The sequence below is a fragment of the Bacillus sp. 166amftsu genome (assembly GCF_900107445.1).
Taxonomy (GTDB): Bacteria; Bacillota; Bacilli; order Bacillales; family Bacillaceae_G; genus Bacillus_A; species Bacillus_A arachidis.
In genome coordinates this window covers 612,307-727,649 of the sequence record NZ_FNQA01000001.1, presented here as the reverse complement: position 1 = coordinate 727,649, position 115,343 = coordinate 612,307, and the positions used below count along the sequence as shown (strand labels likewise).

129 protein-coding genes, 1 tRNA gene, 1 pseudogene and 2 riboswitches (2 of these 133 only partly in view) are annotated in these 115,343 nt (G+C 36.3%); of the genes and pseudogenes, 99 read left to right on the top strand and 32 right to left on the bottom strand.

Annotated features, from left to right (window positions below; translation table 11 throughout):
- Nucleotides 1-69, top strand: partial view of a delta-aminolevulinic acid dehydratase gene (locus BLV40_RS04155; protein WP_035414319.1) — the 3' portion only. Its footprint begins 483 nt before the window's first position; 69 of the gene's 552 nt are visible here — the last part of the coding sequence; the start codon falls outside the window, past its left edge; it ends in the stop codon at nt 67-69.
- A 258-nt stretch (nt 70-327) separates the two neighbouring features.
- Nucleotides 328-828 carry a DoxX family protein gene (locus tag BLV40_RS04150; RefSeq protein ID WP_026589851.1) on the top strand — a complete coding sequence of 167 codons (501 nt, stop codon included), beginning with the start codon at nt 328-330 and terminating at the stop codon, nt 826-828.
- A gap of 38 nt (nt 829-866) precedes the next feature.
- On the opposite strand, the gene BLV40_RS04145 is transcribed toward BLV40_RS04150, so the two are convergent.
- Nucleotides 867-1,751 (bottom strand): alpha/beta fold hydrolase, encoded by an 885-nt coding sequence (locus BLV40_RS04145; protein WP_090687559.1) that lies wholly within the window; start codon nt 1,749-1,751, stop codon nt 867-869.
- Nucleotides 1,752-1,766: 15 nt separating this feature from the next.
- On the bottom strand, nt 1,767-2,606 hold the full coding sequence (locus BLV40_RS04140) for a GNAT family N-acetyltransferase (protein ID WP_090687557.1): 840 nt from the start codon (nt 2,604-2,606) through the stop codon (nt 1,767-1,769).
- A 285-nt stretch (nt 2,607-2,891) separates the two neighbouring features.
- On the opposite strand from BLV40_RS04140, the gene BLV40_RS04135 reads away from it, so the two are divergent.
- Both BLV40_RS04135 and BLV40_RS04130 read left to right on the top strand, forming a co-directional pair.
- Nucleotides 2,892-4,277, top strand: coding sequence for an alkaline phosphatase (locus BLV40_RS04135; protein ID WP_090687554.1), 1,386 nt, complete (start codon nt 2,892-2,894; stop codon nt 4,275-4,277).
- Between the two features lie 56 nt (nt 4,278-4,333).
- Nucleotides 4,334-4,813, top strand: a complete 480-nt coding sequence (locus BLV40_RS04130) for a hypothetical protein (protein WP_026589855.1) — start codon at nt 4,334-4,336, stop codon at nt 4,811-4,813.
- A 35-nt stretch (nt 4,814-4,848) separates the two neighbouring features.
- Here the strand turns inward: BLV40_RS04130 and BLV40_RS04125 are convergent, their stop codons facing one another.
- Nucleotides 4,849-5,499: a GTP pyrophosphokinase gene (locus BLV40_RS04125; RefSeq protein ID WP_026589856.1), complete on the bottom strand. Its 651-nt coding sequence runs from the start codon at nt 5,497-5,499 to the stop codon at nt 4,849-4,851.
- 380 nt (nt 5,500-5,879) lie between these two features.
- Here BLV40_RS04125 and rpmG (BLV40_RS04120) point away from each other — a divergent pair, with 380 nt between their 5' ends.
- From rpmG (BLV40_RS04120) to BLV40_RS04110, 3 genes are all read left to right on the top strand, one after another.
- A complete protein-coding gene (gene rpmG, locus BLV40_RS04120) occupies nt 5,880-6,029 on the top strand; it encodes a 50S ribosomal protein L33 (protein ID WP_001265619.1) in 150 nt (49 codons plus the stop codon).
- A gap of 236 nt (nt 6,030-6,265) precedes the next feature.
- A complete protein-coding gene (gene sigK, locus BLV40_RS04115) occupies nt 6,266-6,979 on the top strand; it encodes an RNA polymerase sporulation sigma factor SigK (protein ID WP_026589857.1) in 714 nt (237 codons plus the stop codon).
- A gap of 307 nt (nt 6,980-7,286) precedes the next feature.
- Entirely contained in the window at nt 7,287-8,084 is a 798-nt protein-coding gene (locus BLV40_RS04110; RefSeq protein ID WP_026589858.1) for a phosphatidylserine decarboxylase, read from the top strand.
- Between the two features lie 148 nt (nt 8,085-8,232).
- On the opposite strand, the gene BLV40_RS04105 is transcribed toward BLV40_RS04110, so the two are convergent.
- Nucleotides 8,233-8,388, bottom strand: a complete 156-nt coding sequence (locus BLV40_RS04105) for a sporulation histidine kinase inhibitor Sda (protein WP_026589859.1) — start codon at nt 8,386-8,388, stop codon at nt 8,233-8,235.
- 244 nt (nt 8,389-8,632) lie between these two features.
- On the opposite strand from BLV40_RS04105, the gene BLV40_RS04100 reads away from it, so the two are divergent.
- The 8 genes from BLV40_RS04100 (at nt 8,633) to BLV40_RS04065 (ending at nt 13,790) form a co-directional block, all read left to right on the top strand.
- Entirely contained in the window at nt 8,633-9,145 is a 513-nt protein-coding gene (locus BLV40_RS04100) for a YqeG family HAD IIIA-type phosphatase (RefSeq protein ID WP_026589860.1), read from the top strand.
- A 3-nt stretch (nt 9,146-9,148) separates the two neighbouring features.
- Nucleotides 9,149-10,255, top strand: a complete 1,107-nt coding sequence (yqeH, locus tag BLV40_RS04095; RefSeq protein ID WP_090687552.1) for a ribosome biogenesis GTPase YqeH — start codon at nt 9,149-9,151, stop codon at nt 10,253-10,255.
- 15 nt (nt 10,256-10,270) lie between these two features.
- Complete coding sequence (aroE, locus tag BLV40_RS04090) at nt 10,271-11,104, top strand: shikimate dehydrogenase (RefSeq protein WP_026589862.1); 834 nt, start codon at nt 10,271-10,273, stop codon at nt 11,102-11,104.
- A gap of 4 nt (nt 11,105-11,108) precedes the next feature.
- On the top strand, nt 11,109-11,402 hold the full coding sequence (gene yhbY / locus BLV40_RS04085) for a ribosome assembly RNA-binding protein YhbY (RefSeq protein ID WP_026589863.1): 294 nt from the start codon (nt 11,109-11,111) through the stop codon (nt 11,400-11,402).
- Nucleotides 11,403-11,562: 160 nt separating this feature from the next.
- Nucleotides 11,563-12,132 carry a nicotinate-nucleotide adenylyltransferase gene (locus BLV40_RS04080; protein ID WP_090687549.1) on the top strand — a complete coding sequence of 190 codons (570 nt, stop codon included), beginning with the start codon at nt 11,563-11,565 and terminating at the stop codon, nt 12,130-12,132.
- Nucleotides 12,122-12,691, top strand: coding sequence for a bis(5'-nucleosyl)-tetraphosphatase (symmetrical) YqeK (yqeK, locus tag BLV40_RS04075; protein WP_026589865.1), 570 nt, complete (start codon nt 12,122-12,124; stop codon nt 12,689-12,691). Before BLV40_RS04080 ends, yqeK begins: the two co-directional genes overlap by 11 nt.
- Nucleotides 12,688-13,044, top strand: coding sequence for a ribosome silencing factor (rsfS, locus tag BLV40_RS04070; RefSeq protein ID WP_026589866.1), 357 nt, complete (start codon nt 12,688-12,690; stop codon nt 13,042-13,044). The genes yqeK and rsfS overlap by 4 nt, the downstream gene beginning before the upstream one ends.
- Nucleotides 13,041-13,790 (top strand): methyltransferase domain-containing protein, encoded by a 750-nt coding sequence (locus BLV40_RS04065; RefSeq protein ID WP_090687547.1) that lies wholly within the window; start codon nt 13,041-13,043, stop codon nt 13,788-13,790. The genes rsfS and BLV40_RS04065 overlap by 4 nt, the downstream gene beginning before the upstream one ends.
- A 170-nt stretch (nt 13,791-13,960) precedes the next feature.
- Here the strand turns inward: BLV40_RS04065 and comER are convergent, their stop codons facing one another.
- Complete coding sequence (gene comER, locus BLV40_RS04060; RefSeq protein ID WP_026589868.1) at nt 13,961-14,788, bottom strand: late competence protein ComER; 828 nt, start codon at nt 14,786-14,788, stop codon at nt 13,961-13,963.
- Between the two features lie 82 nt (nt 14,789-14,870).
- On the opposite strand from comER, the gene BLV40_RS04055 reads away from it, so the two are divergent.
- The 3 genes from BLV40_RS04055 to BLV40_RS04045 all read left to right on the top strand — a co-directional run bounded on the left by BLV40_RS04055 (nt 14,871) and on the right by BLV40_RS04045 (nt 18,573).
- Nucleotides 14,871-15,467, top strand: coding sequence for a helix-hairpin-helix domain-containing protein (locus BLV40_RS04055; protein WP_090687545.1), 597 nt, complete (start codon nt 14,871-14,873; stop codon nt 15,465-15,467).
- A gap of 61 nt (nt 15,468-15,528) precedes the next feature.
- Nucleotides 15,529-16,086: a ComE operon protein 2 gene (locus BLV40_RS04050; protein WP_090687543.1), complete on the top strand. Its 558-nt coding sequence runs from the start codon at nt 15,529-15,531 to the stop codon at nt 16,084-16,086.
- A gap of 174 nt (nt 16,087-16,260) precedes the next feature.
- The gene (locus BLV40_RS04045; RefSeq protein WP_090687541.1) at nt 16,261-18,573 is read left to right on the top strand and encodes a DNA internalization-related competence protein ComEC/Rec2; all 2,313 of its coding nucleotides are present in this window, start codon (nt 16,261-16,263) and stop codon (nt 18,571-18,573) included.
- A gap of 43 nt (nt 18,574-18,616) precedes the next feature.
- On the opposite strand, the gene BLV40_RS04040 is transcribed toward BLV40_RS04045, so the two are convergent.
- Nucleotides 18,617-18,751, bottom strand: coding sequence for a YqzM family protein (locus BLV40_RS04040; protein WP_001001652.1), 135 nt, complete (start codon nt 18,749-18,751; stop codon nt 18,617-18,619).
- Nucleotides 18,752-19,244: 493 nt separating this feature from the next.
- Here BLV40_RS04040 and holA point away from each other — a divergent pair, with 493 nt between their 5' ends.
- Entirely contained in the window at nt 19,245-20,258 is a 1,014-nt protein-coding gene (gene holA, locus BLV40_RS04035) for a DNA polymerase III subunit delta (RefSeq protein ID WP_026589872.1), read from the top strand.
- Nucleotides 20,259-20,461: 203 nt separating this feature from the next.
- Here holA and rpsT read toward each other — a convergent pair whose 3' ends face one another.
- A complete protein-coding gene (gene rpsT, locus BLV40_RS04030) occupies nt 20,462-20,719 on the bottom strand; it encodes a 30S ribosomal protein S20 (protein ID WP_001274013.1) in 258 nt (85 codons plus the stop codon).
- Nucleotides 20,720-20,900: 181 nt separating this feature from the next.
- Between rpsT and gpr the strand changes: the two genes are divergently transcribed.
- From gpr to BLV40_RS03860, 33 genes are all read left to right on the top strand, one after another.
- Nucleotides 20,901-22,004 carry a GPR endopeptidase gene (gpr, locus tag BLV40_RS04025; protein WP_090687538.1) on the top strand — a complete coding sequence of 368 codons (1,104 nt, stop codon included), beginning with the start codon at nt 20,901-20,903 and terminating at the stop codon, nt 22,002-22,004.
- Nucleotides 22,005-22,047: 43 nt separating this feature from the next.
- Nucleotides 22,048-22,365, top strand: coding sequence for a DUF3679 domain-containing protein (locus BLV40_RS04020; RefSeq protein WP_081810949.1), 318 nt, complete (start codon nt 22,048-22,050; stop codon nt 22,363-22,365).
- A gap of 210 nt (nt 22,366-22,575) precedes the next feature.
- Nucleotides 22,576-24,399, top strand: a complete 1,824-nt coding sequence (gene lepA, locus BLV40_RS04015) for an elongation factor 4 (protein ID WP_026589875.1) — start codon at nt 22,576-22,578, stop codon at nt 24,397-24,399.
- A gap of 90 nt (nt 24,400-24,489) precedes the next feature.
- Nucleotides 24,490-24,864: a winged helix-turn-helix transcriptional regulator gene (locus BLV40_RS04010; RefSeq protein WP_026589876.1), complete on the top strand. Its 375-nt coding sequence runs from the start codon at nt 24,490-24,492 to the stop codon at nt 24,862-24,864.
- Between the two features lie 51 nt (nt 24,865-24,915).
- Entirely contained in the window at nt 24,916-26,055 is a 1,140-nt protein-coding gene (gene hemW / locus BLV40_RS04005; protein ID WP_090687536.1) for a radical SAM family heme chaperone HemW, read from the top strand.
- Between the two features lie 134 nt (nt 26,056-26,189).
- Nucleotides 26,190-27,221: a heat-inducible transcriptional repressor HrcA gene (hrcA, locus tag BLV40_RS04000; protein WP_026589878.1), complete on the top strand. Its 1,032-nt coding sequence runs from the start codon at nt 26,190-26,192 to the stop codon at nt 27,219-27,221.
- A 108-nt stretch (nt 27,222-27,329) separates the two neighbouring features.
- Entirely contained in the window at nt 27,330-27,890 is a 561-nt protein-coding gene (gene grpE, locus BLV40_RS03995) for a nucleotide exchange factor GrpE (RefSeq protein WP_026589879.1), read from the top strand.
- Between the two features lie 26 nt (nt 27,891-27,916).
- The gene (gene dnaK, locus BLV40_RS03990) at nt 27,917-29,752 is read left to right on the top strand and encodes a chaperone protein DnaK (protein WP_090687534.1); all 1,836 of its coding nucleotides are present in this window, start codon (nt 27,917-27,919) and stop codon (nt 29,750-29,752) included.
- Between the two features lie 219 nt (nt 29,753-29,971).
- Nucleotides 29,972-31,084, top strand: coding sequence for a chaperone protein DnaJ (dnaJ, locus tag BLV40_RS03985; RefSeq protein WP_090687531.1), 1,113 nt, complete (start codon nt 29,972-29,974; stop codon nt 31,082-31,084).
- A 28-nt stretch (nt 31,085-31,112) separates the two neighbouring features.
- Nucleotides 31,113-32,051 (top strand): 50S ribosomal protein L11 methyltransferase, encoded by a 939-nt coding sequence (gene prmA, locus BLV40_RS03980; protein ID WP_026589882.1) that lies wholly within the window; start codon nt 31,113-31,115, stop codon nt 32,049-32,051.
- Nucleotides 32,052-32,197: 146 nt separating this feature from the next.
- Nucleotides 32,198-32,947, top strand: a complete 750-nt coding sequence (locus BLV40_RS03975) for a 16S rRNA (uracil(1498)-N(3))-methyltransferase (RefSeq protein WP_026589883.1) — start codon at nt 32,198-32,200, stop codon at nt 32,945-32,947.
- 6 nt (nt 32,948-32,953) lie between these two features.
- On the top strand, nt 32,954-34,306 hold the full coding sequence (gene mtaB / locus BLV40_RS03970) for a tRNA (N(6)-L-threonylcarbamoyladenosine(37)-C(2))-methylthiotransferase MtaB (RefSeq protein ID WP_026589884.1): 1,353 nt from the start codon (nt 32,954-32,956) through the stop codon (nt 34,304-34,306).
- 145 nt (nt 34,307-34,451) lie between these two features.
- The gene (deoC, locus tag BLV40_RS03965; RefSeq protein WP_090687528.1) at nt 34,452-35,117 is read left to right on the top strand and encodes a deoxyribose-phosphate aldolase; all 666 of its coding nucleotides are present in this window, start codon (nt 34,452-34,454) and stop codon (nt 35,115-35,117) included.
- Between the two features lie 188 nt (nt 35,118-35,305).
- Nucleotides 35,306-35,479: a 30S ribosomal protein S21 gene (rpsU, locus tag BLV40_RS03960; RefSeq protein ID WP_000048061.1), complete on the top strand. Its 174-nt coding sequence runs from the start codon at nt 35,306-35,308 to the stop codon at nt 35,477-35,479.
- 15 nt (nt 35,480-35,494) lie between these two features.
- On the top strand, nt 35,495-35,938 hold the full coding sequence (locus tag BLV40_RS03955) for a GatB/YqeY domain-containing protein (RefSeq protein WP_026589886.1): 444 nt from the start codon (nt 35,495-35,497) through the stop codon (nt 35,936-35,938).
- 108 nt (nt 35,939-36,046) lie between these two features.
- Complete coding sequence (gene yqfC, locus BLV40_RS03950) at nt 36,047-36,343, top strand: sporulation protein YqfC (RefSeq protein ID WP_026589887.1); 297 nt, start codon at nt 36,047-36,049, stop codon at nt 36,341-36,343.
- Nucleotides 36,344-36,477: 134 nt separating this feature from the next.
- A complete protein-coding gene (gene yqfD / locus BLV40_RS03945) occupies nt 36,478-37,677 on the top strand; it encodes a sporulation protein YqfD (RefSeq protein ID WP_026589888.1) in 1,200 nt (399 codons plus the stop codon).
- A 3-nt stretch (nt 37,678-37,680) separates the two neighbouring features.
- On the top strand, nt 37,681-38,640 hold the full coding sequence (locus tag BLV40_RS03940) for a PhoH family protein (RefSeq protein ID WP_090687525.1): 960 nt from the start codon (nt 37,681-37,683) through the stop codon (nt 38,638-38,640).
- A 246-nt stretch (nt 38,641-38,886) separates the two neighbouring features.
- Nucleotides 38,887-41,031: an HD family phosphohydrolase gene (locus BLV40_RS03930; protein WP_026589890.1), complete on the top strand. Its 2,145-nt coding sequence runs from the start codon at nt 38,887-38,889 to the stop codon at nt 41,029-41,031.
- Nucleotides 41,028-41,498 (top strand): rRNA maturation RNase YbeY, encoded by a 471-nt coding sequence (gene ybeY / locus BLV40_RS03925; protein ID WP_026589891.1) that lies wholly within the window; start codon nt 41,028-41,030, stop codon nt 41,496-41,498. Before BLV40_RS03930 ends, ybeY begins: the two co-directional genes overlap by 4 nt.
- A complete protein-coding gene (locus BLV40_RS03920; RefSeq protein WP_090687523.1) occupies nt 41,495-41,848 on the top strand; it encodes a diacylglycerol kinase family protein in 354 nt (117 codons plus the stop codon). Before ybeY ends, BLV40_RS03920 begins: the two co-directional genes overlap by 4 nt.
- Before the next feature lie 103 nt (nt 41,849-41,951).
- Complete coding sequence (locus BLV40_RS03915; protein WP_001085019.1) at nt 41,952-42,350, top strand: cytidine deaminase; 399 nt, start codon at nt 41,952-41,954, stop codon at nt 42,348-42,350.
- Nucleotides 42,343-43,248 carry a GTPase Era gene (gene era, locus BLV40_RS03910; RefSeq protein ID WP_090687520.1) on the top strand — a complete coding sequence of 302 codons (906 nt, stop codon included), beginning with the start codon at nt 42,343-42,345 and terminating at the stop codon, nt 43,246-43,248. The genes BLV40_RS03915 and era overlap by 8 nt, the downstream gene beginning before the upstream one ends.
- 110 nt (nt 43,249-43,358) lie before the next feature.
- Nucleotides 43,359-43,502 (top strand): YqzL family protein, encoded by a 144-nt coding sequence (locus BLV40_RS03905; RefSeq protein ID WP_000883924.1) that lies wholly within the window; start codon nt 43,359-43,361, stop codon nt 43,500-43,502.
- A gap of 33 nt (nt 43,503-43,535) precedes the next feature.
- Nucleotides 43,536-44,282 (top strand): DNA repair protein RecO, encoded by a 747-nt coding sequence (gene recO, locus BLV40_RS03900; protein WP_026589894.1) that lies wholly within the window; start codon nt 43,536-43,538, stop codon nt 44,280-44,282.
- Nucleotides 44,283-44,389: 107 nt separating this feature from the next.
- Nucleotides 44,390-45,022 (top strand): transcriptional regulator CcpN, encoded by a 633-nt coding sequence (locus tag BLV40_RS03895; RefSeq protein ID WP_026589895.1) that lies wholly within the window; start codon nt 44,390-44,392, stop codon nt 45,020-45,022.
- 29 nt (nt 45,023-45,051) lie between these two features.
- Nucleotides 45,052-45,864 (top strand): pyruvate, water dikinase regulatory protein, encoded by an 813-nt coding sequence (locus BLV40_RS03890; RefSeq protein ID WP_026589896.1) that lies wholly within the window; start codon nt 45,052-45,054, stop codon nt 45,862-45,864.
- A 369-nt stretch (nt 45,865-46,233) separates the two neighbouring features.
- Nucleotides 46,234-46,692: a YaiI/YqxD family protein gene (locus BLV40_RS03885; protein WP_026589897.1), complete on the top strand. Its 459-nt coding sequence runs from the start codon at nt 46,234-46,236 to the stop codon at nt 46,690-46,692.
- Between the two features lie 38 nt (nt 46,693-46,730).
- Nucleotides 46,731-48,527 (top strand): DNA primase, encoded by a 1,797-nt coding sequence (gene dnaG / locus BLV40_RS03880; RefSeq protein ID WP_026589898.1) that lies wholly within the window; start codon nt 46,731-46,733, stop codon nt 48,525-48,527.
- A 59-nt stretch (nt 48,528-48,586) separates the two neighbouring features.
- Nucleotides 48,587-49,714: an RNA polymerase sigma factor RpoD gene (rpoD, locus tag BLV40_RS03875; RefSeq protein WP_026589899.1), complete on the top strand. Its 1,128-nt coding sequence runs from the start codon at nt 48,587-48,589 to the stop codon at nt 49,712-49,714.
- 385 nt (nt 49,715-50,099) lie between these two features.
- A complete protein-coding gene (gene cccA / locus BLV40_RS03870; RefSeq protein ID WP_026589900.1) occupies nt 50,100-50,459 on the top strand; it encodes a cytochrome c550 in 360 nt (119 codons plus the stop codon).
- Nucleotides 50,460-50,626: 167 nt separating this feature from the next.
- Nucleotides 50,627-51,334: a tRNA (adenine(22)-N(1))-methyltransferase gene (locus BLV40_RS03865; RefSeq protein WP_090687516.1), complete on the top strand. Its 708-nt coding sequence runs from the start codon at nt 50,627-50,629 to the stop codon at nt 51,332-51,334.
- Entirely contained in the window at nt 51,331-52,452 is a 1,122-nt protein-coding gene (locus BLV40_RS03860; protein WP_090687514.1) for a Nif3-like dinuclear metal center hexameric protein, read from the top strand. The genes BLV40_RS03865 and BLV40_RS03860 overlap by 4 nt, the downstream gene beginning before the upstream one ends.
- A 46-nt stretch (nt 52,453-52,498) precedes the next feature.
- On the opposite strand, the gene BLV40_RS03855 is transcribed toward BLV40_RS03860, so the two are convergent.
- The gene (locus BLV40_RS03855; protein WP_026589903.1) at nt 52,499-53,446 is read right to left on the bottom strand and encodes a 4-hydroxy-3-methylbut-2-enyl diphosphate reductase; all 948 of its coding nucleotides are present in this window, start codon (nt 53,444-53,446) and stop codon (nt 52,499-52,501) included.
- A 91-nt stretch (nt 53,447-53,537) separates the two neighbouring features.
- Nucleotides 53,538-54,170 carry a VrrA/YqfQ family protein gene (vrrA, locus tag BLV40_RS03850; protein WP_026589904.1) on the bottom strand — a complete coding sequence of 211 codons (633 nt, stop codon included), beginning with the start codon at nt 54,168-54,170 and terminating at the stop codon, nt 53,538-53,540.
- Between the two features lie 181 nt (nt 54,171-54,351).
- On the opposite strand from vrrA, the gene BLV40_RS03845 reads away from it, so the two are divergent.
- A complete protein-coding gene (locus BLV40_RS03845; protein WP_026589905.1) occupies nt 54,352-55,662 on the top strand; it encodes a DEAD/DEAH box helicase in 1,311 nt (436 codons plus the stop codon).
- A 155-nt stretch (nt 55,663-55,817) separates the two neighbouring features.
- On the top strand, nt 55,818-56,714 hold the full coding sequence (locus BLV40_RS03840) for a deoxyribonuclease IV (RefSeq protein WP_026589906.1): 897 nt from the start codon (nt 55,818-55,820) through the stop codon (nt 56,712-56,714).
- Nucleotides 56,715-56,733: 19 nt separating this feature from the next.
- Here the strand turns inward: BLV40_RS03840 and BLV40_RS03835 are convergent, their stop codons facing one another.
- Complete coding sequence (locus BLV40_RS03835) at nt 56,734-56,988, bottom strand: DUF2624 domain-containing protein (protein WP_026589907.1); 255 nt, start codon at nt 56,986-56,988, stop codon at nt 56,734-56,736.
- A gap of 149 nt (nt 56,989-57,137) precedes the next feature.
- Between BLV40_RS03835 and BLV40_RS03830 the strand changes: the two genes are divergently transcribed.
- The 4 genes from BLV40_RS03830 (at nt 57,138) to BLV40_RS03815 (ending at nt 60,305) form a co-directional block, all read left to right on the top strand.
- The gene (locus BLV40_RS03830) at nt 57,138-58,016 is read left to right on the top strand and encodes a YitT family protein (RefSeq protein WP_026589908.1); all 879 of its coding nucleotides are present in this window, start codon (nt 57,138-57,140) and stop codon (nt 58,014-58,016) included.
- 258 nt (nt 58,017-58,274) lie between these two features.
- Nucleotides 58,275-59,045, top strand: coding sequence for a metal ABC transporter ATP-binding protein (locus tag BLV40_RS03825; protein ID WP_090687512.1), 771 nt, complete (start codon nt 58,275-58,277; stop codon nt 59,043-59,045).
- Nucleotides 59,045-59,878: a metal ABC transporter permease gene (locus BLV40_RS03820; RefSeq protein ID WP_026589910.1), complete on the top strand. Its 834-nt coding sequence runs from the start codon at nt 59,045-59,047 to the stop codon at nt 59,876-59,878. The genes BLV40_RS03825 and BLV40_RS03820 overlap by 1 nt, the downstream gene beginning before the upstream one ends.
- Before the next feature lie 13 nt (nt 59,879-59,891).
- Nucleotides 59,892-60,305, top strand: a complete 414-nt coding sequence (locus tag BLV40_RS03815; RefSeq protein ID WP_026589911.1) for a Fur family transcriptional regulator — start codon at nt 59,892-59,894, stop codon at nt 60,303-60,305.
- A 97-nt stretch (nt 60,306-60,402) separates the two neighbouring features.
- On the opposite strand, the gene ispG is transcribed toward BLV40_RS03815, so the two are convergent.
- The 3 genes from ispG to BLV40_RS03800 all read right to left on the bottom strand — a co-directional run bounded on the left by ispG (nt 60,403) and on the right by BLV40_RS03800 (nt 62,845).
- Entirely contained in the window at nt 60,403-61,500 is a 1,098-nt protein-coding gene (gene ispG, locus BLV40_RS03810; protein ID WP_161785268.1) for a flavodoxin-dependent (E)-4-hydroxy-3-methylbut-2-enyl-diphosphate synthase, read from the bottom strand.
- Nucleotides 61,501-61,664: 164 nt separating this feature from the next.
- Nucleotides 61,665-62,012 carry a hypothetical protein gene (locus tag BLV40_RS03805; protein ID WP_090687509.1) on the bottom strand — a complete coding sequence of 116 codons (348 nt, stop codon included), beginning with the start codon at nt 62,010-62,012 and terminating at the stop codon, nt 61,665-61,667.
- A 65-nt stretch (nt 62,013-62,077) separates the two neighbouring features.
- On the bottom strand, nt 62,078-62,845 hold the full coding sequence (locus BLV40_RS03800) for a DUF1189 domain-containing protein (RefSeq protein ID WP_026589914.1): 768 nt from the start codon (nt 62,843-62,845) through the stop codon (nt 62,078-62,080).
- Nucleotides 62,846-63,335: 490 nt separating this feature from the next.
- On the opposite strand from BLV40_RS03800, the gene BLV40_RS03795 reads away from it, so the two are divergent.
- From BLV40_RS03795 to BLV40_RS03730, 14 genes are all read left to right on the top strand, one after another.
- Nucleotides 63,336-63,409, top strand: a tRNA-Ile gene (locus tag BLV40_RS03795).
- Nucleotides 63,410-63,635: 226 nt separating this feature from the next.
- Entirely contained in the window at nt 63,636-64,247 is a 612-nt protein-coding gene (gene sodA, locus BLV40_RS03790) for a superoxide dismutase [Mn] (RefSeq protein WP_026589915.1), read from the top strand.
- A gap of 136 nt (nt 64,248-64,383) precedes the next feature.
- The gene (locus tag BLV40_RS03785) at nt 64,384-65,661 is read left to right on the top strand and encodes an MFS transporter (RefSeq protein ID WP_026589916.1); all 1,278 of its coding nucleotides are present in this window, start codon (nt 64,384-64,386) and stop codon (nt 65,659-65,661) included.
- A 109-nt stretch (nt 65,662-65,770) separates the two neighbouring features.
- Nucleotides 65,771-67,867, top strand: coding sequence for a peptidoglycan D,D-transpeptidase FtsI family protein (locus tag BLV40_RS03780; RefSeq protein ID WP_026589917.1), 2,097 nt, complete (start codon nt 65,771-65,773; stop codon nt 67,865-67,867).
- 314 nt (nt 67,868-68,181) lie between these two features.
- The gene (locus BLV40_RS03775; RefSeq protein ID WP_139265460.1) at nt 68,182-69,099 is read left to right on the top strand and encodes a PstS family phosphate ABC transporter substrate-binding protein; all 918 of its coding nucleotides are present in this window, start codon (nt 68,182-68,184) and stop codon (nt 69,097-69,099) included.
- Nucleotides 69,100-69,126: 27 nt separating this feature from the next.
- Nucleotides 69,127-70,077, top strand: a complete 951-nt coding sequence (gene pstC, locus BLV40_RS03770; RefSeq protein WP_090687507.1) for a phosphate ABC transporter permease subunit PstC — start codon at nt 69,127-69,129, stop codon at nt 70,075-70,077.
- Between the two features lies 1 nt (nt 70,078).
- Nucleotides 70,079-70,945 carry a phosphate ABC transporter permease PstA gene (gene pstA, locus BLV40_RS03765; protein ID WP_026589920.1) on the top strand — a complete coding sequence of 289 codons (867 nt, stop codon included), beginning with the start codon at nt 70,079-70,081 and terminating at the stop codon, nt 70,943-70,945.
- Nucleotides 70,946-70,966: 21 nt separating this feature from the next.
- Nucleotides 70,967-71,782, top strand: coding sequence for a phosphate ABC transporter ATP-binding protein (pstB, locus tag BLV40_RS03760; RefSeq protein WP_026589921.1), 816 nt, complete (start codon nt 70,967-70,969; stop codon nt 71,780-71,782).
- A 93-nt stretch (nt 71,783-71,875) separates the two neighbouring features.
- On the top strand, nt 71,876-72,532 hold the full coding sequence (phoU, locus tag BLV40_RS03755; protein WP_026589922.1) for a phosphate signaling complex protein PhoU: 657 nt from the start codon (nt 71,876-71,878) through the stop codon (nt 72,530-72,532).
- Nucleotides 72,533-72,918: 386 nt separating this feature from the next.
- Complete coding sequence (locus BLV40_RS03750; protein WP_090687505.1) at nt 72,919-75,273, top strand: sugar phosphate nucleotidyltransferase; 2,355 nt, start codon at nt 72,919-72,921, stop codon at nt 75,271-75,273.
- 70 nt (nt 75,274-75,343) lie between these two features.
- Entirely contained in the window at nt 75,344-75,493 is a 150-nt protein-coding gene (gene rpmG, locus BLV40_RS03745) for a 50S ribosomal protein L33 (RefSeq protein ID WP_001265618.1), read from the top strand.
- A 153-nt stretch (nt 75,494-75,646) separates the two neighbouring features.
- Entirely contained in the window at nt 75,647-76,225 is a 579-nt protein-coding gene (locus tag BLV40_RS03740; protein WP_090687503.1) for a 5-formyltetrahydrofolate cyclo-ligase, read from the top strand.
- Between the two features lie 101 nt (nt 76,226-76,326).
- Nucleotides 76,327-76,527, top strand: coding sequence for a YqgQ family protein (locus BLV40_RS03735; RefSeq protein ID WP_016116335.1), 201 nt, complete (start codon nt 76,327-76,329; stop codon nt 76,525-76,527).
- A 20-nt stretch (nt 76,528-76,547) separates the two neighbouring features.
- Nucleotides 76,548-77,528, top strand: a complete 981-nt coding sequence (locus BLV40_RS03730) for an ROK family glucokinase (protein ID WP_026589925.1) — start codon at nt 76,548-76,550, stop codon at nt 77,526-77,528.
- 132 nt (nt 77,529-77,660) lie between these two features.
- Here BLV40_RS03730 and BLV40_RS03725 read toward each other — a convergent pair whose 3' ends face one another.
- Entirely contained in the window at nt 77,661-77,834 is a 174-nt protein-coding gene (locus tag BLV40_RS03725; protein ID WP_026589926.1) for a DUF2759 domain-containing protein, read from the bottom strand.
- A gap of 169 nt (nt 77,835-78,003) precedes the next feature.
- Here BLV40_RS03725 and BLV40_RS03720 point away from each other — a divergent pair, with 169 nt between their 5' ends.
- The gene (locus BLV40_RS03720; RefSeq protein ID WP_026589927.1) at nt 78,004-78,633 is read left to right on the top strand and encodes an MBL fold metallo-hydrolase; all 630 of its coding nucleotides are present in this window, start codon (nt 78,004-78,006) and stop codon (nt 78,631-78,633) included.
- A gap of 14 nt (nt 78,634-78,647) precedes the next feature.
- Entirely contained in the window at nt 78,648-79,754 is a 1,107-nt protein-coding gene (locus tag BLV40_RS03715) for a class I SAM-dependent methyltransferase (RefSeq protein WP_090687501.1), read from the top strand.
- Between the two features lie 147 nt (nt 79,755-79,901).
- On the opposite strand, the gene BLV40_RS03710 is transcribed toward BLV40_RS03715, so the two are convergent.
- The 3 genes from BLV40_RS03710 to BLV40_RS03695 form a co-directional block, all read right to left on the bottom strand.
- On the bottom strand, nt 79,902-80,192 hold the full coding sequence (locus BLV40_RS03710; protein ID WP_000894376.1) for an ArsR/SmtB family transcription factor: 291 nt from the start codon (nt 80,190-80,192) through the stop codon (nt 79,902-79,904).
- Between the two features lie 547 nt (nt 80,193-80,739).
- Nucleotides 80,740-81,903 (bottom strand): cystathionine beta-lyase, encoded by a 1,164-nt coding sequence (gene metC, locus BLV40_RS03700; protein WP_026589929.1) that lies wholly within the window; start codon nt 81,901-81,903, stop codon nt 80,740-80,742.
- On the bottom strand, nt 81,900-83,012 hold the full coding sequence (locus tag BLV40_RS03695) for a methionine biosynthesis PLP-dependent protein (protein ID WP_026589930.1): 1,113 nt from the start codon (nt 83,010-83,012) through the stop codon (nt 81,900-81,902). The genes metC and BLV40_RS03695 overlap by 4 nt, the downstream gene beginning before the upstream one ends.
- A gap of 94 nt (nt 83,013-83,106) precedes the next feature.
- Nucleotides 83,107-83,219: riboswitch (SAM riboswitch) on the bottom strand.
- Between the two features lie 200 nt (nt 83,220-83,419).
- A riboswitch (SAM riboswitch) is annotated at nt 83,420-83,530 on the top strand.
- Between the two features lie 69 nt (nt 83,531-83,599).
- On the opposite strand from BLV40_RS03695, the gene BLV40_RS03690 reads away from it, so the two are divergent.
- From BLV40_RS03690 to BLV40_RS03665, 6 genes are all read left to right on the top strand, one after another.
- The gene (locus BLV40_RS03690) at nt 83,600-85,432 is read left to right on the top strand and encodes a bifunctional homocysteine S-methyltransferase/methylenetetrahydrofolate reductase (protein WP_090687499.1); all 1,833 of its coding nucleotides are present in this window, start codon (nt 83,600-83,602) and stop codon (nt 85,430-85,432) included.
- Nucleotides 85,432-88,830 carry a methionine synthase gene (gene metH / locus BLV40_RS03685; RefSeq protein ID WP_090687498.1) on the top strand — a complete coding sequence of 1,133 codons (3,399 nt, stop codon included), beginning with the start codon at nt 85,432-85,434 and terminating at the stop codon, nt 88,828-88,830. Before BLV40_RS03690 ends, metH begins: the two co-directional genes overlap by 1 nt.
- A gap of 18 nt (nt 88,831-88,848) precedes the next feature.
- Nucleotides 88,849-89,907: an undecaprenyldiphospho-muramoylpentapeptide beta-N-acetylglucosaminyltransferase gene (locus BLV40_RS03680; protein ID WP_090687496.1), complete on the top strand. Its 1,059-nt coding sequence runs from the start codon at nt 88,849-88,851 to the stop codon at nt 89,905-89,907.
- Between the two features lie 50 nt (nt 89,908-89,957).
- Complete coding sequence (locus BLV40_RS03675) at nt 89,958-90,260, top strand: DUF3966 domain-containing protein (protein WP_090687494.1); 303 nt, start codon at nt 89,958-89,960, stop codon at nt 90,258-90,260.
- A 106-nt stretch (nt 90,261-90,366) separates the two neighbouring features.
- Nucleotides 90,367-90,744: a nucleoside 2-deoxyribosyltransferase gene (locus BLV40_RS03670; protein ID WP_026589935.1), complete on the top strand. Its 378-nt coding sequence runs from the start codon at nt 90,367-90,369 to the stop codon at nt 90,742-90,744.
- 184 nt (nt 90,745-90,928) lie between these two features.
- Entirely contained in the window at nt 90,929-91,420 is a 492-nt protein-coding gene (locus BLV40_RS03665; protein WP_026589936.1) for a hypothetical protein, read from the top strand.
- Nucleotides 91,421-91,458: 38 nt separating this feature from the next.
- On the opposite strand, the gene BLV40_RS03660 is transcribed toward BLV40_RS03665, so the two are convergent.
- On the bottom strand, nt 91,459-91,770 hold the full coding sequence (locus BLV40_RS03660; RefSeq protein WP_090687492.1) for a hypothetical protein: 312 nt from the start codon (nt 91,768-91,770) through the stop codon (nt 91,459-91,461).
- A 251-nt stretch (nt 91,771-92,021) separates the two neighbouring features.
- On the opposite strand from BLV40_RS03660, the gene BLV40_RS03655 reads away from it, so the two are divergent.
- Entirely contained in the window at nt 92,022-92,237 is a 216-nt protein-coding gene (locus BLV40_RS03655) for a DUF3912 family protein (protein ID WP_026589938.1), read from the top strand.
- 347 nt (nt 92,238-92,584) lie between these two features.
- Here the strand turns inward: BLV40_RS03655 and BLV40_RS03650 are convergent, their stop codons facing one another.
- From BLV40_RS03650 to BLV40_RS03640, 3 genes are all read right to left on the bottom strand, one after another.
- Nucleotides 92,585-94,000, bottom strand: a complete 1,416-nt coding sequence (locus BLV40_RS03650) for an L-cystine transporter (RefSeq protein ID WP_026589939.1) — start codon at nt 93,998-94,000, stop codon at nt 92,585-92,587.
- An 87-nt stretch (nt 94,001-94,087) separates the two neighbouring features.
- Nucleotides 94,088-94,330: a DUF2626 domain-containing protein gene (locus BLV40_RS03645; protein ID WP_026589940.1), complete on the bottom strand. Its 243-nt coding sequence runs from the start codon at nt 94,328-94,330 to the stop codon at nt 94,088-94,090.
- 139 nt (nt 94,331-94,469) lie between these two features.
- The gene (locus tag BLV40_RS03640; RefSeq protein WP_026589941.1) at nt 94,470-95,165 is read right to left on the bottom strand and encodes a helix-turn-helix transcriptional regulator; all 696 of its coding nucleotides are present in this window, start codon (nt 95,163-95,165) and stop codon (nt 94,470-94,472) included.
- Nucleotides 95,166-95,369: 204 nt separating this feature from the next.
- Between BLV40_RS03640 and comGA the strand changes: the two genes are divergently transcribed.
- From comGA to BLV40_RS03595, 9 genes and pseudogenes are all read left to right on the top strand, one after another.
- The gene (gene comGA, locus BLV40_RS03635; protein WP_026589942.1) at nt 95,370-96,413 is read left to right on the top strand and encodes a competence type IV pilus ATPase ComGA; all 1,044 of its coding nucleotides are present in this window, start codon (nt 95,370-95,372) and stop codon (nt 96,411-96,413) included.
- Entirely contained in the window at nt 96,400-97,440 is a 1,041-nt protein-coding gene (gene comGB, locus BLV40_RS03630; RefSeq protein ID WP_280138880.1) for a competence type IV pilus assembly protein ComGB, read from the top strand. Before comGA ends, comGB begins: the two co-directional genes overlap by 14 nt.
- Nucleotides 97,441-97,452: 12 nt before the next feature.
- A complete protein-coding gene (comGC, locus tag BLV40_RS03625; RefSeq protein WP_026589944.1) occupies nt 97,453-97,755 on the top strand; it encodes a competence type IV pilus major pilin ComGC in 303 nt (100 codons plus the stop codon).
- Nucleotides 97,752-98,195 (top strand): annotated as a pseudogene (comGD, locus tag BLV40_RS03620) (competence type IV pilus minor pilin ComGD); the annotation flags it as partial. The gene comGC and the pseudogene comGD, both read left to right, overlap by 4 nt.
- The gene (comGE, locus tag BLV40_RS29060; protein WP_231503886.1) at nt 98,134-98,493 is read left to right on the top strand and encodes a competence type IV pilus minor pilin ComGE; all 360 of its coding nucleotides are present in this window, start codon (nt 98,134-98,136) and stop codon (nt 98,491-98,493) included. The pseudogene comGD and the gene comGE, both read left to right, overlap by 62 nt.
- The gene (gene comGF / locus BLV40_RS03610; RefSeq protein WP_026589946.1) at nt 98,480-98,941 is read left to right on the top strand and encodes a competence type IV pilus minor pilin ComGF; all 462 of its coding nucleotides are present in this window, start codon (nt 98,480-98,482) and stop codon (nt 98,939-98,941) included. The genes comGE and comGF overlap by 14 nt, the downstream gene beginning before the upstream one ends.
- On the top strand, nt 98,938-99,324 hold the full coding sequence (gene comGG / locus BLV40_RS03605) for a competence type IV pilus minor pilin ComGG (protein WP_090687485.1): 387 nt from the start codon (nt 98,938-98,940) through the stop codon (nt 99,322-99,324). The genes comGF and comGG overlap by 4 nt, the downstream gene beginning before the upstream one ends.
- Before the next feature lie 156 nt (nt 99,325-99,480).
- On the top strand, nt 99,481-99,978 hold the full coding sequence (locus tag BLV40_RS03600; RefSeq protein WP_090687483.1) for a shikimate kinase: 498 nt from the start codon (nt 99,481-99,483) through the stop codon (nt 99,976-99,978).
- 35 nt (nt 99,979-100,013) lie between these two features.
- A complete protein-coding gene (locus tag BLV40_RS03595) occupies nt 100,014-100,214 on the top strand; it encodes a YqzE family protein (RefSeq protein WP_026589949.1) in 201 nt (66 codons plus the stop codon).
- Between the two features lie 166 nt (nt 100,215-100,380).
- Here the strand turns inward: BLV40_RS03595 and BLV40_RS03590 are convergent, their stop codons facing one another.
- Nucleotides 100,381-101,013 (bottom strand): VC0807 family protein, encoded by a 633-nt coding sequence (locus BLV40_RS03590; RefSeq protein ID WP_026589950.1) that lies wholly within the window; start codon nt 101,011-101,013, stop codon nt 100,381-100,383.
- A gap of 354 nt (nt 101,014-101,367) precedes the next feature.
- Nucleotides 101,368-101,475: a GTP pyrophosphokinase gene (locus BLV40_RS29725; RefSeq protein ID WP_307802265.1), complete on the bottom strand. Its 108-nt coding sequence runs from the start codon at nt 101,473-101,475 to the stop codon at nt 101,368-101,370.
- 84 nt (nt 101,476-101,559) lie between these two features.
- On the opposite strand from BLV40_RS29725, the gene BLV40_RS03580 reads away from it, so the two are divergent.
- Both BLV40_RS03580 and BLV40_RS28385 read left to right on the top strand, forming a co-directional pair.
- Complete coding sequence (locus BLV40_RS03580; RefSeq protein WP_026589951.1) at nt 101,560-101,787, top strand: hypothetical protein; 228 nt, start codon at nt 101,560-101,562, stop codon at nt 101,785-101,787.
- 91 nt (nt 101,788-101,878) lie between these two features.
- Nucleotides 101,879-102,025 (top strand): hypothetical protein, encoded by a 147-nt coding sequence (locus tag BLV40_RS28385; protein WP_000064866.1) that lies wholly within the window; start codon nt 101,879-101,881, stop codon nt 102,023-102,025.
- A 13-nt stretch (nt 102,026-102,038) separates the two neighbouring features.
- On the opposite strand, the gene BLV40_RS03570 is transcribed toward BLV40_RS28385, so the two are convergent.
- Both BLV40_RS03570 and BLV40_RS03565 read right to left on the bottom strand, forming a co-directional pair.
- Nucleotides 102,039-102,851: a YqhG family protein gene (locus BLV40_RS03570; protein ID WP_090687482.1), complete on the bottom strand. Its 813-nt coding sequence runs from the start codon at nt 102,849-102,851 to the stop codon at nt 102,039-102,041.
- Nucleotides 102,838-104,520 carry a DEAD/DEAH box helicase gene (locus tag BLV40_RS03565; protein WP_090687479.1) on the bottom strand — a complete coding sequence of 561 codons (1,683 nt, stop codon included), beginning with the start codon at nt 104,518-104,520 and terminating at the stop codon, nt 102,838-102,840. Before BLV40_RS03565 ends, BLV40_RS03570 begins: the two co-directional genes overlap by 14 nt.
- Nucleotides 104,521-104,869: 349 nt before the next feature.
- Here BLV40_RS03565 and gcvT point away from each other — a divergent pair, with 349 nt between their 5' ends.
- The 5 genes from gcvT (at nt 104,870) to BLV40_RS03540 (ending at nt 109,562) form a co-directional block, all read left to right on the top strand.
- Nucleotides 104,870-105,970, top strand: a complete 1,101-nt coding sequence (gcvT, locus tag BLV40_RS03560; protein WP_026589954.1) for a glycine cleavage system aminomethyltransferase GcvT — start codon at nt 104,870-104,872, stop codon at nt 105,968-105,970.
- Nucleotides 105,971-105,990: 20 nt separating this feature from the next.
- Nucleotides 105,991-107,334 carry an aminomethyl-transferring glycine dehydrogenase subunit 1 gene (gcvPA, locus tag BLV40_RS03555; protein WP_090687476.1) on the top strand — a complete coding sequence of 448 codons (1,344 nt, stop codon included), beginning with the start codon at nt 105,991-105,993 and terminating at the stop codon, nt 107,332-107,334.
- Nucleotides 107,331-108,806, top strand: coding sequence for an aminomethyl-transferring glycine dehydrogenase subunit 2 (gene gcvPB / locus BLV40_RS03550; protein WP_026589956.1), 1,476 nt, complete (start codon nt 107,331-107,333; stop codon nt 108,804-108,806). The genes gcvPA and gcvPB overlap by 4 nt, the downstream gene beginning before the upstream one ends.
- Nucleotides 108,807-109,075: 269 nt before the next feature.
- On the top strand, nt 109,076-109,300 hold the full coding sequence (locus tag BLV40_RS03545) for a DUF3929 family protein (RefSeq protein WP_026589957.1): 225 nt from the start codon (nt 109,076-109,078) through the stop codon (nt 109,298-109,300).
- A 70-nt stretch (nt 109,301-109,370) separates the two neighbouring features.
- Complete coding sequence (locus tag BLV40_RS03540; protein ID WP_026589958.1) at nt 109,371-109,562, top strand: hypothetical protein; 192 nt, start codon at nt 109,371-109,373, stop codon at nt 109,560-109,562.
- Between the two features lie 605 nt (nt 109,563-110,167).
- Here BLV40_RS03540 and BLV40_RS03530 read toward each other — a convergent pair.
- The 5 genes from BLV40_RS03530 to BLV40_RS03510 form a co-directional block, all read right to left on the bottom strand.
- Nucleotides 110,168-110,422 carry a DUF3975 family protein gene (locus BLV40_RS03530; RefSeq protein ID WP_026589959.1) on the bottom strand — a complete coding sequence of 85 codons (255 nt, stop codon included), beginning with the start codon at nt 110,420-110,422 and terminating at the stop codon, nt 110,168-110,170.
- A gap of 15 nt (nt 110,423-110,437) precedes the next feature.
- Complete coding sequence (locus BLV40_RS03525) at nt 110,438-110,752, bottom strand: DMT family transporter (RefSeq protein ID WP_026589960.1); 315 nt, start codon at nt 110,750-110,752, stop codon at nt 110,438-110,440.
- A 1-nt stretch (nt 110,753) separates the two neighbouring features.
- Entirely contained in the window at nt 110,754-111,086 is a 333-nt protein-coding gene (locus BLV40_RS03520; protein ID WP_090687471.1) for a DMT family transporter, read from the bottom strand.
- Between the two features lie 72 nt (nt 111,087-111,158).
- Nucleotides 111,159-111,740, bottom strand: coding sequence for a TetR/AcrR family transcriptional regulator (locus BLV40_RS03515; protein ID WP_026589962.1), 582 nt, complete (start codon nt 111,738-111,740; stop codon nt 111,159-111,161).
- Nucleotides 111,741-111,833: 93 nt separating this feature from the next.
- On the bottom strand, nt 111,834-112,811 hold the full coding sequence (locus tag BLV40_RS03510) for a LacI family DNA-binding transcriptional regulator (RefSeq protein WP_090687467.1): 978 nt from the start codon (nt 112,809-112,811) through the stop codon (nt 111,834-111,836).
- Nucleotides 112,812-113,142: 331 nt separating this feature from the next.
- Here BLV40_RS03510 and BLV40_RS03505 point away from each other — a divergent pair, with 331 nt between their 5' ends.
- Nucleotides 113,143-113,688: a hypothetical protein gene (locus BLV40_RS03505; protein WP_035414449.1), complete on the top strand. Its 546-nt coding sequence runs from the start codon at nt 113,143-113,145 to the stop codon at nt 113,686-113,688.
- 29 nt (nt 113,689-113,717) lie between these two features.
- Here the strand turns inward: BLV40_RS03505 and BLV40_RS03500 are convergent, their stop codons facing one another.
- On the bottom strand, nt 113,718-114,101 hold the full coding sequence (locus BLV40_RS03500; protein WP_026589965.1) for a rhodanese-like domain-containing protein: 384 nt from the start codon (nt 114,099-114,101) through the stop codon (nt 113,718-113,720).
- A 170-nt stretch (nt 114,102-114,271) separates the two neighbouring features.
- On the opposite strand from BLV40_RS03500, the gene BLV40_RS03495 reads away from it, so the two are divergent.
- Nucleotides 114,272-115,108, top strand: coding sequence for a lipoate--protein ligase family protein (locus BLV40_RS03495; RefSeq protein ID WP_026589966.1), 837 nt, complete (start codon nt 114,272-114,274; stop codon nt 115,106-115,108).
- Nucleotides 115,109-115,137: 29 nt separating this feature from the next.
- Here the strand turns inward: BLV40_RS03495 and BLV40_RS03490 are convergent, their stop codons facing one another.
- Nucleotides 115,138-115,343, bottom strand: partial view of a hypothetical protein gene (locus BLV40_RS03490; protein WP_090687465.1) — the final stretch only. It continues 637 nt past the right edge of the window; only the last 206 of its 843 coding nucleotides appear in the window; its start codon lies off the right edge, out of view; it ends in the stop codon at nt 115,138-115,140.

Here is a 115,343-nt window from a genome sequence, read left to right as displayed (position 1 = left end):
GATGATGCATTTCAAGATGCGAAATTATTAGATGATGAGACTTTGACATTTGAATTATATAGAGAATGAAACGTGCTTATCCGAATATTGGATAAGCACGTTTCACATTTACCGCATAGTTTCTTTGTGAAAAATAATGAAAATCATTATCAATTATGGTATGATATTTTCAAGTTTTTACAGGAGAATAAAAGTAACTATATAAATGTTAGTTTTTAACATTTCGTGTAATCTTCACAAATTATTCATAATTAATATTTAAAAAATAAGTAACTAATGTTATTATATTACCTGTAACTAACTTAATTACATCTTGAGGAGGAGAATATGGTTATTCAATTTTTAAGAGAAAACAAAGCAGTTTCTTTTGTATTAGCAGTTATCCGTGTTTATCTGGGGTACACATGGTTGATGGCTGGAATCGGAAAGTTACAAGGGAAAGGATTTGATGCGACAGGTTATTTACAGGGGGCTATTGAAAAGTCAAAAGGAGCACAACCAGCCGTACAATCTTGGTGGGCGTCATTCTTGCAAGACTTCGCAATTCCGAATGTTGATATGTTTAACACGCTTGTAATGTGGGGAGAAATTCTAGTTGGAATAGGTTTAATTGTAGGTTGTTTAACGAAAACAGCTGTCTTTTTTGGCCTTGTAATGAACTTTTCCTATATGTTTAGTGGGTCTCTAGGTGTAAATCCACAAATGGTTATTTTATCTATGTTCGTTTTAGTTGCTGGCATGAATGCTGGAAAACTTGGAGTGGATGGTTGGATTGTACCTAAATTACTAGGATCAAAAAGGCAAAAAAGACAGAAGCAAGCTGCTTAACATATGAAACGGGTATCTCAAAGATGAGATACCCATTTTTATTGCTTTGTTGTTTCGATTGGATTCTTTTCAAAGAATTCTTTTACATAGCCTATAAATTCTTTCGGTTCTTGGCGGAATGGGGCATGATAACCCTTTTCAATAATATGGAAGGTGCTGTTTTTTAAAAACTGATGATAAGATTCGCCTTCTTTCCATGATACACTACTATCATTTCTGCCCCAAATAATTAAAGTCGGAAGTTTGATTTCACTAGCATTAATCTTAAGTCGTCTTGGCCACATTTTCATTTGGTTATAATGTTCTGTATCATCGCGTTTAAATTTCACTTTGCTTTCATCATAATCCGTAATAGAAGATACAGTATTCAAATCAGTGGATAACTGTGGTTTAGGTGAAGCATTTCTATTTGTTAATGATATAACCCCTGTAGCATCCGTTAAAATGAGATGGGTAACTGCACTTGGGTATAAATATGTTAAATTAAGGGAAATTTCCCCGCCCATAGAGTGACCTAGTACTGCAAAAGTATCATATCCTAGTTTTTTCATTAACTTATAATAAAGGTTGGCGTGATTAGGAAAAGAGTATGGAAAATCCATTGGTTTAGAAGAATGGCCAAATCCTAAAACATCAACGGAGATAATTGTATGATCTTTTGCTAAGTCTGAATAAATATCGCTAAAGCCATTGGATGAACCGCCAAACCCATGAAGCATAAGTAATGGTGGTTTCTTTTCCCCAATTTGTTTAAAGTAAATAGTTTGCCCGTCTATCTCGACCATTTTTTCATCTGTTGTTAGCTTTGTTTCAATTGTATTTTTAACTTGTTTTACTGCTTCTACTGGCTTGTCTGCTGCATTGCAACCCACTAATAATGTAATAGCAAGGCAACTTACCATATAACACTTCATTCGTTTCAAGCAGGTGTCCCCTTTCTAACATAACGCTGTATCCATCATAGCAAATAAATGGTCGCGATTTCCAGATGGGTGACTTCCATTTTTTATCATAAGCGGCGAAAGAAGTGTTTCTTGAAACTCTTTCGATTCCAAGTGTGCTCGAAATGTGAATTGTGAGTGTGGAACATCTATACGGACTGTTCCATTCCAGCTCATGCAAATGGATTGTAATAATTGGATTGCATCTTCATCACGCTTAGCTATAAGAGGGGTAATGCAGAGTGTATTTCCTTTTTGTATACACAGTGCAAAAGCTTCGATTCTATGTTTTTTTTCAATTTTGAATGCGAGTGTTGCTCTAGATAGTAATATCGAATAGAGCTTTGGACGATGCGCCCCTGTCACGGTTTGATCAAGCTTAATGAGAGAGTTAAGATCATATGGCTCAATCTGCTTTAAATGGGAGTGGTTCGTAGATGTGTTCGTAACAAATTTTTCAAAGCGATGGATTGTTGTAACGGTCGTAAAGCCATATGTTTGGTACAAAGGTATACCAGCATCTGTTGCAATGAGCATAACAGGAAGGGAAGCGGATGTTTGCTGCATGCAAATATCGAGTAAAGTACGACCAAGCCCTTGTTTTTGAAAATCGGGATGAACCATTAGCATACCGATAGAAGAAAATCCAGATTCAGAAGGGAATACCCCACAAGTAGCAATTAGTTTTTCATGATGTGTATAGCCAAATAAATTTCCGATAGATAGGTACATTTTAAATTGTTTTTGCATAAATAATCGGGGTTGTAACCATCCAACAGCTTCGCAAAGAGAAATGAGCTGTGGAATACTTGAGTCGTTTAGCTTTTGTATTTGCATATTGAATCACCACATTTCTAATCTAGTAGAAATATTTTATCATGAAAAATAAATATTCAATTATAAATAGAGAGAATGTAAAGTATTGAAAAATACACATGATCACCTTTCTTTTTTGTAAAGGTGACCAAACTGGATAATATAAGACAAAGATATACAAATTATAACGAAAATTTACACAACTTAACAAAATGTTTACATGAAGCTAACTTTTCCTTAATAGTCTTCCTTTAAATTGGGTATTGGGAACTTAATAACTAATAACCTATTAGGGGGACATGAAAAGTGAAAAAGTTTATGAAGAAAGCATGGCCATTTGCGGTTGTGACATCGTTAGCACTTACTTCAGCTGTAACGTGGGGCGTAACACGTTCAGATGTAATTAAAGCGGATGGAAAAGCAGGTGATACAAAAATTAAAAATGTAATTGTTTTAATTGGAGATGGCATGGGACCTTCGTATATGACTGCCCATCGTTATATGAAAGATAATCCAAAAACATTTGAAATGGAGTCAACAGAATTTGATAAACATCTTGTAGGAACACAAAAAACATATCCAGAAGATGAGCATCAAAATATTACAGATTCTGCATCAGCTGCAACAGCAATGTCGGCAGGTGTAAAAACATACAATGCAGCAATTGCGGTGGATAATGATAAGGCAGAAGTAAAAACAGTACTTGAACAAGCAAAGGCGCAAGGGAAATCAACAGGTTTAGTTGCCACTTCTGAAATTACACATGCAACGCCAGCTGCTTTTGGAGCGCATGATATTAGCCGTAAAAATATGGATGCAATTGCAAATGATTACTTTGATGAGAAAATTAACGGGAAACACAAGGTAGATGTTCTTCTTGGTGGTGGTGTAAATAACTTTGTAAGAAAAGATCGTAATCTTACAGAAGAATTTAAGAAGTCAGGTTATAGTTATGTAACAGATCGTGAGCAATTATTGAATGATAAAAGTGATCAAATTCTTGGCTTGTTCGCACCAGGTGGCTTAGATAAAATGATTGATCGTAATGAAAAAGCACCTTCGTTAGAAGAAATGACAAATGCAGCAATCAATCGTTTAAATAAAAACGATAAAGGTTTCTTCTTAATGGTAGAAGGTAGCCAAATTGACTGGGCTGGGCATGATAACGACGTTGTTGGTGCGATGAGTGAAATGGAAGACTTTGAGAAAGCATTTAAAGCAGCGATTGAATTTGCGAAGAAAGATAAACATACATTAGTTATTGCAACAGCTGATCATTCTACAGGTGGGTTCTCTCTTGGTGTAAATGGTGAATATAACTTTGATGCAAATGCAATTAAAGCGGCAAAACGTACACCGGACTTTATGGCAAATGAAATTGCAAAAGGTGCAAATGTAGAAGAAACGTTGAAAACATACATTGATTTACAATTAACACCAGAAGAAATTAAAGCTGTGAATGATATTGCGCCATCAAAAGATGTAACAAAAATTGATAATGCGATTGAGGAAATCTTCAATAAACGTTCATTTACAGGCTGGACAACAGGTGGACATACTGGGGAAGACGTGAATGTATATGCATTTGGACCAGGTAAATATCTATTCACAGGCGTTCAAGAAAATACAAACATAGCAAAACGTGTCTTCGATATTGTTGGTGGCGGTGACCCTAATAAAGGCAGACAATAGTTATGGAGTAAAGCGAGGCGTTTTGCCTTGCTTTTTCTTTTTGGGAGGAATATTGAATGCGAAATTTCACTAAGAAAATAGGATTTGTTAGTATAGTGGGACTATTGTTAATGGGATGTCAATCAGAGCAGGAAATGAAGAAAATAGATGGAGAGAAGAAAGGAGTAATGGTACAAAAAGAAACGAAGATACATGTAACACCAGAAGAAGAAAAAGAAATTCATAATGTAATAGAGGCGTTTGTACAGACGACAAACGAAAAAAAATTCGATCAACATATGGCTCTGTTTTCGGACAAAATAGTTGGTGCTGAAGACTTACGAACACAAAAGGCAGCTGCATTTCAAAGAGAAAATAAGAAAATTGAGTTGAATGATGTGCAGGTGAAAAACTTCAAGAGGGATTATGTTGTTGTTGAAACAGCGGAGAAAGAAATAGATGGTGGAAGATCTTTTCAGAAAAAGGTACAGTATGCACTTGGGAAAGAAGAAGAACATTGGAGAATTGAAGAAGTTCGGACGATAGAAAAGACATAAAGAAAGAAAGGTTCTCATATGAGGAGAACCTTTCTTTATAATGGGAGTAAAATTTGACTTGAACATGCTTCAATCTCATCGATATCTTGGCGAATGGTCGCCATTTTATTATCTAGTTCTTCTGCTTTCATGGCAGCATCGTGAAGTTCATCTTTTAAATAATCGGGAATATTCCCTTCATATTTATAGTAGAGTTTATGCTCTAAACTTGCCCAAAAGTCCATTGCGAGTGTACGCAATTGAATTTCTGCAAATACCTCTTTTGTACCAGAATTTAACGCTAATGGATATTTAATAATCATATGCAAACTTTTATAGCCATTGGATTTTGGATTATCGATGTAGTCCTTTACTTCTACAATTTCCATATCTTCACGATTTTCAATGACTTGCTTTAAGTGATAAATATCTTCCACAAAGCAACATGTAATCCGGATGCCGATAATGTCTTGCAAATGCGTTTGCGCGTTTTCGATAGTTGGTGCTAAATTTTTGCGCTCGAGTTTTTTAACGATGCTGTCAGGTTGTTTTAATCTTGTTTTTATATGTTCAAACGGGTTATAGTCCTCTAGAAATTGAGCTTCCCGGTTCATAATTTCGAATTTTGTTTTCAACTCTTCTAAAGCGAATGTATAAGGTAATACAAATGCCTTCCAATAGTTAACGGTTGATTGATTATATTTCATTTATATACACACCTTTTCATATTTGCAAATAAGGTTGCTTATTTATACTAAATACCAGATCATATAAGCACATGCAGCAAATGATGAGATCATAAAACGGTATTTGGCTTTCATTTCTGTATCTCCTTTCTAATTAAATTTCATATATCAATAAAATGGATTGTTAGTAAATTGATTATGTACAGCTCTAATAATAATAGATTGATGTGAATTTCGTATGAACTAATTGTTTCAGTTTTTTGTCTTTTTAGAATGATTTCAACAAATCATTTGGATAGAGTTTATAATAGGGAAATTGACAAAAAGAATAATAGCATTTATTATATAAATCGTAATGATTACGTTTTAGTTGCGATTTTTTAAGAAAAGGAGGCCTACATATGCGCGTGAATATTACATTAGCTTGTACAGAATGCGGTGATCGTAATTATATTACGAAGAAAAATAAGCGAAATAATCCGGAACGTATTGAACTAAAAAAATACTGTCCACGTTTAAAGCGAGTGACGTTGCATCGTGAAACGAAGTAAAGCGGCTAGAGAAATCTAGCTGTTTTTTTATTTCTTCCATGGGACGAGGAATTCGCTATACTGATGCACATACTGGAGAGGTGATTTGGAGTACATAGGATAAGTTTTTAAAAGTTCTTGTGGCTATGTCACAAGAATTTTTTTATGCATCGCTATTCTTAAGTAGGTACAGACACAAACAACCACCCGCCCACATACATATAGTAAAGACCATTATTTTTGCGGAGGTGAAGAGTTTGAGTCTGTTCGCCGCAATTGGATACATGATTCGCGAAGTGTTTATATTTGTTTCTTATGTTAAAAACAATGCATTTCCACAACCACTGTCATCAGATGATGAAAAAAAGTACTTAGAGCTGATGGAACAAGGTGATGCTCATGCGAGAAATTTGTTAATTGAACATAATTTACGGCTTGTGGCTCATATTGTTAAGAAATTTGAAAACACAGGTGAAGATGCGGAAGATTTAATTTCTATCGGAACGATTGGGCTTATTAAAGCAATTGAAAGTTATTCAGCAGGGAAAGGGACGAAGTTGGCGACATATGCGGCTCGTTGTATTGAAAACGAAATTTTAATGCATTTGCGTGTACTAAAGAAAACCAAAAAAGACGTTTCACTTCATGACCCGATTGGACAGGACAAGGAAGGAAATGAAATATCACTTATCGATATTTTGAAATCTGAGTCTGAAGATGTCATTGATATGATTCAGCTTAGTATGGAATTAGAAAAAATTAAAGAGTATATCGATATTTTAGATGAGCGCGAGAAAGAAGTCATTGTGAAACGCTTTGGGCTTGGATTGGATAAAGAAAAAACACAGCGAGAAATTGCGAAAGCACTAGGGATTTCAAGAAGTTACGTGTCACGGATTGAGAAGCGGGCACTGATGAAAATGTTTCATGAATTTGTGCGGGCAGAAAAGGAGAAAAAAGGAAAAGCATAAAGATGCATGAAACGGCTGCGGTTGAAACGCAGCCGTTTTTCTTTTAATGAAAAAGGAATAAAACAAGAAACTCTAAGAAGAAATATACGTTCACTGTTGAAAATGATGGGTTCTATCTGTAATATTAAAAGGTGCTAACGAATTTAAGAATGAAATAGTACATACCTTTTCTTTTTTATCATCAGCTTTGTTTACGATAATTGAATATAAAAACTATTTTCAGGAGTTCTACTGTATGATATAGAAAGAAAAGAAGGGAAAGCTAAACTTAATTGTTACATGAAGAATTATTAGGAGGTTTCGCGGTTTGCGACGTAAATTATATCGACTTATGATCGAACTTACAAATGGACGTTTTACTTCTTATATACTACGTAAATTTGCACAGTCTCGTTTAAGTTCCATTATTATTTCCTCTTATGCGAAAGTGTTTCAATTGAATCAAGATGAGATGGAAAAAGATTTAAAGGAATATAAGACGCTGCATGAATTATTTACACGTAAGTTACAAGAAGGAAAGCGAGAAATTGATGCGGCACCATCAAGTATTGTTAGTCCTGTTGATGGAGTATTTGCTGATTATGGACCTATCGAAGAAACGAAAACATTTGATATTAAAGGCAAGCGTTATTCAATTGTGGACATGCTAGGTAATGAAGAGAGAGCAAGCCGCTATGCTGGCGGTACATATATGGTTATTTATTTAAGTCCAAGTCATTATCATCGTATTCATAGTCCTCTCACAGGTACTGTGACAGAGCGATTTGTACTTGGAAGAAAATCATATCCAGTCAACGCAGCAGGGATGAAGTATGGAAAAGAGCCATTGTCAAAGAATTATCGTTCTGTTACAGAGGTTGATAGTGCAGGTCAGCATATGTCACTTGTAAAAGTAGGAGCGATGTTTGTAAATAGTATTGAGCTTCTTCATGAAAGAAACACTGTTCAAAAAGGTGAAGAGATGGCATACTTTACATTTGGTTCTACAGTCGTGTTACTGTTTGAAAAAGGAATGGTTGAAGTTGTTTCAACGTTAACGAGTGGCCAAGAACTTCTCCTTGGTGAAAAAATTGCAACTCGCTTATCTAATGGTAACGTACAGTAAAAGTTTTATCACGAACTTATAAGGGCACGAAGAAGTTAGATGAGCTTATGTGCAGGGTGAAAAGTTCCTCTGGATGGAAGTTTCATTTTATAAAAGAGCCATCTTCAAGATGGCTCTTTTTACAGGTGAAGTAGTCATCTATATGTACTCAAGACGATTTGGCAAGCTTGTCCTCTAATGATCGCCGAATGATTTCTTGTTTTATAAGTAAAATGAAGTCAGGATTTAATTTTAGTTCTTTTGCTTTATAATAAGACTCAGTGAGTAACTCAGTAGATAACTGTTCCATATGTTTCATTTTCAAGGTGAGCCACCTCCGATAATTAAGGATAGGTTCTTTGTTGCATCTAATGTACCAAAAAAATATGACAGTCACAAACGGCTGTTTATCCACATAACACCGTGGATAAGGTGTGTATGAAATGTTAATAATTTCTTAATTGACTGAAAAAATAATGTGGAAAATGTGTACAATGTTATCCACAAGCTCGATATCGAAAAATGTTGTCGAAAAATTTTATGAAAACTCCTCAAAGAGGTGAAAGAAATTGAAATTGTTTTTACCAAATGAATACGTAAAAAACGTATACCATATTCAACCAGAAGATTTAAAGAAACGCGGAATTAAAGGTATTATTACTGACTTAGATAATACTTTAATTGAATGGGATCGTCCGAATGCAACGCCTAAGCTTGAACAGTGGTTTTTAAAAATGAAAGAACAGGGCATTCAAGTAACGGTTGTTTCGAATAACAATGAGCAACGTGTAAAGGATTTCGCTGATCCACTTGGTATTCCTTTTATCCATAGTGCACGTAAACCGCTTGTTCGTGCTTTTAAACGTGCAATACGAGAAATGAATTTAACTGCTGATGAGGTAGTAGTAATTGGAGATCAATTGCTAACAGATGTACTGGGTGGAAATCGTGTTGGTCTTCATACGATTTTAGTTGTACCAGTAGCGCAAACAGATGGATTAGTAACGCGCTTTAATCGAAAGATTGAACGAAGAATTATGAGAAATATGAAGAAAAAAGGCTTGATTAACTGGGAGGAATAAAGTTTGACTGAAAGAATTAAATGTATTGGTTGCGGTGTAGAAATTCAAACAGAAAATAAAAATGAAGTAGGATATGCACCAGCTTCATCTTTAGAAAAAGAACAAGTGATTTGTCAGCGTTGTTTTCGTTTAAAGAATTATAATGAAATTCAAGATGTGTCGTTAACAGACGATGACTTTTTGCGTATTTTAAATGGAATTGGTCAGTCAGATGCGCTTGTTGTTAAAATTGTAGATATTTTTGACTTCAATGGTAGCTGGTTACCAGGTTTACATCGTTTTGTAGGGAACAACAAAGTATTGCTTGTTGGAAATAAAGCGGATTTAATTCCAAAATCAGTGAAACACGATAAACTGAGACATTGGATGCGCTATAGTGCAAAACAACTTGGCTTAAAACCAGAAGATGTCTTTTTAATTAGTGCAGCAAAGGGACAAGGTATTCGTGAACTAGCTGAGGCAATTGAAGAGTACCGTGATGGTAAAGATGTATATGTTGTTGGATGTACGAACGTTGGTAAATCTACATTTATTAATCGTATGATTAAGGAATTCAGTGAAGAAACTGAGAATGTGATTACAACGTCTCATTTCCCAGGAACAACGCTTGATTTGATTGATATTCCGCTAGATGAAACATCGTCTTTATATGATACACCAGGTATTATTAATCATCATCAAATGGCACATTATGTTGGAAAACAAAGCTTAAAGCTGATTACACCGACAAAAGAAATTAAGCCGATGGTATTCCAATTAAACGAAGAACAAACGTTATTCTTTGGTGGATTAGCACGCTTTGATTACGTGAGTGGCGGTCGTCGTGCATTCACTTGCCATTTCTCAAATCGCTTAACGATTCATCGTACAAAGCTTGAAAAAGCAGATGAATTGTATGAAAAACATACGGGGGAATTATTAAATCCACCAACCCCAGAGGAACTAGAAAATATGCCTGAGTTTGTGAAATACGAATTTAATATTCGTGAGCCAAAAACAGATGTTGTATTCTCTGGCTTAGGATGGGTTACTGTAAATGAGCCTGGGGCAAAGATTGTTGCTCATGTACCAAAAGGAGTTAGTGTTTCATTACGTAAATCTTTAATTTAATATGGAGAGGAATTTATGAAACAATTATATGGTGTGATCGGAAATCCAATTGGACATTCATTATCACCGCTGATGCATAACGATGCATTTGAGCATTTAAGTATAGATGCCCATTACCATGCTTTTCTTGTTGAAGAAGAGACGCTAGGGGAAGCAGTGAAAGGATTAAAGGCATTAGGAGTTTCGGGATTTAATGTAACGACTCCACACAAAGTCTCGATTATGAAATACTTAGATGAAATTGATCCGTTAGCAATGCAAATTGGTGCTGTGAATACGGTAGTTCATAGAGATGGAAAATTAATTGGTTATAATACAGACGGAATTGGTTATGTTCGTTCTTTACAATCAATTAGTAAAGAGCCACTTTATCAAAAGCGTATTTTATTACTTGGTGCTGGTGGGGCATGTCGTGGTATTTATTTTTCACTTGTGGATGCAGGTGTAAAAGAAATCGATATTGCTAATCGAACAATAGAGAAAGCAGAGCAGTTAATTGCTGGATGTAAAGAGGGAATTCTGTCGTATGCACTATCGTTGGAGCAAGCAACAGAAAAACAAAACAATTATGATATTATCATTCATACGACAACAATAGGTATGCATCCACATGTCCAAAATACACCACTGCAAATTCAATCCTTGAAACCAGGGACGATTGTTTCGGATATTATTTATAATCCATTTGAGACAAAGCTTCTGCAAGAGGCGAAGGCAAAAGGAGCAATCGTACAAAATGGAATTGATATGTTTGTTTATCAAGGGGCACTTGCATTTGAAATGTGGACAGGACGTATGCCAAATATCGAAAGAATGAAACAATTAGTAATGAGAAAGCTTGGAGGCTAACTATATGTTAACAGGAAAACAAAAAAGATTTTTACGTGCAAAAGCACATCATTTAACACCGATTTTTCAAGTGGGAAAAGGCGGCGTAAATGAAAATATGGTAAAACAAATTGCAGATGCATTAGAAGCTCGTGAGTTATTTAAAGTGAGCGTACTACAAAACTGTGAATTTGACCGTCGTGAAGTTGCAGAAGAACTATCTAAAGGTGCGAGAGCAGAAATCGTCCAAGTAATTGGAAGCACAATTGTTTTATATAAAGAATCAAGAGAAAATAAACAAATCAAACTTCCACAATAGTAATTAGAATGGTGTAGGTCGTTTCCATAGTTTATGCCCGCTATGTTCGGGATTTGTTCTTGTTAATAGGGTTTAGACCAATTGAACTTTTACGGGCAGTAATCTTTCCTCATGTTGTTTCGGAAAGATTACTGCTTGTAAACTAAAGGAGGCGTTTCCTTTGAAAAAGATCGGAATCATTGGCGGTACGTTTGATCCGCCTCATTATGGACATTTGTTAATTGCAAATGAGGTGTATGATACACTCGCTCTTGATGAAGTATGGTTTTTGCCGAATCAAATTCCACCTCATAAACAGGGTCGTAATATTACAAGTGTGGAAAATCGATTAAACATGTTAGAGTTAGCAATTGGGAAGGAGGAGTATTTCTCGGTTTGTTTAGAAGAGCTAAAAAGAGAGGGCCCATCCTATACATATGACACTATGCTACAATTAACAAAGAAGTATCCGGATGTAGAGTTTTATTTTATTATTGGCGGAGATATGGTTGAGTATTTGCCCAAATGGTATAACATTGAGAAATTACTGCAGCTTGTAACCTTTGTTGGAGTTGCAAGACCGGGATATACATTACATACACCTTATGAAATCGTTACAGTAGAGATTCCGGAATTTGCGGTTTCTTCCTCCTTATTACGAAAGAGGTATAAGGAGAAGAAAACGTGTAAATATTTGCTTCCAGAACAAGTACACGTATATATCGAGAGGAATGGGTTGTATGAATCGTGAGAAAGCACTTAAGATTGTAAAACAACAAATGCATGAAAAGCGCTATATACATACAATTGGTGTGATGGAAACGGCAATTAAACTTGCTAAGTTATATGGTGTGGATGAGAAAAAAGCGGAAATGGCTGCTATATTTCATGATTATGCAAAATGTAGACCGATTCAAGAAATGGAAGATATTATTAAGCAGGAAGAGTTGCCAAAAGATTTACTTCACTACAACAAAGAGTTATGGCATGCGCCAGTTGGGGCATACTTAGTAGAAAAAGAAGTCGGCATTACGGATCCAGAAATCCTGCAAGCTATTACATATCATACAAGTGGTCATGAAAAGATGACAATGCTTGATAAAGTTATTTATGTGGCGGATTATATTGAACCAGGCCGCAAATTTCCAGGTGTGGAAGAAGCGCGGAAGTTAGCAGGAGAAGATATAAATAAAGCCTTATTATTTGCATTAAAGCGCACAATTCAATTTTTAATGGAAAAAGATCAAACGATCTATCCGTTAACATTTCAAACATACAACGCAGTTATCAAGGAGGAAATTACGGAATGAAAGATAAAGAGTTATTAGTGTTAGCAGCAAAAGCAGCTGATGATAAAAGAGCAGAAGATATGGTTGTACTAAACATGCAAGGTATTTCACCAATTGCAGATTATTTTATTATTTGTCACGGAAATTCAGATAAGCAGGTACAAGCAATTGCACGTGAAATTAAAGCGAAGGCACATGAGTTTCAAATCGACGTACAACGCATGGAAGGTTTTGATGAAGCACGTTGGGTTTTAGTGGACCTTGGCGATGTAGTTGCACATGTATTCCATAAAGATGAGCGTGATCATTATAATTTAGAGCGCCTATGGGGCGATGTACCACGTGAAGATATTACAGAAGAGTTAGGTCAATGAGGTACGAGCAATTTGCTTTGTTGTATGATGAACTTATGAATGATGTTCCATATGATAAATGGGTAGAATTCACAGAAGAAAGCTTACAGCAGGCAGGTATGAAAGAGGCGAAGATTCTCGATGTAGCATGCGGGACTGGGAATGTAACACTTCCGCTTGTGCGAAAAGGTTATGACGTGATTGGTGTCGATCTTTCAGAAGAAATGTTAACAGTTGCACAACAAAAACTTGGAGGAGAAGGATTTTTTATTCCTTTTTATCAACAAGATATGAGAGAGCTGGATGTTCCAGGTGAATTTGATTGTATTACAATCTTTTGTGATTCATTGAATTATGTACTGGAAGAAGAAGGGATACAAGAGACTTTCAGACGCGTATATCATCACTTGCGCCAAGATGGTTTGTTCTTATTTGATATACACTCTTTATATAAAATTCATCATGTATTTCAAAATGAAACGTACACAGTTAATGGGGAAGAGATAGCTCTTATTTGGAACTGCTTCCTTGATGAAGAATCAGATAGTGTAGAACATGACTTGTCATTTTTTGTACAGGATCCAGAGGAAGGTGTATATCATCGCTTTGATGAATGCCATATGCAACGTGCTTATTCAGTTGAATTAGTAACAAAATGGCTTGAAGAAGCTGGATTTACAATCCTTCGTGTAACAGGTGATTTTGAACGAATAGAAGTAACTGAACAAACGGAACGTATCTTTTTTATGGTGAAAAAGAATAGATAAAACAAAAGCAACCGATTAGGTTGCTTTTGTCTTGTTTAGAATATGATATTTTATTTATAGAAAAGTAGAAAAGTAATACCTAGAAAATATAAAAATAAAAGTTTGATAAAAAATAGGATGAGAAAAGATCATCGTTTTTTAGAGGGTTTTGTATCATTGCGGCGTATTATTTACGTGTGCTTCTTAAATTGTTGTTCAACGCCTTCTAAATCTTCATCATATTTTTCGTGTGTTCGCTCGAATAATTTATGGAACATATTTCCGACATGAGCCTCTAAAACCCGAATACCCTCTCCTGTAACGCCGCCTTTTACACATACCTTTTCTTGCAGAGTTGGTAATGTGAAAACTTTTTTCTCTAGTAGTTTCCCCATCCCGATAATCATTTCACTTGCTAAAATAGTTGCTTCTTCATTGGTAATATTTGTTTTATCTACAGCAGCATCAATGAAACATTGTAGTAAGTAGCTGAAAAATGCAGGCCCGCAGCTTGCGATATCAGATGAAACCCGTGTAATACCTTCCTCAATCACAATAGGTGTGGAAATATTTTCAAATAGACGAAGTAACTTTTGTTTCCATTCCTTCGAACAGTTTTTGCCGAATGTAAATAGTGAGGCGCCAGAGAACGCTCGGTTTGTGATGCTCGGAATAATACGTGCGACGTTACAAGATACAACCTTTTCTACTTGATCTGCTGATATGGGGCTTGTAATAGAAATTAAACATTTTTCATCAGTAAAGTAGTCAGCATGTTTTTTTAAAATTGGATAAATGTCTAAAGGTTTAACACAAATAAAAATAAGTTGAGAGCGTTCAATTACCTCTTCCACAGTCTTTGCTATATGAACAGAAGGATACTTCTCTTTTGTATGATATGCTTTGGCAGGCGTACGATTAATAATAGTAAGGCACGAAGGTTTGACAGCATGGGTTTCTAAAAATGCATCGATTAGTATATTCCCCATGTTTCCTGTCCCTATAATTCCTATGTTCAATGTTTCATCCCTCCTTCGTAACATCTTTCTCCTAAACAATATGAACCATGTTGTGAATTTATGAATTGGAGGTATTAAAATCATGCGGAATTTTCAAAAGAAGTGGCTCGCTTTATTAGGAGTTGTTGGTGTTGTAGGTATCCTTTTTATGTGGCAGACGAAGCAGCAAGCTATGCAATCGGCTGTGAAAATTGACACAAATATAAAGAGTGAAGAGAAAAAAGGAAAATTGAAATTAGCAGATTCAAAAGAAAAGAAAAAAACAATGATGATTGATATAAAAGGAGCGGTGCACCGTGAAGGGGTATATGAGGTAGAGATGGATGCACGTGTAAAAGATGGGATTGAAAAAGCAGGTGGTTTTTTACCTGAAGCGGATCGTGCAAAAGTAAATTTAGCACAGCGTATGCAAGATCAAATGCTACTTTATGTCCCAAAAAAAGGAGAGCAGGTTCAGGGAGCTAATCTACCTTCAGGGCAGGAGGAGAAAGTTCAAATTAATGTTGCATCAAAAGAGCAACTCGAAAAAATAACGGGAATTGGACCTCGAAAAGCAGAAAATATTATGAAATATCGAGAAGAACATGGCCCGTTTCAAAAAATAGAAGATTTACTGGAGGTAGATGGTATCGGAGAGAAGTCTCTTGAAAAAATAAAAGATAAAATAATTATTCCGTAAGGATTGACGAACTTTTTCTTCTTTCGCTACACTACAAGTAGATGAAAAAGTAGGTGAACATATGGAACGAATTTCTTGGGATCAATATTTTATGACGCAAAGTCACTTGTTATCACTGCGTAGCACATGTACAAGGCTTGCGGTAGGAGCGACAATTGTCCGTGATAAGAGAATTATCGCGGGCGGATATAACGGTTCAATCAAGGGTGGTGTGCATTGTATAGATGATGGATGTTACGTCATTGATAATCACTGCGTTCGTACAATTCATGCTGAAATGAATGCACTGTTGCAATGTGCGAAATTTGGTGCGAAAACAGAAGATGCGGAGATTTATGTCACGCACTTTCCTTGTTTACAATGTTGTAAAGCCATTATTCAAAGTGGTATTACAGCTGTTTATTATGCACAAGATTATAAAAATCACCCTTACGCTATAGAATTGTTTGAGCAAGCAAATGTGAAAGTGAAACATGTTCCACTAGAATATGATATTACATCAATAGAGCAACAAAAGCGTAATGTACAATTAAAAGAACTGTTTTCATCTTTAGAAAAAGATGATTTAACAATGAATGAATTACAACAAGTATTCGCTAAAGCAAAAGATATCATATAGATGTGTGTTCAAAAAGGAGGATAAAGAGAGGCTGGTGGTTCGAGGCACGGAAGCTAAGAGAGTGCGGAGTGTAGGTGGGACTACATGAGTACCGGACTGGCGGTGCAGGTGAAGAAATGTAATAGTCATCTTTACCGGCCTTTTCGAACACCCACTATAAGGGGTGAGTATAAGTTGTGTGGACAATGGGGCTATGTTGCAATCTCGTTTGCTATGGGGATTGCAATTTCCTGTTCCTCGTTTCAGTTGTTGTCTGTTAGTGTGTTTGGTTGTTATATTTTATTCTGTATATATCGTACTTCGCACCAAGTCCTCATTTTTTGTATACTGGCAGGTTTATGTGGTTTCCTCTATACCTTATATATGGAACTGGAAAATCAGCCTTCAAAAGGGTTAGAATTTGAAATGACAGATGGTGTAATTCAAACGACACCTCTTATAAATGGTGATCGGCTTTCTTTTCAAATAGAGGTCAATGAGAGGGATACGTTGCAATTATTTTACAAAATTCAGTCAGCTAAACAAAAAGAACAGTTGGAGCAATTACATGCGGGTATGAGTTGTACATTTAAAGGAGAAATGAAAGTACCATCAGAAGCAAGGAATTTTCATGGATTTGACTATCGTGACTATTTGTATAAGCAAAAGATTCATTTTTTATTTGAAGCAAAAGAGATTTCGAATTGTACCCAAAAATCTTTGACGTTCACACAGTGGTTTTTTTTATTACGCCAAAACGCAGTGTCGATAGTTACAGAAATGTTTCCTGGGCAACCTGGAGCATTTATGAATGCGTTGTTGTTTGGTGATCGGCAACAGATGACATTTGAGGTAGAAGAACAATACCAACAGTTTGGCCTTATTCACTTATTGGCGATTTCGGGGTCGCATATTGTGCTGTTAACGGCAATTGGCTACTTTGTTTTGCTTAGGATTGGAATAACTAGGGAAATGACAACAATATGTCTCATTGTTTGTATTCCCCTTTATATGTTTTTAGCTGGGGCATCTCCATCTGTCGTGAGAGCTTCTGTAACGGGTGTTATGTTGTTGCTAGCACTCATGCATTCTATCCGTGTTACGAGTTTAGATGCACTTAGTATGACGGCTATATTGATGTTTTTATATGATCCTTATATGGCTTTTGATATTGGATTTCAATTTTCGTTTGTTGGTAGTTTTGCGCTATTGCTTTCAACGAATCGTTTATTAAAACAGGATAACGGTCTAATTCAAAATACAATCTATCTTTCATTGATTTCACAACTTGCTAGTATTCCTATTTTGTTATATCATTTTGGTTATTTTTCCCCATACAGTATTTTCCTCAATCTTATATATGTCCCGTTTTTATCTTGTATTGTGTTACCATGTAGCATCGTTATGTTTCATTGTATGTTATTTGTTCCTTTTATATCGATATGGATGGCACACGGATTATCAGTCTGTTTAACGCTTTCGAATGAGATTCTTCAATATTGTGAAACCCTCCCGCTTCTTCGTCTTACTTTTGGACAAACACCTCTATTTCTTATGGTTTTATATTGTTTTAGTATTATTGGTATATTTGTTGTCTGGGAAAAAGCGGCCAAAAAACGTTATTTGTTCCTAGTCGCCGGAATTTTCCTCTCTATGTGTATTTTTCATTATGTTTCGCCTTATTTCCGTGCTAGCGGAAGTGTGACTTTTATTGATGTTGGACAAGGGGATGCAATTTTGATTCGTCTTCCATATGACAAGGGAATTTATCTCGTTGATACAGGAGGGACGATTCCTGTAAAAAAAGAAGTGTGGCAGAAGAAAAAACATGAGTTTTCTGTTGGACATGATATTCTTCTCCCATTTTTACAAAAAGAAGGTATTCGAAAAATTGATAAGTTGATTGTGACGCATGGTGATACAGATCATATAGGAGCGGCAAAAGAAGTAGTATCATCTATTACTGTAGAAGAAATTGTGTTTGGAAGGAAACTAGAGGATACGGTGTTAGAAAAAGAATTGAAGCATATGGCAAAACAAAAGAATATACGAACGAACATCGTGGGAGAAGGGGATAGGTGGCAAATAGATGAAACGGAATTTGTTGTGTTATCTCCAGAGGGCAGAGAAAATGGGGATAACGATTCTTCAATTGTGTTATGGGCAAAGATAGGTGGACTTGCATGGCTGTTTACTGGAGATCTAGAAGAGAAAGGCGAGCGTCGAATTGTAGAACAGTACCCAGAATTGCGAGCTGATATTTTAAAGGTTGGGCATCACGGTAGTAAGACATCAACCTCATCATCTTTTTTGCAACTCATCCAGCCCCGTAAAGCAATTGTTTCCGCTGGAGAACATAATCGATATGGTCATCCGCATCAGCAAGTGTTAGAACGTTTGTTAGAAATGGATATTGAAATATGGCGAACGGACAAGCAAGGAGCTATTTCCTATGTTTTTGAAGGTGAAAAGGGAACGTTTCAAAGTAAAATGACATATGATGAATGATAGAAAAGATGTAGTGAAAAAAGAAGGCTGCGAGTAGCAGCCTTTAAGAACCAATAAATTTAATAATTGTTGCGATAATGAAAAGTGTTGCGAAAAAACCAAATGAGACGATAAAACCTACCCCTGAATCAATAGCGTCATTGCGTTTACTTTGAACGTTTTGCTCAAATTCATTCATTTAGAATCCCTCCCCAACATTCCATTTTAGTATAAAATATTGTCAGAAAAAAATCTACAATTTCCATATGAAGATAAAGAGAGGTTTTAATCAGTGATACTTTCGCCCTTACTCATTATCTCTCTTAACTAATTGAGCGTTTGATCCTGTATCTAACTTCTTTTCTTTCGTTAAATTTTGAGTGAGGGTTTTACTCGCAAATAGCGAAAGAAATAGAGAAGATATGAGTAGAGGTAAGTGTTGAATCTTATGTGAGTAAAAGGCGGGAATTTGATTTCCATGCATGTTAACAGTTAACAATTATACTTATCAGGCAGTTGCGAATAATAATAGTAAAGCGGTTACCGCACACCAATAAGAATCCCGGGACTTATTGCGTGGCGTTTTATATAGATAAAGGGACGGGCCTTAAGCCTGTTCCTTTGTACTTGTAAAACAAAAGATACCGCATTAGTATATAGATATATTGCCAAGTTAGGGAGTAGGAAAAAATATGAGTGATATACATAAGAAGATTAAAAAGAAACAGTTTGCGCCGCTGTATTTAATATATGGAACGGAAGCTTATTTTATAAATGAAACAATAAAGCTTATAACGAATGAATCGCTAGCTGAAGAAGATCGTGAATTTAATGTTGTAACGTATGACTTAGAAGAAGCGTATTTAGAAGATGTAGTAGAAGATGCACGGACGCTTCCTTTTTTTGGAGAACGTAAAATATTACTAATTAAATCCCCGTTGTTTTTAACTTCACAAAAAGAGAAATTAGAACAAAATATAAAGATTTTAGAGGAGTATATTGCAGAACCATCTCCATTTTCGCTTGTTGTATTTGTGGCCCCCTATGAAAAATTAGATGAGCGGAAAAAAATCACAAAATTATTAAAGAAAACTGCAGATGTGGTAGAAGCCAATGCGATGCAAGTGCAGGACGTTCGTAAATGGATTGTGGCTCGTGCGGATGAAGTGCATGTACATATTGAGGAAACAGCTGTTGGTTTGCTGTTAGAGCTTGTAGGAAGCAATGTAACGATGTTAGCAAAGGAAATGGACAAGTTGACCCTTTATGTTGGTATGGGAGGAGAAATTACAACAGGACTTGTGGCAGAACTTGTACCAAAATCGGTTGAACAAAATGTGTTTGCGTTAACAGAAAAGGTAGTGAAAAAAGATATTGCTGGGGCTATGCAAATTTTAGATGGATTATTTACGCAGCAAGAGGAACCGATTAAATTATTGGCATTATTAGTAAGCCAATTTCGTTTGCTATACCAAGTAAAAGAATTGCAGCAACGCGGATACGGACAAAATCAAATTGCTTCGCATATTGGTGTTCATCCATACCGAGTAAAGTTGGCGATGAATCAAACGAAACTTTTCTCGTTTGAAGAATTAAAAAAGGTTATTTTAGAATTAGCTGAAGCTGATTATAGTATGAAAACGGGGAAAATGGATAAGAAACTTGTCTTAGAGTTTTTCTTAATGCGTTTAAATCATATTGGATAAAAAATAAAAGCGGAGGCAGCTTGCCAAGAAGCGTAAGGCATTGGAGCACTCGACTGAGAAGCGCTTTTGGCTTCGACCGAGAGTGTGAAATGGCTGGAGTTTCTAGTTGCCGTAGCTGGATAAAATAAAAAAGTTCATGCCGTTTGCTGCGTGAACTTTTTTGTATATAAAAAAACGACCCGAATGGATCGTTTTTAAACGCCTTACGCGTTTACTTGTTTCGCTAAGCGAGACTTTTGACGAGCTGCAGCGTTTTGGTGGATAAGACCTTTACGAGCTGCTTTGTCAAGTTTTTTAGAAGCAGTTTTGAAAGCTTCTTTAGCATTTTCAAGATCGTTATTAGTAACTAAAGCTTCTACAGTTTTAACAGCTGTACGCATGTCAGATTTGATAGAAGCGTTATGTGCACGACGCTCTTCGCTAAGTTTAGCGCGTTTGATAGCAGATTTAATGTTTGCCATACTTTTCACCTCCCTGGTGCGATCGAGTGACTCGATACTTACATAGAACAAGTGATATTCTATCAAACGAAGAAGAGAATTGCAATAGCGAGATCAATGAAATTTCATGTAAAGGAAAGAATGACCTTATATAATTTTGGGGAATCTAACTATATTTACTATGAATTGCGGAGGAGATACGATGAAAGAACCATTAGATTTAAGTAAATACAGTGTTAGAACAGACCTTGCGGTAGAAGCTCATCAAATGTTGCAAGAACGTCAGCAAGAACAAACGGGAATTAAAGGTGTTGTTGTAAAAGAGCGTGAAGAAGAAGGGGTTACGATTACGAAAGTGATCATCGATGAGAGTGCTTCGGAAGCGATGGGTAAAAAGCCTGGAAATTATTTAACGCTTGAAGTGCAGGGGATTCGTCAACAAGATACAGAATTACAACAAAAAGTGGAACGTATTTTTGCAAAAGAATTCTCTTATTTTTTGGAAGAAATTGGAGTCTCTAAAGAGGCAAGCTGTTTAATCGTCGGATTAGGGAATTGGAATGTAACACCAGATGCGCTCGGTCCAATCGTTGTAGAAAATGTGCTTGTGACACGTCACCTTTTTAAATTACAGCCTGAAAGCGTGGAAGAAGGGTATCGTCCCGTTAGTGCAATTCGCCCAGGTGTAATGGGGATTACAGGGATTGAAACGAGTGATGTCATTTACGGCATCATTGAAAAAACAAAACCAGATTTTGTTATTGCGATTGATGCACTTGCTGCTAGGTCTATTGAACGAGTAAATAGTACGGTACAGATTTCAGATACGGGAATTCATCCTGGGTCTGGTGTAGGAAATAAACGAAAAGAACTGAGTAAAGAGACGCTCGGAATCCCGGTAATTGCCATTGGTGTTCCGACGGTTGTAGATGCTGTTTCCATTACGAGCGATACAATTGATTTTATTTTAAAACATTTTGGTCGTGAAATGAGAGAAGGCGATAAACCGTCTCGTTCTTTATTACCAGCCGGCTTTACATTTGGAGAAAAGAAAAAATTAACAGAGGAAGATATGCCGGATGAAAAAAGCCGTAATATGTTTTTAGGAGCAGTCGGTACATTGGAAGAAGAAGAAAAGCGAAAGTTAATTTATGAGGTATTATCACCTCTTGGACATAATTTAATGGTGACCCCAAAAGAAGTAGATGCGTTTATTGAAGATATGGCAAATGTAATCGCGAGTGGTTTAAATGCCGCACTTCATCATCAAATTGATCAAGATAACACAGGTGCATATACGCATTGATGAAAAGGGGCGGCCGAAATTGAGTCGATTTACGCTTCAGTGTATGAGCTGTGTGATTCTGTTTCTTTTTTTTATGATAATGGGAATTGGGATGGCTAATCATGGCTTAAAAAGCATGAAAGGTTATCGGCAACCAACGTATGAACAAGTTGCCCAAATGACGGGAACTGGGAGTGGGGATGTTAATCCCGAAATTTTAGGAGGCATATTTTCGGCACGTGAAAAACAAAAGCAGTTAGAAAATCTCAGAAGCTTTAATGTTGTAGAAGGGTTGGGAATGGGAATTGCGGAATGTATGCGAAGTATCACTAAGTTTAGTACAGATGTAGTAGTTGGAAAAATAAAAGATATTTTTAATTAATTGGGAGAATAAAAAATGGTTGTCTTATAATTTTGTAAGACAACCATTTTTTGTTACAAAAAGGTTTGTCTCTTATGTTTTGCTCGCATAAGATAAAGAGAGAAAGATTTGTCTGATAAGCAGCACTAGTTTTCATTGAATCTTTGCTGCTCTATTGATATAATCAGTGCTAGTGTATATTGGCGAGACTATTAGGAGTTGAGAACATAGATGAATAAAGAAGAAAGAGCAAAAAGGCAGTCTAACATTCGTAACTTCTCCATCATTGCTCATATTGACCACGGAAAGTCAACGTTAGCAGACCGTATTTTGGAGAAAACAAACGCTTTAACACAACGTGAAATGAAAGCTCAGTTACTTGACTCTATGGATTTAGAGCGTGAGCGTGGTATTACAATTAAATTAAATGCAGTTCAATTAACGTATAAAGCAAAAGATGGTGAAGAATATATTCTTCACTTAATCGATACACCAGGACACGTCGACTTTACGTATGAAGTATCTCGTAGTTTAGCGGCTTGTGAAGGTGCAATCCTTGTTGTTGATGCAGCGCAAGGTATTGAAGCACAAACATTAGCAAACGTATATTTAGCGCTTGATAATAATTTGGAAATTTTACCAGTTATTAATAAAATCGATTTACCGAGCGCTGATCCAGAACGTGTTCGTCAAGAAGTAGAAGATGTAATCGGTTTAGATGCATCGGAAGCTGTACTTGCTTCGGCGAAAGCTGGTATTGGTATTGAAGACATTTTAGAACAAATTGTTGAAAAAGTACCAGCTCCAGACGGCGACCCAGAAGAGCCGCTTCAATGTATGATTTTTGACTCTTTATATGATCCGTACCGCGGTGTAATTGCGTATATCCGTGTTGTAAATGGGACAGTAAAAGTTGGCGATAAAGTACGTATGATGGCAACTGGTAAAGAGTTCGAAGTAACAGAAGTAGGTGTATTCACACCGAAAACAACGCAGCGTGAAGAATTAACAGTAGGTGATGTAGGATTCTTAGCAGCATCTATTAAAAATGTGGGAGACACACGCGTTGGTGATACAATCACACATGCAAAACGCCCAGCAGCAGAGCCATTACCAGGTTACCGTAAATTAAACCCAATGGTATTCTGTGGTTTATACCCAATTGATTCTGCGCGTTATAATGATTTACGTGATGCATTAGAAAAATTGGAATTAAATGATTCTGCACTTGAGTTTGAACCAGAAACATCTCAAGCATTAGGTTTCGGTTTCCGCTGTGGATTCTTAGGTTTACTTCATATGGAAATTATTCAAGAACGTATTGAACGTGAATTCAAGATTGATTTAATTACAACAGCACCAAGTGTTATTTATAAAGTATATTTAACAAGCGGTGAAGATTTGATTGTCGATAACCCATCTAACATGCCAGATCCGCAGTCCATTGACCGTGTAGAAGAACCATTTGTAAAAGCTGCAATCATGGTTCCGAATGACTATGTTGGAGCTGTAATGGAAATTTGCCAAGGTAAACGTGGTACGTTTATTGATATGCAATATTTAGATGAAACACGTGTTACATTGACATATGAAATCCCACTTTCTGAAATCGTATATGATTTCTTCGATCAACTAAAATCAAATACGAAGGGATATGCGTCATTTGACTACGAGTTAATCGGCTATAAACCATCTAAACTTGTGAAGATGGATATTCTTTTAAATTCTGAACAAGTTGATGCATTATCATTTATCGTACATCGTGATTCAGCGTATGACCGTGGTAAAGTAATCGTAGAAAAATTAAAAGAATTAATTCCAAGACAACAGTTTGAAGTGCCAATTCAAGCGACAATTGGGAACAAAGTTGTAGCGCGTTCTACAATTAAAGCGATGCGTAAAAACGTACTTGCAAAATGTTACGGTGGTGACATTTCTCGTAAGCGTAAACTTCTTGATAAACAAAAAGAAGGTAAAAAACGTATGAAGTCTGTTGGTTCTGTAGAAGTACCACAAGAAGCATTCATGGCTGTGTTGAAAATGGATGATAACTAATAAGAAAGGAAGCCGTTTGTGCGGCTTCTTTTTCTGTATCTTTCGTACAAGGAAGAAAGTAAGGATTGCTATAGAGTTAGGAGACGAATGATGTCTGAAAATATTCGAAAAGATATTCAAGAAAAAATGCAAAATGGTGATTTTAATTGTGAAAAAGAATTAACCCTCTCTATTATTAGTGGGAAGTGGAAGGTTGTAATCTTGTGGCATTTAGGTATAGAAGGACCACATCGCTTTAGTGAGTTGCAACGCTTATTCCCGAACATTTCTCATAAGGTATTGTCTAATCAACTAAAAGAATTAATGGAAGATGGGATTATTGATCGGACGGTATATCCAGAAGTGCCTCCGCGCGTGGAATATTTTATGACGGATTTAGGCATGTCGCTTTTACCAATCGTCGAAATGATGTATGATTGGGGGAAAATGCGGATGAAGCAAATTCGTAATGGGTTAGAGAAGTAAAGGGGCCTCCGAAATGCGGAGGTTTTCTTTTTAGAAAGGTAGGAGTAAAATTTGATGCAAGCTGCATATATTCATATTCCGTTTTGTCAGCATATTTGTCACTATTGTGATTTTAATAAAGTTTTTATTGAACGTCAGCCAGTTGATCAATATTTGGAGTATTTAGAGAAAGAGATAATAAATACGGTTCAAAAGGTACCGTTTGAAAATATGAAAACGATTTTTGTTGGGGGCGGGACACCAACAGCATTAAATATGGAGCAGACTAAAAAGTTGCTTGCTATTATTAATCGTCGTTTACGTCCGTTCGCTCCAGAGTGTGAATTAACGTTTGAAGCGAATCCTGGAGATTTACCGAAAGAAAAATTAAACCTATTATTAGAAGGTGGCGTGAACCGAATCAGTTTTGGTGTGCAAACGTTTCGAGATGAATTGCTAGAGAAGATTGGACGTAAGCATACGAGGGAAGATGCATTTGTAGCGATTCGTGAGGCGCAGGAAGTTGGCTTTACGAATATTAATGTTGATTTAATTTACGCGCTGCCAGGACAAACGATAGAAGACGTGAAAGACACATTGGACATTGCTTTTACGCTTGGAGTTCAACATTTTTCTGCATATTCATTAATTGTCGAACCCAAAACAGTTTTTTATAATTTAATGAATAAGGGGAAATTAAGGCTTCCAGGGGAAGATCATGAGGCACGAATGTATGAAATAGTAATGGATGAGATGGAGAAGCACGGTTACCATCAGTATGAAATTAGTAATTTTTCAAAAGAAGGCTATGAAAGTAGGCATAATCTCACATACTGGAATAATGAAACGTATTATGGTTTTGGAGCTGGTGCTCATAGTTATGTAAATGGTGAGCGTATTCAAAATGTCGGGCCCCTTAAACAGTATTTTTCAAAAATCGATGAGACAGGATTTCCTTATTTAGATGTCCATGAGGTAACAAAAATAGAAAAAATGGAAGAGGAATTATTCTTAGGACTTCGAAAAACAAAAGGTGTTTCTAGAATAGGATTTCAACAGAAATTTGGAGTGGAGATGGATGAAATCTTTGCGAGACAGTTACTATATAACAAAGAGCATGGATTGCTAGAGGAAAAAGATGGTCATGTTTGTTTAACGAGACAAGGGAAGTTATTAGGTAATGAAGTGTTTCAATCGTTTTTAGTTGATTAACTTAGATGTTTCATGTATATGAAAAAGTTTTAATATTTCGTGACGTTTCCGTTGACAATTGAATGTCAATTTTGGTAAGTTATTAATAGATTTAGCACTCGAAGACAAAGAGTGCTAACAGAGGTGATGATGAGATGCTTACGGAACGTCAGCTCTTAATTTTACAAACAATTATTGATGACTTTATTGGATCAGCGCAGCCTGTTGGGTCAAGGACGTTGGCTAAAAAAGATGAAATTACATTTAGCTCCGCTACTATTCGAAATGAAATGGCTGATTTAGAGGAACTAGGTTTTATTGAAAAAACACACAGTTCTTCAGGAAGGGTTCCTTCAGAAAAGGGATACCGATTTTATGTAGATCATCTTTTAGCGCCACAGAATTTACCAAACGAGGAGATTGTACAGATTAAAGATTTATTTGCTGAAAGAATTTTTGAAGCAGAGAAGGTTGCACAGCAATCAGCTCAAATTTTATCAGAACTCACAAATTATACGGCGATAGTTCTTGGGCCGAAAGTGAGTACAAATAAGTTGAGAAATGTACAAATCGTTCCGCTTGATCATCAAACAGCAGTCGCAATTATTGTAACAGATACAGGGCATGTGCAAAGCAAAACGATTACCGTTCCGAAATCTGTTGATTTATCAGATTTAGAAAAAATGGTTAATATTTTAAATGAAAAACTATCGGGTGTACCGATGGCGGAATTGCATAATAAAATTTTCAAAGAGATTGTGACGGTTCTGCGTGGCTACGTCCATAATTATGATAGTGCAATAAAAATGTTGGATGGTACATTTCAAGTGCCTTTATCGGAAAAAATATACTTTGGCGGGAAAGCCAATATGCTTTCGCAACCGGAGTTTCATGACATCCAAAAGGTACGTTCCTTGCTAACTATGATTGATAATGAAGCCGCATTTTACGATATTTTGCGTAATAAACAAGTCGGTATTCAAGTGAAAATTGGTCGAGAAAATTCTTCGATTGCTATGGAGGATTGTAGTTTAATCTCTGCAACTTATTCCATTGGTGAAGAACAGATTGGGACCATTGCAATTTTAGGACCAACGAGAATGCAATACTCTCGTGTGATTAGTCTGTTACAATTGTTTACAAGACAATTTACAGACGGCTTAAACGGATTGTATAAATCAAAATAATAAATTCGCTCAAGCGGTGAACATAATCATTGCTGGTGTGTAACATAAAATATGCTTGGGTGCTCATGCTTAGCATGAGCCCAGGTGCCTTTTAAGGAGGTGAAAGTTGTGGAAGAGCGTAACGAACAAGTAGTTGAAGAAGCGCAAAATGAAGAAACTATTACAGCAAAGAGCAGTGAAGAAACTGTGGTAGAAGAAAAAAGTGAAGCGGCTCTTTTACAAGAAAAGGTAGATGAATTGCAAGTGAAACTGACGGAAACGGAAGGGCGCATGCTACGTCTACAAGCTGATTTTGAAAATTATAAGCGCCGTGTTCAAATGGATAAACAGGCTGCTGAAAAATATAGAGCACAAAGTCTTGTTTCAGATATCTTGCCAGCTCTTGATAACTTTGAAAGAGCAATGCAAGTGGAAGCAAATGACGAGCAAATGAAGTCCTTATTACAAGGTATGGAAATGGTGTATCGTCAATTGGTAGAAGCGATGACAAAAGAAGGTGTGGAAGCGATTGAAGCTGTTGGTAAACAGTTTGATCCTCATGAACACCAAGCTGTTATGCAAGTAGAAGACAGTGAATTTGAATCAAACGCGGTTGTGGAAGAATTCCAAAAAGGTTATAGACTAAAAGACCGTGTGATTCGCCCATCAATGGTAAAAGTAAATCAATAATTTACATAAAAGTAGGAGGATTCGCCATGAGTAAAATTATCGGTATTGACTTAGGTACAACAAACTCTTGTGTAGCTGTTATGGAAGGTGGAGAACCAAAGGTTATCCCAAATCCAGAAGGAAACCGTACAACGCCTTCTGTTGTAGCTTTCAAAAATGAAGAGCGTCAAGTTGGGGAAGTTGCGAAACGTCAAGCAATTACAAACCCAAACACAATCATGTCTGTTAAACGTCATATGGGTACAGACTACAAAGTAGAAGTTGAGGGTAAAGAATATACGCCTCAAGAAATTTCTGCGATCATTTTACAAAACTTAAAAGCTTCTGCTGAAGCATACTTAGGTGAAACAGTAACGAAAGCTGTTATTACAGTACCTGCATACTTCAACGATGCAGAGCGCCAAGCAACAAAAGATGCTGGTCGTATTGCTGGTTTAGAAGTTGAGCGTATTATTAACGAACCAACAGCAGCAGCGCTTGCTTACGGTTTGGAAAAACAAGATGAAGAACAAAAAATCTTAGTATATGACTTAGGTGGCGGTACATTTGACGTATCTATCCTTGAGTTAGCTGATGGAACATTTGAGGTTATTTCAACTGCTGGTGACAACCGTCTTGGTGGAGATGACTTTGACCAAGTTATCATCGATCACTTAGTAGCTGAATTCAAAAAAGAAAACAACATTGATTTAAGCCAAGATAAAATGGCGCTTCAACGTCTGAAAGATGCAGCTGAAAAAGCGAAAAAAGATCTTTCTGGTGTAACACAAACACAAATTTCATTACCATTCATTAGTGCTGGGGCTGCTGGTCCATTACACTTAGAATTAACATTAACAAGAGCGAAATTCGAAGAGCTTTCAGCAAGCCTTGTTGAAAGAACGTTAGAACCGACTCGTCGTGCATTAAAAGACGCTGGTCTATCTGCAAGCGAATTAGATCGTGTTATCCTTGTTGGTGGTTCTACTCGTATCCCAGCTGTACAAGAAGCTATTAAACGTGAAACTGGTAAAGAACCATACAAAGGTGTTAACCCTGATGAAGTTGTAGCATTAGGTGCTGCAGTTCAAGGTGGCGTGCTTACTGGTGATGTAGAAGGCGTTCTACTATTAGATGTAACTCCACTTTCTTTAGGTATCGAAACGATGGGTGGCGTATTTACAAAATTAATCGAACGTAATACAACAATTCCAACGAGTAAGTCACAAGTATTCTCAACTGCTGCTGATAACCAACCTGCAGTAGACATTCACGTACTACAAGGTGAGCGCCCGATGTCAGCTGACAACAAAACATTAGGTCGCTTCCAATTAACTGATATCCCACCAGCACCACGTGGTATTCCACAAATTGAAGTAACATTCGATATTGATGCGAACGGTATCGTTAATGTACGTGCAAAAGACTTAGGAACAAGCAAAGAACAAACAATTACAATTCAATCTTCTTCAGGTCTTTCTGATGAAGAAGTAGAGCGTATGGTAAAAGAAGCAGAATCAAATGCTGATGCGGACCAAAAACGTAAGGAAGAAGTTGAACTTCGTAATGAAGCTGACCAACTTGTATTCCAAACAGATAAAGTTGTAAAAGATTTAGAAGGTAAAGTAGATGCAGCTGAAGTGGCGAAAGCAACAGAGGCGAAAGATGCATTAAAAGCGGCAATCGAGAAAAATGATCTTGATGAAATCCGTACGAAAAAAGATGCTCTTCAAGAAATCGTACAACAACTAACTGTAAAATTGTATGAGCAAGCTCAAGCGGCTGCTGGTGCTCAGCAAGCAGAAGGTGCACAAGGTAACGCTGGTGCAAAAAATGACAATGTAGTTGATGCTGAGTTTGAAGAAGTAAAAGAAGACAAGTAATAAAACAAAATAAGTAAGATGACAAAAAGTCAAAGTCAAGCGTGCCTTGACTTTGGCTTTTTTCACGAATAAGAAAAGGGCTTAGTATGAACTAAGTATTTTAGTTAAGGGTCTTACGTTTTTGTTTTTGCATACTGTAAGTAAGGAAACTTTGTTGCAAAGCACTTTCTTTCGGTGTTAAAATTACGTTTATGTGAAAGATTCGGGGGTTACAAATTTATGAATAAAAGAGATTATTATGAGGTGCTTGGCCTTAGCAAGGGCGCATCAAAAGATGAAATCAAAAAAGCATACCGTCGTTTGGCGAAAAAATATCATCCAGACGTAAGTAAAGAAGAAAATGCAATTGAAAAATTTAAAGAAGTACAAGAAGCGTATGAAGTGTTAAGTGATGATCAAAAACGTGCTCAATACGATCAGTTTGGTCATGTGGATCCAAATCAAGGCTTTGGTGGCTTTGGCGGTGGAGATTTTGGTGGTGGGTTCGGATTTGAAGACATCTTTAGCTCATTCTTTGGCGGAGGTGGCGGCAGACGTCGTGATCCAAATGCACCACGCCAAGGCGCTGATTTGCAATATCAAGTTACTTTAAATTTTGAAGAAGCTATTTTTGGTAAAGAATTAAATATCGAAATTCCAGTGGAAGATCCTTGTGATACATGTCATGGTAGCGGTGCAAAACCAGGAACTTCAAAAGAGACATGTAAACACTGTTCAGGAACAGGGCAAGTGAGTGTAGAACAAAATACGCCGTTTGGTCGCATTGTAAATCGTCAAGCGTGTAAACATTGTTCAGGAACAGGACAAATGATTAAAGAGAAATGTACAACATGTCATGGATCTGGAAAAGTACGTAAACGTAAAAAAATTAACGTTAAAATTCCAGCAGGTATTGATAATGGCCAACAAATCCGTGTGTCTGGTAAAGGTGAAGCGGGTGTGAACGGAGGCCCAGCTGGGGACTTATATGTTGTTGTTCAGGTAAGAGATCACGAATTCTTCGAGCGTGATGGGGATCATATTATTTGTGAAATGCCATTAACATTCGCACAAGTAGCACTTGGTGCTGAAGTGGAAGTCCCAACGGTTCATGGGAAAATAAAACTAAAAATTCCAGCGGGTACACAAACTGGAACGGAATTCCGTCTAAAAGGAAAAGGGGCTCCAAATGTACGTGGGTATGGACAAGGAGATCAATACGTAGTAGTTCGTGTTGTTGTACCAACGAAATTAACAGCACATCAAAAAGAATTATTGCGTGAATTTGCAGGACAGGAAGATCAAGATGATAGCTTATTTGGAAAGCTTAAACGGGCTTTCAAAGGGGAATAATGGAAATAAAAAATGGAGTTGGTAAATTGTGAAATGGTCAGAAATTAGTATTCATACAACAGAGGAAGCAGTAGAAGCTGTCTCTCATATTTTACATGAAGCAGGTGCTAGTGGCGTAGCGATTGAAGATCCGGCAGAATTAACAAAAGAGCGTGAGCAACAGTATGGAGAAATTTATGCGTTGAATCCAGCTGAATATCCAGAGGATGGCGTGATAATAAAAGCATACTTCCCACAAACGGATTCTTTACATGAAACAGTTGCAAGTGTAAAATCATCTATTGATGTACTTCCATCTTACGACATCGAAATTGGTACAGGAAATATCACGATTAATGAAGTCGATGAGGAAGACTGGGCGACTGCTTGGAAAAAATATTATCATCCAGTTCAAATTTCTGATACATTCACAATTGTGCCGACATGGGAAGAATATACACCTTCTTCTCCAAATGAAAAAATTATTGAGTTAGATCCAGGTATGGCGTTTGGTACAGGGACGCATCCAACAACAACGATGTGTATTCGTGCGTTAGAAAAAACAGTTCAGCCAGGTAATACAGTAATTGATGTTGGAACAGGTTCAGGTGTATTAAGTATTGCAGCAGCAAAATTAGGTGCAGCGTCTGTTCAGGCATATGACTTAGATCCAGTTGCAGTTGAAAGTGCAGAGATGAATGTTCGTTTAAATAAAACGGACGATGTCGTATCTGTAGGACAAAATAGTTTATTAGAAGGTATTGAAGGCCCAGTAGATTTAATTGTAGCGAATTTACTTGCGGAAATTATTCTTTTATTCCCTGAAGATGCAGCGAGAGTTGTAAAGCAGGGCGGACTATTTATTACATCTGGTATTATTGCAGCAAAAGAAAAAATAATTTCTGAAGCTCTAGAAAAAGCTGGATTTACAATTGAAGAAGTTTTAAGAATGGAAGATTGGGTAGCAATCATTGCACGAAATGCGTAATATATAATTTATATTTATAATAAACGTAGAAGTCTCTCGCTGTATAAAGCGAGGGACTTGCCGTTTGTTATATGAAAATGATAACGTTTCGTTCTTTTCGTAAGTATGGACTTACGAAAGGAACGAAACTTTGCTAAGGTGATGAGATGCAACGTTATTTTGTAGAAGAAAAATATGTAAATAATGCAAGTATTCGCATTGTAGGCGATGATGTACATCATATCGCAAGAGTGATGCGCATGTCAGCAGGTGATCACATTTATTGCTGTGTAAACGGTAAAACGGCAATGTGTACAATTGCTGAAATTACCAGTGAATTTGTGGATAGTGCTATTGTAGAATGGGTAGAGGCGTCAAGCGAACTGCCAGTGTTCGTAACGATTGCAAGTGGACTGCCTAAAGGAGACAAGTTAGAGCTTATTTTCCAAAAAGGAACTGAGCTTGGAGCAGCTGCATTTTTACCATTTCAAGCATCTCGTTCTATCGTAAAATGGGATGCGAAAAAAGCAGATAAAAAAGTTGAGCGTTTGAAAAAAATTGTGAAAGAAGCGGCAGAACAATCGCATAGAAGTGAAATTCCAGATGTACAGGCCCCGGCATCATTTAAACAATTGCTTGCGATGAGTAGTGATTATGATGCTTGTCTTGTTGCGTATGAAGAGGAAGCAAAGCAAGGCGAAAAAGCTAATTTTGCGAAGGCTTTAGCAGCACTTGAACGCGGTCAAAGGCTGTTGATTGTATTTGGCCCAGAAGGTGGTCTATCTGAGGAAGAAATTTCTGCGCTTCGTGAACATAAATTTGTACCATGTAGTTTAGGACCGAGGATTTTACGAACGGAAACGGCGCCGCTTTACGCGTTAAGTGCTGCTTCTTATCATTTTGAATTGATGGAGTGATGATTAATGGCAACTGTTGCGTTTCACACGTTAGGTTGTAAAGTAAACCACTATGAAACAGAAGCAATTTGGCAATTATTTAAACAGGGTGGTTATGAAAGAACTGAGTATGAAAAGAAAGCTGATGTATATGTAATCAATACATGTACAGTAACAAATACTGGAGACAAAAAAAGCCGTCAAGTTATTCGACGTGCGGTACGTCAAAATCCGGACGCTGTTATTTGTGTAACAGGATGTTACGCACAAACATCTCCAGCGGAAATCATGGCGATTCCAGGTGTAGATATCGTAGTTGGTACACAAGATCGTGAAAAAATGCTAGGGTATATTGAAGAGTTCCGTAAAGAACGTCAGCCAATCAATGCCGTCCGCAACATTATGAAAACACGTGTATATGAAGAGCTTGATGTACCGTATTTCACTGATCGTACACGTGCATCTTTAAAAATACAAGAAGGTTGTAATAACTTTTGTACGTTCTGTATCATTCCTTGGGCACGTGGTTTAATGCGTTCTCGTGATGGAAAAGAAGTTATTCATCAGGCGCAGCAATTAGTTGATGCAGGGTATAAAGAAATCGTATTAACTGGTATTCATACAGGTGGATACGGTGAAGACATGAAGGATTATAACTTAGCTGGATTACTTCGCGATATGGAAGCAGAGGTAACTGGTTTAAAACGCCTTCGTATCTCTTCAATCGAAGCGAGTCAAATTTCAGATGAAGTAATTGAAGTGCTAGATAAATCTGAAGTAGTTGTGCGTCACTTGCACATTCCGCTGCAATCAGGTTCTAACACTGTACTAAAACGTATGCGCCGTAAGTATACAATGGAGTTTTTCCAAGAGCGTTTAGATCGTTTAAAAGAAGCGTTACCAGGCCTTGCGATTACATCTGATGTAATTGTTGGTTTCCCTGGTGAAACGGAAGAGGAGTTTATGGAAACATATAATTTCATTAAAGAAAACCGTTTCTCTGAATTACACGTGTTCCCTTATTCGAAACGTACAGGAACACCTGCGGCTCGTATGGATGACCAAATTCCTGAGGAAGTCAAAAATGATCGTGTGCACCGCCTAATTGAATTATCAAATCAATTGGCGAAAGAGTATGCTTCTCAATTTGAAGGGGAAGTTCTTGAAATTATTCCAGAAGAGCCTTTCAAAGATGGCGATCGCGAAGGATTATATGTAGGTTATACAGATAATTACTTAAAAGTTGTGTTTGAAGGATCTGAAGAATTAATCGGTAAACTAGTAAAAGTGAAGATTACAAAAGCTGGTTATCCATATAACGAAGCGCAATTTGTTCGTGTTCTTGAAGATGATGTGAAAAAAGAATCAGCAAGCGCGTAATAGGAAAGCATGCAAACGAAAAAGGGTTTGCATGCTTTTTTCTTTGCTGGAGAAGTTAAGATATGAAGATGTAATATTTCATGCTATAATGCTAACCGTTATGGTTGTCAGACGACCGTGTAGTGAAGAAAGGGGCATATGAAAAATGAACTATGCAAAATTAATTGACCACACATTATTAAAACCGGATACAAAAAAAGAAGCGATTGTTACGTTATGTGAAGAAGCAAAAAAGCATAACTTTGCGTCTGTATGTGTAAACCCTACTTGGGTTGAGACTGCAGCTGAATTATTAAAAGGTACAGATGTAAAAGTTTGTACAGTAATCGGCTTCCCGCTTGGGGCGAATACACCAGAAACAAAAGCGTTTGAAACAAAAGATGCAATTGCAAAAGGTGCAACGGAAGTTGATATGGTAATTAACATTGGTGCATTAAAAGATAAAAATGATGAATTAGTAGAGCGTGATGTTCGTGCGGTTGTAGGAGCTGCAAAAGGAAAAGCACTTGTGAAAATTATTATTGAAACGTGCCTATTAACAGAAGAAGAAAAAGTTCGTGCTTGTAAATTATCTGTAAAATCAGGTGTGGATTTTGTAAAAACATCAACAGGCTTCTCAACAGGTGGAGCAACAGTGGGAGACGTAGCACTAATGAGAAAAACAGTTGGACCAGAAATTGGTGTGAAAGCTTCTGGTGGTGTTCGTAACGGAGAAGATATGGATAGAATGGTAGAAGCAGGAGCGACGCGTATCGGTACAAGTGCAGGGGTAGCTTTAGTGAGTGGAAAAACAGCAACAACGGATTATTAATTTAAAAGTGGAAGTTGTTCGTTCAGAATTGGAGGGTATTGAAGCTGATACTCTTCTTTTATTCTGTCAAATAGTTGACCTGAAGTGACAAAATGTATTATAATCGTAAAAGACATGCTGAAGAAGTGTTTCTTTTTGCATGCTGAAGTTAGTATGTAAGTGTGATGTTTCGGAGGGAGGGAAAGAGAATGTCAAAAACAGTCGTTCGTAAAAACGAGTCTTTGGAGGATGCACTTCGCCGTTTTAAAAGATCGGTTTCTAAAACTGGTACACTTGCTGAAGCAAGAAAGCGCGAGTTTTATGAAAAACCAAGTGTAAAACGTAAGAAGAAATCTGAAGCGGCAAGAAAGCGTAAATTCTAAGAGAGGGTGTAAGTTATGAGTCTTCTCGGTCGTTTAAACGATGATATGAAACAAGCGATGAAGAATAAACAAAAAGAAAAATTAACCGTTATTCGTATGGTTAAGGCTGCTTTGCAAAATGAAGGAATTAAACTGCAACAAACTCTTACTGAAGAAGAGGAATTAACAGTTTTAACTCGTGAAGTAAAACAGCGTAAGGACTCCCTCCTTGAATTTAAAAAAGCGGGTCGTGATGACCTTGTTGATAAACTGCAAAGTGAAATTCAGATTTTAAATACGTATTTACCTGAACAACTAACAGAAGAAGAGCTAGCGAATGTAATTAAGCAAGTAATTTCTGAGGTTGGTGCTGCTTCTAAAGCAGATATGGGTAAAGTGATGAGTGCTGTTATGCCGAAAGTAAAAGGTAAAGCAGACGGATCACAAGTGAATAAGCTGGTTGCACAGCTATTAGCATAAAAAAGCGTCTCATGAGAAATGAGACGTTTTTTTATGCTTTTTTTCTATTTGGACGTGATATTACAAGCCCTTTTTTCATACATATGGGATGAGAGGGGGGTCTTGGAGATGAAGAAATTAGTGCAAATGAAAAATTGGCTAACGAAGCAAATAGACCTACCAGTGGATGTGTTAATGGATCTACCTCGTATTACTCTTGTTGGGCAAGTGCATATTTATATAGAAAATCATCGAGGATTATTAGTATTTACAGATAAAGAAGTACGGTTGTTATTAAAACATGGTCAATTATTAATAAAAGGGCAATCATTTGTGATTAAAACGATTCTTCCAGAAGAACTTTTGTTGGAGGGGAATATTGAACAAGTAATGTTTTTAGAAAGTGAGAAGAAAGATACACCATAATAAAACTTCCATTAGTGAAGTTTTTCTTCTTATCTCGCTTCGTACGAGCTATTTGAATGTTAAAAGTTGAAAAAAGCACTATGAAAATAGTCGCATAACACCTGTGCTTTTGAGAAAGGTAGTGGGGGCTGACGATGAAAAATCAATGGTTTACACGATGGGTTGGATATGTGAAGGTTCGAATTGAAGGTAGAGGAGCGGAGCGTTTTATTAATGAATGTGTGCGTAGAAATTTAGTTGTATGGGATGTAAAAAAGATTGCAGAAGATACATTAGTATTTTTTATGTTACTTCGTGATGTGAAACGGCTGAGACCGATTTATCGAAAAAATGAATGCGAGCTATACTTTATTGGACGTTTCGGTTTTCCGTTTTGGAATAAGCGATTGCTTAAGAATAGTGGTTTTCTAATTGGGTTTCTTATCTTTTTTTTCGGTATGATTGCTTTATCAAACATGGTCTGGAAAATTGAGATTACAGGGGCGAAACCGGAAACAGAATATATTCTTATGAAAGAATTGGACAAAATGGGCATTAAAAAAGGAAGATTGCAATTTCAAATGCCGAGTGTAGAGGATGTTCAACGTCATTTAACAGATAATATTAATGCAATTACGTGGGCTGGTTTAGAGATAAAGGGAACAACATATCATTTTAAAATCGTTGAAAAAAATGAGCCGGAGAAGGAGAAAGAGCAAAAGCCACAACATTTAGTTGCAAAAAAAGAGGCGATAGTTACAAAAACATTTGTGGAAACTGGAAAACCAGTTGTAATGAAAAATGATTATGTGCAAAAGGGACAACTTCTTGTGTCAGGAATGTTTGGAAAAGAGGATAATCCAACGATTGTTTCTGCTAAAGGAATTGTATATGGCGAAACATGGTATGAATCTGAAGTGACAGTTCCTTTAAAAACAACGTTTCAAGTGTATACAGGAAATTCATATAATGAGCATTATCTTCGTTTTGGAAGTGTTAAAATAAAAATATGGGGATTTCAGCATGATAAGTATAAGCGGCCTCGTACTGAGAATATCAAACATGATGTGAAACTATTCGGTTTTTCATTGCCTATTTCTTATGAGAAGGAAATTGTGCGTGAAGAGGAAGAAGCGAACCGTGAATATACAGAAAAACAAGCGATGCAAGTAGCAAAGGAAATGGCTGCAAAAGAACTAAAGAAAAAATTGGATGAACATGCTATGATTGTAAGTGATAAGATTTTGCGTAAAGAGGTTGAGGTAGATCATCTAAGAGTGACATTACATTATACAGTGATTGAAAATATTGCAGAGCCACAACCGATATCTGAATCCGACATTCAAGGAGACTGAGTAATGGCAGAACAATTAGTAGAAATGAATCAACAAGTGGAAAATCATAATGAAGCAATTGCTCTATTTGGAGTGAATGATGCACATTTGAAAGTAATTGAGCGAGAACTTGCTGTATCTATCGTAACGCGAGGTGAATCTGTCCGTGTATCTGGAACAGATGAAGCGGTGGTGCTTGTTGAAAAAATCTTACAGCAATTACTTGCTGTTATTCGTAAAGGTGTATCAATCTCTGAACGAGATGTTGCATATGCAATTCAGCTTGGTCGGCAAGGAAAAATAACTCATTTTGAAGAGCTATATGAAGAGGAAATTTTTAAAACAGCAAAAGGTAAATCCATCCGTATGAAAACAATGGGGCAAAGACAGTACATTCATGCGATGAAGAAGAATGATATTGTATTTGGAATAGGGCCTGCTGGTACAGGGAAGACGTATTTAGCTGTGGTAATGGCTGTACGAGCATTAAAGCAAGGGTATGTAAAAAAGATTATTTTAACGAGACCAGCTGTAGAAGCAGGGGAAAGCTTAGGTTTTTTACCAGGTGATTTAAAAGAAAAGGTAGACCCTTATTTACGTCCTTTATACGATGCACTTCATGATATTCTTGGGCAAGAATATACGCAGCGTATGCTAGACAGAGGAACGATTGAAATTGCACCTCTTGCGTATATGAGGGGGCGTACGTTGGATGATTCATTCGTTATTTTGGATGAAGCTCAAAATACAACTGGTGCTCAAATTAAAATGTTTTTAACTCGCCTAGGCTTTAGCTCAAAAATGGTTGTTACTGGCGATCCATCACAGGTTGACTTACCAAAGGGAGTAAAGTCAGGTCTTTCAATTGCTGCAAACATTTTATCAGGAGTATCAGGTCTTTCATTTGTTATATTAGAACAATCAGATGTTGTAAGACATCCCCTTGTGCAGCGGATTATCGAGGCATATGATAAAATGGAATGATCCTATTTGTAAGGATCATTTCTTTTTGTATGATAGAGATAGAGGAAAGGGTTGGCGAATAGCTTATTTTTTACTATCATTAAAGGATGGACAAGTAGATTTATGTATTTGTGAGTGTACAATACAATTTAAAAGCCTGCTTGTAAAAAGCTTGATTGGTGAGGATTAATCATTAGTGGAGATGAAGAAAGTTCTCGATTAATTAAAGTTTCACTTTATGTCTGGAGAGGAGAAGGTATTGAAATCATGTCAAGATCTCAAGAAATTTCTAGGTGGTTTCGTAACATACAACATTCGAAAAAATTAAGCTGGATTTCTTATATTTTATTAGGAGCGGTACTGTTTTTTGCACTTATGAACAATGTGAAACCAGAACAACTAGATGTTAAAATGCTATCTATTTCTAAACAAACAATCCACTCTCCTATCAAAATTGAAGATAAAGTAACGACAGATAGAAAAAAGAGGGAAGCCGCTCAAAAGATTGAAGATCAATATACATATCGAAGCGAATATAAGCAAAATAAAGTGGATATTGTAAATTCTGTCTTTGATGCGATAAAAGAAGTGGAAGCTGAAACGAAGCCTGCCGGTCCTGATGAACAGAAAAAGATTTCTGCTGCGGAACGATTAGAAAAGCTTAAAAAGAAATTGCCGGCTGATTTGACAAAAAGTTTATCTGATTCTGTACTGTTGCAGTTTGTAAATGCTGAGCCAGATCAATTGTCATTGGCGAGGGATGCTGTGGTAACAGCAATTAATAATATTATGAGTACGCACATTAAAATGAATGAAGAAAATGATGCGAGAGAACGATTTGTTAATGAAATACGCAATGTTAATGTAAATAGTGATTTGAAAGAAGCACTTAATGTACTTGGAAAATATGCAATTGAAGCGAATTATTTCTATGATTCAGTTGCTACAAAAGAACGAAAGCAAATGGCGATGGATGCGGTAGCACCAGTGTATATTTTACAAGGACAAATTCTGGTTAAGGAAGGCGACACAATTACAAGAGAAGTATACGATCAGTTAAAATTGGTTGGACTTCTCGAACAAGGGAATACATTCCAACCATTTGTAGGATTAGCAATCATTATTGGTGTACTCGTATTCTTTATGCATAAACAATTTGAATCGTTTTTAAAATTGAAAAGAGAAGAAAAACCGTATATTTTAGCGTATACAACAATTGTAGCAATTACAGTTGTTTTGATGAAAATTATTAGTTTGTTTCAAAAGTTGGAATATGCAGGAATCGCGTATGTTGTTCCGGTCGCGATGGGAACAATATTGGTAAAATTAATGATTGGTGATCGTTTTGTTTTTATAACAAGTATGATCTTCTCTGTATGTGGGAGTATCCTGTTTAATGAAGGTGTAACGAGTACACTGAATTATAGTGTAGGTATTTACGTTTTACTGAGTTCTTTATCTGTTAGCATCTTTTTGAGAGAGAAAAACAGACGTACAATGATCTTGCAAGCTGGTATCCTTGTTTCCGTTTTGAATGTAGTTGTATTAGCTGCGCTATTACTTTTACGAAATGGAAATTTCTCACCGCTTGAAATTAGTTCGCAATTATTAATGGCTGCAGCTTCTGGTATCATTTCATCTATTTTAGCTATGGGTATTTTACCGTATTTAGAGAGTGGTCTTGGTATTGTATCAAGTATGAAGCTTATGGAGCTTTCAAGCCCGAATCATCCACTCCTTCGTAAGATTTTATTAGAAGCACCGGGAACGTATCATCATAGCGTTATGGTTGCTAATCTTTCTGAGGCAGCTTGTGAGGCGGTTGGAGCAAATGGAGTTTTAGCACGTGTTGGTGCGTATTATCACGATATCGGAAAAACGCTGCAACCTCATTTCTTTATAGAAAACCAAATGGGGATTGAAAACCCGCATGATAAATTAGATCCTGAAACGAGCAGAGATATTATCATTGCTCATGTGACAAATGGAGTAAAAATGTTAGAAGAACATCATATTCCACAAGAAATTATTGATATTGCAGGACAGCATCATGGAACAACATTACTTAAATATTTTTACTATAAAGCAATTAAAGAAGATAAAGAGAAATATACAGAAGAAATGTTCCGTTATCCAGGATCAAAAGCGACGTCAAAAGAATCTGCGATTGTTGGGATTGCTGACAGCGTTGAAGCGGCAGTGCGTTCCATGAACCATCCAACACCAGAACAAATTAATAATTTAGTACAAAGTATTATAAAAGATCGCTTGCAGGATGGCCAATTTAGTGAATGTAATTTGACATTTAAAGAATTACAAATTGTTGGAAAAACTTTGTGTGAAACGTTAAACGGTATTTTCCATTCTCGTATTAAATATCCGGAGCCGCCGGAAGAAAAGGTGAAAGAATGAGTTTGTTAATAGATTTTTTTGATGAAACAGAAGAAGTGAAAGAAGAATATGTGAATATGATTCGCGATTTGTTAGAGCAAGCCGCACGAATGGAGAACGTAGAAGATGGAACAGAGCTTTCTGTTACATTTGTTGATAATAAACGTATTCAAGAAATTAATCGTGATTATCGTGATAAAGATCAACCGACAGACGTTATTTCTTTTGCGATGGAGGATATGGGAGAGGGAGAGATGGAGATCGTTGGCGCGGAAATGCCACGTATGTTAGGGGATCTTATTATTTCTATCCCAAGAACGAAAGAACAGGCTGAAGAATATGGACATTCCTTTGATCGGGAGCTAGGTTTTTTAGCGTTACATGGATTCCTACATTTACTTGGTTATGATCATATGACAGATGAAGACGAAAAAGAAATGTTTGGAAAGCAAAAGGAAATTTTAGAGGTATTTGGATTAGGGCGATGAAAAAAGGAAAGCTTATAAATAGTTTCGGATATGCTATAGCTGGCATATACTTTTGTCTTCGTCACGAAAGAAATATGAAAATTCATTTTGGGGCCGCAGTTATTGTTATATGCTGCGGCTTTTATTTCCATGTAACGATAACGGAATGGCTCATATTACTCATTACAATTGGAATTGTAATGAGTTTGGAAATGGTTAATACGGCAATTGAAAAAACGGTTGATTTAGCTACTGAAGATTTTAAACTACTTGCTAAAATTGCAAAAGATGTTGCTGCTGGATCAGTACTGTTATTTACTGTTATCGCTGTTATAATTGGTGCTATTATCTTTTTACCTTATATGGTATAGTTGCATTCCAAAGTTTTTGTTATGCTTTGGTAGCGTTCAAAACACCATTAATAAAAGTTTCATTTTATCTTTTCACAATTGAAAGCGGAAAGGATGCGAGAGCATGAACAGCAAAGAATTAATTCAAGAAGCAATCGAAGCGCGTAAACAGGCGTACGTACCATATTCTAAGTTTCAAGTAGGTGCGGCATTATTAACGGAGGACGGAAAGGTATACCGAGGATGTAATGTTGAAAACGCATCATATGGATTATGTAATTGTGCAGAAAGAACAGCTTTATTTAAGGCGATTTCTGAAGGAGATAAAGCATTTGTAGCGATAGCGGTCGTAGCAGATACGAACCGTCCGGTACCTCCATGTGGAGCATGCCGTCAAGTTATGATAGAATTATGTAAACAGGATACGAAAGTATACTTATCAAATTTACATGGTGACATTCAGGAGACGACGGTCGGGGAATTGTTACCAGGAGCATTTTTAGCGGAGGATTTACATGAATAGAAAAGGTTATAAATCAGGTTTTGTCTCTATAATCGGAAGACCGAATGTTGGAAAGTCTACATTTTTAAATCGTATTATCGGTCAAAAAATTGCGATTATGAGTGACAAACCACAAACAACTCGTAATAAAATTCAAGGTGTATACACAGAAAATGATTCACAAGTCATCTTTATTGATACGCCAGGAATACATAAGCCGAAGCATAAACTAGGCGACTTTATGGTGAAAATGGCACAAACGACATTAAAAGAGGTTGACATTGTGCTGTTTATGGTCAACGCAGCTGAAGGTTTTGGGCGTGGTGAAGAATTTATTATCGAAAAACTACAAGAAACAAAACAACCAGTATTTCTAGTAATCAATAAAATTGACCAAGTTCATCCAGAGAAATTGCTGGAATTAATTGATCAATATCGTAAGTTACATGATTTTGCAGAAATTGTACCAATTTCTGCGTTAGAAGGTAATAATGTTGAATCGTTAATTGGAGCGATTAAGAAGTATTTACCAGAAGGACCGCAATACTATCCGGACAACCAAGTAACAGATCATCCGGAGAGGTTTATTATTGCAGAACTGATTCGCGAAAAGGTGCTCCATTTAACACGTGAGGAAGTGCCGCATTCGGTAGCGGTTGTTATCGATGCGATTCAAAAGCGTGAAGGCGGAGCGGTCTATGTGAACGCGACAATTATTGTAGAGCGCCCTTCACAAAAAGGGATTATTATTGGAAAACAAGGGAAGATGCTGAAAGAAGTTGGGAAGCGGGCTCGTTTTGATATTGAAGCGCTTCTCGGTTCAAAAGTATTCTTAGAAGTATGGGTAAAAGTGCAAAAAGATTGGCGCAATAAAATGTCCCAGCTTCGTGATCTTGGTTTCCGTGAAGATGAGTATTAATAAAAATTAGGAAAAATTTTTCTCACATGAAAATGGACAAAATGGGTCATTTTAATAACAACAAAAGAAATTGGTTTATATGCTACTCTTACTGAGAAAGGTGGATTCTTATGCTAGATTTTACCTGGAAGTTTTTCTCCAAGACAGGAAGCATTGAAACGTATTTGCTTTTGAAGGAAATGGAAAAAGACGTAAACGATGAGATGGATCAACATGAAGAGGAGCTAGCGCATCTAGATTCTCCAATTTCTTGACCCGTTTTGTTCAAACCTTGGATGGTGACGAACATGTTTCAAAAAGTTGAGGGAATTGTCATCCGGACAACAGATTACGGAGAAACGAATAAAATTGTTACGATATTCTCCCGTGAACTTGGAAAGGTAAGTGCAATGGCAAGAGGGGCGAAAAAACCGAAAAGTAGGTTAGCATCTATTTCGCAACTTATGACACATGGTCACTTTCTGATTCAAATGGGGTCTGGACTTGGGACTTTGCAGCAAGGTGAAATAATTTCATCGATGAAAGAAATTCGTGAGGATATATTTTTAACTGCATATGCATCATTTATCGTTGAATTGACTGATAAAGCAACTGAAGATAAGAAACATAATCCGTACTTATTTGAAATGCTATATCAAACGTTGCACTATATGTGTGAGGGTGTTGATTCCGAAGTATTGTCGTTAATTTATCAAACGAAAATGCTCCCTGTACTCGGGATGCATCCATATTTTGATACATGTGCCATTTGTCACCAAGAAACAGATTTTGTCGCCTTCTCTGTCCGAGAAGGCGGTTTTCTGTGCTCGCGTCATGCTGAGCAAGATCCGTACCGTATTCCAGTGGGAGAGGCCGTTCATAAATTGTTACGTCTCTTTTATCATTTTGATTTAGCTCGCCTTGGCAATGTATCTGTCAAAGATGGAACGAAGCGACAAATGCGTACAGTATTAAATACATATTATGATGAATATTGTGGAATCTATTTGAAATCAAGACGTTTTCTGGAGCAACTTGATAAATTTCGGATATAACGAGGACCATATGTAGGTCCTTTTTACATACTTTCTTTTTCGAAAAGCATATTTAGTATATAATATTTAAGAGATAGTATAACTTTTTTCGTTTTGCATTGAAGGTGGTGATTATCATAGAACTGAATAAACGGCAAGAACATATCATTCAGATTGTAAAAGATCACGGTCCTATTACAGGGGAATCAATTGCGGCACAGTTAAATTTAACACGTGCAACGTTAAGACCTGATTTAGCGATTTTAACGATGGCAGGTTATTTAGAAGCACGTCCGCGTGTGGGGTATTTTTATACAGGGAAAACTGGGGGACAGTTATTATCAGAAGCAGTTAAGAAAGTTAAGGTGCAAGATTATCAATCTAGGCCGGTAGTTGTTGATAAAAATATTTCCGTATACGACGCGATTTGCACTATGTTTTTAGAAGACGTAGGTACTTTGTTTATTGTAGAGCAAGCAACGCTTCTAGTTGGGGTAGTTTCTCGTAAAGATTTATTACGTGCAAGCTTAGGAAAGCAGGATTTAACATCACTTCCGGTTAATATTATCATGACTAGGATGCCAAATATCGCAATGTGTCGTAGGGAGGACTCTCTATATGATGTTGCGATGGAATTAATAGAAAGACAGATTGATGCGATGCCAGTTGTAAAAGACACAAAACAAGGATTAGAAGTTGTTGGTAGAATTACAAAAACAAATATTACGCGAGCGTTTGTAAATTTAGTAAACAATGATTAAATGTAATTTGTTTAAAGTGAGGTAATGTAATGGATAATAAAATCGTATATGTCGTATCTGATTCTGTTGGAGAGACGGCTGATTTAGTTGTTCGAGCTGCAATGGGACAGTTTCCATTCGCTCCTGATATTAGACGTGTACCCTATGTGGAAGATGTGGGGACATTAAAAGAAGTAATTTCAATTGCAAAGAGTAACCAAGCGCTGATTTGTTTTACGTTAGTAAAACCTGACATGCGTCAATATTTGTTAACAGAAGCGGCAAAAGAGGGAGTAGAGGCCTATGATATTATTGGCCCTCTTATTGATCAAATTGAAGAAATTACAGGACAAGTTCCAAGGTATGAACCAGGTGTTGTCCGCAGATTAGATGAAGAATATTTTAAAAAGATTGAAGCAATCGAGTTTGCTGTTAAATATGATGATGGTAGAGATGCACGCGGGATTTTAAAGGCTGATATCGTTTTAATTGGAGTGTCCCGTACATCAAAAACACCACTTTCACAGTATTTAGCTCATAATAAACGATTGAAGGTTGCGAATGTACCTCTTGTACCAGAAGTAGATCCGCCTGAAGAATTATATCAAGTTGCAAAAGAAAAATGTTTTGGTTTGAAAATTACGCCGGATAAGTTAAATCATATTCGAAAAGAGCGATTAAAATCACTTGGGTTAAGTGATGGAGCAACATACGCGAATATCAATCGTATTAAAGAAGAAATTGATCACTTTGAGAAAGTAGTAAGTAGAATAAACTGTCAAGTAATTGATGTATCTAATAAGGCGATTGAGGAAACGGCGAATATTATTGTGAATGCAGTGCAAAACCAAAGAATGTTTTAGCACATTTACCAAAGGTGAATGTGCTTTTTTCGCTCAAAATAAAGGGCATGCATTCTTAGTATTTTTTATTTCACGCTAGAATGATTGAACCTATATTCTTTTCTTCTGTATTCATGTTAGATAGGAAAATTTATTGCCTATCAATAGAATAATAAAATTTTAAAGGATATGTAGCGAAGTTAGAGAAAATATATTATAATAAAAAATTGTGATAAAAACGTACATTTTACGTTTAGACTTTAATTTTTCAGAATAAACTAGGGATAGGATTTACGGAAAAGGTATATATTTACGTAAAATCGACAAAAATCTGAACAAGAAAACGCACATTATGGAAGGATTCACAGAAGGGATGTAGAATACAGAAATATGCAAAACATCAGTAAGATATTAGTTGATGCAGATGCATGTCCCGTGAAGGATGAAATTGTGCGAGTGGGAACAAAATTTCATGTCGAAATTTTGTTTGTCGCATCCTACGCCCATCGTTCGAGAAAACAGCAAGGGAATTGGATTTATGTAGATTCTGAGCAAGATGAGGTGGATTTTTATATTTATAAACATGCCAAAGCTTCGGATCTCGTGATCACACAGGATATGGGACTTGCTGGTCTTCTTGTCAAAAAAGGAGTATATGTATTATCTCCACGGGGTACATTTGTGACAGATGAGCAAATGGATACAATTTTATATAGTAGGTATGTATCTGCGAAGCTACGCAGACAAGGGACTTATACAAAAGGTCCAAAATCATTTACAAAGCGTGATCGACAGTACTTTCTAACAAATTTAGAAAAAATATTGTCGAATTATAAAGGAATCTTTTAATTTGTATCGAATACAAAATACGACACGGAGATGGAGTTATGGGGAACAGAATTCCCGAAGAAGTTGTTGAACAGATTCGGACATCATCCGATATCGTAGAAGTGATTGGTGAGTATGTTCAGCTGAGAAAGCAGGGGCGCAATTATTTTGGACTTTGTCCATTTCATGGTGAGAATTCTCCCTCGTTTTCAGTTTCATCCGACAAGCAAATTTTCCATTGTTTCGGATGTGGAGAGGGTGGAAATGTTTTTTCTTTTCTTATGAAAATGGAAGGACTTTCTTTTATAGAAGCTGTGCAAAAGCTTGGAGAAAGAAATGGCGTTGCGGTTGCAGAGTATACATCAGGGCAAGGGCAACAAGAAAATATATCTGATGACAATGCCATCATGTTACAAGCACATGAACTTCTGAAAAAGTATTATCATCATTTATTGGTAAATACAGAAGAGGGGAATGAAGCTCTTTCGTATTTATTAAAACGTGGTATTACAAAAGAGATGATTGAGAAGTTTGAAATTGGTTATGCATCACCAGCTTGGGATGATGCAGCGAAAATATTGCAAAAAAGAGGTTTTTCGCTGTCTCTTATGGAACAAGCAGGTCTTCTTGTAAGAAGTGAGAGGGATGGCAGTCATCATGATCGTTTTCGTGGAAGGGTCATGTTTCCAATTCACACACTGCAAGGGAAAGTTGCAGCGTTTAGTGGAAGGGCGTTAGGAGATGATACTCCGAAATATTTAAACAGCCCAGAAACACCTATTTTTTACAAAAGTAAGTTGCTGTATAACTTCCATCAAGCAAGGCCGTTTATCAGAAAAAGAGGGCAAGTTGTTCTATTTGAAGGATATGCTGACGTATTAGCTGCTGTAAAGAGCGGGGTTGAAGAATCAGTTGCAACGATGGGAACAGCTTTAACAGAAGAACAAGCGAAACTTCTGCGGCGTAATGTTGAAACTGTTGTTCTTTGCTATGATGGTGATAAAGCAGGAAGAGAAGCGACAATGAAAGCAGGCCAATTGTTATTACAAGTTGGTTGTCAAATAAAGGTTACTTCATTGCCAGATAAGCTTGATCCTGATGAATATGTGCAACAATATGGAACAGCGGCGTTTGAAAATCTTGTAAAGGCTAGTATAAGTTTTGTTGGATTCAAAATAAATTACTTGCGTTTAGGGAAAAATTTGCAAGATGAGTCTGGTAAAGAAGAATATGTGAAAAGTGTTTTAAAAGAGTTAGCATTATTGCAAGATGCAATGCAAGCGGAGTCATATTTAAAATCATTATCACAAGAATTTGCTTACTCAATGGAAACACTTTTAGGCCAATTGCACCAATATCGCAAAGAACAAAAGATACAGCAAAAACAAACGAAGCAAATTTCTAAGCTGACTCAAATTGTTCAGGCGAAACCGAAATTTTCAGGTTTTGAAAGGGCAGAAAGAGAGCTCATTTACCATATGCTACAAAGTGCAGAAGTTGCTTTCCGCATTGAACCTCATATAGAAGATTTTCATACAGAAGAACATAAAGGGATTTTATATGAACTATACGCATATTATGAAAAGGGAAATGAACCTTCAATCGGAAATTTCTTAAGCTGGCTCTCTGATGAAAAGTTGAAAAATATTATCACTAACATTTCAACGGATGAATTTATTAATCCAGAATACACAGAAGAAGTGTTACAAGGTCATTTAGAGGCGTTAAAACGTCATAAGGAAAAGCTTGAAAAGATGAAAATTATCTTTGAATTAAAGCAAATGGAAAAAACAGATCCTGTAGAGGCTGCTAAATATTATGCAGCATATTTACAAAATCAAAAAGCAAGAAAATAGCTTTTTCGATAAAATTTTAGTATAATGAATGTTTGTATCTCGCGTAAGGAGGGGAACAGATGGCTGACAAACCAGCTCGTTCTAAACAAATTGAAACTGAAATGACCCTTGAGCAAGTGAAAGAACAACTCACTGAGCTCGGAAAAAAACGTGGCGTTCTTACATATGAAGAGATTGCAGAACGCATGAGTGGATTTGAAATTGAATCCGATCAAATGGATGAATATTATGAATATCTAGGTGAACAAGGGATTGACCTAGTTGGTGACAACGACAACGATGAAGGTCCTAATACTCATCAAATCTCAAAGACAGAAGAAGAATTTGACTTAAATGATTTAAGCGTACCACCTGGTGTGAAAATCAATGACCCTGTTCGCATGTATTTAAAAGAAATCGGCCGCGTTGACTTACTATCTGCTGAAGAAGAAATTCGACTTGCAACGCGTATTGAAGAAGGCGATGAAGAAGCGAAGCGCCGTCTTGCGGAAGCGAATTTACGTCTGGTAGTAAGTATTGCAAAGCGATATGTTGGCCGAGGTATGCTTTTCTTAGACTTAATTCAAGAAGGGAATATGGGTCTAATTAAAGCGGTTGAAAAGTTCGATTATCGTAAAGGATTTAAATTTAGTACGTATGCAACTTGGTGGATTCGCCAAGCGATTACACGTGCCATTGCAGACCAAGCGAGAACAATTCGTATTCCAGTTCATATGGTTGAAACAATTAATAAATTAATCCGTGTACAGCGTCAATTGTTACAAGATTTAGGACGTGAACCATCTCCAGAAGAAATTGGTGAAGAAATGGATCTTGCTCCAGAAAAAGTACGCGAAATTTTAAAGATTGCACAGGAGCCGGTTTCTCTTGAAACACCAATTGGTGAAGAGGATGACTCCCATTTAGGTGACTTCATTGAAGACCAAGAAGCAACATCACCTGCAGATCATGCAGCGTATGAACTGCTAAAAGAACAATTAGAAGATGTGTTAGATACATTAACAGATCGTGAAGAAAATGTTCTACGTCTTCGTTTCGGTTTAGATGATGGACGAACTCGTACGCTTGAAGAAGTTGGAAAAGTATTCGGCGTAACGAGAGAGCGTATTCGTCAAATTGAAGCAAAAGCGCTTCGTAAATTAAGACATCCAAGCCGTAGCAAACGTCTAAAAGATTTCTTAGAATAGGGTTCTTTCTAAGTTTACTTCACATTTGTGAAGTAAACTTTTTTATTTTGTTAATTTTTGTTAAAATTTAGTTATCAGTAACGATTACAATTCTTGTAATTTATTTTACAGAATTGTCTTTTGATTTGCAAATGCTCATTTTTCGATTTTTCGATTAATTTCGTTTATTCTATACAAAAATATATGTAGAAAAACAAAAAATATGATGAAAAGCGTTGATATTTATCAAAATAATATGTGATAAAAGGAAGAAAGTAAATAAACTGAATTTATGGAATATTTGTAACAACTGATAGTTTTGTCTTTTCTGATAGAGCGTTTTCAAGTACAATGGAAATAACTGAATCATCTAATTATTAGGGGGCATAGAGGGGGGAGAAGAAATATGAAACGTAATCCGTTGATTCCGTTTGCACTCATTGCTGTACTAGGAATTGTTATTATGTTTGTATTTTCGTTTGAGGGATTGTATAAATCAAAAGAACTAGCTGAAGCGAAAAAAAATGGAGGGAAAACTACACAAGCGGCATCAAAACCAGAGGACATTGTGAAGCAAAATTGTACGAGTTGTCATGGTGATCAGTTGCAAGGTGCTGTGGGGCCGAATTTACAAAAAATTGGCGGAAAACTCTCTAAAGATGAAATTAAAGAAGTGATTTCAAAAGGAAAAGGAAACATGCCACCGAATTTAATTCCGGCAGATCAAGCTTCTAAAGTAGCAGACTGGTTAGCGAAGAAAAAATAAAGTTTAAAAAACAAGTCTTTTGCTTATAGCAAAAGGCTTGTTTTTCTTGTCTTTTCTTTCTAGAATACGATTAGATAAAGGAATTGTTTTATTTCTTTACTTGCAACAACTACTGTAAATTCATTATCATGGAGACAGACTGACAAGAGAAGGAGTAATGGAAATAAATGAATGAAGTGAAGCTTTCCAAAAGATTAGAAGAAGTAGTACGGGAGATTCCAGTAGGATCTACAGTTGCGGATATTGGTTCTGATCATGCGTATTTACCGTGCTATACAATTATAAATAATATTGCTACAAAGGCAGTAGCAGGAGAAGTGGTAGATGGACCGTTCCGTTCTGCGCAAGCTACGGTAGCTGAGAGCGGCTTGCAAGAAAAAGTAGATGTTCGTAAAGGGAATGGTCTAGCTGTTATTACACCAGGAGAAGTCGATGTTATTACAATTGCTGGCATGGGTGGAGCGTTAATTCGTGATATTTTAGAGAGTGGAAAAGAGAAGCTAAGTGGTGTAACTCGCTTGATTTTACAACCTAATATTGCAGCGCATCATATTCGTGAATGGTTTATTGAAAATGGCTGGGAGCTTATCCATGAGAAAATTATAAAAGAAGATGGAAAGATTTATGAGATTTTAGTGGGAGAAAAAGGTGATCCACTCACTCCTTATCATGAAGACAAACAAGCTGAGCTATTTATCGGACCATTTTTGATGAAGGAAAAAAGTGATGCGTTTGTAGAAAAATGGGAAAATGAACTAAAAAACTTTCAAAATATCTTGAAGCAGCTGGAACGTGCGACAGAATCGGAAGATACAAAAGCGAAACGGATTGAAGTAGTCGAGAAAATGAAAATGATAGAGGAGGTTTTATCATGAGTAAAATTCCAAATGGTCATGAAGTGATTTCTTTATTTGAAAGCATGTATCCAAAACATCTAGCAATGGAAGGTGACAAGATAGGCTTACAAATTGGGGCGTTAAATAAGCAGGTCGGGCATGTATTGATTGCACTGGATGTTACAGAAGCGGTTGTAGAAGAAGCGATTCAAATAGGAGCAAATGTAATTATTGCTCATCACCCGCTTATTTTTAATCCATTAAAAGCAATCCATACAGATAAGGCGTATGGGCGGATTATTGAAACTTGCATCAAAAATGATATCGCTGTTTATGCGGCGCATACAAATGTCGATGTCGCAAAAGGTGGGGTGAATGATTTACTTGCAGATGCACTAGGCTTGCAAAATACAGAAGTACTTGTTCCGACATACTCGGAAGAAATGAAAAAAATTGTTGTGTTTGTGCCTGTAACACATGCTGAAGATGTTCGCAAAGCTCTCGGAAATGCTGGAGCTGGATATATCGGTAACTATAGCCACTGTACGTTTAATAGCGAAGGAATAGGTACATTTATACCTCAGGACGGAACAAATCCTTATATAGGCGAAACTGGACAGTTAGAGCGTGTGGAAGAGATAAGGATCGAAACAATTATTCCAGCTTCACTGGAGCGAAAAGTAGTAAAAGCAATGTTAACAACACATCCATATGAAGAAGTTGCCTACGATGTATACCCGCTTGATAATAAGGGGGAGACATTGGGGCTTGGAAAGATTGGATACTTGCAAGAAGAAATGACATTAGGGAAGTTTGCTGAACATGTGAAATCGGCATTAGATGTAAACGGAGCGCGAGTTGTTGGGAAATTAGACGATAAAGTACGGAAAGTAGCAGTGCTTGGCGGTGATGGGAATAAATATATTACGCAAGCAAAATATAAAGGAGCAGATGTGTATGTGACAGGCGATATGTATTATCATGTTGCACACGATGCGATGATGCTTGGATTAAATATTGTTGACCCAGGACATAATGTGGAAAAAGTGATGAAACAAGGTGTACAAAAACAATTACAACAAAAGGTAGATGAGAAAAAATTTGCTGTGCAAATTCATGCTTCTCAGTTACATACAGATCCGTTTACTTTTGTATAAGTAAAATAAAAAAATCCGTTGCTAGCCCATTAGCAACGGATTTTTTTTATTGTTTTTTTGCTTTTACACGCGGCAAGATTTTTTGAAGCGGTACATTCCGTTTGCGTTCCCAAGTTGCTGGGTTCATCGGATCGTACTGTTCTAAAAAGGCGATTACTTCTTTTGTAATTGGCGTTGGTGTAGATGCACCTGCGGTAATAGCGACGTTTTCAATACCTTGCAGCCACTCTAATTGAATTTCGCTTACGTCTGCAACGCGGTATGCCCTTGTACCGGCAATTTCCTCGGATACTTGAGCTAAACGGTTTGAGTTGTTGCTTTTTGGATCACCAACAACAATCGTTAAATCAGCAACATCAGCTTGCTTAGCAACAGCTTCTTGACGTACTTGTGTTGCTAAGCAAATTTCTTTGTGAAATTCAGCTGTTGGGAATTTTTTCTGAATGTCCTCCATAAGGTGCTGAACGTCCCATTGGCTCATTGTTGTTTGATTTGTAACTAAAATTTTCTCTGTTGGGATTTCCAGTGTCTCTAAATCCGCTGCTTTTTCAATAAGATGAACGATATCAGGTGCGATACCAACCGCGCCTTCTGGTTCTGGATGTCCTTTTTTGCCAATGTAAATCACATGGTATCCTTCCGCTTTTTTTGCTTCAATGAGGTCATGTGTTTTCGTAACATCTGGACATGTTGCATCGATTGTCGTTAATCCTTTTTCTTTTGCACGTTGTTTAACTTCTGGAGAAACACCATGCGCTGTGAAAATAACAGTACCAGAATCGATTTTGTCTAAAATCTCCAATCGACTTGGACCATCTAATGTAATAATGCCATCTTCTTCGAAAGCATCCGTTACATGCTTGTTGTGAACAATCATACCTAAAATATAAATTGGTCTCGGTAATGTTTTATCTAGTGCGGCATTGCGTGCAATGACCATTGCATCAACAACACCGTAGCAATAACCACGAGGGGAAATTTTTACAATCTTCATGTGAGTAATCCTCTCCTTCTAAACAAGAGATCCTTTTTTGTACATAGTCTTTTCCATTATAAAGGAGGAGCGGACAGAAAACAAAGGATTGTTAGACATATAGTTTGGGTTTTGGTGCCGTACGCGGGATATTCTCTTTCATGGGCTCTTTTTCAATAACTGGCTCCAAAACTATTCTCTTCTTTTTTTTCCCTTGTGAAGGTGGTGGAGGTGTAGCGATTACTTCCACTTCTTCCGCCGATTCTTCAGCAGTACCTTTTCCAGAAGTGAGAATTTTTACGATGCTCGGTATACTGCGGACAATGGGACCGTATTGTTGCACGACAGGTCCAACAGATTGAGCGACTTGAGCAACCTTTTCAATATTATTTAACATGCCTGTAGGATTGGAGATTAAATTGGAAAAAAAGCTACCTATACCGCCGCTAGGTGCTACCGGTGCTGAGCCGCGCATTTCATTCGGATCGTTCATTTGAGGCGGCATCATTTGTTGAGGTTGCTGCATATAGGGTTGCTGATGTTGATGCATCATCGGTTGCCCTTCCATTTGTCGATAGGGGGGAGCCATTTGCATAAAAGGCTGAGTTGGATCGTGTTTTTTGAATAGTCTAGCGAGAAATCCTTTCTTTTTTTGCATCATAGGCGGTAAATTAGGTATGGGATATGGGCTGTATGGTTGCTGTTGTCCTGCATACATTTGCCCCATAGGGGGTTTCGGATACATAAGAGAAATCCTCCTTTCTTTAGTTAGGTATATACACATACAATATGCAATGAAAAGAAAGAAGGTTAGTTTTTGAAGTAAAAACCTAAACTAAAGATGGATTTTACTATTAGATTTCGATATAATGTAGACTTGACTGATTTGTGCGCGCAGTAGAAATTTTAGAAAGAAGGTGTAACTTATGACACTACAAACATTTACACAATATAATTTTCAACCATTTTTAATAGATGCAGTTCGTGAACTACGCTTTTCGGAGCCGACAGAAATTCAAAAGAAAATTTTTCCTGTTGTGAAAAAAGGTGTGAGTGTAATTGGACAGTCTCAAACGGGTTCTGGAAAAACACACGCATACTTACTTCCAACTTTAAACAGAATTGATGCAAAACGAGAAGAGGTACAATTAGTTATTACAGCGCCTACTCGTGAATTAGCACAACAAATTTATCAAGAGATTGTAAAGTTAACAAAGTTTTGTGCAGAAGGTCAAATGATTACAGCGCGTTGTTTAATTGGTGGAACAGACAAACAACGATCCATTGAAAAGCTTAAGAAGCAACCTCATGTTGTTGTTGGAACACCAGGGCGTATTAAAGATTTAGTAGAAGAACAAGCACTATTTGTGCACACGGCTTCTACTATCATTGTCGATGAGGCAGATTTGATGCTTGATATGGGATTCATTCAAGATGTTGATAAAATTGCAGCACGTATGCCTAAAAACTTGCAAATGCTCGTTTTTTCTGCAACGATTCCTCAAAAATTAAAACCGTTTATGAAAAAATACATGGAGAATCCAGAGCACATTCATATTAATCCGAAACAAGTTGCGGCGGGAAATATTGAGCATTATTTAGTTCCTTCTAGACATCGTAATAAGATTGAATTAGTGAACAAAATGTTACTTCAATTTAAGCCGTATTTAGCAATTGTCTTTACAAATACGAAAAAGATGGCAGAAGAAGTTGCGAATGGATTAACGGAGCGTGGATTAAAAGTTGGACGTATTCATGGTGATTTATCTCCGCGTGATCGTAAAAAAATGATGAAACAAATTCGTGATTTAGAATTCCAATATATTGTTGCGACGGATTTAGCAGCACGTGGTATTGATATCGAGGGAATCAGTCATGTAATTAACTACGAACTTCCTTCTGATTTAGATTTCTTCGTTCACCGCGTTGGAAGAACAGCTCGTGCAGGCTATTCAGGTATTGCAGTGACGATTTATGACCCAGCAAATGAAGAAGCATTAGATAGCTTAGAGAAACAACGGAATATCACATTTAACCATGTAGATTTACGTGGAGATGAATGGGTGGACTTAGGCGATCGCCGTCGTCGTCAAAGTCGCAAAAAGCCGAATAATGAATTAGATATTATGGCGACTAAAGTTGTTAAAAAACCGAAAAAGGTTAAGCCGGGATATAAGAAAAAGCTTGCCACTGAACGTGAAAAAGTGAAGAAAAAATATAGCAATAAAAAAAGATAAGGATCCCTTATCTTTTTTTATTGCTATTCGCTCGTAGTAGAAGTGATCTAGGAAAGTTTATTTTATATTGGTTTCTTGTGCTAGCAAACAATTCACTACATATTTCTACAAATTATGCTATTATTATAGCTATTGTATATTGAAGAGGTGATTAGATGTTAAAGATTGGATCTCATGTTTCTATGAGTGGTAAGAAAATGTTATTAGCAGCAAGTGAAGAGGCTGTTTCATACGGTGCGACAACGTTTATGATTTATACCGGTGCACCGCAAAATACAAGAAGAAAACCAATTGAAGATTTGAATATAGAAGCAGGACGAAGACATATGGAACTGAGTGGCATCGAAGAAATTATTGTCCATGCACCTTATATTATTAATGTCGGTAATACGATAAAACCTGAAACATTCCAATTAGGTGTGGATTTCCTTCGTTTGGAAATTGAAAGAACGGAAGCGCTAGGGGTAGCGAAACAAATTGTACTTCATCCGGGAGCTCATGTTGGTGCGGGTGCTGATGCTGGTATTGCTCAGATTATTAAAGGGTTGAATGAAGTGTTAACACCAGAACAAACAGTGAATATTGCATTAGAAACAATGGCTGGGAAAGGTACAGAATGTGGGCGTAGTTTTGAAGAAATTGCAAAAATTATCGAAGGCGTTAAATATAACGAAAAACTATCTGTATGCTTCGATACATGTCATACACATGATGCAGGTTATGACATTGTTAACGATTTTGACGGCGTACTAAATGAATTTGATAAGATTGTTGGAATTGACCGCTTGCAAGTGTTGCATATTAACGATAGTAAAAATGTACGCGGAGCTGGAAAAGACCGTCATGAAAACATTGGTTTCGGTCATATTGGATATAAAGCGTTGCACTACATTGTGCACCACCCGCAACTAAAGCATGTACCGAAAATTCTTGAAACGCCGTATGTAGGTGAAGATAAGAAAGATAAAAAACCACCATATAAGTTTGAGATTGAAATGTTAAAGAATGGTTCATTTGATGAAAATCTTCTAGAGAAGGTTAAAGAACAGTAAGGAGGGGAATTTTCCCTCCTTATTTTAATAGTTTCTGGAATAACGTATTGATTTGTTGAGCAGTAGATGGAGAAGTTACTTTAGCAATCTTTTTCAAAAGTTCTAGTCTTTCTCCCGTATCATAAATATTGATGTTTTTTCCTTTTATTAAAGGGACAATTTGTTCAGCTTGTTCAGTTGTAATGGAAACTCCATATTCTGTACTATATTTTAATAATTCTTTTGTGGTCATGTGATTTAATTTTTTGTTTACAATGTGCTTGATAAGGTTCATGATGTCGTCCTCCTTCAGTGGTTCTTATACCGAAATATATGTGTAGGATGCTTGTGTATATTCACACTCTAATTGCTTTTTAAAAAGAAAAAGGGGAGTGTGTTATAATAGAAGAATGAAACTGCATATAGAATGTATAAGGAGGGCGTATGGAGAAAAAACAACATCGAAAAGAAAGTGTTATTCATTTATTGTATCGTTTAGTTATGATTGTTTTTGGAGCGGCATGTGCTGCGGTAGCCATTGAATTATTTTTAATACCGAATAAAATTATTGATGGCGGTATTATCGGTATTTCCCTCATACTAGATTACCTTACACCAAACATTTGGTGGTTAAGTTTCTCTACTTTAGTTGTCATCCTCAATTTACCGTTCATGTATTCCGGATATAAACAAATTGGGAAAACCTTCATGTTATCTTCTGCTTTTGCGATTGTGGCTTTAGCTTTTATAGAGTCAACATTACATTCTATTAAACCATTTACGACTGAACCCATTTTAGCGACTGTTTTTGGAGGGCTTATTTTAGGGCTTGGTGTAGGGCTTGTTATTAGACACGGTGGCTCATTAGACGGAACAGAAATTATGGGGATTTTATTAACGAAAAAATTACCGTTTTCTGTCGGTGAATTTGTTATGTTTGTGAATTTATTTGTTTTTGCTTGGGCGGCATTTGTATTTGGTGTTGAACAGGCGATGTATTCCGTTATGACATACTATATTGCATTTAAAACAATTGATACGGTTATTCAAGGGTTGGATGAGACGAAAGCAGTACTGATTGTATCAGATCAGTATGAAGAAGTATCAAATGCCATTTTACACCGCCTTGGTCGTGGGACAACTAAACTTGTTGCTAAGGGTGGTTATACGGATAAAGAAAAAGAAGTAATTTATGCTGTTGTTACACGTCTTGAGGTAACGAAATTAAAATCAATTGTTCATGAAATTGATGAAAATGCCTTTATTACAATTATGAGTACGCAAGAGACGAATGGTGGTAAATTTAAATCTGCTATTCATTAAAAGCGGATGTTCAAAAACGAAAAGGAAAGAGAGCTAATCGGTTTTGAAATATGAAAAAATGTGATAGTTATCTTTGTTGTGGTTTTTAAATAGTCTTAAAAAGCAGAGAGATTTTCTCTGCTTTTTGTTATAATAATAAGGTCGCCCTAAAACATATTCTTTATTTTAGGGCAGATTGGTTTACAACTATAATAAGCTATACTATAATTCAAGTAGGAATAAATCGGAATCATTCTGAATTAAAATAGGTGAGATGCTATGAATAATATATTGGAAATCGAAGGATTGACATTTCGATATGAAGAGCGAAATGTACTAGAAGATATTAATTTGCAAGTTCCGCAGGGAGCTTTTTTAGGTTTGGTTGGGCCGAATGGATCTGGTAAATCGACCTTGCTAAAATGTATATTAGGTGTTTTGAAACCGAAAAAGGGAAGTGTTCGGTTATTCGATATTGATAGCAAAAAATTTAAAGATTGGAACAAGGTTGGCTATGTATCTCAAAAGGCAAACAGCTTTAATTCTGGTTTTCCAGCGACTGTATTTGAAGTTGTTTCAATGGGACTGGTTTCTAAAAGAGGATTGTTTCGCTTCTTAACAAAAGACGATAAAGCGAAAGTAGCTAAGGCAATCGCAGACGTAGGGATGCGTGAATTTCAAAATCGTAACATCGGAGAGCTTTCCGGTGGACAACAGCAACGTGTATTTATTGCGCGTGCGCTTGTAAGTAACCCAGAATTACTGATTTTGGACGAGCCTACAGTGGGTATCGATGTAAAGAGTGTGGAGAGTTTTTATGAGATACTAGAAGATTTAAATAAAAAACTAGGGATCACACTGATACTCGTTACACATGATATGGGGGCTGTAACAGAGAAAGTGACGCATGTTGCATGTTTAAATCAACATTTACATTTCCATGGAAACGTTGAGAAATTCCGAGAGTTAGAAGATGCAGAAATGTCGATTTTATATGGACATCATGTTCATCGTTTAGAGCATGATCATGAGCATCACGGGAGGATATAATGATACAGGATTTTTTACAATATGATTTTTTACGTAATTCTTTATACGCTGGTATTTTAATAGGGCTGGTTGCCCCATTAATCGGTGTATTTGTTGTAATTCGCCGTATGTCACTGATTGCAGATGCGTTAAGCCATGTGACATTATCGGGAATTGCTGCAAGTTTATTGCTTGAAAAAACCATTTTTACAGGTGGATTTTTAAATCCGTTATATATGGGGATGATTTTTTCGATAGGTGGAGCGCTATTAATCGAAAAGTTACGTACTGTATATAAACATTACCAAGAATTAGCGATTCCGATTATTCTTTCAGCTGGGATGGGAATTGGAGTTATTTTCATTTCGCTTGCTAATGGATTTAATACGGATTTATTTAGTTACTTATTTGGTAGCGTTAGCGCTGTAACAAGCACAGATTTAATTCTTATTGGTATTGTAGCAATCGTAGTTATTGCAACGATTATTCTACTATATAAAGAGTTATTTTTATTATCATTTGATGAGGAATATGCTGTATCAACAGGGCTTGGTGCGAAGTGGATCCACTTTGTTTTTATTATTTTAGTTGCGCTTGTTATAGCGATATCGATGCGAGTTGTTGGGGTTCTTCTTGTATCATCTTTAATGACGTTACCAGTTGCCGCAAGTATCCGCATCGCAAAAGGATTTAAACAAGCGATTTTCTTTTCCATTTTATTTGGTGAAATTTCTGTGATAGGTGGACTGTTTACTTCTTATCAGCTTGATTTAGCTCCAGGTGGTACAATTGTTATGCTAGCAGTTCTTATTTTAATCGGTGCAATCTTATGGAAGAAGAAAAAAACTGCATAAAGTAGGGATAGTTATGAATCTGACAGAAGCTTTACGCCTTATGAAAGAAAAAGGCTATAAACATACTGGAAAAAGGGAAGAAATGTTGCGGTTATTTGCGGCTCATAATCGTTATTTAACCGCAAAGGACGTTTTAGAGCATATGAAGGATGATTATCCAGGACTAAGTTTTGATACAATCTATCGTAATTTAACAGTATTTGCTGAAATTGGTGTTTTAGAACAAACAGAACTAAATGGGGAGAAACATTTCCGATTTACATGTTCAATTATGGAACATCATCATCATTTTATTTGTTTGGATTGTGGTGGGACAAAAGAAATTACTTCTTGTCCAATGGATTTTATGAATAAAGATTTTAAAGGGTACGAGGTAACGGGGCATAAGTTTGAAATATATGGTCGTTGCCCGAAGTGTACAAAATAAAGGCTCGTCAGTTTTGAAACTGACGAGCTTTTATTTTTAGTTTCACTACTAAGGTATAATAAAAAGGCTGCTGGTAATATCCAGACAGCCTTTTTTATTATTGCTCTTGTTTTTCTTTTTCTTGATTCGCAGCCATTTCAGCAGCAATTACATCAATTTCTTTTTTGAGTTCTTCTACCATTGTTTCTTCTGGTACTTTACGTACGACTTTTCCTTTACGGAATAATAAACCTTCTCCACGTGCGCCAGCGATACCGATATCAGCTTCGCGAGCTTCACCAGGTCCGTTTACTGCGCATCCAAGTACAGCGACTTTAATCGGTACTTTCAGTGTAGAGATATATTCTTCTACTTCATTTGCGATGCTGATAAGGTCAATCTCAATGCGACCGCATGTTGGGCAAGAAATAAGTGTTGCAGCGTTCGATGCAAGACCGAATGATTTTAACAATTCACGAGCAACTTTAACTTCTTCAACAGGATCAGCACTTAATGAAATACGAAGTGTATTTCCGATACCCTTACTTAAGATCGCACCCAGACCAGCGGCGCTTTTTACTGTCCCAGCAAATAGTGTTCCAGATTCTGTAATGCCTAGATGTAATGGATAATCAAAAGCACGAGCTGCTTTTTCGTATGCTTCAATAGCTAAGTTAACATCAGAGGCTTTCATCGATACGATAATATCGTGGAAATCTAAGTCCTCTAAAATTTTAATGTGATGCAAGGCACTTTCAACCATACCATCAGCAGTAGGATAGCCATATTTTTCTAAAATGTGGCGTTCTAATGAGCCAGCATTTACACCAATACGAATTGGAATACCGCGTTCTTTCGCTGCATTTACAACAGCTTCTACTTTATGGCGACGACCGATGTTTCCTGGATTGATACGTACCTTATCAATGCCACCTTCAATTGCTTTTAAAGCAAGACGATAATCAAAATGAATATCAGCAACAAGTGGGATGTTAATTTGTTTTTTAATATCAGCAATCGCATTTGCTGCGCGTTCGTCTGGGACAGCAACGCGGACAATTTGACAACCCGCTTCTTCTAACCGTTTGATTTCAGCAACGGTTGCTTCTACATCATGCGTTTTCGTTGTTGTCATACTTTGTATAATTAATTCATTATTACCGCCAATTGTTAAATTACCGACTTTAACAGGACGTGTTTTTGTACGATGAGTCATTTCATTCACGAATAGATCGCTCTCCTTATAAAAGAAGTTTCTTATTTTTCCTTCCATATCAAAAATAGTATATGTGATATGGAACGATAGAAACCTATATACTCGGTTTCACTTTTACTATTGTATCAGCGCCTTTATGTAATTGACAAGGATTAAGTGATGATTCACTGATATAACGGGAATTTGTAAGATTTCCCGATTTGAATTTTTGTAGAAGATGTATTTGTATTTAATTGTTTAAAATCATCGATTACATTTTCAATAGAAGGAATCTTTCTCTTGTTAATTGCTTCTGTAATGGATAAAACAGTATCTCCTGTTTTTACTTCAATTGCTTTATATTGTATATTTGTTTCTTTTTTGGATTTTGTATCTACGTTTTCTTTTTTTACAGTTTGAGTAGCTGTTGTTTTTTTGTATGAACTTAACATTGGTAAAGTACCAATTTTAATATCATAATAAAACACGTAACCGAGAACAAGCACAAGTAAGAGTGCGCTAAGTCTCTTCATATTCCTCACTCCTTTGTTAGGAAATATATGCTTGTCCAAAAAAAAAATGCCAAAATGGCATTTTTTTATAGTTCGTGTTTTTCTTTAGGTTTTGGTATTTCTTTAATTGTTAAGTACAGAACAATTAAAATGATAGCAGTGTATAGAAGGAATGACCATGGTACATTTACCTTTAGTAAATCCATAATCATAAAGAAAATTGTCGGGATTGTATAGCTGTAAGCTGTTAATGTCCAAACTTGTTTGTAAGATAATTTTCGTTGACCAACCATGGCTGAACCAATGAAGGCTAAAATTGTTGTGCCTAGGAACGAAATAAATAATTGGATCAAGTAAATGGCTATTCCAACGCCGAACATGAGAAACGGATAAATATTATCAATGGCTGATACAATATTCTGTATATCTTTTTTCTCAAATGTACCATTACCGAAATCGCTATAAGACTGAATTTGTGTTTGGTTGTTATTAGTAGATACAACTTTATCTTTTAAAACGAATACACCTTGTTTATTTGCATATGCATTTGTATCTGTCGCATTAGGGTCAAATACGAAAACAAAATTCCCATCTTCTTTTATAATGGGTTCTTTGATGTCGGCATGAAGTTCACCGTTTTCAATTTTAAAATCCGGAAGGTCCTTTTCAATTGATTGGTGTACAGTAGAAACGACATCTTGTACGAAATTTCCAAATGTAAAAGTTTTTGGAATCGTTGCAATTAAACATAATAACATGATAAACAGAATTGTTTTCCCGATTTTTTGAAAACGAAAAAGTGCCATGTCTTTTGGCGAATATAAACTTTTTACTAGCTGCGTAAATATGGACATGTATCCACTTCCTTTGCTATATGTATGAAAGATTGATGCATAAAATCATTGTAACGTACGAATCTGGAGAATCACAAGCTATATCACACGAAATAAGGTTAATACTTCAGTAATTTGGCTATATAGAGAGGAATTACTACTAATAAAATTTTTCTTTATATGGGAGAAATCATCCGGCTATGCATAGAGGTGATCGCATTCTTTTCTTGCCTTGTACGAAGGGAGAAAACGAGTGTAGGTTACTTTTTGTATCTCGTAGCAGGGGGGATGTCGAAAAATCAAAATGGATTCATATAATTATTCGCTTGCAGTAAGATAGCTCTTTAAGATTCGAAAAGGTAAAAATACAATTGACACTTTTCTTTTTTATATGGTAAATTTATCTTACATTTCTTAATCGATATATCTTACGATTTTTAGCTTTTATGAATGTTCAGTGGAGATTTGGTGGTACAATCTCAAATTTAGCCACCGCTGTATACATAATTCTGGACCCTTAGCTCAGCTGGTTAGAGCAGACGGCTCATAACCGTCCGGTCGTAGGTTCGAGTCCTACAGGGTCCATATCCATTTCACATGTTTATCATGTAGACAAGAAGCTTCCTTAATAGAAGGAAGCTTTTTTGACGAAATATATGAGCATTTTGTTTGAAAAGAAATGGGAATTTTGCTACGTTATTGATAGCAAGACAATGTGATTTAATTTGTTTTCACCCTATTGTAAATAGGGTAAAATGAAGTTGTATGCCAAGTGATTTTAGGCAATACATAAAATGGGAGGAATGTAACAATGGCGAAACATGAATTACCAAATTTACCTTATGCGTATGATGCTTTAGAACCTCACTTTGATAAAGAAACAATGAACATCCATCATACAAAACATCACAATACTTACGTAACAAACTTAAACGCTGCATTAGAGGGTCATGCAGAACTAGCTGACAAAAGTGTTGAAGAATTAGTTGCAAACTTGAACGAAGTACCAGAAGCAATTCGTACTGCAGTACGTAACAATGGTGGCGGACATGCGAACCACACTTTCTTCTGGACAATTCTATCTCCAAACGGTGGTGGACAGCCTGTAGGTGAACTTGCAGCAGCAATTGAAGCGAAATTCGGTAGCTTCGATGCATTCAAAGAAGAATTCGCAAAAGCTGGTGCAACTCGCTTCGGTTCTGGTTGGGCTTGGTTAGTAGTAAATAATGGTGAGCTAGAAGTAACAAGCACTCCAAACCAAGATTCTCCTTTAACAGAAGGTAAAACTCCAGTTATTGGTTTAGACGTTTGGGAACATGCTTATTACTTACATTACCAAAACCGTCGTCCTGACTACATCGGTGCATTCTGGAACGTTGTAGACTGGAACGCAGCTGAAAAACGTTACCAAGAAGCTAAATAATATCGCGTATTCCGTTTCATATAAGTCGATATTGAAGAAGCTAGGGGAATATTCTCCTAGCTTTTTTGTATGCTTTCTTTTACATAATTGCGTCGGTCTTTGGAAGACTAGAACATGAAGTAAAGGAGAGTTATATATGAAGTGGAAACATGTAATTGGCGATGTCGAGGTGAACCGTGATTTAATATTGTTACTTGTAATGGGGGGATTATACACGCTCGCGATATCTTTATCCAACACGTTTGTTAACATTTATTTATGGAAGCAGACACAAAACTATGTGAACCTTGGTTTGTATAATTTAGCAAGCGTTGTTTTGCAGCCATTAACATTCCTTTTTGCAGGGAAATTGGCAAAGCGGATAGATCGTGCTATTTTACTGCGAGTAGGAGTTGGAACATTAGCGACTTTTTTTATTGTTGTTTTGCTTGCAGGAACGCATGCCTCACATTACATTTTATTACTTGGTGGTCTTCTTGGAATTGGATATGGTTTTTATTGGCTTGCATTCAATTTGTTGACGTTTGAGATTACGGAACCGGAAACGCGTGATTTTTTTAACGGTTTTCTTGGTCTTCTAACATCTTTCGCAGGAATGATTGGACCAATAACAGCAGGATATACAATTTCACGTATGGAAAAGTGGAGCGGCTATACAGTCATCTTTTTTCTTTCATTAACTTTATTTGCGATTGCTGTTGTTATAAGCTTCTTTTTATCGAAAAGAGAATGCGAAGGGCGTTATGAAATTGTTCAAGTTTTGAAAGAGCGGAAGATTGATAAAAACTGGGGAAGGATTACACGCGCACATTTCTTTCAAGGATTAAGGGAAGGAACGTTTATTTTTGTTATTTCTGTATATGTCTATTTAGCATCAGGAAGTGAATTTGCATTAGGGAAGTATAGTTTAGTCAATTCCGCTGTTTCATTTGTATGTTATTACTTAGTTGCACGTATGCTAAAAAAGGAATGGAGAAAAAAATCGATTTTACTTGGTGGAATTATTTTGTATGCCGTTGTATTTTTGGTTGTTTTTCATGTTACATATGTAAAATTACTCATTTATGCAGCATGTATCGCTATTGCGTATCCAATTTTGCTCGTTCCATACGGTTCTATGACATATGATGTAATTGGAAGAGCAAAGCAGGCGAGAGAGTGGCGTGTTGAGTATATTGTTGTACGAGAACTATGGCTGAACGGCGGGAGAATATGTTCCATTTTAAGCTTCTTATGTGCAGTATCATTTTTTGCGCCAGAAAAAAGCTTACCTGTTTTATTATGTATTCTCGGCGCTGGACATTTACTTATTTATTTTGCTGTTAAAAATGTCAAATATGGGGAAGGAAATCTAAATAAGACAAGGGTTCCAGCATCTGAAACAACACAAAATCATACCGAACGAGAAGGTTAACTTCTTCTGAGTTTTATGCTAGAATAAAAAGACATGTAAAACAGCAGTGAGGACACCTGTAACAAGGTGTCCCTTTCCTATTACATAGCTGTTGGTAGAGGGGGTTCGTATGAGTAAAAAGAAGAAAAAAAAGAAGACCCACGTTCCGTTCCGGCTTAACGTGTTGTTTTTTTGTGTGTTTTTAATGTTTTCAGCGATTATTGTAAAGCTTGGAATGGTACAAATTGTACATGGTGAAGATTATAAAAATGAGGTTGAAAAAAAAGAAAATTCAACAGTAAGTAATCCGGTTCCACGCGGGAAAATCTTTGACAGATATGGTCGACCGGTTGTGGACAATAATCCAGTTCGTACAATTACGTTTACAAGAATGAAAGGATCCACTTCGGAAGAACGTTTAGAGACAGCGAAAAAACTTGCTAAGCTAATAGAAGTATCGCCGGATAAATTAACAGAACGTGATAAAAAAGATTATTGGCTTTCTTTACACGAAAAAGAAGCAAAAGAAAAGATTACAAAGAAAGACCAAGCGGAATTTAAAGCAAAGAAAATTGATGATAAAGAAATGGCAGAGCGTCAGCGTAATCGCGTGACAGAGGAAGAAATAAATCAGTTAACAGCGGAAGATTTAGAAATACTTGCGATTAAGAGTAAAATGGACGGCGGATATGCAATGACGCCGCAAATTATAAAAAAAGATGTAACACCACAAGAATATGCAATTATCAGTGAAAATTTAGCGTTGTTACCAGGTATAGATACGACAGTTGATTGGGACCGTAAATACACTTATGATGACATGTTCCGCAGTGTACTTGGTGGTGTAACAAGCTCAGATGAAGGATTGCCAAGGGAAAGACTAGATTATTTCCTTGTTAGGGACTATAACCGTAATGACCGCGTCGGTAAAAGTTATATTGAACAGCAATATGAGGATACGCTTCACGGTACAAAAGCAGAAGTGCGAAATATTACAGATAAAGACGGAAATATTTTAGAAACGATAAATGTATCTAAAGGGCAACGAGGAAATGACCTAAATTTAACAATTGATATGGAATTGCAAAAACGTGTAGAAGAAATTCTTGAAAAGAACTTAATGAAATATCAAGGTGCAGAACCTCTCTTAGATCGTGCATTTGTTGTGATGATGAACCCGAAAAATGGCGAAGTGTTATCTATGGCTGGAAAACAGCTCGTAGAAGAAGATGGAAAAAAAGAAGTGAAAGACTATGCATTAGGAACAATGACAAGTTCCTATCCGATGGGTTCAACTGTAAAAGGTGCAACAGTGCTTACCGGATATCAAACAGGAGCAATTCAACCTGGAACAGTATTACTAGATGAACCAATTAAATTAAAAGGTACACCAATAAAATCTTCTTGGAAAACGATGGGCTCTATTGATGACCTTACCGCTTTGAAAATGTCATCTAACGTATACATGTTTAAAACAGCCATGAATATTGCTGGAGTACCATATGTTAGAGGTGGTACATTAGATATTAAGAAAAAAGCATTTGAGGATATGCGTTATTATTTCAGTCAGTTTGGTCTTGGAGTAAAAACAGGTATTGACTTACCGAATGAAACAGCAGGACTTAAAGGTCCAGAATATACGCCTGGTTTCTTATTAGACTTAGCAATTGGACAGTATGATAACTATACACCACTTCAGCTTGCACAATATGTATCTACAATTGCAAACGGTGGTTATCGTATGCAACCACAAGTTGTAAAAGAAATTCGTCAACCAACCTCGAAACCAGATGAAGTTGGAAAAGTAATTGAATCGATGGAACCGAAAGTATTAAATCGTGTTGATATGCCTGAAGAACAAATTAAGCGTGTGCAAGAAGGATTTAGACAAGTGTTCAATGAACAGGGGGGCACTGGGACAAGATACTTTACTGGTGCACCATATAAAGCTGCTGGAAAAACTGGAACAGCTCAGATACCTTACGGCGGTGATAAAGCAATTGGAAGAGATGCAAATGGTCAGCGCAAAATCATTTATAACTTAACGTTAGTAGGTTATGCACCGCTGGATAATCCAGAAGTGGCGTTCTCTGTTGTTGTTCCATGGGTACATGATGATAAAACTGGTATTAATGGATACATTGGTCGTGAAATTATGGATGCTTACTTTGAATTGAAAAAACAAGAAGTTACAGGGGAAGCACCGAAGAATAAAGAAGAAGAATAAAAATATGTGAATTTGGCACACTATCTCAAAAGATAGTGTGCTTTTTTTTGTATTTTGTGCATAGAGTTTAGTAATTGTGGACGAGCATATCATATATACAAAATTCGGTGCTGAAAAATGAACTTTCTCATAGTATGACCGGTCATATATTTACTTTTGAGAAAAGAAGTAAATAAGAGAAAGGAGCATCGTATCCTTCACATTAAGTTGAACTTTACAAAACTTTTACAAATTATTAAAACCGAATTAATAGTTAGGCAGTATTCTTATATCTGTAATCCTGTTACTTCGGGATACTTCTAGGAGGACTACACGTGAAGTGGACAAGAAAATGTATCAAGATTTTATCAATATCGACATGTTTTATGTTTTCTGATGTGTCTACTTCATCCGCTGCTAATGATGTGAGGGAAGTGAGAGTTGATGGATCCTCAACCGTCTTTCCTATTATGGAAGCGATAGCGGAAGAATACACAAAAAAAGAACCACGTGTAAAAATTTCTATTAGTATATCTGGGACAGGAGGAGGATTCCATCGTTTTGGAAAAGGTGAAGTGGATATAAATAATGCTTCACGTAAGATGAAACAAGTAGAAGAAGATTTTATGAGAAAAAACTCCATCCAGTTTACACCATTTGAAATTGCTTATGATGGCCTCACAATCATTGTGAATCGTCAAAATACATGGGTAGATAATATGACAATAGAAGAATTACGTCTATTATGGAGTGAAAATGGGAAAACGAAACGATGGTCACATATTCATCCGAAATGGCCGCATGAAGAGGTACAATTTTATGCACCGGGTGTTGATTCGGGTACTTATGATTATTTTCAAAGTGTTGTCCTGCAAGACAACCGCCTTGCAAAAACAACTTCTTTATCTGAAGACGATCAAGTCATTATGCAAGGGGTAATGAATGATAAAAATGCAATTGCATTTGTGGGATACGCGTATTATATGGCAAATCGAGATAAGGTAAAAGCTATAAAGGTAAACGGTGTACTACCAACGAAAGAAACCATTCAATCTGGTGTTTATAAACCATTGTCTAGGTCACTGTTTGCTTATGTAAATCATGCTTCGATTCGAAATAAAAGTAGTGTGGCAGAGTATATGACATTTATGATGCAACATGCGGGTAGTCTTGCTGAAGAAGTCGGATATGTTAAGTTACCGCAAAAGAAATATAGTGAACAGCTGCGAATGTTAACAGAAATAAAAAGATAATGTCAGGGTGGAAAGGGGTTTTCATCTTTGGCTCGAAATGACAAAAGTCAAATTACATTTTCTGTGCAACATTTGATTGAAAGAAATACAATCAAAAGAAAGAAAACGCAGCGAATCAATCAAATAGTTCCATTACTATTAAAGGCAATTGCTAGTGTATCTATTATAACAACGATCGGCATTATCGTTACACTAGCGAATGAAACGATTATGTTTTTTCGTGAAATACCAATGTATTCTTTTTTCACTGAAAAAGAATGGTTACCATTTTTTGAAGAACCTAAGTTTGGGATACTTCCCCTTATATGTGGGACCGTACTTGTAACAACAATTGCGATGATAGTAGCTATTCCAATTGGATTAGGATGTGCCGTATTTTTAAATGAATATGCTTCACCCTTTGTTAGAAAAATACTAAAGCCTATTTTAGAGCTATTAGCAGGTGTTCCTACAATAGTATATGGATTTTTTGCTTTAACAATCGTCACACCGGCCTTACAGCGTGTCATTCCAGATTTACAGTTCTTTAATGCAATTAGTCCAGGCATAGTTATAGGGATTATGATGGTCCCGACAATCGCTTCGCTTTCTGAAGATGCGATGAGGGCTGTATCTACAGGAATAAAAGAGGCTTCGCTTGGGCTAGGGGCAACGCGTTTTGAAACTGTGCGAAAGGTTGTGTTTCCAGCGGCGTTTACCGGTATTATGGCTGCAATCCTATTAGCGGCTTCACGTGCGATTGGTGAAACGATGATTGTTGTCGTTGCTGGAGGTTCAACTCCAAATGTATCGATAGATCCGACGCATTCGATTCAAACGTTAACGGCTTATATTGTGCAAGTAAGCTTAGGTGATGCTCCCCATGGAACGACCACGTACTACAGCATGTACGCTGTAGGAGCGACGTTACTCATGTTTACATTCATGATGAATATAATTTCGCAGCAGGTTATGCGCCGTTTTAGAAAGGCGATATAAGATGCGAATGCTGAATCATGAGAAAATAAAAGAAAATATGGTAATACGTTTTTGGAAGGATCAAATATATAAGTCAATTTCTTATATGACAATGCTATTCTCTATTTGCATACTAATTTTATTACTGTATCAAATCTTTGAAAAAGGTGTAAGTTACCTTTCGATAGATTTTCTTATGAACTTTGCTTCACGTAATCCAAAGCAAGCTGGTATTGCCGCTGCATTGTCAGGAACAATTTTATTTATGAGTATAGTAGTGCCGGTTTCCTTTGTATTTGGAGTAGGTACAGCTCTTTATTTAGAACATTATGCAAGGCAATCTGTATTCACAAGAATTGTAGAATTAAATATTCAAACATTAGCAGGTGTGCCATCGGTTGTGTTTGGATTGCTTGGTTTAACAATTTTTGTATACGGTCTTCAGTTAGGGGAGAGTATAATAACCGCAGCGTTTACGATGAGTCTTCTTGTATTACCAACTGTCGTTGTATCGAGTCAAGAAGCGATTCGTATGGTGCCGCGTTCTCTGTTAGAAGCTTCGTATGGCATTGGTGCTACAAAATGGCAAACAATGTATAAGATTGTATTGCCAACTGCCTTGCCAGGAATTTTAACGGGATGTGTTTTGGCCTTATCGAGAGCAATTGGAGAAGCAGCACCACTATTAGTCATTGGAGCGCTTGCTTTCGCTAATTATATCCCACTTAACATGTTTGATAGATTTACAGTTTTACCGATTCAAATTTTTAATTGGATGAGTAGACCGCAAGAGGAATTTCAGCATGTAGCAGCAGCCGGTATGATTGTTTTATTAGGATTGTTGCTTATTATGAATGCGGTTGTCTTATGGTTACGAAATCGTAAGTAGTGGATGAAAGGGGAATTCAAAATGGTAGCAACAGTAGTAAACGTACAGGTGAAAAATGAAACGAAAGTTGAATCAGCGGCGAAGAAGATTGTATTCGATACAAAAAACTTAAACTTATGGTATGGAGAGGATCATGCGTTAAAAGATGTTAATTTAAGTATTCATGAGAATGAAGTAACGGCAATTATTGGGCCGAGTGGTTGTGGAAAATCAACATATTTAAAAACATTAAATCGCATGGTAGAACTCGTACCTATCGTTCGCACGACGGGAGTCATTGAATATCGAGATCGAAATATTTTTGATAAGTCATATCCCGTTGAAGAACTACGTACGCATGTTGGAATGGTATTCCAAAAGCCGAACCCATTTCCGAAATCTATCTATGAAAATATTGCTTATGGTCCAAAGATTCATGGTATTCGTGATAAGAAAACACTTGATGAAATTGTTGAAAAAAGTTTACGTGGTGCCGCGATTTGGGATGAATTAAAAGATCGATTACATGATAACGCATACGGTTTATCTGGTGGACAACAACAGCGTTTATGTATCGCACGTTGTTTAGCAATTGAACCGGATGTAATTTTAATGGATGAACCGACATCAGCATTGGATCCGATTTCTACACTAAAAGTTGAAGAATTAATTCAAGAGTTAAAGAAAGATTTTAGTATTGTCATTGTAACGCATAATATGCAACAAGCAGCACGTATCTCTGATAAGACAGCTTTCTTCTTAAGTGGTGAGGTTGTTGAATATACAGATACAAACAAATTATTTACGACACCTACAGATAAACGAACAGAAGATTATATTACAGGACGATTTGGTTAATATGATCAGAGCAGCTTATATAAGAGTAAATGCCCCTCTTAAAAGGGGCATTTATCATTTTTTATGTATGTAATAAATAAAGGGGGAAGAAACATGGTAAGGGAGCAATTTCATTATGATCTACAAACATTGCAGCAAAAGGTAATTGAACTTGGAGAATTGGCAGGAGAAGCTCTTTCTCGTTCTATGGAAGGGCTTCAGAAGAGAGATGTAGAAACGGCGTTGGAAGTCATTGATGGTGATTATCGCATGGATAATTTAGAAGAAGAAATTAATGACCTAGCACTTATGTTAATTACAAAGCAGCAACCTGTTGCAAGCGATTTGCGAAGAATTTTTGTTTCGATTAAAACAGCGACGGATTTAGAGCGTATTGCAGATCATGCCGTAAATATTGCTAAATCAACAATTCGGCTCGGAGAAAAAGATGTATCTGTCAGTTTGCACAATCTAGAACAGATGTTTACGATTGCTACGGATATGTTAAATTTATCGTTAGAAGCATATCAAGAAGAAAATTTAACCTTTGCAAAACAAATTGCGGAATTGGACGATTCTGTTGATGAAATATACGGGAGAGCGATTCGAGAATTTATTTCCTCTATCCCTGAACATCCTGAGGCGATTACGCAAATTACACAATTATCTTTTATTGCACGTTACATTGAGCGTGTAGCAGATCACATTACAAATATTGCCGAGAATGTTTTTTATTTGGTGAAAGGGAAACATTATTTGTTAAATGAATAGGAAGAAAATATCAGCAAGTGATGAGATATCGCTTGCTTTTTTAGTCAAAACATGACAAAAAAGGCTCGTTGTCTTGTTTTATTTATGATGATAAGATGTATCATAATGCGATATGGAAAAATAAAACAATATAGGTGGTATTTGTTTATTTGGCTGTTATAGGAGAGTAAAATTCTTACTACTTAGTAAAGCCCGATTTGTGAAGATGAATAATTAGTGAAGGAGGAGAATTGATTGAAGTTTCGCTTTATGATTTTCTCTTATTAAATTAATAAGTAAGCGCTTACTATTAATTATAATGAAGTGAAAAGGTTAATTTCTACATAAGTGACATACATATGGTATACAAGATCGTTCAACATTATAAAAGTGGAGGATGAATGTATATGAAGGGGGTTATTTTAGCTGGAGGGAAAGGAAAGCGTCTTAGGCCGTTAACATGCAATCTTCCAAAGCCGATGTTACCATTACTTGAAAAACCAGTTATGGAATATAATATTGAGTTACTAAGGCGGCATGGTATTCATGAGATTGCAATTACAGTTCAATATATGGGTGCAGCTATTAAGAGATATTTTGGTGATGGGAGTAAATGGGGAGTAAAGTTACACTACTTCGAAGATTCACCACCACTTGGTACAGCAGGGAGTATTAAGCAAGCAGAATCGTTTTTAGATGAGCCATTTGTTGTAATTAGTGGAGATGCATTGACAGATTTTAACTTGTCGAAAGGAATTGAATTTCATAAGTGTAGGGGTAGACTAGTTACGATGTTCGTGAAGGAAGTGGAAAACCCACTGTCATTTGGTTCAGTTGTTATGAATAGAGAGCATGAAATTATGCGTTACATGGAAAAGCCAAGTTGGAATGAAGTGATTTCCAATATTGTAAATACAGGAATTTATATTATGGACCCCGGAATTTTTTCTTATATTTCATCAGCACAATTTTTTGACTTTAGTCAGCATGTATTTCCACAGTTAGAAAATAAAAAAGTGCTTTTTGGATATGAAGCGGAAGGTTATTGGTTAGATATTGGTACGTTAGATCAATATCGGCAGGCTCAGTTTGACTTACTTACAAAGAAAGTACGGGTACCGATTTCTTATACGGAAGTACTACCGATGGTTTGGATGGGAGAAGGAGTAACGATTGAAAAGGGAACAAAAATACAAGGACCGTCTTTTATCGGAGAAGGGGCAACTATTGGGGCAGGGGTGATCATTGATCCTTATTCAATTATCGGTAAGCAATGCACTATATCGGACCGCGCGAATCTTCAAAAAAGTATTATTCTTGCTCATACACATGTAGGAAAACGTTGTGAGCTATTAGAGGCTACCGTTGGAGAAAACACAATGATCAAAGATGATGTTACTTTATTTGAGAAAAGTGTGGTAGCAGATCATTGTCAGATTGGAAAAAATACAGTGATACAACAAAATGGAAAACTATGGCCGGGTAAAGTTATTGATAGTCACTCGATTATTGCTTCGTCAGGAATCACTGAAAATGAAAAAACATCAGGTTGGTTACAAAAAAGTAGGGTGGTCGGCAGAGGGAATATAGAAATGACACCTCAATTTGTTGTAAAAGTAGCAATGGCATATGGTTCTCTTTTTTCGAAAGGGGAGCGCATATTAGTTGGAGGATATAGGGATGTAGAAATTGATATTTTTAAAAAGTTATTTCTACATGCAATTCATGGGGTTGGCTTGTATACGATGGAATGTCAAGAGATGAACGATTCGGCTTTTCGATATGCAATTCATGAGTTCGGGTGTACCGGGGGCGTTTTTATTCACTTTGAACAAGAAGAAGGAATTGTCATTCAACTCTATGGTAAAGAAGGTATACGGCTATCGTATAAACAACAAAAAGAATTGGAACACTTGTATACGTCAGAAGCATTTCATTACGTGTATGATAAAGAAATAGGACGAAATGAAACGGTACATATTTGTTTAGAAAAATATGTTGAATCTGTTTTAGCGTCTTTAGATATCGAAACGATACAGAAGCAAACATTTCACCTTCTTATTAATAAAAGAGATGAAATGTTTCAGTCCCTACTTATATCCTTCTTGCAAAAGCTAGGTTGTACAATTACATGGGTTCATGCTAGTGAAAAAAAAGAACATGTTAAATTGTTAATGAAATCAAGTAGGGCTCATATGGCTCTTATGTTTTATGAACAAGGGAATAATTTTGAATTATACGACAATCATGGTGGGATTTACCAAAGTGTGAATTGTGAAGAAATCGACGTACCTGATTTATTACTTGAGACAACAGAAAGTGTTTATCCATTATCATTAAAATTAGGAGAGTGCTATCTTCTTTTTTATATGTATGGTGAACAAAGTGAATCTCAGATGAGATGGCAGCAAGATAGTTTATATCGAATTGGAAAATTATTTGAACTAATTGCTCGTCAAGGAAATACATTGTTGACGATGTTAGAGCAATCGCCACCCCTTTACTTATTATGTGATGAAGTTGTTTGTTCGTGGAAAGAAAAAGGGAAAGTAATGGGAATGTTATTGCAAGATATGGAAAAAAGGGAGGTCGAAGTATTAGAGGGAATTCAATTTAAATATACGGAAAAAGAGTGGTCTTATATTGTTTCTGATGCAAAACATCCCAAATTTCTTGTATATTCACATGCGAGAAATCCAGTAATAGCAAAGGAAAATATGAAAACTCTTATAGAAAAGATTAGACAATATCAAAAGGTGTAGAATTTTTGTTTTAAAAGTGGTATTATAGTATAGTCTGATTTAAGTTATTAGTGACTGGAGGGAAATAAGAATGCGTGTGAATATTACTCTAGCATGTACAGAATGCGGAGATCGTAACTATATCTCAAAGAAAAATAAACGTAACAACACGGAGCGCCTTGAGCTTAAAAAGTATTGCAAGCGTGACAAGAAGTCTACGTTACACCGTGAAACAAAGTAAGCAGTAGGAATATTTCCTACTGTTTCTTTTTTTTTGCAGCTCTTATAGAAAAGTGATGATACACGAAAAAAATGATAAACTGTTCACAAGAACGTAATTCATTTTGCGATAATTTAAAAACGAGTAAGGATTACTTTATAGGGGGAAGAGCGCGTGAAAGAGGAGAAGGTACGTTTACGTAAGAAAATAGTAGAAAAAATGAATTCTTTATCGAAAGAACAGCACAAAACTTTATCAGAACAAATCGTATTTTCTTTATATAAACAAAAAGAGTGGAGAGAAGCGAGAACAATCGGAATTACTCTTTCGATGGAACATGAGGTTAATACATATGTAATTATCGAACAAGCATGGCGAGAAGGAAAAAAAGTCGTTGTTCCAAAGTGTAATCGAGAGACAAGAACAATGATCTTTCGTCAAATAACAAATTTTGATCAATTAGAAACAGTGTATATGAACTTGCGTGAACCCATTCCTGCGCTAACAGTAGAATCAGAAGCAAATGAAATTGATCTTCTTTTTGTACCTGGAGTTGCATATACAAGACGAGGAGAACGTATTGGATACGGCGGTGGTTATTATGATCGCTATTTGTTGCAGTATGAAGGGAAAACGCTATCATTAGCTTTTGATTTTCAACTTGTAAGTTATATTCCAACAGAGCCATTTGATCAAAATGTACAAAAAATTATTACAGAAAAAGAAACAATTGTTCAAAATGAACTTGTATAGACAAATAAAAATTGACGAGGCTTTTTCTTGTTGATTATAATAAAATATGTGAACGTTTTCTTATTATATTTCCATAATAAGTGGGCATAGAGGGTGATAAAATGATATCAATTTATGATATTCAGCAATTGCTAAAAAAATTTGGAACAATCATTTACACAGGTGATCGAATCGCTGATTTACAATTAATGCAAGATGAGTTGCGGGAATTAAATCAATCACAGCTGATTGAGCCAAAAGACTATCAAACAGCTTTATTTTTATTGAAGCAAGAGATTCAAAAAGAAATGAGCAAGAATTAGATAAAGGTAGGTTAGCAAATATGGAAGAAAAGTGGTTAGTTGGTGTTGACCTTGGTGGGACAACAATTAAATTAGCATTTATTAATGTGTACGGTGAAATTTTACATAAGTGGGAAATCCCAACGAATACAAGTGAGCAAGGCAAACATATTACATTAGATGTAGCGAAAGCAATTGATAAAAAGTTAGAAGAATTAGAAGAATTAAAGAGCAAGTTAATTGGTATTGGTATGGGTGCGCCTGGGCCAGTGCATGTCGCTTCTGGTATGATTTATGAAGCAGTTAATTTAGGTTGGAAAAACTATCCATTAAAAGATTTATTAGAAGTAGAAACAGGCTTACCTGTTGTAGTTGATAATGATGCAAATTTAGCAGCGCTTGGTGAAATGTGGAAAGGTGCCGGTGAGGGAGCGAAAGATCTTGTTTGTATGACACTTGGAACTGGCGTTGGCGGCGGTGTAATTGCAAACGGTGAAATTGTGCACGGTGTAAGTGGTGCTGCTGGTGAGATCGGACATATTACAGTCGTAACAGAAAATGCATTTCCTTGTAACTGTGGAAAATCTGGATGTTTAGAAACAGTGGCTTCAGCAACAGGTATCGTACGTGTTGCTATGCAAAAATTACAAAATACAGATGAACCAAGTGTACTTCGTTCAATGTTAGAAGAAGAGGGACGTATTACATCTAAAGATGTATTTGAAGCACTTGGAAAAGGTGATGCTTTAGCGGAACAAGTTGTAGAAAAAGTAGCTTCTTATTTAGGATTAGCTGTAGCGAATCTTTCTAGTACGTTAAATCCAGAAAAGATTGTAATTGGCGGCGGTGTATCTAAAGCTGGTGATGCATTGTTACAACCAATTCAGCGCTATTTTAAACAGTATGCATTTTCACGTGCTGCTAAGAGCACGAAGTTAGCGATCGCAAGGCTTGGTAATGATGCTGGTGTAATCGGCGGAGCTTGGCTTGTGAAGAAGTATAAATATGAAGTTATGAAATAAAGAATAGAATCAGTGAGGCTGAATGAAAATTAAGATGAGGCTACTGATGTTTATATGATAATGAGAAGAGGAAGGGGGAGTCCCTTCCTCTTTTTATGCAAAATCTTGATGGAGAATAGAACTGTAAGTGAATTAATGAGCTGGTGGATATCCGCTATTAAGGACAGTCATAAACGTAAACCATCCGAAAACAAGTACAGTTGCAACAGCGAAGCCGCCTGCAAGTAGATTTTTTTCACGTAACGTTCTAAGGGTGGCGAATACAGCTAACAGAGTGACTAGCGCAAAAATAATAACAAGACCCATATATGATCCCCCTCTGCTCTCTCATTCTTTCGTTTGAGTTTTTGAAATATTTGTTCTTTTTTATTGTACATGTTTTAGAAATGATTGTCGAGATAGCACCGTTTCTTTTCCTGAGGGGAAGAAATGTTGTATCATAAAAGTAAGTTTAACAACTGGAGGAGATTTAAAAATGAAATGGATACAAATGCCGTTAGGACCATTACAAACAAATGCCTATATTTTAATCAATGATCAAAAAGAGTGTATTATTTTTGATCCAGGTAGTGAAGGAGAGAAGCTTGTAACGTATTTACAAGAAGAACAATTAAAGCCGCTTGCAGTTTTATTAACGCATGCTCATTTTGATCATATTGGTGCAGTCGATGAAGTGAGGGAGGCTTTTCATATCCCGGTATATGTACATAAAGAGGAAGCAGATTGGTTAGGAGATGCGACTGTCAATGGTTCACAAATTTTTATGATGAATCGAAGCATTACAGCAAAACCTGCTGATCAAATCATTAAAGGAGAAGGAACTTTAACAATTGGATCTTTTACATTTGAAATGTTTGAGACGCCAGGGCATTCTCCGGGTAGTATTTCATATTATTGTAAAGAGGCAAATGCTATATTTTCAGGAGATGTACTATTCCAAATGAGTATTGGTCGAACAGATTTACCAGGTGGAAGTTTTGCAGAATTAATTGGGAGCATTGAAGAAAAATTATTTGTACTGCCAGATGATACAGCGGTATTATGTGGACATGGACCAGAAACAAATATCGGTTTCGAAAAAGAAAATAATCCATTTTTACAATAAGGAGCTATACGGGGATGGAGTTCGTTTTAAGAAAATGGATGGAAAAAGAAAAGGATTATTCGATTTCATATAGTACATATATGAACCTTGCACTATATGATGAAGATTGCGGATATTATATGAAAGAACGTGAGAAAATCGGAAGGAATGGTGACTTTTTTACAAGTAGTAATATTTCTTCTGTATTTGCAAAGACATTTGCACGTTTTTTTATCCGTCTTGTTGAAAATGGAGAAATCCCTCCAAATATTTGTGAAATTGGTGGAGGAACAGGAAGATTTGCTTATGCTGTTTTACAAGAATGGAAACACCTCTCTCCAGAGACTTTTATAGAGTTACGGTATTCTATCGTTGAAGTAAGTTCTTTCCATAGAAAAGTACAAAAACATCAACTTGATTCATTTTCAAATGTTTCGCAGTACAAATCCTATGAGGAGTTAGGTGAGTCTTTTACAGGAGTTGTTTTTTCAAATGAATTGTTTGATGCATTTCCTGTTGAAGTAGTTGAGAAGCGAGATAGTATTTTGTATGAAGTACGAATAACGTATACAGATGAAGGAAAACTTACAGAAGTATTAAGGCCGATAGAAGAAAGAGTAAGTAGTTACCTTCGAAGGCGTCATATTCAACTTTCTGATAGGCAGCGATTTGAGGTACCAATAGCAATGGAAACTTATTTGCAAGAAGTTGCAAAATGGTTCAAGGAAGGCTTATTTATCACAGTTGATTATGGATATACGAAGGCGGAGTGGATGCATCCTGCTCATCATGAAGGGAGTATAAGGGGGTATTATAACCATAGGCTCATTCGAAATCCTTTGAAGTATCCAGGAGAAATGGATATAACAGCACATATTCATTGGGATGAATTGAAAGAAATAGGAGAAGAGAGTGCTCTGCATACAGTGTGGCATACGAAACAAAGGGAGTTTTTACTTGCGGCAGGTATATTAGAACAACTTGCTATTCATCAAGATTCCGACCCTTTTTCTGAGAAACAGAAGCAAAATCGGGCGATTCGTTCTATGATTTTACATGGAGGGATGAGTGATGCTTTTGATGTTGTTATACAAAAAAAAGGAATGTCACATTTTGATTTAAAGCAGTACTTACATATATAGAAAAAACAAGACACAGAATAATTCTGCGTCTTGTTTTTTGATACGACTTTAGGATATGTAGTATTGTATATTTTCTCTCATGATATATATTTATATTAAAGATATGAGATAGAAAATATAGAATACGCCCTTTTTGTTTGGTTACCTCTAACCTAGTAATACACGAACAAGTTGAATGATTGTTTCATTCTCTACTTTGTAGTAAATTTCCAATCCTTTTCTTTCACTAGAAACAATTTTAGCGCTTTTTAATTTTGCTAAATGCTGTGAAATTGTGGATTGTGGCATATTTAAGCCTGTGTACATTGTCGAAACATTGCTCGGACCGCGTTCGATTAATCCTTTTACAATACATAAACGAACAGGATGAGCAAGAACTTTCAATAATTCTGCATTATTTTCGTATAGTTCCAATTCCTTTTGAAAGGTTTCTAACATGTTTTTTCCACCTCCATGCGAGCTGTTATACCCATACTATACATACCAAAAATCTAAAGAAAAGAAAATAGTTGTTGCAAAAAAAATGTTCTACAGTAAAGAAATTGTAAGAAAAGAGACCAGGGTGTAAATAACTTTGCTAAATTTGTACGTTTTGTAACACGATGTTTTTTGTTGAAAATCACAATATGTTTGAAGATACAGATACATTTATAACACGATTTTATCATGAATTTTTTGTTCTTTCAAATGAATATACAAAATTTTTAAAATAATAAGAAAAAGGATTTTGTATGTTTTTATAGAATGTAATTCTGGATGAAATGAAGGTATAGAATAACATAGTTTTAAAAAAAATTTTCATTTCCCTAGAGGTTTACTTAAAACGATAAGTGGTGATGATATATGAATGGTGTATTATCTTAATTTGTAAATCATTGGTATCATAATAATAAATATAAAAGGATAGACCAAGTGGCTGTGATATGCTTGATCTATCCTTTTCTTTATTTCAATGTTGAATGAAAACTGTTTGAATAAAAATTTCTTATGCATTCACAGGTTCTTCTACATAAGAAAGAGCGTTGTCAAAATCGGCAATTAAATCATCTATATTTTCAAGGCCAACTGATAAACGGAGCAATGAATTAGAAATACCTCTTTCATCACGTGCTTTTTGTGATAATGCGGCATGTGACATTTTTGCGGGATAGGAGAGGATGGATTCTACAGCTCCTAAACTTACTGCAAATACAGGCAGTTTGACTTGGGATAAGAATTGTCGCAAAGCATCTTCAGATTGCAGCGTGAAAGATAAAACAGCACCGGCAGATTGTGCTTGTGACTGTTGTATGTCATAGCCTAGGTGTGATTCTAATCCAGGATAATACACATTCTGAATTTTTGAGTGCTTTTGTAAGTAATGAGCAATTTTATTGGCATTTGTTGCTGAGTGTTCAAGACGTACGTGTAATGTTTTCAAACCACGAAGAACGAGAGAGCAATCTTGTGGTCCTAATATAGCACCAAATGCATTTTGCAAGAAGCCCAGTTTTTTAGCGAGTTCTTCATCTTTAACAACCGCTAACCCAGCTGTAACATCACTATGCCCAGCAATAAACTTTGTCGCGCTGTGGAGTACAATATCCGCTCCGAGTTCAAGTGGTTTTTGAAATAGTGGTGTTAAAAATGTGTTATCAACAAAAGTAAGAGCCCCAGCAGATTTCGCTAATTCACAAACCGCACGAATGTTAGTTACTTTTAATAAAGGATTGGATGGTGTTTCAATGTAAAATACTTTTGTATTCGGTTTAATATTTTGTTTGACTGCCTCTAAATTTGTCATGTCAACGAATGTATGTGAAACACCGTAACGAGAGAGGACCTCTGTTACAATACGATACGTTCCTCCATATACATCTTCTGAAATGAGAACATGATCGCCTTGTGAGAGAAGTAGAAAAGCAGTAGAAATCGCTGCAATTCCAGATGCGAAGGCAAATCCTTTTGTTCCCCCTTCTAATAAAGCAATGATGTCTTCAAGTGCATCACGAGTTGGATTCCCAGAGCGACTGTAGTCGTATTTTCCAAAGGTATCTACATCAAATTGATGAAATGTTGATGTATTATAAATAGGAACGTTAACAGCTCCTGTTTGTGAATCATGTTTATATTGGTTATGAAGTAAGAGTGTATCTAATGAATAACTCATATTCTCACACCTTCTTTTACATGTTTAATAGCTTGTTTCAAGTCTTGAATTAAATCATCTCCGTTTTCAATGCCGACGGAGAAACGGAGGAGACGATTACATACACCACGTGCTGTACGTACTTCCTCTGGGATATCTGCATGTGTTTGTGTTGCTGGATATGTCATTAAACTTTCAACCCCGCCAAGACTTTCTGCAAATGTAATTAATGATAAAGATTGTAAGAAAGAATTTATCCATTTCTCATCAAGAAGACGAAACGAAATCATGCCGCCTCTTCCTGGATAAAAAACATCGGTTACACCCTCTTCGTCGTTTAAATAAGAAACGATTTTCTTTGCGTTTTCTTCATGTTGTTTCATACGAAGAGCCAACGTTTTCATACCACGAATTAATAACCACGAATCAAATGGGCTTAATACAGCACCAGAGGCGTTATGATAGTGGGCAAGTTCTTCGCAAAGTGCCTGACCTTTTGCAACAACAAGGCCACTTAGTACATCATTATGACCACCTAAATACTTTGTCGCACTGTGAAGTACGATGTCTGCGCCTTTCGTCAATGGTTGTTGTATGTAGGGTGTATAAAAAGTATTATCAACAATCAAAAGGACCCCATGTTGTTTTGCAACGGCTGCGACAGCTGCAATGTCGGTTACTTGCATTAATGGATTGGTTGGTGTTTCTATGAAAATAGCTTTTGTTTGAGAAGAGATAGCTTTTTCTATCTGTTTTATAGATTGTGTATCTACGTATCTACATCGAATATTCCATTTTTCTTCATGTTCCGAAAATAAACGATAGGTTCCTCCATATAAATCTTCTGATATGATAAGTTCATCTCCAGAGCGGAATAAGGAAAGAATAAGAAGAACAGCTGCCATTCCAGAGCTACAGGCATAGCCTTGTTGACCTTCTTCTAAATCAGCAATTGCGCGTTCTAAAAGACCGCGCGTTGGATTTCCTGTTCGTGAATAATCAAAACCTGTTGATTTTCCAATTCCTTCATGGCGATAAGCGGTGGAAAAGTAAACGGGTGGGTTAACTGTTCCTGTTGTAGTTTCGCTTCGATTTCCAATTTGGGCTAGTTTTGTTTCGATTGTTGACATGTGAAATGCCTCCTTTATAAAGTGAAAAATTAATCAGCGGGATAAAAATAAAAAAGCCTTCTAAGAAGAAGGCTTTCATGCGAATATAGTCTTCTTCTTATCTTTCAAATTTGTTTACAATTTGCTGGAATTAGCACCTTATTAACGAACGTGTTAATGGTTGCTGAGGTGTCGTCGGGCCAGTCCCTCTACCTCTCTAGATAAGAATAGTTTGTATGAAATTTTATTATGCTTTTTACTTTACAACAAAAGATAATTGAATTGCAACTTAATTTTAAATATTTTTTATTTTTGAATTAATTACATTGACTTTCAGTTTATCCCATGCTAATTTTATTAGAAAATTAACAAAGATTGTTAAAAGGTACACGTATTTCCTTTAAAAATAGATTAATAATAAAGAAAAACTCTTATTGAGAGCGGTGGAGGGACTGGCCCTGTGAAACCCGGCAACCTTCAAACGAAATGTTTGAAACGGTGCTAATACCTGCAAAACAATTTGTTTTGCATGATAAGAGGAGGATTCATGATGTCCCCCTCTTCAAGGTGAAGAGGGGTTTTTATATTGATAGAAAAGAGGGAGATAGGTGAAAATTCTAGATTTATTATCGAAAGGAATTGTTATTGGTGATGGTGCAATTGGAACATTATTACATTCTCATGGTTTGCAAAGTAGTTTTGAGGAACTAAACTTATCTGATCCAGATCTTATTATATCTATTCATAAACAATATGTAGCTGCTGGAGCAGATCTTATTCAAACAAATACATATGGTGCAAATGAGGCGAAATTGCGTATGTATGGTTTAGAAAACCGGGTCGCCCAAATTAATAAAGCCGCAGTCAAACTTGCAAAAGCGGCTGTGACAGACAAGAATGCAATTTTAGGGACGATTGGTGGTATGAAGCATATCGGAGCCGTTACAACGACTGATATGGAACGAGAGTTTATGCTACTTGAACAGGCCGGGGCATTATTAGAAGAAAAGGTTGATGGATTATTATTAGAAACCTTTTATGATGAATTTGAATTGTTACATGCCGTAAAAGTACTACGAAAACAAACAGATATTCCAATTATTGCACAGCTGGCGCTTCATGAAGCGGGCACAACACAAAATGGAAATGATGTAAATGAAGTATTAAAACAGCTTTTAGATTACGGTGCGAATGTAGTCGGATTAAATTGTCAGTTAGGCCCGCTTCATATGACGGAAGCTTTTAAAATGATATCGATTCCGAAAAATGGTTATTTATCAGCTTATCCAAATGCGGGCCTTCCAAACTATGTAGAAGGACGGTACGTATATGAAGGAAGCCCTGCTTATTTTGAAGAGATGACACCGAAATTTATTGAACAAGGTATTCGTTTGCTCGGAGGGTGTTGTGGCACAACACCAGCACATATCGAAAGGATGAAGCGTGCGATTGCGAATGTAACGCCTGTTACAGAAAAACAAATTGTTCAAAAACAACAAGTGGTTCATATGCAAACAAAACGTGCTAGCACTCATGTTACTCTTGCAGAAAAAGCGAAGAAGCAAACAACAGTGGTTGTTGAATTGGACCCTCCAAAAACATTGGATACACAGCGTTTTTTTGAGGGAGCAAGGGCATTGAAAAGAGCAGGAGCAGATCTAATTACGTTAGCAGATAATTCGTTAGCATCTCCGCGTATTTCAAATATGGCAATGGGAGCATTATTAACGAAGCATGACATTCCGGTGCTAATGCATTTAGCGTGTCGTGATCATAATGTCATTGGTTTACAATCACATTTACTTGGTTTATCAGCTTTAGGAATGGAAGAAGTGCTAGCCTTAACGGGTGATCCGGCGCGAGTTGGGGATTTTCCAGGAGCGACTTCTGTATATGATTTGTCTTCTATTGAATTAATAAAAATGATTAAAGAAATGAATGATGGCCGATCCATATTAGGGAAATCTATTGGTCCTGCGACAAGATTTTCTGTTGGAGGAGCTTTTAATCCACATGTAAGGCATTTAAAAGCAGCGGTGAAGCGGATGGAGAGAAAAATCGCAGCGGGTGCAGAATATTTTTTAACACAGCCTATTTACGATGTAGCTTTAATTGAAGAGGTATATGAGGCAACAAAACATTTAGAACAACCGATTTTTATTGGAATTATGCCTTTAGTGAGCAAACGAAATGCTGATTTTCTTCATTTTGAAGTACCGGGTATTACTCTACCTGAGGAAGTAAGGCAGCGAATGGATGGGCATGAGACACAAGGAGCTGCAGTTGAAGAAGGAATTCGCATTTCACAAGAATTAATTGATGCTGCGATGAAATACTTTAACGGCATTTATCTCATTACACCATTTTTGAAATATGAAATTACAGAAAATCTTGTGAAGTATGTGAAAGAAAAGCAAGAAATGAAAGAGGGAATCTATTGATGAGACCGATAGAAGAGAGATTACAACATGATATTTTAATATTAGATGGTGCGATGGGAACGATGATTCAGCAGGCGGATTTAACTGCTGAAGATTTTGGCGGAGAAGAATATGAAGGGTGTAATGAATACTTAGTAAAAACAAGGCCAGATGTGATTTTAGGTATCCATAAAGCTTATATTGAAGCTGGTGCGGATATTATTGAAACAAATACGTTTGGTGCTACAAATATTGTATTACATGATTACGAGTTATCTCATTTAGATGAAGAGTTGAATGAAAGAGCAGCCCAGCTAGCAAAGCAAGCTGTAAGTGAGAGTGGTAAAGAAGTATATGTAGCCGGTGCGATGGGACCAACGACAAAAGCAATTAGTGTAACGGGTGGTGTAACATTTAATGAATTAATTGAAGCATATACGAGACAAGCACGAGGATTATTGCGGGGCGGCGTTGATGTGTTGCTTGTTGAGACGAGTCAAGATATGCGTAATGTAAAAGCGGCGTATTTAGGGATCCAGCAAGCATTTACAGAAGTGAATTATACTGTTCCTCTTATGATTTCAGGAACCATTGAACCGATGGGAACAACATTAGCGGGACAAACGATAGAGGCATTCTATTTATCAGTTGAGCATATGAAACCATTGTCTGTCGGATTAAACTGTGCTACAGGCCCGGAATTTATGCGAGAACATATTCGTTCTTTGTCGGATCTTTCGGAGTGTTATATTTCTTGCTATCCAAATGCTGGTCTTCCAGACGAGGATGGACATTATCATGAGTCACCGACTTCACTTGCAGAAAAGGTGAAACAGTTTGTTGAAGAAGGGTGGATTAATATTATTGGCGGTTGTTGCGGGACAACACCTAATCATATAAGAGCAATTAAATCTTCACTCGAGTCTCTTAAACCACGCGAGAACCATGAGCGGGAGGGGCATGGGATTAGTGGTTTAGAAGCATTGCAATATGATGATTCTATGAGGCCGTTATTTGTTGGAGAGAGAACAAATGTTATTGGATCAAGAAAGTTTAAACGATTAGTAGCTGAAGGGAGTTTTGAAGAGGCTGCTGAAATTGCGAGGGCGCAAGTGAAGAAAAATGCTCATATTATTGATATCTGCATGGCAGATCCAGATCGTGATGAAGTGGAAGATATGGAGAATTTTTTGACAGAAGCAACGAAAGTATTAAAAGTTCCGATTATGGTAGATTCAACGGATGAGAATGTTATGGAAAAAGCTCTTACGTATATACAAGGCAAGGGTGTTATTAACTCTATTAATTTAGAAAACGGAGAGGAGCGTTTTGAGAAAGTGACGCCGCTTCTCCGGAAATATGGTGCAGCAATTGTAGTTGGGACGATTGATGAAGAGGGCATGGCAGTTAGTGCAGAAAGAAAGTTAGAAATCGCAAAAAGAAGTTATGAATTATTAACGAAGAAATACGGTATACGTCCCTCGGATATTATTTTCGATGCACTCGTTTTTCCAGTTGGAACTGGTGATGAAGAATATATTGGATCGGCAGCAGCGACGATAGAAGGAATTCGTCTTATTAAAGAAGCGCTGCCAGAATGTTTAACGATTTTAGGAGTAAGTAATATATCGTTTGGTTTACCGCCAGCGGGTCGTGAGGTGTTAAACTCGGTCTTTTTATATCATGCAACAAAGGCTGGGCTTGATTATGCTATCGTGAATACTGAAAAGCTAGAGCGCTATGCATCAATTCCAGATGAGGAAAAGGAAATAGCAGATGCACTATTATTCGAAACAACGAAAGAAACTCTAGAAGAATTTACGAATTTTTACCGAGTTGCCAAGAAAAAAGAAGTGATTATACAAGAAACATTAACGCTTGATGAAAGGTTAGCAAATTACATTGTAGAAGGAACGAAGCAGGGCTTACATGAAGATTTAAGTCTTGCGCTAACAGAAGGAAGAAAACCACTTGATCTTATTAACGGTCCACTTATGACCGGGATGGATGAAGTAGGTCGTTTATTTAATAACAATGAGCTTATCGTTGCTGAAGTATTACAAAGTGCTGAAAGTATGAAAGCCGCTGTTGCATATTTAGAGACTTATATGGAATCTAGTGATAGTGCGAAAAAAGGAAAAGTATTGTTAGCAACTGTAAAAGGAGACGTACATGATATTGGCAAAAACCTTGTAGAAATTATTTTATCGAATAACGGCTATGAAATTGTTAATTTAGGAATCAATGTACGCTCCGATCGCATTGTTCAAGAAGTGAAAGAAAAGAAGCCAGATATTATCGGACTTTCGGGATTATTAGTAAAATCGGCACAACAAATGGTAGCAACTGCCGAAGATTTACAAGCGGCAAATATTGATATTCCAATTGTTGTAGGTGGTGCAGCATTGACGAGAAAGTTTACAGATAATCGTATTTCACCTTCTTATAATGGACTTGTGTTATATGCAAGCGATGCAATGATAGGGCTTGACCTTATCAATCGATTACAAAAAGAAGAAGAACGAGAAAAAATGAAGCAGGATAAAAAAAATCGCCGTATTCATGTTGTGAAACAAGAGGAGAAAAAAGTGGAGATACCAGTTGGTATTGAACCGTTGCCACGAGCGAAAGTCATGGTGCCAGACTCAACAAAGCGGGTCGTACTTCGTGATATTCCAGTTTCACACCTTGCACCATTTTTAAATAGACAAATGTTAATTGGTCATCATCTTGGTTTAAAAGGAAATGTGAAAAAGTTATTAAAAGAAGGTGATAAGAGGGCACATGAATTAAACGATTTAATTGATGAGTTATTGCAAGAAGGACAGTCCTGGCTAAAGCCAAAAGTTGTGTATCAATTCTTCCCTGCTCAAAGTGACAGACAAACTATTATTATTTATGATCCAGAAGACCATACACGTGTACTAGAGCGTTTTTCATTCCCAAGACAAGGAAAAGCACCGTACCGTACATTAGGAGATTATTTACGTCCTATTGGTGATGAAATGGATTATGTCGCCTTTTTATCTGTTACAGTTGGACAAGGTGTTCGAGAAATCGCGGAGGAGTGGAAAGAGAAGGGGGATTATTTACGCAGTCACGCTATTCAATCATTAGCGCTGGAACTAGCAGAGGGACTTGCTGAAAAAACACATATGTTGATTCGTGACCGCTTTGGAATTCCGGATTCACCGGAGATGACGATGGAAGAACGATTTCGTACGAAATATCAAGGGATTCGCGTTTCTTTTGGTTATCCAGCTTGTCCAGAACTTGCGGATCAAGAAAAACTATTTCGTTTAATTCAGCCAGAGGAAATCGGAATCTCACTAACAGAAGGATTTATGATGGAACCTGAAGCATCTGTAACGGCAATGGTATTTGCTCACCCCGAAGCACGATATTTTAGTGTACTATAGTGTAGAAGGGGGAGAGATATGAAAAGAATAGTCTTTACAGGCGGTGGTTCAGCTGGACATGTGACGCCCAATTTAGCAATTATTCCACATTTGCAAGAAAAGAATTGGGATATTTCTTATATTGGTTCTCATCAAGGAATTGAAAAAGCGATTATAGAGAACGAAGGAATCCCATACTATGGGATAGCAAGCGGAAAGTTGCGCCGTTATTTTGATTTGAAAAATATAAAAGATCCTTTTCTTGTTATGAAGGGTGTCATGGATTCTTATATACGAATACGAAAATTAAAACCGGATGTTATTTTTTCAAAGGGTGGTTTTGTATCTGTACCAGTAGTGATTGGTGGGTGGTTAAATCGTGTACCAGTTTTGCTACACGAGTCTGATATGACACCAGGGTTAGCGAATAAAATTGTACTCCGCTTTGCTTCGAAAATATTTGTTACATTTGAGGAAGCTGCGAAGCATTTGCCGAAAGAAAAGGTTGTTTATACAGGTTCACCCGTGAGAGAAGAAGTGCTACGTGGAAATCGTGAAAAAGGATTGAACTTTCTTGGATTCCATACTAGAAAACCGGTCATCACGGTTATGGGAGGAAGTCTAGGGGCAAAGAAAATCAATGAGGCAGTACGAGAAGCATTGCCACAGCTCCTTAAAATTTATCAAGTTGTTCACCTATGTGGAAAAGGAAATTTAGATGGGAAGTTACAAGGTATAGAAGGGTATAGGCAATTTGAATATGTGCAGGATGAATTACCAGATGTATTAGGGGCAACGGATTTTGTCATCTCACGTGCTGGATCAAATGCGATTTTTGAATTTTTAACATTGCAAAAGCCAATGATTTTAATTCCACTACCGAAAACTGCAAGTCGCGGTGATCAAATTTTGAATGCACAATCGTTTGAAAGACAAGGGTATGCATCCGTTTTATATGAAGAAAATGTAACAGTGACATCTCTTATAAAACAGATAGAAAGTTTAAATCATAATTATGAGAAGTATAAAAAAGAATTAAAAAAATATAGTGGAAAAGAAGCAGTGCAGACTATTGTGAAATATATTGAGGAGGCATGATTTTAAAAAAATCATGCCTTTTTAAATAGAATGAAAGGTTCGAAGAATTATTGTATTTATGGTACAATAACAGAGATTTAATAGGGGAATTTCAGTTCTTTGAGCGTGAAAATACGAATGGATTAGGAGTGACTGTGTTGGAGCTGAGTCTCTATGAAAATGCTGCTCTGATTATATGTTTTGTTTTGTATGTTGGTAGTGTTATTGTTTACATTTCAAGAAAATTTTCACAAGAACGAAACTTAGAGAAATCAGAAATAACAGCTGAGTTAGAAATGTTAGCTGATGAAAGTGATAAAAAACAAAAAATAAGAGAAAATCATGAGGTGCCCCACCACTTAAACGTAAAATAAGTTTTAAAGGTGGGGATTTCTTTTGGCGAAATCCTTCTATATTTATTATCATGAACGCTAAAAAAGAGTTTCCCTTTAGGTTTATAAAGGTAAGGGGTTAATTAAGGTGAATTTCTATATAGCATCGAGTTTTCAAAATAAACATCTTGTTCAATTTGTAGCGAGTAAACTGAAAGAAATAGGATGGCACCATACATATGATTGGACTCAAAATGAAAGAGCAACGAATAGGAAACAATTACAGAAGATTGGTCAAGCAGAAAGACAGGCAATTCAAGCTGCGGATGTTTTTCTGCTTTTACTAGATGGAGGAAATGGTAGCCATATAGAACTTGGTATGGCAATTGCTTTAGAAAAGAAAGTCTATCTGTATCATAAAAATAATCTGCTACAAACAACGTTTTACCATTTACCAGAAGTAAAGATTTTTGAGGGGGATGTGGCGGGATTTGTATCCTACGTTATGAATCAAGGTGATGTATAACGTAGATTTCGAATCCGATATACGATAATTTTAAAATATTTCAAAACTGGGAACAATGAAAGCTGTTGGAATAGCCATTAATGTGTAAGGCTTCTCTTCTATCCAAGAATTTGAGAAGATGTAATTAAACAGCGAAAGAGAAAAGTAATTAAAGGATATATTTAAAAATAAAGGAGTTATGAATATGAAACTAGAACGAGGATGGGAAACAAACTTCTTAGAAGTTGTACAAACAAGTGCATTCAAAAAAGGTGCGCTGCGTAGCCAGTTACTTTGTGTGGATGGGGAAGAAGTAGAAGAACTTGCAGACGATTACGGGTATGACGAAATTGTAAATCGTGAACATGATGAAGAGCTTGCAGAGATTTTAGGAGAAGAACTCTTTAGTGAAATGGAACGTCACGTATTCTTATCTTCGCAACCTGAGGAAAAGCTCATTTCATTTGTAAATGGATTAGGATTTCATATTCTAGATTGGATCGTTCTCCTTGAAACAGAATTTGGTATAGATAGTGCAATATTTACATCTGATGCAGTAAAAATGATCGAAAAGCGTTTTAGACAGTTCCCATATATAGAAGATAAGACAATTTTTGATATGACAATTGGAGAAGCAATGAATGCATTAGAGTCTGTGACGAGTTTACAATTGAAAGAGAAGATGAATATACAATAATGAAAATAAAAAAGAACGTGAGATGATCACGTTCTTTTTTACATAATAATTACTTTTTCAGTTAATTTTTTTTGTCCTGTAAGAAGTGCATTCAAATACTCGACTTTTCGTATACAAGATTGAATGTGTTTTTCAACTTCTTGTAACTCTGCTTGGTGGTGCGTTTCAATCGGATGAATTTGCACGTTAAACTTTTCAAATTGACTACTATATGTGATTTCTGCATAGCCGCTCATGATATCTGTTTGATTATGAAATAGAAATTGTTTTGCTTCTTCACAGTATGTTACATCTTGAAATCCATATGATTTTAATGCTTCGATTACTTTTGTAATAATTGTTATATCCATTTTTCTCCCTCTTTGCGAAGTTCTGCTTTTCTATTATAACATGAAAATGGCAAAAGAAAGCGTTTCCAATTGCTTGTTTGCATATTTTTTACATATAATTTATCAAAATGAAACAAAGAAAAAATAATTGTAATAAAGGAAGGACTCTTTTACTTTTTTATCATATATATACAGAAATAGTGCAATGAAAGGGAAATTTCTGAAAAGAAGGTAGTATTCCGAAGTTGAGCGTAGTAAAAGAGGTGAAAATTTTGAATTTTGATATTATAGGGCAAAAAGCATATATAAAAGACGGACCGTACCGGAATCGAATTGGAATTGTAAAGCAAAAAGGAAAGCAGGAGGGATCGAATTTTTTCCTTGTTATTGACGAACAAATCGTTGATGTGGAACTAAAAGATATTGTTTTAGTGGGGGTAGATGTGCGGCAATTTCATGAGTGGTGCGAGCAAAATGGCTATTTGTAAAAAGGACGGGTTGTGAAGTGAAACGTTAATTTTTATTTTGTAAGAGAAAAGGTTCGCTTTGAATAATAGAAAGAAGTTTTGACATCCATCAATAGGCAATATTGAGAAGGATTATGTTCAAAAAAGAGCGTATATCCTCTTTTTTTACGTTTATTTAGTAAAGAAGAAATGAAATATTGTAGCAATATTGAAACGAAATATTTTAATGGGAAATCCAGAAAACAATGTGAAGGAATTGGATCTTTTGGGGCAAAAGAAGCAGATTAGTTATGTAAAATAGTGATTATAGGGAATAAAAAAGGAATGCAAATGAATTAGCATTCCTTTTCATGAAAGTTCTCTCTTTCTTATGAAGCGACTTCCTTACTTTTTACATCCTCTTGATTATATGTCTCATGATCTAATTCACCAAGCCATTTACTAGAAATAAGACCTGCTGTCATTGATCCGCTTACATTAAGAGCTGTACGGCCCATATCGATTAATGGTTCAACAGAAATAAGAAGAGCAACAATTCCGATTGGTAAGTTCATTGTTGAAAGTACGATTAATGCTGCGAATGTTGCGCCGCCACCTACACCGGCAACTCCGAAAGAGCTAATAGCGACAACAGCGATTAAAGTTAAAATGAATTGTGGTTGTAATGGATCGATACCTACTGTTGGAGCGACCATCATTGCGAGCATAGCTGGATAAATACCTGCACAACCATTTTGACCGATAGATACACCGAAGGAAGCGGCAAAGTTTGCAATTCCTTCGGATACACCAAGTTTTTCTTTTTGTGCTTCAATATTTAATGGCATTGTACCTGCGCTAGAACGAGAAGTAAAGGCAAATGTTAATACTGGAAATACCTTTTTTAAATATTGAACTGGGTTTAAACCGGATAGAGCGATTAATAATAAGTGAATAATAAACATAACGATAAGTGCTACGTAAGATGCTAAAACAAAATTACCGAGTTTTAAAATGGCATTCACATCACTACCAGCGACTGTTTTTGTCATAAGAGCTAATACACCGTATGGAGTCAGGCGTAAAATTAACGTTACCATACGCATTACAATAGCATATACAGCATCGAGCATCTTTTTAAATAGTTCAGCTTGTTCTGGATATTTTCTTTTTACACCAATAAAGGCGATTCCAATAAACGCTGCAAAGATTACGACAGAAATTGTTGATGTTGGACGTGCACCTGTTAAATCAAGAAATGGATTTGTAGGTAATAATTCTAATAATTTTTGTGGAATTGGTGTTTGTTCAATTGAACTAAATTTTTCTTCCACTAATTTCAAACGAGCTGTTTCTGCATCACCTTGTTGTAAACCAGTAGCTTGAACGTCAAAACCTGCGCTTGCGGCGATACCAACAGCGGCAGCGATTCCAGTTGTAAGGATTAAAATGCCAATAATAAGTCCGCTAATTTTACCAAGGTTACTTGTTAATTTTAATTTTGTAAATGCTGAGATAATAGAAACTAAAACAAGTGGCATAACAATCATTTGTAGTAATTTCACATAACCACTACCAATTAAGCTAAACCAGTTATTTGAATCCACGATAACTTTAGAAGTAGGTTCATAAATGAATTGTAAAATAAGACCAAATGCAATTCCGACCCCTAAAGCAGTAAATACGCGTTTATTAAAAGATACATGCTTACGTTGCATATAATATAAAATGCCAACTAATATAAGCATGACCACTATGTTAATTCCGACTAGCAGTGTATTCATAATAATTCCCCCTAATTCCATCTGTTATATAAAATATATTTCAACAAAACCTATAAGTCAACTAGGTAATTGAGGAAAATAAAAAAAGGATGGCAAATTGCCATCCTTTTAATGCCCAGCGCCAGGGACAAGTAGAAATGTTGTGTAGTATGTAAATCCAATGAAGAAAACCGTTAAATAGGCCCCGAATACGTATATATACATACGCTCTGTTAATTTCAAATAACTTAAAAGTACGAAAAATCCTGTTTGTCCTAAAAATAATAGTGCAGTTGTATGCATATCCCCTAAGTAAAACATAACCGAGAAAATTCCAGTCCAAAAGCCGAGAACGCGAAACATGCGCTCCATGCAATCTCCCTCCTTTTCTAAAAAAGTAAACCTCTCCTCATTATAATTTATTTTTCTCATTATTGTAAATATTTGCGAAAAAAAGAAAAGAAGCCAAATCAAATTGACTTCTTTTTGACATAATTTCATATAAAAACAATTATAGTTGGACTTTGTAGTTACAAGACTTGCATCCATCTAATAAGTTCTCATGTCGTGTTAATTCCATGTCCGGAAATAAAGTTCCAAAAATCCCCTTCATCATATCGCTATGCATATGGCAAACTTCTTCAGGGTGATGAACGGCAATTTCCTTAAATGGACAATTGTACACGTCATAGAAAATTTGTGTGCCATCTGTGCTTAATTCAAAGGAAGGGGATAAGCCAGCAGTTGATAACGCTTCTTTTGCAATTTGAACTTTGTGTTCTAATGTTAATGAATCTTTATTAACATTTAAACGCTGCATGTGTTGTTCCATCAATTCTTTACCAAATTGTTTGCCCGTTTCATATAGTGCCTTTTCACCGGCTGCACCGAGGCTTAGTAATGAATTAAAAGTGATTTTCGCTAATAATTGATAATCGCGAAATGGGAATTGCAATTGAATTAAGTCTTCAGACAATACATATAATCTGCTTGGTCTTCCGCCTTTTCCTGTTTTCTTCGTTTCAGATTTCAACATATTAACATCTTCTAATTTTGATAAATGTAGACGTGCTACGTTTGGATGGATATTAAATTCATCTGCAATTTCTTGTACGGTTACGTAACTATGCTTTTGAGAAATGTATTTATAAATATAATAACGAGTTGGATCAGATAGTACACCTGTAATTTTTAAAGCTTGTTCCATGAGGATCTCCACCTTTATCACTTTATCCAAGATATTAACATTATAATACAGATAAAGTTGCATATAGGTGATTTTAGTCAATAATTCAGAAATTGTTCATAATTTCACAAACATATTTTACCTTTTTCTAGTAGAGAAAAAGGTAAAGTTACGATTTTTCTTATATTTTCCTTTGTGATATATACATTGTGAGGAGGGATAACGATGAATGGTGTTGAACATTTTGCCAATACAATTATGAAGGAAGCATGTACATTACAGGCATCTGATTTACATATTGTGCCGCGGCAAGAAGATGCAGTCATACAATTGCGTATTGGAAAAGATTTGGTAACGAAGCATTGTATTAGAAAAGAATTTGGGGAAAGACTTGTTTCACATTTTAAATTTTTAGCGTCTATGGATATAGGGGAAAGACGTAAGCCACAAAATGGATCATTGTATTTACAAATTGATGGACAAGAAGTTCACCTGCGTCTCTCTACACTGCCAACTATGAATTTAGAAAGTCTCGTTATTCGTTTGCATTTGCAAGCATCGATTCAACCACTTTCCCATCTCTCTTTATTTCCAAGTTCGGCAAAAACACTTCTCTCTTTTTTACATCATTCTCATGGATTACTCGTGTTTACTGGTCCGACAGGATCTGGGAAAACAACGACAATGTATGCTTTGCTAGAGGTAGCGAAAAAGGGACAAACGCGGCGTATTGTTACACTTGAGGATCCAATCGAAAAGCGAAAGGATGGTTTATTACAAATTCAAATTAATGAAAAGGCCGGTATCACATATACAACAGGTTTAAAAGCGATTCTGCGCCATGATCCTGATATTATTTTAGTCGGTGAAATTCGTGATGAAGAAACAGCAAAAGTAGCTGTGCGTGCGAGTTTAACAGGTCATTTAGTAATGACAACGTTGCATACAAACGATGCAAAAGGGGCTGTGCTACGTTTGATGGATTATGGGATTACGCGGCAAGAAATTGAACAATCATTGCTTGCAGTGGCAGCGCAGCGTCTTGTGGAATTGAAGTGTCCATTTTGCAAAGGAAAATGTTCGCCATTATGTAAAGCGATGAGGCAGGTACGGCAAGCTAGTATTTACGAGTTGTTATATGGCCATGAATTGAAACAGGCTATTCGTGAAGCAAATGGAGAGCGTGTAACTTATCATTATGAAACATTGCAATCATGTATAAGAAAAGGATATGCCCTAGGTTTTTTAGAAGAGGATGTTTATGTTTGAGCGAAAAGGATGGCGATTACATGAACAAGTCTTGTTATTAAGAAGACTTGGAGAATTGTTAGAAAAAGGCTATCCTCTCTTACAAGCGCTAGAATTTTTACAGTTTCAATTGTCCTCTACAAAACGGCTACAACTGCAGCATATTATCGAAGAATTAAAAAATGGACAAAGTTTACACGATGCTTTTCATCAAATGATGTTTCATCCAGACATATTAAGTTATTTATTTTATGCGCAGCAACACGGTGATGTTTCTTTTGCTTTAAAGCAAGGAAGTGTACTCCTTCATAGAAAGGAGAAGCATCAAAAGGATATGATGAAAGTTCTCCGTTATCCGATTTTTTTATCTCTTTTTTTACTAGGAATTCTTGCTGTATTTAACCTTGTTTTGCTTCCTCAATTTGAGACATTGTACAGTTCTTTACGTGCAACCTCTGCTTCTTTTACTGATCAGATTATTAATTTCATCCAAATACTTCCATGTATAATGAGCGGATTTTTTCTTGTTATTGCACTTGGAGTATGTGTATACGTGTTTTATCTACGAAAGCTTCCTCCGATTCAAAGGGTAAATATTATGGTGCGTATTCCCCTTATAAATACATTTCTTATTTTAACAAATTCTCATTATTTCTCTGTTCAATTAAGCGGCTTACTACAAGGAGGATTATCGGTACTTGAAGCTCTAACATTAATGATGGAACAAAAACATCATTCGTTTTTTCAATGTGAAGCCACTCGGATTGAAGAGTTGTTAATTGCGGGAGAACAGTTGGATTCTATTATTATGAAGAGCAGTTATTATGAGCGTGAACTGTCTTACGTTATTGCGCATGGACAAGCAAACGGAAACTTAGCGACAGAATTAGGTGATTATAGTGAATTAACGATTGAAAAAATGGAAGAAAAGATTCAACGTATTTTAGTTATTATTCAGCCGCTTTTGTTTACATGTATTGGCATAATTGTTGTTCTTATGTATTTAGCGATGATTATGCCGATGTTTCAAATGATGAATTCTATTTAGGAGGTAGTTTACATGAAGAATGAAAAAGGATTTACTCTTTTAGAAATGTTATTAGTGATGGTTGTTATCTCGGTATTGCTGTTATTAATTATTCCAAATGTCATTAAACAACGTTCTTCTGTACAAGGAAAAGGTTGTGACGCTTATGTGAAGTCTGTTGAAGCGCAAGTACAAGCGTACCAGTTAGAAAAGAATAAGATACCAACAATAGATGATTTAATAAACGAAAAATACATTACTTCTACAACGTGTCCAAAAGGGGAGCCAATTAGTATTTCCAGTGAGGACGGTACAGTATCGGTTGGTAAATCGTGAAACAAAAGGGCTTTACATTTTTAGAGATGCTTCTCGTCTTATCTATCATTTCTATATTAAGCATTGTTACTTATTTTAACGTTGCTCCGTTATATGAGAGGCAAAAGGTCGAACGTTTTTTTAGACAATTCTCACAAGATATTTTGTATATGCAGCAGTTAGCTATAAACCACCGGAATCTGTATATGTTGCGGTGGGTCCCTGAGAAACATATGTACAGTATTTGGGAATCAGGAGATGCACGTGCCCTTATGCTCCGGGAATATGAACGTGATATAAAGGTTGATTTAAATACTTTTCCGAACCCAATGACTTATAATGCAAACGGAAATATAAACCAAGGTGGTACAATTCTACTTTTTTATCGTGCACGCACTTATGAAATTGTATTTCAACTTGGAAGAGGGAGATTTACCTATCGTGAAGTGCCAAAAAGGGTCAGTTATGATCGAAATGATCGTATCGTTAAGTTTATTGATGTTGGCTGTGTCGTTAGTGCTTCCCCAAACACTTCTCATCATGCAAGAAAGAAAAAATATTCAACTTCGATATAAAGCATATGTATTGCTGAAAAGGGAAGCGGCATTATATATGCATCAAAATCAGTTGAAGCAGCAAAAAGAGGAGATGATAGATGGCGTTATGTATGTGACCTATTTGCGAGGAGAAGAGGCTTGTACAATTTGGAGAGATACGAAACAAAGGAGAATAGAACAATGTCGCCATGTTAAAAAATAAAAAGATAGAAGCGGGGTTTACTTTATTAGAAATGATGTTATGTTTATTGTTTTTATCTATTTTCTTTCTTCTTGTGCCGCGCCTTCATAGTTTATTTATTGAGAAACCATATTCGAAGCAGATAAACAGTTGGGAATGGGATGTGTTCATGGAGCAAGTACAATTAGAGTTTCGAGAATTTCAACTGAGGAGTAATGTTCAGTTAGGGGACGAAGGAAATATAATACTTTTTCAAATGAGTAATGGTGATAATATCACATATGAAATGTTAGGAAATAATATTGTGAGAAAAGTAAATACACTAGGAAGGGAAATTATATTACAAAAGGTAAGTTCAGTTTCTTATAACTTAACACCATATATGCTATCCATACATGTGCAAGATATAAGTGGAAAAAAGTATCATGGGGTAGTAACGCGATACACACTCCCTGAGATGAAGTCATGAGAAATCAAGATGGTTTTGCTTTGCCCAGTACATTAATTCTCCTTTTCTTACTGTTTTCATTCTTTATATATGAGATAAATATGTTGCAATCTGACCAAAGATTTTATAAAGAGGCGCAGCAGAAATTTTTGTTAGAAGAGATTACAGATCAAGCGATCATCTCGATAAAGGCAGATTTGCAGGAGAAAGAACAAAATGATGTGTTTGCCTTTCAATATGAAAATGGTGAAGTGAGTGGGAGATATGTATTTGAGAATGACATTATCTTTGTTACCTTGCAGTGTATGACGAAAGAGCGCCGTTCTTATAAGGTGAACTTTCAGTACGATAAAACAAATAAAAAGGTTATGAATTGGGCGGAAGAGCGAGGAAATGGAAGTTGAATTACAAGTACGTTTTGTTCTTGATACAAGATTGAGGACAAAACGTTTTTTTAGTAATTTGTGCAAGTAGTATATAAAATAAACCACATCAGCTCATCTTTCGTTATAATACAAATAATTAAACAAGGACCAACTTGGTAGAAAAGAGGTAACAAAATGAGGGCCATATATATAACAGGCTATATGGGGGCCGGAAAAACAACAATTGGGAGAATGCTAAGTGAGAAACTGCATATTCCAGTTGTAGATACAGATCAAAAAATTGAAGAGAAGCAAGGGAAGGTGATTCGCGATATATTTGCGGAAGAAGGGGAGGGCTCTTTCCGCAAATATGAAAGCGAAACGCTGCGCTCTTTACCGACGAGTGACTTAATTATTACAAGTGGTGGAGGGATCGTTGAGCGAGCTGAGAATCGTCAGTGGATGAAAGAGAATGGAACGATTGTGTATTTATATTGTGATCCGTATGTTATTGCAGAACGTCTTCGCGGGGATACAACGCGTCCATTATTTCAAAAAGAGAATATAGAGGCGTTTGTAGAGAAGTTTGAAAAACGCCGAGTATATTATGAAGAAGCAGATATACATATTGATACAACAAATAAAAGTGTGAAAGAGATTATGGAAGAACTAGAGAAAAAGATTAATGAATAAAAAAATGGACATACTAATCAAGTAGAGGTGATAATATGTCTACTAATGATTATGTGCGTTTTGTAACGCAACAATTTGTATCATATATGGATGCTCCAAAAGAGGATCGAAAGCAGAAAAAACAACAACGCCGCTCTGAAAAAGCGCCATTTTTAAACAGATGGTTTGGTATGATACCACTTAGTGCTGCTTTGTTTTATCAAAACGTAAAGAAGAAAAGAAAGCAATCAAGTTAATAAATGAGTGGAATGATTTACCACTAGTAAATATACTAGGGCGGTATAGGGCAATTTTGGCGATGGGTGTATACTTGTCATTGATTCAACAGAGAGACCTAATAAAAATTCCCCAGTGCAATATTGCACTGGGGAATTTTTATTATTTCTTTTGATAGTTTCCAACTTATTGTGTAGATTCTGTTTGTTCAGTTACTGCGTATATTTTATTATTAACCCATACAAATCCTATTCCAATACATATGGAGATCCCCCAGCCAACAGCGGTCATGATTGCTCGCATTTCACCATATCCTTCTACACCAAAAACAGAAATGAAATAGATTTTTAAAAAGCTTTTTAAAATGAATTGGAGACCGAAAAATAGTGTTAAATATTTCAAGGCCGGATATATACGTTTGTCACGGTAAAGAGCGCGACTTTTATCTCGGTCATGTCCTTGCAAGACTGCGATATCAGCAGCGAAATATAACATGAGCGGTTTTTTAATAAAGATTGTACAGATGACAATGCAGCCGAGTACGATATGATAATATGCGTCGTTCCAAAGCATTCGCGCAGCAGAGCCAGATAGTATGTCTACTGTCGTGTTAGCAATGAGGGTAATCAAAATAAAGAACCCTGTAACGTTGAACTGTTTTTCTTTCTTAAAGCAGTACAGTGTATAAAGAATTCCCGGTACCGAGGAAATAAGCATTGCATAATAAGGATCAATATGTGCTTTTGCAAATTTCCAAATGACAAAAGGGAAGACGAGGTAAAAGACAATATCGAATATGGCTTTCTTATTTTGATTCATTATAGACCTCCTTAAGTAATAGATATATTTTACAATATAATTTCTGAATATTGTACAGGATTAGTTGATAATTAAAGTTAATAAACGATATCCTACTTCTTTTTAGTTGAAAGAGAGGATTTAGCGATGCATAGAAGTAATTAGAGTTTATTCCTACCTCATGCCAAGTAAAAACAGAAAAAGAAGCAAACACGTGAAATCATCTTCCCTTCTTCGCGGTGGTGATTTTAATTTGAGAACTTGTATACAAGTGGTAGGTTAATGTTTCGGAAACGTTTTGAGCGTGTACGAAATGAAGCAAAAGTCATAATTTAGTAGAAATAAAAAAGATTGCCCCTAGCGTGGTAATCTTTTTTAGTATATAATAATTAAAACGCTTTCATTTTTAAGGGTTTGTTCACAAAATTGACGAAAACTTAAGTTATTCCTATCGTCATGTTGTTTTATAATGAAACTAATCATCTATACATGCATACAATATTGTGAAATAAATAACATAAATAATCTATATAAATGTAAACGTTATCAAAGAGAGAGGTGGAGACAATGAGTAAATTTTTCTTCAATCATAATCCAGCAACAATAGAAGATGGAAGGCTTGTAGAATATGCTGAAATTATTTATGGTGAAGGTGGCCGTTCTGTATTAGAAAATTTAATGGTGAAAGCATCTATCAGGTTGCGTGATCGTTATCCGCATAAATCTGACGAACAGATCTCTTATCTTGTAAATCAAGGCTTACACGATATGTTTCAAAAATATGTGAAGGAATAAGAGGAGCGAAAAGCTTCTCTTATTTTTGTATAAGGATTGCACCACTAGCTGACAATAAGAATGAATTTGAAAAACATAAGGGGTGAAAAAAATGAGTAATGGCGTAGGACGTTCAAAAAAGAATCTTCCAACAGATGCAAACCATGTGAGTGCAAAAGATAGGGAATATCAAAAGCGAATGACAGAAAAACAGCAACAAGAACATAATGATGGCCGGAAGTATAATGGGAAAATATAAGAAAAGCTCCTTCTCATATGAAGGGGCTTTTCTCATGAAAAAAATGTTTAGCGGTTACATAGAAGAGTCCGCCATTTATAATTTGCATTGTAATCCGCGGTTCGTATTGTTCTTGTAAGGCTTGCTTTTCTATTTCATAGCTTTCGGGAAGCTCTTCACTTTCCTCATAAAAGCGATTAAGAAGCGATAAATCATGGTTCCAACGTACCCGTGCTTCTTCAGCCCATGTATGATCATCTGCTGCGATGAAGTTTTTTAATGCATCTTCTATTCGCTGTAGTCCACTTTGCGGTTTAATAATTGGAGTGAGTGTAAAACTGAAATCCGGTATTTTTGGTGTGAGCCGAATTTTCGCTAATGTTTCATGAAAGTTTGTAATCATCGTTCCAGAAATAAGATGAATCCCGATGGAATGAAGCATGTCTTTCTTTCGATCGCATTGATAACATACTTTTACATTGACGCCAAGCCATGGGTGAAGTGGTGTATGAGTTGTACTACCTAAATTCACTTCTTCGAATAAGCGTATGTATGAACCGAGTTCTTTTGTTGTTTGAAAAATTTGATGTAGACGAGGGGAGCCATAGTGAATAAGCTCACCTTCCTCACCGTCACTCTCTGGGTTTGTAATGAGAGTAAGTTTCATTGGATTTGGGATACCACCTGTTTTCTCGAGGTAATGCCAATAAAAAGGTCGATTCATCAATAGTTTATCCATCTCAATTGTTAATTGTACATCTAGTAGATGAGGGGAACGCTGGGAAATCTCACAGTCGTTTGCTTCGAAAAAATCCCATAAGTAATTATGAATTTCATGTTGCTGCATAACCTTGCACCTCAGCTTCGTTTCTCTTCGCGAAGTCGATGATGGATGTTAAATTTTCCATCTTGATTCGAATTTCTCCTTCGCTCTTTGACCCTGCAAAAATTTCTTGAATATGTGCATCGATATTTTTCATATTGATCCTTGTTAAAATCTCATCAAGTTCACCGATGACTCGCTCAAATAAATTAATTTTTTCATATAGAAGTTTTAAAATATGTTCTTCAACTGTATGTTTCGTTGCTAAGTTATAAATATGAACATCATTTTTTTGACCAAGCCTATGAATACGTCCAATGCGCTGTTCAAGCCGCATCGGATTCCAAGGCAAGTCATAGTTAATCATATGGCTACAAAATTGTAGGTTAATCCCTTCACCGCCTGCTTCAGTTGCGATTAACACTTGCGCATGATTTTGGAAGAGTTCTTTCATCCAATCTTTTTTTCCTCGTTTGAATCCACCTCGAAAGGGAACCGATGAAATACCATGCTGTTTTAAAAACCATTGTAAATACATTTGCGTTGCTCTGTATTCTGTAAAGATGACGACTTTATCATTAATTTCTTTTATAAGCTCTAGTGCTTGATTTGCTTTTGAATTAAAAGGAATATGGTTGATTTTGTCCATTAAAACATCGATATATGGGTCTGATATATAATTCACATTTTCTTTTTGCCTTTTTTCCACGTGTTTTTTGAGTGAATAATAAACTGCTTCACGGCTACTACATACTTCTCGTTTCAAAGTTAATGATGAAAAGGCAGAGGTAAAAGCGTCTTGTCCTTTCCAATTTTCAATTGCATTATATAACGCTTGCTCTTCCTCATTAAAATCAATAAATATTGTGCGAACATGCCTTTTCGGCCATTCGATACCTGTACCATTTCGCCGATTTCTTACCATCACTTTATTAATGAGCGCTTTTAAATCTTCATCTGACTCTGCTGAGCGATTTTTCGATGCATAATATTCCTCGAAGTTAGATTGATTGCCTAAATGTCCTGGTTTTAATAAGGAAACGAGATTGAAAATTTCATCAATTTTGTTTTGAACAGGTGTTGCAGTTAGTAATAAGCAAAACTTCTTTTTCAGTCGTTGTGCAAATTCATAGTTTTTTGTTTTGTTATTTTTAAGTTTGTGTGCTTCATCAATAATAATAAGGTCATATTCTAAGTTTAAAACGATGTCACGATGAGGTGAACGTTTTGCTGTATCAATTGATGAAACAATAACATCAGCTTGCTCCCATGAATAACTTTTCCTCTGAGCAACAGCGGGGATAAAAAATTTTGTATTCAACTCATATGCCCACTGTGAAACAAGGGAAGCAGGAACGAGTATTAATACTTTTTTTACAAGACCTCGCACCATATATTCTTTTAAAATCAGACCCGCTTCAATTGTTTTTCCAAGTCCAACCTCATCTGCTAGTATTGCCTTTCCATTCATTTGTTCAATCACAGTTTGTGCGACTTCCAACTGATGAGGAAGCGGTGTGAAGTGGGATAAATGTTTTGGTGCTTGCAAGCCATCAAATGTAGGGACAAGCAACGATCTTTCTGTTTCATAAGCTAAATTATACAGTTCCCAATTTGTCCAAGGGCCGTCCTCATCAATTCGTTTTAAAAAATTATTTTTCCAAGTCCGATCTACGGAAATATTGACATTCATTAAAACTCTCCCACCTTCTGTAAACTAAAACGGTTATTGTTATACCCTTCACCAGAACGTTAATTTCTAGCGTTTTTAGGTGAAGTCATTTTCGTAAGTGTAAGATTAAAAAATTCCAAATTATTTTTTATGCTAGAATATTGATGAAATAGATCGAAAAATGTTAGGATAATGTTGTGAAATGTGTGGAATCTTTCGTATTTTATCCAAGAAAGTACTTTTTTATTTACGCTTTCATAAAAAAATACATTGAGATTCCGTATATCCCATCTTTTCTGAATAAAAAATGTTTAGATACGGGAAGCCAACTTTTAATGATTTGTCATAGACAGCATAAGGGGGAAAGAACATGATTACATTACAACGTACACCGCTATTTGATGTTTACGCGAAGTATGGTGGGAAAACAATCGACTTTGGTGGTTGGGAATTACCAGTTCAATTTTCAAGCATTAAAGAAGAGCACGAGGCTGTTCGTACAGCAGCGGGTCTGTTTGATGTGTCTCACATGGGAGAAGTTGAAGTCACAGGTACAGATAGTTTAGCATTTTTACAACGTGTTGTTACAAATGATGTTTCTACCTTAAAGGTAGGAGGAGCACAATATACAGCAATGTGTTACGAAAATGGTGGCACTGTAGATGATTTATTAATCTACAAGCGTGGTGAAGAAGACTATTTATTAGTAATCAACGCATCGAATATCGAGAAAGATTACGAATGGTTAGCAAGTCATGTAATTGGCGATACGAAGGTAGTCAATGTTTCTAGTGAAATTGCACAGCTTGCAATTCAAGGACCAAAAGCAGAAGGCATTTTACAAAAAGTTGTGTCAGAAGATTTAAAAGAGATTAAGTTCTTTAAATTTAAAAACGAAGTTCTTGTAGACGGTACCCCTGCACTTGTATCTCGCACTGGTTATACAGGTGAAGATGGATTTGAAATTTACTGCAAGAGTGAAGACGCTGCAAAACTTTGGGAGAAACTTCTTGAAGTTGGAGAAGAAGACGGCTTAAAACCATGTGGTTTAGGAGCTCGTGATACACTTCGTTTTGAAGCAACGCTTCCACTTTATGGTCAAGAACTATCAAAAGATATTACACCAATTGAAGCTGGAATTGGCTTTGCAGTAAAAACAAATAAGGAAGTAGATTTCTTTGGAAAAGAAACATTAAAAGAATACAAAGAAAACGGTGCACCTCGTAAATTAGTCGGCATCGAAGTAATTGAACGCGGTATTCCTCGTACACATTATCCTGTATATGTAGGCGAAGAAAAAATCGGGGAAGTTACAAGTGGTACACAATCTCCAACGTTAAAGAAAAGTATTGGTTTAGCATTAGTTGATGTAAAATACGCAGCAGTTGATACAGAAGTAGAAATTGAGATTCGTAATAAACGTGTTAAAGCAGTAGTTGTTCCAACACCATTTTACAAACGTTCAAAGTAACGGGGAGAGGGGTAGATTTCATGTTGCATCGTTATCTTCCAATGACAGAAGAAGACAAAAAAGAAATGTTACAAACGATCGGTGTTCAAACGATCGATGAATTATTTTCTGATATTCCAGAAAGTGTTCGTTTCAAAGGGGATTTAAACATTAAACAAGCAAAGTCAGAACCAGAACTTTTAAAAGAACTGTCTGATATGGCTCGTAAAAATGCCAACTTAAAAGAATATGCATCTTTCTTAGGAGCAGGTGTATACGATCATTATGCTCCAGTAATTGTTGATCATGTTCTTTCTCGTTCAGAATTTTATACAGCGTATACGCCATACCAACCTGAAATTTCACAAGGAGAATTACAAGCAATTTTTGAATTTCAAACAATGATTTGTGAATTAACAGGAATGGATGTAGCAAACTCCTCTATGTATGACGGAGGTACGGCATTAGCAGAAGCAGCGATGCTAGCTGCAGGTCATACTCGTAAAAAGAGAATTCTTGTTTCTAAAGCAGTTCATCCAGAATCAAGAGCGGTACTTGAAACATATGCAAAAGGTCAACATCTTGAAGTTGTTGAAATTGATTATAAAAACGGTGTAACAGATTTAGACGTATTACACAGTGAAGTGGACGATACAGTAGCTTGTGTAATTGTTCAATATCCAAACTTCTTCGGACAAGTGGAAAAATTAGCTGATATTGAAAAAATCGTTCATCAGCAAAAATCATTATTTATCGTTTCTTCAAACCCATTATCATTAGGTGCTTTAACACCACCAGGGAAATTGGGTGCTGATATTGTCATCGGTGATGCACAACCATTTGGTATCCCAACACAGTTTGGTGGACCACACTGCGGTTATTTTGCAACAACGAAAACATTTATGCGTAAAATTCCAGGACGTCTTGTAGGACAAACTGTGGATTCAGATGGCAAACGTGGCTTCGTATTAACATTACAAGCTCGTGAGCAACATATTCGTCGTGATAAAGCGACATCTAACATTTGTTCAAACCAAGCACTAAATGCATTAGCGGCATCTGTAGCAATGACAGCGCTTGGAAGACAAGGTGTGAAAGAAATGGCACGCCAAAACATTTCGAAGGCACAATACGCAAAACGCCAATTTGAAGAAAAAGGATTTACTGTAATATTTGCCGGACCATTCTTCAATGAGTTTGTTGTAGATTGCAAACGTCCAGTACAAGAAGTAAATGATGCATTAGTACAAAAGAATATTATCGGTGGTTACGACCTAGGCCGTGATTATAAAGAATTAGAGAATCATATGCTACTAGCTGTAACAGAACTTCGTACAAAAGAAGAAATTGACACACTTGTAAACGAAATGGGGGCTATCCAATGAAGAACCAAGACCAAGCACTTATTTTTGAAATGAGTAGAAAAGGACGCGTAGGATATAGCTTACCCCAATTAGATGTAGAAGAAGTGAAATTAGAAGATGTGTTTGAGAACGATTATATTCGTTCAGAAGATGCAGAGCTTCCAGAAGTATCTGAACTAGACATTATGCGTCATTACACAGCGCTTTCAAACCGTAATCACGGTGTTGATTCTGGATTCTATCCATTAGGATCTTGTACGATGAAGTACAATCCAAAAATTAACGAAAACGTGGCACGTTTCCCAGGGTTTGCACACATTCATCCGCTTCAAGATGAAAAAACAGTGCAAGGTGCAATGGAATTAATGTATGACTTACAAGAACATTTAATTGAAATCACAGGAATGGATACTGTTACACTTCAACCAGCAGCTGGTGCACATGGGGAATGGACAGGATTAATGCTAATCCGTGCATATCATGAAGCAAATGGTGATTATAACCGTACAAAAGTTATTGTTCCTGACTCTGCGCACGGAACAAATCCAGCATCTGCAACAGTAGCAGGTTTTGAAACAATTACAGTTAAATCAAATGAAAATGGCCTTGTTGACTTAGAAGATTTAAAACGTGTTGTGAATGAAGAGACAGCAGCACTTATGTTAACAAATCCAAATACACTTGGTTTATTTGAAGAAAATATTTTAGAAATGGCAGAAATTGTTCATAATGCGGGTGGGAAATTGTATTATGATGGTGCGAACTTAAATGCAGTATTAAGCCAAGCACGTCCTGGCGATATGGGATTTGACGTTGTACATTTAAACCTTCATAAAACATTTACAGGTCCACATGGTGGCGGTGGCCCGGGCTCTGGCCCAGTAGGTGTAAAAGAAGATTTAATTCCGTTCTTACCAAAACCAATTTTAGAGAAAACAGAAAATGGCTATCACTTTAACTACGATCGTCCACAAGCGATTGGACGCGTGAAACCATTCTATGGAAACTTTGGTATCAACGTTCGTGCTTATACGTATATTCGTTCTATGGGTCCAGATGGTCTACGTGCAGTAACAGAATATGCTGTATTAAATGCAAACTATATGATGAGAAGATTAGCACCATTCTACGATCTTCCATTTGATAGACATTGTAAGCATGAATTTGTATTATCAGGACGTCGTCAAAAGAAACTTGGCGTACGTACGTTAGATATCGCAAAACGTCTGCTTGATTTTGGCTACCATCCACCAACAATTTACTTCCCGTTAAACGTGGAAGAATGTATTATGATTGAGCCAACAGAAACAGAATCAAAAGAAACATTAGATGGATTCATTGATAAGATGATTCAAATCGCAAAAGAAGCAGAAGAAAATCCAGAAGTTGTACAAGAAGCACCACATACAACAGTAATTAAACGTCTTGATGAAACAATGGCTGCTCGTAAACCAGTGTTACGTTATCAAAAGCCAGCTCCTGTACAAGTTTGAGTACATGTGAAATGAAAAGAACTCGCTATACGCGGGTTCTTTTTTTTGTGGAGAATTTGTGCAGAAATTATGAAAATAATGTAAATAATTTTTATGTTTTATGTAACAGTGTAGAGGAAAGTTGTTTTTTAGGCTTTTTTGTTGAAAAAGTCGGTTTGATAAAATTGTGTATTTTTGTTAGAATTTTATTGAAATTAAGAGGGCGTAATGAGAGAGACATAACTCATTTTTATGTATATGTGAAAAAACGAACAATTTGGGGTGAGGAAATGGGCTATAAGTGTTACAGGATGGTGTATCATTTAGAAAACGGTAAAACGATTAAAGATATAAAGGAATTTTGTTATCGAGATCATGGGAAAATGTTAGAACGTGTAGCACATCGTGTAATGGATAACGAAGAAGTGACGGCGATTGATAAACAAGGAACAATTATTTCAATAGCTTGTGATGACATTGTAAAGGTAGAACTTGATTATATAAAAGAAAGTTAACCTTGAGTCATATCGAATTATTCGATAAAATATACTGTTGAATGGTGAAGTGAGAAGAGAGGAGCTTATTATGGGTAGTACAAGACACTTTTATATGTTTATTTTAGCGTTTGTACTTGTTGTGGCATTAACGGTATATTTAATTGTTGATAGCAGCTGGTACAATGCGGTGCATCCGGCATTTCTTATTTTTATGTACATAGGAATTGCGGTTGTTAGTTTTGGGATGAGAGACGAAATGTTAGATCGCTTTGAGAAGTGATACATATATGGAAGACCAACAGGGAATTGTTGGTCTTTTTTTCTTGTCCAAAATAAGGAGTTTGTTACTATAGCTGATGTAATTATATGTATATGCGTTGTTTTTGGATGGGATTTTATAAAAAGGTATCTCATTATAAGACACCTTTTTTCAATAAGAGAAATAACACAGAAGTAACTTATAAACAGAAACGGTGCTCGGCATATCTTTTGGCGCATGTAATATGAGGCTGAAACATATAACAAAGAAAAGAAATAAGAAAAATAACAATAGGATATGTTTATGTATGGAATTTTGCATGTAATCAGCTCCTTTTTGTGTAGTATGCCCTAAAGGAGTGAAGATATAGTTAGATTTGAAAAAATGGGGAAGAGACATGTAATGAGGAAACAGAGGTTAAAAGGGAGAATATTAATGAAATCTGCATTGTTCTTTCCTTAAATCTTAGTATGCTTGATTTTTACTCGGATATTGATATGTTTAAAAAGGTGAATAATATTATCGGTACTAGTGTTTTTATTCTTGGAATACTATGCCTTATTGTATCGAATTTCTTTAAAAATCCAAAATATAGGAATCATTAAGGGTGAAAAAAGACAGTCACTTCACTTTTCGGAAGAACTGTCTTTTTTACTTAATTTGCCCCAAATCTTGGCGATACTCCAAATGATAAGAATTGTAATAGAGGCAATTATCGACCAAACGATGGATGCAATTTCAAGCGCCATGTTCGGAAGGAATGTAAGAACAGAAATTGCTTTATGAAATAGCCATTCTATAATATGAAAGCTTATTTGCAGTAGAATAACGATTCCGAGTATAATCCCAGTTAGGATTTGTTTTCCTTTTGCTTTCCACATGACGATCACCCCACGTTAGCTCATTAATTTTAAGCCAACTGCCCCGCATAAAATGCAGCTTAAAAAGGCAAGACGACGCCAATCAGCTGATTCGCGGAATAAAAGAATGCCTAGCAGCGCACTTCCGGCAGTCCCAATTCCAGTCCAAATCGCGTAAGCTGTTCCCATCGGTAACGAGTTCATTGCTAGTGATAAGAAGAAGAAGCTTACGCCGAAGTTAGCAATTAAAATAAGTTTTGGTGCCCAGCCTTTCTTTTCAGTGGCTACTTTCATAAACAGTACACCAACAATCTCACAAATACCAGCAATAATTAAAAATACCCATGCCATTTTATGCAGCCTCCTTCTCTTCTTGTTCACCTGTTACTCGTTTTAAACCAATTACTCCAAAGAAAATTAAACCAATTAATAAAACTTTTATAATTGAAAAAGGTTCTCCGAGAATAAAAATCTCTGTAAGAACGATTCCGCCAGCCCCGATTCCTGTAAACACAGCATATACAGTTCCTACAGGTAAATCTTTATAAGCTTTAAACAATAGGACGAAACTTATTGCGATTAAAAGAGCAACACCGATCCATTCAATTGGTGTTGTTGCGTGCTTTAGTCCAATCACCCAAAAAATTTCAATAATGCCAGCTAAAATTACATAAATCCATGCCATATATTATTTCTCCTTCCTACCAGTCGTTAGGTAAAGGGCTGAAAAACGACGCATTGCTAAGTAAGCAATCCGTCATTTTGAAAGACCATTCCAAAATACTTTCCAAGAGGCGTTTAAGCGGGTCTTAAAGCGATTTAAACCTGCGAATAGTAGTTCAACCATAAGACCGTCAATTAAGCATAAATAAGCCTCTAAAGCGTCTTTTATTTCAATGTTATGCAGTTCACCTTGTTCGTTTGCTCGTTTGAATACAGGAAATAAAAGTTCTCTGATGTTTTCAATGTGAGCATTTGCTTTTTCAATAATTTGTTCGCGAAATGCATCCGGCGGAAAATAAGAAGTGCGTAACCAAAACATTGATTCTTCACTTTCACCAAATCGCTTTGCGTAACCTTTCAATAAGTTTACAAGTAATGCTTCAGTAGATGATTCTGAAAAATTTTCCATATCATCTGTAAAGCATTGTAAATCTTTTTGCAAGGCTGCTTCTAAGCAGGTGAAATATAATTCTTCTTTTCCTTTAAAGTGTGCGTAAATTGATGGTTTTTTAATCCCGACCTCTTGAGCAATATTTGCTAATGAAGTCCCTTCATAGCCATAGCGTGCGAAATGAGAAAGTGCTACAGCTTTAATGCGGTTTGCTGTCATCTTCATCCCCTACCTACCGTTCGTTAGTTTGAGTATAAAAGAAAGAAAAAATAAAGTCAATAAGGAAAACTCTAAAAAGAGCACCTAATTTGGTACTCTTTACACGGTTTGACGCTCAATTAATCGGAAAGAGAGCTCTTTTGAATCAATGGTCATTTGTTCATTTTGTATTTGTTTATAAAACATTGAAAATGCATGAAATCCCATACTTAATCCCGGATGTTCAATAGTTGTAATTTCTAGTGCTTCAGAAACTTCGTGGTTATCAAATCCTAGTATTGCGATATCATCTGGAACGCGTAGACCTTGTTTTTTTGCTTCCGTTAATAAACCAGCTGCAACTTGATCGTTTGCAGCAAAGATAGCAGTTGGGCGTTCCTTCATTTTTAATATGTTTTGCATAACTTTGGAACCGTCTTTCATCGTGTAGCATTGATAGAACATCCAGTTTTTATGTACCATTTTTCCAGATGAATGGAGTGCATCAAAAAATGCTTGTTTTCTTTGCATTGTGTTGGCACTATTTTCACGAGCTAGACAAACACCGATGTGACTATGTCCTTTGTGTAATAAGTATTCTGTACCAATACGAAATCCTTCATAATGATTAACATAAACAGATGAAATAAGTGGATGCATTATCTTTTCACAAGAAATAATAGGAGCAAATTTTGCATAAGGTTCAATTGTCTCCCATGAGCTTGTACGTGAGCAAATAATCATGCCATCAAATTGCTTCATTTTCATCATTTCTAGAACACGAAGTTCCTCCTTACTATCATAGTTGGTTTGACAAAGATTAATATGATAGCCCGCAGCCAATGCTTCATTTCCAATCCCTTCAATAATGGTACTGAAATAGGGTAAGTTGATAAAAGGAAGCATTACCCCCACTGTAAATGTTTTTCCTCTTAATAAATGAACTGCATTTATATTTTTTGCATAATTTAATTCTTCAACCGCATCTAAAACGCGTTTTCGCTTTTCATCGCTGACGTAGGGATGGTCATTTAGCACGCGCGAAACCGTCGTGATAGATACCCCAGCGATTTTCGCAATTTGTTTTATATTTGCCATATGTATCACCTCTTCGTTCATTATATAGGCAAATAGATAGGAATGGAAAAAAAATAATGGGAAAAGCTTGACCTGAAAAGCTTTTCACAATCTATGTTATAAAAGACCTACTGTTATTCGCGTCACCTTTTTATTTTGGGCGTAAGAGTAGCAGGAAGTCTTTTTTTGTCTAAATAAAAATGCTGTGTCAAAATCTGTGAGATAAACGGGGAAAGTTTTCAAAGGGAGAGTTGACAGGTGGAGCGAATATGAACAACATATTAACGCTTTGTTCGCAAAAGGAGCGGGATGAAAGGGCGGAAACAAATTGAAAAAAAGAATCATTTGTTTCGTGTTTTCTAGTATGTTACTGAGTTCATGTTCATTCCAACAAACAGCGAAAGAGGAAAAACAATTTGTGGGAAATGCGGATGGAGCTGTAGATCTTGTATCTGGTCCCATTTCGTTAAAGGATACAAAAAAATATTTTTCGGAAGCATTTAAAGTTCCGACATATTTGCCGTACGATGTTATGAGTGGTGTAAAAGGAGAAGTAAGAACAATTGGAAAGAAGAACGCGGTCTTAACGATTAAATATAAACAACAGGAAAAAAGAAGAAAAGATTATATAGAATTAACAGTTGCTAACTTTTCCTATAGTTTTCCGTATATTGTAGAACAAAATCGATTTCAGGAACAGATGAAGTTGAATAATGGGGCAACTGCTTATTTTAAAAATAGGGATGAATTTGAACAAGGGGAAGAATTTGCAACGCTCATATGGAAAGAGAAAGGATTAGAATATCAATTGTTATATCGCAATGTAGAATTAAGAAATGAAGAAGTAGTAAAACAAAACTTAGCATATATTGCGAACAACATGGAAGAAAAGAACTAGCTGATGAGTCATGCTAGTTCTTCAAAATATTATTTCTTTTTAATTCTGCCTGTCCAAGATTTAAATCCACCTTGTAATTGGTAGAAATCTTTGTAACCCTGTTTTTTTAGATATTGAGCCGCACGTCCTGTACGGAATCCACTTTGACAGTATAAATAAACAGGTTGGTCTTTACGTAGCTCTTTGTAACGCATACGGATTTGTGATAGCGGAATATTACGAGCACCTAAAATATGACCAGCGTTAAATTCATCTGCTTCACGAATATCGATAAGCTGTGCTTTACGGTAGCCAGCGCGAAATTCTTCTTCTGAAAGTGTTTTAATCAATTTCTTCTGATAGAAAAACATCCATACAGAGTAGCCGATGAATGCTAGAACTACGGCTAGTATAATAATTAAGTTTGTTGACACGATTCTATCGCTCCCTTTTTTCTTATCCTACTTTCAATATTATAATGCCCGTATGTATTTATGCAACAGGTTCGTTCGGTGAGAAGAAGAAATTTCGTATTCTTTCACAAATTTTGTCGAATTTGTTAGACTAGATATTGTGAAAAATAATTGGTTACATGAGGTGCAGGATGGGAAAAGAAAAATGGTGCTATATTAACTCTGGTCAATGTTCACCGGCATTCAATATGGCGTTAGATGAATGTTTATTAAATTGGCAAAGTGAAAAGAAAATGCCACCAACAATTCGTTTTTATGAATGGGAAGTGCCAACATTAACAGTGGGGTATTTTCAACGTGTAGAAAAAGATATCAATATGGATGTAGTAAAAGAGAAGGAATATGGATTTGTTCGCCGTCAAACAGGTGGTAGGGGAGTATTGCACGATAAGGAATTAACGTACAGTGTTATTGTCTCTGAAGATCATCCGAATATGCCTAGAACAGTTACAGAAGCGTATCGCGTAATTTCTCAAGGGCTACTTGAAGGTTTTAAGGCGCTAGGATTAGAAGCGTACTATGCGGTTCCAAAAACAGAAGCGGATCGTGAAAATTTAAAAAATCCACGTTCAGGTGTATGTTTTGACGCTCCGTCTTGGTATGAAATTGTTGTAGAAGGCCGGAAAATTGCTGGAAGTGCACAAACGCGCCAAAAAGGAGTTATCCTACAGCATGGATCTATTCCGTTAGAAATTGATTTAGATGAGCTGTATGATTTATTTTTATTCCCAAATGAGCGAGTGAAAGAGCGTATGAAGAGCATGTTTTCTTCTAAAGCGGTCGCAATCAATGAATTAACAGACCGTACATTTACGATTGAACAGTTGATTGAAGCGTTCCAAGTTGGATTTGAAAAAGGCTTAGATGTGGAGCTAGTCCCGTATGAACTAACGGAAGAACAGCTTCAAGAAGTGCAAACATTAGCAAAAGAAAAATATGAGAGCGATGAGTGGAATTATAAAAAATAAGGAGGTGGCATTTGCCACCTCCTTATTTTTTATAGTAAATTCAGTACTTTTTCTACTTTAATCCCTTTTTCTTGTAAAGAACGAAGGCGATTTACGACATCCATAATTTCTTTATCAAAAGTAACGCTAATACCTTGGCTTTGTAATTCTTCTTTTAAATTTTCAATAGAATCATCTATATCGATGCCAAGCTCGTAATCTTGACATACTTCAATTGTCTTTTTCACAAGCTTTA

Coding starts and splice junctions, on each gene's coding strand:
- BLV40_RS03865 (WP_090687516.1), top strand. CDS start 50,627: ATGAATGAAGTGAAGCTTTCCAAAAGATTAGAAGAAGTAGTACGGGAG.
- BLV40_RS03530 (WP_026589959.1), bottom strand. CDS start 110,422: ATGTGGAAAGCAAAAGGAAAACAAATCCTAACTGGGATTATACTCGGA.
- BLV40_RS04020 (WP_081810949.1), top strand. CDS start 22,048: ATGAGCTGTGTGATTCTGTTTCTTTTTTTTATGATAATGGGAATTGGG.
- BLV40_RS03725 (WP_026589926.1), bottom strand. CDS start 77,834: ATGGGTCTTGTTATTATTTTTGCGCTAGTCACTCTGTTAGCTGTATTC.
- BLV40_RS03730 (WP_026589925.1), top strand. CDS start 76,548: ATGGAAGAAAAGTGGTTAGTTGGTGTTGACCTTGGTGGGACAACAATT.
- BLV40_RS03525 (WP_026589960.1), bottom strand. CDS start 110,752: ATGGCATGGGTATTTTTAATTATTGCTGGTATTTGTGAGATTGTTGGT.
- metC (WP_026589929.1), bottom strand. CDS start 81,903: ATGAGTTATTCATTAGATACACTCTTACTTCATAACCAATATAAACAT.
- gpr (WP_090687538.1), top strand. CDS start 20,901: ATGAAAGAACCATTAGATTTAAGTAAATACAGTGTTAGAACAGACCTT.
- BLV40_RS04065 (WP_090687547.1), top strand. CDS start 13,041: ATGAGGTACGAGCAATTTGCTTTGTTGTATGATGAACTTATGAATGAT.
- BLV40_RS03930 (WP_026589890.1), top strand. CDS start 38,887: ATGTCAAGATCTCAAGAAATTTCTAGGTGGTTTCGTAACATACAACAT.
- rpsU (WP_000048061.1), top strand. CDS start 35,306: ATGTCAAAAACAGTCGTTCGTAAAAACGAGTCTTTGGAGGATGCACTT.
- gcvPB (WP_026589956.1), top strand. CDS start 107,331: ATGAAGAACCAAGACCAAGCACTTATTTTTGAAATGAGTAGAAAAGGA.
- BLV40_RS03650 (WP_026589939.1), bottom strand. CDS start 94,000: ATGGAATTAGGGGGAATTATTATGAATACACTGCTAGTCGGAATTAAC.
- BLV40_RS03885 (WP_026589897.1), top strand. CDS start 46,234: ATGCAAAACATCAGTAAGATATTAGTTGATGCAGATGCATGTCCCGTG.
- rpoD (WP_026589899.1), top strand. CDS start 48,587: ATGGCTGACAAACCAGCTCGTTCTAAACAAATTGAAACTGAAATGACC.
- BLV40_RS03940 (WP_090687525.1), top strand. CDS start 37,681: ATGGCAGAACAATTAGTAGAAATGAATCAACAAGTGGAAAATCATAAT.
- BLV40_RS04055 (WP_090687545.1), top strand. CDS start 14,871: ATGCGGAATTTTCAAAAGAAGTGGCTCGCTTTATTAGGAGTTGTTGGT.
- BLV40_RS03825 (WP_090687512.1), top strand. CDS start 58,275: ATGAATAATATATTGGAAATCGAAGGATTGACATTTCGATATGAAGAG.
- BLV40_RS03515 (WP_026589962.1), bottom strand. CDS start 111,740: ATGAAGATGACAGCAAACCGCATTAAAGCTGTAGCACTTTCTCATTTC.
- BLV40_RS03695 (WP_026589930.1), bottom strand. CDS start 83,012: ATGTCAACAATCGAAACAAAACTAGCCCAAATTGGAAATCGAAGCGAA.
- cccA (WP_026589900.1), top strand. CDS start 50,100: ATGAAACGTAATCCGTTGATTCCGTTTGCACTCATTGCTGTACTAGGA.
- BLV40_RS04040 (WP_001001652.1), bottom strand. CDS start 18,751: ATGAATGAATTTGAGCAAAACGTTCAAAGTAAACGCAATGACGCTATT.
- BLV40_RS03640 (WP_026589941.1), bottom strand. CDS start 95,165: ATGGAACAAGCTTTAAAAATTACAGGTGTACTATCTGATCCAACTCGT.
- gcvT (WP_026589954.1), top strand. CDS start 104,870: ATGATTACATTACAACGTACACCGCTATTTGATGTTTACGCGAAGTAT.
- BLV40_RS03820 (WP_026589910.1), top strand. CDS start 59,045: ATGATACAGGATTTTTTACAATATGATTTTTTACGTAATTCTTTATAC.
- comGC (WP_026589944.1), top strand. CDS start 97,453: ATGAAGAATGAAAAAGGATTTACTCTTTTAGAAATGTTATTAGTGATG.
- comGB (WP_280138880.1), top strand. CDS start 96,400: ATGTTTATGTTTGAGCGAAAAGGATGGCGATTACATGAACAAGTCTTG.
- BLV40_RS03830 (WP_026589908.1), top strand. CDS start 57,138: ATGGAGAAAAAACAACATCGAAAAGAAAGTGTTATTCATTTATTGTAT.
- yqeK (WP_026589865.1), top strand. CDS start 12,122: ATGAATCGTGAGAAAGCACTTAAGATTGTAAAACAACAAATGCATGAA.
- ybeY (WP_026589891.1), top strand. CDS start 41,028: ATGAGTTTGTTAATAGATTTTTTTGATGAAACAGAAGAAGTGAAAGAA.
- BLV40_RS03805 (WP_090687509.1), bottom strand. CDS start 62,012: ATGAAGAGACTTAGCGCACTCTTACTTGTGCTTGTTCTCGGTTACGTG.
- rpsT (WP_001274013.1), bottom strand. CDS start 20,719: ATGGCAAACATTAAATCTGCTATCAAACGCGCTAAACTTAGCGAAGAG.
- BLV40_RS03890 (WP_026589896.1), top strand. CDS start 45,052: ATGGATAATAAAATCGTATATGTCGTATCTGATTCTGTTGGAGAGACG.
- yqfD (WP_026589888.1), top strand. CDS start 36,478: ATGAAAAATCAATGGTTTACACGATGGGTTGGATATGTGAAGGTTCGA.
- BLV40_RS03905 (WP_000883924.1), top strand. CDS start 43,359: ATGCTAGATTTTACCTGGAAGTTTTTCTCCAAGACAGGAAGCATTGAA.
- ispG (WP_161785268.1), bottom strand. CDS start 61,500: ATGACTCATCGTACAAAAACACGTCCTGTTAAAGTCGGTAATTTAACA.
- BLV40_RS04010 (WP_026589876.1), top strand. CDS start 24,490: ATGTCTGAAAATATTCGAAAAGATATTCAAGAAAAAATGCAAAATGGT.
- BLV40_RS03975 (WP_026589883.1), top strand. CDS start 32,198: ATGCAACGTTATTTTGTAGAAGAAAAATATGTAAATAATGCAAGTATT.
- dnaK (WP_090687534.1), top strand. CDS start 27,917: ATGAGTAAAATTATCGGTATTGACTTAGGTACAACAAACTCTTGTGTA.
- pstA (WP_026589920.1), top strand. CDS start 70,079: ATGCGAATGCTGAATCATGAGAAAATAAAAGAAAATATGGTAATACGT.
- pstB (WP_026589921.1), top strand. CDS start 70,967: ATGGTAGCAACAGTAGTAAACGTACAGGTGAAAAATGAAACGAAAGTT.
- comGF (WP_026589946.1), top strand. CDS start 98,480: ATGTTAAAAAATAAAAAGATAGAAGCGGGGTTTACTTTATTAGAAATG.
- dnaJ (WP_090687531.1), top strand. CDS start 29,972: ATGAATAAAAGAGATTATTATGAGGTGCTTGGCCTTAGCAAGGGCGCA.
- BLV40_RS04130 (WP_026589855.1), top strand. CDS start 4,334: ATGCGAAATTTCACTAAGAAAATAGGATTTGTTAGTATAGTGGGACTA.
- rsfS (WP_026589866.1), top strand. CDS start 12,688: ATGAAAGATAAAGAGTTATTAGTGTTAGCAGCAAAAGCAGCTGATGAT.
- aroE (WP_026589862.1), top strand. CDS start 10,271: ATGAAACAATTATATGGTGTGATCGGAAATCCAATTGGACATTCATTA.
- metH (WP_090687498.1), top strand. CDS start 85,432: ATGAGACCGATAGAAGAGAGATTACAACATGATATTTTAATATTAGAT.
- BLV40_RS03955 (WP_026589886.1), top strand. CDS start 35,495: ATGAGTCTTCTCGGTCGTTTAAACGATGATATGAAACAAGCGATGAAG.
- BLV40_RS03915 (WP_001085019.1), top strand. CDS start 41,952: ATGAACAGCAAAGAATTAATTCAAGAAGCAATCGAAGCGCGTAAACAG.
- sodA (WP_026589915.1), top strand. CDS start 63,636: ATGGCGAAACATGAATTACCAAATTTACCTTATGCGTATGATGCTTTA.
- rpmG (WP_001265619.1), top strand. CDS start 5,880: ATGCGCGTGAATATTACATTAGCTTGTACAGAATGCGGTGATCGTAAT.
- dnaG (WP_026589898.1), top strand. CDS start 46,731: ATGGGGAACAGAATTCCCGAAGAAGTTGTTGAACAGATTCGGACATCA.
- hrcA (WP_026589878.1), top strand. CDS start 26,190: ATGCTTACGGAACGTCAGCTCTTAATTTTACAAACAATTATTGATGAC.
- comGG (WP_090687485.1), top strand. CDS start 98,938: ATGAGAAATCAAGATGGTTTTGCTTTGCCCAGTACATTAATTCTCCTT.
- BLV40_RS03840 (WP_026589906.1), top strand. CDS start 55,818: ATGTTAAAGATTGGATCTCATGTTTCTATGAGTGGTAAGAAAATGTTA.
- BLV40_RS03750 (WP_090687505.1), top strand. CDS start 72,919: ATGAAGGGGGTTATTTTAGCTGGAGGGAAAGGAAAGCGTCTTAGGCCG.
- gcvPA (WP_090687476.1), top strand. CDS start 105,991: ATGTTGCATCGTTATCTTCCAATGACAGAAGAAGACAAAAAAGAAATG.
- BLV40_RS04050 (WP_090687543.1), top strand. CDS start 15,529: ATGGAACGAATTTCTTGGGATCAATATTTTATGACGCAAAGTCACTTG.
- lepA (WP_026589875.1), top strand. CDS start 22,576: ATGAATAAAGAAGAAAGAGCAAAAAGGCAGTCTAACATTCGTAACTTC.
- recO (WP_026589894.1), top strand. CDS start 43,536: ATGTTTCAAAAAGTTGAGGGAATTGTCATCCGGACAACAGATTACGGA.
- BLV40_RS03595 (WP_026589949.1), top strand. CDS start 100,014: ATGTCTACTAATGATTATGTGCGTTTTGTAACGCAACAATTTGTATCA.
- phoU (WP_026589922.1), top strand. CDS start 71,876: ATGGTAAGGGAGCAATTTCATTATGATCTACAAACATTGCAGCAAAAG.
- BLV40_RS03835 (WP_026589907.1), bottom strand. CDS start 56,988: ATGAACCTTATCAAGCACATTGTAAACAAAAAATTAAATCACATGACC.
- BLV40_RS03815 (WP_026589911.1), top strand. CDS start 59,892: ATGAATCTGACAGAAGCTTTACGCCTTATGAAAGAAAAAGGCTATAAA.
- BLV40_RS03580 (WP_026589951.1), top strand. CDS start 101,560: ATGAGTAAATTTTTCTTCAATCATAATCCAGCAACAATAGAAGATGGA.
- BLV40_RS29725 (WP_307802265.1), bottom strand. CDS start 101,475: ATGATTAGTTTCATTATAAAACAACATGACGATAGGAATAACTTAAGT.
- BLV40_RS03645 (WP_026589940.1), bottom strand. CDS start 94,330: ATGGAGCGCATGTTTCGCGTTCTCGGCTTTTGGACTGGAATTTTCTCG.
- BLV40_RS03600 (WP_090687483.1), top strand. CDS start 99,481: ATGAGGGCCATATATATAACAGGCTATATGGGGGCCGGAAAAACAACA.
- BLV40_RS03665 (WP_026589936.1), top strand. CDS start 90,929: ATGAAACTAGAACGAGGATGGGAAACAAACTTCTTAGAAGTTGTACAA.
- BLV40_RS03800 (WP_026589914.1), bottom strand. CDS start 62,845: ATGTCCATATTTACGCAGCTAGTAAAAAGTTTATATTCGCCAAAAGAC.
- deoC (WP_090687528.1), top strand. CDS start 34,452: ATGAACTATGCAAAATTAATTGACCACACATTATTAAAACCGGATACA.
- rpmG (WP_001265618.1), top strand. CDS start 75,344: ATGCGTGTGAATATTACTCTAGCATGTACAGAATGCGGAGATCGTAAC.
- holA (WP_026589872.1), top strand. CDS start 19,245: ATGAGTGATATACATAAGAAGATTAAAAAGAAACAGTTTGCGCCGCTG.
- mtaB (WP_026589884.1), top strand. CDS start 32,954: ATGGCAACTGTTGCGTTTCACACGTTAGGTTGTAAAGTAAACCACTAT.
- BLV40_RS28385 (WP_000064866.1), top strand. CDS start 101,879: ATGAGTAATGGCGTAGGACGTTCAAAAAAGAATCTTCCAACAGATGCA.
- BLV40_RS03590 (WP_026589950.1), bottom strand. CDS start 101,013: ATGAATCAAAATAAGAAAGCCATATTCGATATTGTCTTTTACCTCGTC.
- BLV40_RS03920 (WP_090687523.1), top strand. CDS start 41,495: ATGAAAAAAGGAAAGCTTATAAATAGTTTCGGATATGCTATAGCTGGC.
- BLV40_RS03495 (WP_026589966.1), top strand. CDS start 114,272: ATGGGAAAAGAAAAATGGTGCTATATTAACTCTGGTCAATGTTCACCG.
- era (WP_090687520.1), top strand. CDS start 42,343: ATGAATAGAAAAGGTTATAAATCAGGTTTTGTCTCTATAATCGGAAGA.
- BLV40_RS03710 (WP_000894376.1), bottom strand. CDS start 80,192: ATGTTAGAAACCTTTCAAAAGGAATTGGAACTATACGAAAATAATGCA.
- BLV40_RS03660 (WP_090687492.1), bottom strand. CDS start 91,770: ATGGATATAACAATTATTACAAAAGTAATCGAAGCATTAAAATCATAT.
- BLV40_RS03545 (WP_026589957.1), top strand. CDS start 109,076: ATGGGCTATAAGTGTTACAGGATGGTGTATCATTTAGAAAACGGTAAA.
- BLV40_RS03785 (WP_026589916.1), top strand. CDS start 64,384: ATGAAGTGGAAACATGTAATTGGCGATGTCGAGGTGAACCGTGATTTA.
- yqfC (WP_026589887.1), top strand. CDS start 36,047: ATGAAGAAATTAGTGCAAATGAAAAATTGGCTAACGAAGCAAATAGAC.
- BLV40_RS03855 (WP_026589903.1), bottom strand. CDS start 53,446: ATGAAGATTGTAAAAATTTCCCCTCGTGGTTATTGCTACGGTGTTGTT.
- BLV40_RS03520 (WP_090687471.1), bottom strand. CDS start 111,086: ATGGCATGGATTTATGTAATTTTAGCTGGCATTATTGAAATTTTTTGG.
- BLV40_RS03780 (WP_026589917.1), top strand. CDS start 65,771: ATGAGTAAAAAGAAGAAAAAAAAGAAGACCCACGTTCCGTTCCGGCTT.
- BLV40_RS03720 (WP_026589927.1), top strand. CDS start 78,004: ATGAAATGGATACAAATGCCGTTAGGACCATTACAAACAAATGCCTAT.
- BLV40_RS04150 (WP_026589851.1), top strand. CDS start 328: ATGGTTATTCAATTTTTAAGAGAAAACAAAGCAGTTTCTTTTGTATTA.
- BLV40_RS03540 (WP_026589958.1), top strand. CDS start 109,371: ATGGGTAGTACAAGACACTTTTATATGTTTATTTTAGCGTTTGTACTT.
- BLV40_RS04125 (WP_026589856.1), bottom strand. CDS start 5,499: ATGAAATATAATCAATCAACCGTTAACTATTGGAAGGCATTTGTATTA.
- BLV40_RS03570 (WP_090687482.1), bottom strand. CDS start 102,851: ATGCAGCAACATGAAATTCATAATTACTTATGGGATTTTTTCGAAGCA.
- yhbY (WP_026589863.1), top strand. CDS start 11,109: ATGTTAACAGGAAAACAAAAAAGATTTTTACGTGCAAAAGCACATCAT.
- BLV40_RS03565 (WP_090687479.1), bottom strand. CDS start 104,520: ATGAATGTCAATATTTCCGTAGATCGGACTTGGAAAAATAATTTTTTA.
- BLV40_RS03680 (WP_090687496.1), top strand. CDS start 88,849: ATGAAAAGAATAGTCTTTACAGGCGGTGGTTCAGCTGGACATGTGACG.
- BLV40_RS03860 (WP_090687514.1), top strand. CDS start 51,331: ATGAGTAAAATTCCAAATGGTCATGAAGTGATTTCTTTATTTGAAAGC.
- vrrA (WP_026589904.1), bottom strand. CDS start 54,170: ATGTATCCGAAACCCCCTATGGGGCAAATGTATGCAGGACAACAGCAA.
- BLV40_RS03510 (WP_090687467.1), bottom strand. CDS start 112,811: ATGGCAAATATAAAACAAATTGCGAAAATCGCTGGGGTATCTATCACG.
- BLV40_RS04140 (WP_090687557.1), bottom strand. CDS start 2,606: ATGCAAATACAAAAGCTAAACGACTCAAGTATTCCACAGCTCATTTCT.
- BLV40_RS03735 (WP_016116335.1), top strand. CDS start 76,327: ATGATATCAATTTATGATATTCAGCAATTGCTAAAAAAATTTGGAACA.
- BLV40_RS03715 (WP_090687501.1), top strand. CDS start 78,648: ATGGAGTTCGTTTTAAGAAAATGGATGGAAAAAGAAAAGGATTATTCG.
- comGA (WP_026589942.1), top strand. CDS start 95,370: ATGAATGGTGTTGAACATTTTGCCAATACAATTATGAAGGAAGCATGT.
- comGE (WP_231503886.1), top strand. CDS start 98,134: ATGAAATTGTATTTCAACTTGGAAGAGGGAGATTTACCTATCGTGAAG.
- BLV40_RS03845 (WP_026589905.1), top strand. CDS start 54,352: ATGACACTACAAACATTTACACAATATAATTTTCAACCATTTTTAATA.